The 115,343-nt window shown below is 44.8% G+C and carries 101 protein-coding genes and 5 riboswitches (2 of these 106 running past the window's edge); of the genes, 15 read left to right on the forward strand and 86 right to left on the reverse strand.

Annotated features, from left to right (window positions below):
• From ACUXV2_RS16945 to serC, 8 genes are all read right to left on the reverse strand, one after another.
• Positions 1 to 909: the 5' portion of an acyltransferase family protein gene (locus tag ACUXV2_RS16945; RefSeq protein ID WP_446244322.1), read on the reverse strand. The gene continues 249 nt to the left of window position 1, outside the view; only the first 909 of its 1,158 coding nucleotides appear in the window; its start codon is at positions 907 to 909; the stop codon falls past the left edge of the window.
• Positions 910 to 1,135: 226 nt separating this feature from the next.
• Positions 1,136 to 4,009, reverse strand: coding sequence for an excinuclease ABC subunit UvrA (gene uvrA, locus ACUXV2_RS16950; RefSeq protein ID WP_446244323.1), 2,874 nt, complete (start codon positions 4,007 to 4,009; stop codon positions 1,136 to 1,138).
• Positions 4,010 to 4,016: 7 nt separating this feature from the next.
• Positions 4,017 to 5,999, reverse strand: coding sequence for an excinuclease ABC subunit UvrB (gene uvrB / locus ACUXV2_RS16955; RefSeq protein ID WP_446244324.1), 1,983 nt, complete (start codon positions 5,997 to 5,999; stop codon positions 4,017 to 4,019).
• 733 nt (positions 6,000 to 6,732) lie between these two features.
• Positions 6,733 to 6,996 carry a CsbA family protein gene (locus ACUXV2_RS16960; protein ID WP_446244325.1) on the reverse strand — a complete coding sequence of 88 codons (264 nt, stop codon included), beginning with the start codon at positions 6,994 to 6,996 and terminating at the stop codon, positions 6,733 to 6,735.
• Between the two features lie 40 nt (positions 6,997 to 7,036).
• Positions 7,037 to 7,678, reverse strand: a complete 642-nt coding sequence (locus tag ACUXV2_RS16965) for an HD domain-containing protein (protein ID WP_446244326.1) — start codon at positions 7,676 to 7,678, stop codon at positions 7,037 to 7,039.
• A gap of 66 nt (positions 7,679 to 7,744) precedes the next feature.
• The gene (locus ACUXV2_RS16970; RefSeq protein ID WP_446244327.1) at positions 7,745 to 8,515 is read right to left on the reverse strand and encodes an alpha/beta fold hydrolase; all 771 of its coding nucleotides are present in this window, start codon (positions 8,513 to 8,515) and stop codon (positions 7,745 to 7,747) included.
• A gap of 76 nt (positions 8,516 to 8,591) precedes the next feature.
• On the reverse strand, positions 8,592 to 9,764 hold the full coding sequence (locus ACUXV2_RS16975; RefSeq protein ID WP_446244328.1) for a phosphoglycerate dehydrogenase: 1,173 nt from the start codon (positions 9,762 to 9,764) through the stop codon (positions 8,592 to 8,594).
• A complete protein-coding gene (serC, locus tag ACUXV2_RS16980) occupies positions 9,764 to 10,849 on the reverse strand; it encodes a 3-phosphoserine/phosphohydroxythreonine transaminase (RefSeq protein ID WP_446244329.1) in 1,086 nt (361 codons plus the stop codon). Before serC ends, ACUXV2_RS16975 begins: the two co-directional genes overlap by 1 nt.
• 288 nt (positions 10,850 to 11,137) lie before the next feature.
• Between serC and ACUXV2_RS16985 the strand changes: the two genes are divergently transcribed.
• The 3 genes from ACUXV2_RS16985 to ACUXV2_RS16995 are packed head-to-tail and all read left to right on the forward strand — an operon-like array spanning position 11,138 to position 13,661.
• Positions 11,138 to 12,028 (forward strand): ABC transporter permease subunit, encoded by an 891-nt coding sequence (locus tag ACUXV2_RS16985; protein ID WP_446244330.1) that lies wholly within the window; start codon positions 11,138 to 11,140, stop codon positions 12,026 to 12,028.
• Positions 12,025 to 13,053 (forward strand): ABC transporter permease subunit, encoded by a 1,029-nt coding sequence (locus tag ACUXV2_RS16990; RefSeq protein WP_446244331.1) that lies wholly within the window; start codon positions 12,025 to 12,027, stop codon positions 13,051 to 13,053. The genes ACUXV2_RS16985 and ACUXV2_RS16990 overlap by 4 nt, the downstream gene beginning before the upstream one ends.
• Positions 13,050 to 13,661: a hypothetical protein gene (locus tag ACUXV2_RS16995; RefSeq protein ID WP_446244332.1), complete on the forward strand. Its 612-nt coding sequence runs from the start codon at positions 13,050 to 13,052 to the stop codon at positions 13,659 to 13,661. Before ACUXV2_RS16990 ends, ACUXV2_RS16995 begins: the two co-directional genes overlap by 4 nt.
• Before the next feature lie 70 nt (positions 13,662 to 13,731).
• Here the strand turns inward: ACUXV2_RS16995 and ACUXV2_RS17000 are convergent, their stop codons facing one another.
• On the reverse strand, positions 13,732 to 15,054 hold the full coding sequence (locus ACUXV2_RS17000; RefSeq protein WP_446244333.1) for a TrkH family potassium uptake protein: 1,323 nt from the start codon (positions 15,052 to 15,054) through the stop codon (positions 13,732 to 13,734).
• A 3-nt stretch (positions 15,055 to 15,057) separates the two neighbouring features.
• A complete protein-coding gene (locus ACUXV2_RS17005) occupies positions 15,058 to 15,714 on the reverse strand; it encodes a potassium channel family protein (protein WP_446244334.1) in 657 nt (218 codons plus the stop codon).
• Between the two features lie 582 nt (positions 15,715 to 16,296).
• A riboswitch (cyclic di-AMP (ydaO/yuaA leader) is annotated at positions 16,297 to 16,528 on the reverse strand.
• Positions 16,529 to 16,701: 173 nt separating this feature from the next.
• On the opposite strand from ACUXV2_RS17005, the gene ACUXV2_RS17010 reads away from it, so the two are divergent.
• The 6 genes from ACUXV2_RS17010 to ACUXV2_RS17035 all read left to right on the forward strand — a co-directional run bounded on the left by ACUXV2_RS17010 (position 16,702) and on the right by ACUXV2_RS17035 (position 22,800).
• A complete protein-coding gene (locus tag ACUXV2_RS17010; RefSeq protein ID WP_446244335.1) occupies positions 16,702 to 17,565 on the forward strand; it encodes a DUF1206 domain-containing protein in 864 nt (287 codons plus the stop codon).
• Between the two features lie 148 nt (positions 17,566 to 17,713).
• A complete protein-coding gene (locus ACUXV2_RS17015) occupies positions 17,714 to 19,006 on the forward strand; it encodes a cell wall-binding repeat-containing protein (RefSeq protein WP_446244336.1) in 1,293 nt (430 codons plus the stop codon).
• 166 nt (positions 19,007 to 19,172) lie between these two features.
• The gene (locus ACUXV2_RS17020) at positions 19,173 to 20,552 is read left to right on the forward strand and encodes an ATP-binding protein (RefSeq protein ID WP_446244337.1); all 1,380 of its coding nucleotides are present in this window, start codon (positions 19,173 to 19,175) and stop codon (positions 20,550 to 20,552) included.
• Complete coding sequence (locus tag ACUXV2_RS17025) at positions 20,549 to 21,235, forward strand: response regulator transcription factor (RefSeq protein WP_446244338.1); 687 nt, start codon at positions 20,549 to 20,551, stop codon at positions 21,233 to 21,235. The genes ACUXV2_RS17020 and ACUXV2_RS17025 overlap by 4 nt, the downstream gene beginning before the upstream one ends.
• Before the next feature lie 20 nt (positions 21,236 to 21,255).
• A complete protein-coding gene (locus ACUXV2_RS17030; RefSeq protein WP_446244339.1) occupies positions 21,256 to 22,170 on the forward strand; it encodes a F510_1955 family glycosylhydrolase in 915 nt (304 codons plus the stop codon).
• Between the two features lie 51 nt (positions 22,171 to 22,221).
• Complete coding sequence (locus ACUXV2_RS17035; RefSeq protein WP_446244340.1) at positions 22,222 to 22,800, forward strand: TVP38/TMEM64 family protein; 579 nt, start codon at positions 22,222 to 22,224, stop codon at positions 22,798 to 22,800.
• A gap of 35 nt (positions 22,801 to 22,835) precedes the next feature.
• Here the strand turns inward: ACUXV2_RS17035 and ACUXV2_RS17040 are convergent, their stop codons facing one another.
• The 3 genes from ACUXV2_RS17040 to ACUXV2_RS17050 form a co-directional block, all read right to left on the reverse strand.
• Positions 22,836 to 23,861 (reverse strand): ABC transporter permease, encoded by a 1,026-nt coding sequence (locus ACUXV2_RS17040; protein ID WP_446244341.1) that lies wholly within the window; start codon positions 23,859 to 23,861, stop codon positions 22,836 to 22,838.
• The gene (locus ACUXV2_RS17045) at positions 23,861 to 24,733 is read right to left on the reverse strand and encodes an ABC transporter permease subunit (RefSeq protein WP_446244342.1); all 873 of its coding nucleotides are present in this window, start codon (positions 24,731 to 24,733) and stop codon (positions 23,861 to 23,863) included. Before ACUXV2_RS17045 ends, ACUXV2_RS17040 begins: the two co-directional genes overlap by 1 nt.
• Positions 24,734 to 24,859: 126 nt before the next feature.
• Positions 24,860 to 25,984 carry an MBL fold metallo-hydrolase gene (locus ACUXV2_RS17050; protein ID WP_446244343.1) on the reverse strand — a complete coding sequence of 375 codons (1,125 nt, stop codon included), beginning with the start codon at positions 25,982 to 25,984 and terminating at the stop codon, positions 24,860 to 24,862.
• Between the two features lie 324 nt (positions 25,985 to 26,308).
• Between ACUXV2_RS17050 and ACUXV2_RS17055 the strand changes: the two genes are divergently transcribed.
• Positions 26,309 to 27,535, forward strand: a complete 1,227-nt coding sequence (locus ACUXV2_RS17055) for a dicarboxylate/amino acid:cation symporter (RefSeq protein ID WP_446244344.1) — start codon at positions 26,309 to 26,311, stop codon at positions 27,533 to 27,535.
• Positions 27,536 to 27,820: 285 nt separating this feature from the next.
• Here ACUXV2_RS17055 and ACUXV2_RS17060 read toward each other — a convergent pair whose 3' ends face one another.
• The 13 genes from ACUXV2_RS17060 to ACUXV2_RS17120 all read right to left on the reverse strand — a co-directional run bounded on the left by ACUXV2_RS17060 (position 27,821) and on the right by ACUXV2_RS17120 (position 41,864).
• Positions 27,821 to 28,435 (reverse strand): GNAT family N-acetyltransferase, encoded by a 615-nt coding sequence (locus ACUXV2_RS17060; protein ID WP_446244345.1) that lies wholly within the window; start codon positions 28,433 to 28,435, stop codon positions 27,821 to 27,823.
• Positions 28,436 to 28,669: 234 nt separating this feature from the next.
• On the reverse strand, positions 28,670 to 29,866 hold the full coding sequence (locus ACUXV2_RS17065; RefSeq protein WP_446244346.1) for a PDZ domain-containing protein: 1,197 nt from the start codon (positions 29,864 to 29,866) through the stop codon (positions 28,670 to 28,672).
• A 541-nt stretch (positions 29,867 to 30,407) separates the two neighbouring features.
• Positions 30,408 to 31,874, reverse strand: a complete 1,467-nt coding sequence (locus tag ACUXV2_RS17070; protein WP_446244347.1) for a S41 family peptidase — start codon at positions 31,872 to 31,874, stop codon at positions 30,408 to 30,410.
• Between the two features lie 302 nt (positions 31,875 to 32,176).
• Positions 32,177 to 33,259: a homoserine O-acetyltransferase MetX gene (metX, locus tag ACUXV2_RS17075; protein ID WP_446244348.1), complete on the reverse strand. Its 1,083-nt coding sequence runs from the start codon at positions 33,257 to 33,259 to the stop codon at positions 32,177 to 32,179.
• 144 nt (positions 33,260 to 33,403) lie between these two features.
• A complete protein-coding gene (locus ACUXV2_RS17080; protein ID WP_446244349.1) occupies positions 33,404 to 34,699 on the reverse strand; it encodes an O-acetylhomoserine aminocarboxypropyltransferase/cysteine synthase family protein in 1,296 nt (431 codons plus the stop codon).
• Positions 34,700 to 34,925: 226 nt separating this feature from the next.
• A riboswitch (SAM riboswitch) is annotated at positions 34,926 to 35,050 on the reverse strand.
• A gap of 86 nt (positions 35,051 to 35,136) precedes the next feature.
• Positions 35,137 to 36,273 carry a trans-sulfuration enzyme family protein gene (locus tag ACUXV2_RS17085; RefSeq protein WP_446244350.1) on the reverse strand — a complete coding sequence of 379 codons (1,137 nt, stop codon included), beginning with the start codon at positions 36,271 to 36,273 and terminating at the stop codon, positions 35,137 to 35,139.
• 504 nt (positions 36,274 to 36,777) lie between these two features.
• Complete coding sequence (locus ACUXV2_RS17090) at positions 36,778 to 37,158, reverse strand: DUF302 domain-containing protein (RefSeq protein WP_446244351.1); 381 nt, start codon at positions 37,156 to 37,158, stop codon at positions 36,778 to 36,780.
• Between the two features lie 152 nt (positions 37,159 to 37,310).
• A complete protein-coding gene (locus ACUXV2_RS17095) occupies positions 37,311 to 37,892 on the reverse strand; it encodes a redoxin domain-containing protein (RefSeq protein WP_446244352.1) in 582 nt (193 codons plus the stop codon).
• A complete protein-coding gene (locus ACUXV2_RS17100) occupies positions 37,889 to 38,518 on the reverse strand; it encodes a hypothetical protein (protein WP_446244353.1) in 630 nt (209 codons plus the stop codon). The genes ACUXV2_RS17095 and ACUXV2_RS17100 overlap by 4 nt, the downstream gene beginning before the upstream one ends.
• Positions 38,499 to 39,593, reverse strand: coding sequence for a HAMP domain-containing sensor histidine kinase (locus ACUXV2_RS17105; RefSeq protein WP_446244354.1), 1,095 nt, complete (start codon positions 39,591 to 39,593; stop codon positions 38,499 to 38,501). Before ACUXV2_RS17105 ends, ACUXV2_RS17100 begins: the two co-directional genes overlap by 20 nt.
• A complete protein-coding gene (locus ACUXV2_RS17110; protein ID WP_446244355.1) occupies positions 39,586 to 40,272 on the reverse strand; it encodes a response regulator transcription factor in 687 nt (228 codons plus the stop codon). Before ACUXV2_RS17110 ends, ACUXV2_RS17105 begins: the two co-directional genes overlap by 8 nt.
• 12 nt (positions 40,273 to 40,284) lie before the next feature.
• Positions 40,285 to 40,998 (reverse strand): cytochrome c biogenesis CcdA family protein, encoded by a 714-nt coding sequence (locus ACUXV2_RS17115; RefSeq protein WP_446244356.1) that lies wholly within the window; start codon positions 40,996 to 40,998, stop codon positions 40,285 to 40,287.
• A 290-nt stretch (positions 40,999 to 41,288) separates the two neighbouring features.
• Positions 41,289 to 41,864 (reverse strand): class I SAM-dependent methyltransferase, encoded by a 576-nt coding sequence (locus ACUXV2_RS17120; protein WP_446244357.1) that lies wholly within the window; start codon positions 41,862 to 41,864, stop codon positions 41,289 to 41,291.
• Between the two features lie 318 nt (positions 41,865 to 42,182).
• Positions 42,183 to 42,276: riboswitch (cyclic di-GMP riboswitch) on the forward strand.
• 23 nt (positions 42,277 to 42,299) lie between these two features.
• Between ACUXV2_RS17120 and ACUXV2_RS17125 the strand changes: the two genes are divergently transcribed.
• Entirely contained in the window at positions 42,300 to 42,617 is a 318-nt protein-coding gene (locus tag ACUXV2_RS17125; RefSeq protein ID WP_446244358.1) for a hypothetical protein, read from the forward strand.
• Between the two features lie 80 nt (positions 42,618 to 42,697).
• On the opposite strand, the gene ACUXV2_RS17130 is transcribed toward ACUXV2_RS17125, so the two are convergent.
• The 12 genes from ACUXV2_RS17130 to hpf form a co-directional block, all read right to left on the reverse strand.
• Positions 42,698 to 42,970, reverse strand: a complete 273-nt coding sequence (locus tag ACUXV2_RS17130) for a hypothetical protein (protein WP_446244359.1) — start codon at positions 42,968 to 42,970, stop codon at positions 42,698 to 42,700.
• 150 nt (positions 42,971 to 43,120) lie between these two features.
• Positions 43,121 to 43,209: riboswitch (cyclic di-GMP riboswitch) on the reverse strand.
• A gap of 278 nt (positions 43,210 to 43,487) precedes the next feature.
• Positions 43,488 to 44,813 carry a murein hydrolase activator EnvC family protein gene (locus ACUXV2_RS17135; protein WP_446244360.1) on the reverse strand — a complete coding sequence of 442 codons (1,326 nt, stop codon included), beginning with the start codon at positions 44,811 to 44,813 and terminating at the stop codon, positions 43,488 to 43,490.
• 38 nt (positions 44,814 to 44,851) lie between these two features.
• The gene (gene ftsX, locus ACUXV2_RS17140; protein ID WP_446244361.1) at positions 44,852 to 45,736 is read right to left on the reverse strand and encodes a permease-like cell division protein FtsX; all 885 of its coding nucleotides are present in this window, start codon (positions 45,734 to 45,736) and stop codon (positions 44,852 to 44,854) included.
• A complete protein-coding gene (ftsE, locus tag ACUXV2_RS17145) occupies positions 45,726 to 46,412 on the reverse strand; it encodes a cell division ATP-binding protein FtsE (RefSeq protein WP_446244362.1) in 687 nt (228 codons plus the stop codon). Before ftsE ends, ftsX begins: the two co-directional genes overlap by 11 nt.
• Before the next feature lie 572 nt (positions 46,413 to 46,984).
• Positions 46,985 to 47,302, reverse strand: coding sequence for a cytochrome c551 (gene cccB, locus ACUXV2_RS17150; protein WP_446244363.1), 318 nt, complete (start codon positions 47,300 to 47,302; stop codon positions 46,985 to 46,987).
• An 81-nt stretch (positions 47,303 to 47,383) separates the two neighbouring features.
• Positions 47,384 to 48,256 (reverse strand): YitT family protein, encoded by an 873-nt coding sequence (locus ACUXV2_RS17155; RefSeq protein ID WP_446244364.1) that lies wholly within the window; start codon positions 48,254 to 48,256, stop codon positions 47,384 to 47,386.
• 435 nt (positions 48,257 to 48,691) lie between these two features.
• Positions 48,692 to 49,793 (reverse strand): peptide chain release factor 2 gene (gene prfB / locus ACUXV2_RS17160; RefSeq protein ID WP_446244365.1). Its coding sequence is split into 2 segments (ribosomal slippage): positions 48,692 to 49,720 and positions 49,722 to 49,793, totalling 1,101 coding nucleotides; the frame shifts between segments, so codons are not numbered across the junction.
• Positions 49,794 to 50,258: 465 nt separating this feature from the next.
• Complete coding sequence (secA, locus tag ACUXV2_RS17165) at positions 50,259 to 52,769, reverse strand: preprotein translocase subunit SecA (RefSeq protein WP_446244366.1); 2,511 nt, start codon at positions 52,767 to 52,769, stop codon at positions 50,259 to 50,261.
• A 342-nt stretch (positions 52,770 to 53,111) separates the two neighbouring features.
• Entirely contained in the window at positions 53,112 to 54,233 is a 1,122-nt protein-coding gene (locus tag ACUXV2_RS17170) for a YecA family protein (protein ID WP_446244367.1), read from the reverse strand.
• Positions 54,234 to 54,599: 366 nt separating this feature from the next.
• Positions 54,600 to 55,436 carry a DUF1028 domain-containing protein gene (locus ACUXV2_RS17175; protein ID WP_446244368.1) on the reverse strand — a complete coding sequence of 279 codons (837 nt, stop codon included), beginning with the start codon at positions 55,434 to 55,436 and terminating at the stop codon, positions 54,600 to 54,602.
• Positions 55,437 to 55,451: 15 nt separating this feature from the next.
• The gene (locus ACUXV2_RS17180) at positions 55,452 to 56,561 is read right to left on the reverse strand and encodes an aminopeptidase (RefSeq protein WP_446244369.1); all 1,110 of its coding nucleotides are present in this window, start codon (positions 56,559 to 56,561) and stop codon (positions 55,452 to 55,454) included.
• Between the two features lie 120 nt (positions 56,562 to 56,681).
• A complete protein-coding gene (gene hpf / locus ACUXV2_RS17185; RefSeq protein ID WP_446244370.1) occupies positions 56,682 to 57,260 on the reverse strand; it encodes a ribosome hibernation-promoting factor, HPF/YfiA family in 579 nt (192 codons plus the stop codon).
• 124 nt (positions 57,261 to 57,384) lie between these two features.
• Between hpf and ACUXV2_RS17190 the strand changes: the two genes are divergently transcribed.
• Entirely contained in the window at positions 57,385 to 57,510 is a 126-nt protein-coding gene (locus ACUXV2_RS17190; protein ID WP_446244371.1) for a hypothetical protein, read from the forward strand.
• 103 nt (positions 57,511 to 57,613) lie between these two features.
• Here the strand turns inward: ACUXV2_RS17190 and ACUXV2_RS17195 are convergent, their stop codons facing one another.
• The 22 genes from ACUXV2_RS17195 to ACUXV2_RS17300 form a co-directional block, all read right to left on the reverse strand.
• A complete protein-coding gene (locus ACUXV2_RS17195) occupies positions 57,614 to 58,378 on the reverse strand; it encodes an ABC transporter permease (RefSeq protein ID WP_446244372.1) in 765 nt (254 codons plus the stop codon).
• Positions 58,379 to 58,502: 124 nt separating this feature from the next.
• Positions 58,503 to 58,898, reverse strand: coding sequence for a hypothetical protein (locus ACUXV2_RS17200; protein WP_446244373.1), 396 nt, complete (start codon positions 58,896 to 58,898; stop codon positions 58,503 to 58,505).
• A gap of 8 nt (positions 58,899 to 58,906) precedes the next feature.
• On the reverse strand, positions 58,907 to 59,254 hold the full coding sequence (locus ACUXV2_RS17205) for a flagellar protein FliT (protein ID WP_446244374.1): 348 nt from the start codon (positions 59,252 to 59,254) through the stop codon (positions 58,907 to 58,909).
• Positions 59,254 to 59,658, reverse strand: a complete 405-nt coding sequence (gene fliS, locus ACUXV2_RS17210; protein ID WP_446244375.1) for a flagellar export chaperone FliS — start codon at positions 59,656 to 59,658, stop codon at positions 59,254 to 59,256. Before fliS ends, ACUXV2_RS17205 begins: the two co-directional genes overlap by 1 nt.
• Positions 59,659 to 59,693: 35 nt before the next feature.
• Positions 59,694 to 61,226 (reverse strand): flagellar hook-associated protein 2, encoded by a 1,533-nt coding sequence (locus ACUXV2_RS17215; RefSeq protein ID WP_446244376.1) that lies wholly within the window; start codon positions 61,224 to 61,226, stop codon positions 59,694 to 59,696.
• A 15-nt stretch (positions 61,227 to 61,241) separates the two neighbouring features.
• Positions 61,242 to 61,601: a flagellar protein FlaG gene (flaG, locus tag ACUXV2_RS17220; RefSeq protein ID WP_446244377.1), complete on the reverse strand. Its 360-nt coding sequence runs from the start codon at positions 61,599 to 61,601 to the stop codon at positions 61,242 to 61,244.
• Positions 61,602 to 62,041: 440 nt separating this feature from the next.
• Complete coding sequence (locus ACUXV2_RS17225) at positions 62,042 to 63,916, reverse strand: motility associated factor glycosyltransferase family protein (protein WP_446244378.1); 1,875 nt, start codon at positions 63,914 to 63,916, stop codon at positions 62,042 to 62,044.
• Positions 63,903 to 64,505 (reverse strand): hypothetical protein, encoded by a 603-nt coding sequence (locus ACUXV2_RS17230; RefSeq protein WP_446244379.1) that lies wholly within the window; start codon positions 64,503 to 64,505, stop codon positions 63,903 to 63,905. Before ACUXV2_RS17230 ends, ACUXV2_RS17225 begins: the two co-directional genes overlap by 14 nt.
• Before the next feature lie 142 nt (positions 64,506 to 64,647).
• On the reverse strand, positions 64,648 to 65,535 hold the full coding sequence (hag, locus tag ACUXV2_RS17235) for a flagellin Hag (protein WP_446244380.1): 888 nt from the start codon (positions 65,533 to 65,535) through the stop codon (positions 64,648 to 64,650).
• A gap of 154 nt (positions 65,536 to 65,689) precedes the next feature.
• Positions 65,690 to 65,911, reverse strand: coding sequence for a carbon storage regulator CsrA (csrA, locus tag ACUXV2_RS17240; protein ID WP_446244381.1), 222 nt, complete (start codon positions 65,909 to 65,911; stop codon positions 65,690 to 65,692).
• A 4-nt stretch (positions 65,912 to 65,915) separates the two neighbouring features.
• Complete coding sequence (gene fliW, locus ACUXV2_RS17245; protein ID WP_446244382.1) at positions 65,916 to 66,359, reverse strand: flagellar assembly protein FliW; 444 nt, start codon at positions 66,357 to 66,359, stop codon at positions 65,916 to 65,918.
• 17 nt (positions 66,360 to 66,376) lie between these two features.
• The gene (locus ACUXV2_RS17250; RefSeq protein ID WP_446244383.1) at positions 66,377 to 66,967 is read right to left on the reverse strand and encodes a DUF6470 family protein; all 591 of its coding nucleotides are present in this window, start codon (positions 66,965 to 66,967) and stop codon (positions 66,377 to 66,379) included.
• A 76-nt stretch (positions 66,968 to 67,043) separates the two neighbouring features.
• Positions 67,044 to 67,949 carry a flagellar hook-associated protein FlgL gene (gene flgL, locus ACUXV2_RS17255; RefSeq protein WP_446244384.1) on the reverse strand — a complete coding sequence of 302 codons (906 nt, stop codon included), beginning with the start codon at positions 67,947 to 67,949 and terminating at the stop codon, positions 67,044 to 67,046.
• A gap of 15 nt (positions 67,950 to 67,964) precedes the next feature.
• Positions 67,965 to 69,521 (reverse strand): flagellar hook-associated protein FlgK, encoded by a 1,557-nt coding sequence (gene flgK / locus ACUXV2_RS17260; RefSeq protein ID WP_446244385.1) that lies wholly within the window; start codon positions 69,519 to 69,521, stop codon positions 67,965 to 67,967.
• A gap of 22 nt (positions 69,522 to 69,543) precedes the next feature.
• On the reverse strand, positions 69,544 to 70,038 hold the full coding sequence (locus tag ACUXV2_RS17265) for a flagellar protein FlgN (RefSeq protein WP_446244386.1): 495 nt from the start codon (positions 70,036 to 70,038) through the stop codon (positions 69,544 to 69,546).
• A 12-nt stretch (positions 70,039 to 70,050) separates the two neighbouring features.
• On the reverse strand, positions 70,051 to 70,314 hold the full coding sequence (flgM, locus tag ACUXV2_RS17270; RefSeq protein ID WP_446244387.1) for a flagellar biosynthesis anti-sigma factor FlgM: 264 nt from the start codon (positions 70,312 to 70,314) through the stop codon (positions 70,051 to 70,053).
• A 111-nt stretch (positions 70,315 to 70,425) separates the two neighbouring features.
• Positions 70,426 to 70,833, reverse strand: coding sequence for a TIGR03826 family flagellar region protein (locus ACUXV2_RS17275; protein WP_446244388.1), 408 nt, complete (start codon positions 70,831 to 70,833; stop codon positions 70,426 to 70,428).
• Positions 70,834 to 70,895: 62 nt separating this feature from the next.
• Positions 70,896 to 71,402, reverse strand: a complete 507-nt coding sequence (locus tag ACUXV2_RS17280; protein WP_446244389.1) for a ComF family protein — start codon at positions 71,400 to 71,402, stop codon at positions 70,896 to 70,898.
• 187 nt (positions 71,403 to 71,589) lie between these two features.
• Entirely contained in the window at positions 71,590 to 72,717 is a 1,128-nt protein-coding gene (locus ACUXV2_RS17285) for a DEAD/DEAH box helicase (protein ID WP_446244390.1), read from the reverse strand.
• A 519-nt stretch (positions 72,718 to 73,236) separates the two neighbouring features.
• Positions 73,237 to 73,725 carry a transposase gene (locus ACUXV2_RS17290; protein ID WP_446244391.1) on the reverse strand — a complete coding sequence of 163 codons (489 nt, stop codon included), beginning with the start codon at positions 73,723 to 73,725 and terminating at the stop codon, positions 73,237 to 73,239.
• Between the two features lie 289 nt (positions 73,726 to 74,014).
• On the reverse strand, positions 74,015 to 74,866 hold the full coding sequence (locus ACUXV2_RS17295) for a DegV family protein (protein ID WP_446244392.1): 852 nt from the start codon (positions 74,864 to 74,866) through the stop codon (positions 74,015 to 74,017).
• A 234-nt stretch (positions 74,867 to 75,100) separates the two neighbouring features.
• Positions 75,101 to 76,003: a DMT family transporter gene (locus ACUXV2_RS17300; protein WP_446244393.1), complete on the reverse strand. Its 903-nt coding sequence runs from the start codon at positions 76,001 to 76,003 to the stop codon at positions 75,101 to 75,103.
• A 253-nt stretch (positions 76,004 to 76,256) separates the two neighbouring features.
• Here ACUXV2_RS17300 and ACUXV2_RS17305 point away from each other — a divergent pair, with 253 nt between their 5' ends.
• Together ACUXV2_RS17305 and murB are read left to right on the forward strand one after the other, a co-directional pair.
• Entirely contained in the window at positions 76,257 to 78,326 is a 2,070-nt protein-coding gene (locus ACUXV2_RS17305) for a bifunctional 2',3'-cyclic-nucleotide 2'-phosphodiesterase/3'-nucleotidase (RefSeq protein WP_446244394.1), read from the forward strand.
• A 170-nt stretch (positions 78,327 to 78,496) separates the two neighbouring features.
• Complete coding sequence (murB, locus tag ACUXV2_RS17310; RefSeq protein WP_446244395.1) at positions 78,497 to 79,417, forward strand: UDP-N-acetylmuramate dehydrogenase; 921 nt, start codon at positions 78,497 to 78,499, stop codon at positions 79,415 to 79,417.
• A 42-nt stretch (positions 79,418 to 79,459) separates the two neighbouring features.
• Here murB and ACUXV2_RS17315 read toward each other — a convergent pair whose 3' ends face one another.
• The 10 genes from ACUXV2_RS17315 to ACUXV2_RS17360 all read right to left on the reverse strand — a co-directional run bounded on the left by ACUXV2_RS17315 (position 79,460) and on the right by ACUXV2_RS17360 (position 89,574).
• Entirely contained in the window at positions 79,460 to 80,017 is a 558-nt protein-coding gene (locus ACUXV2_RS17315; RefSeq protein WP_446244396.1) for a class I SAM-dependent methyltransferase, read from the reverse strand.
• 117 nt (positions 80,018 to 80,134) lie between these two features.
• The gene (locus ACUXV2_RS17320; protein WP_446244397.1) at positions 80,135 to 80,260 is read right to left on the reverse strand and encodes a hypothetical protein; all 126 of its coding nucleotides are present in this window, start codon (positions 80,258 to 80,260) and stop codon (positions 80,135 to 80,137) included.
• 72 nt (positions 80,261 to 80,332) lie between these two features.
• The gene (locus ACUXV2_RS17325) at positions 80,333 to 80,794 is read right to left on the reverse strand and encodes a hypothetical protein (RefSeq protein WP_446244398.1); all 462 of its coding nucleotides are present in this window, start codon (positions 80,792 to 80,794) and stop codon (positions 80,333 to 80,335) included.
• A gap of 118 nt (positions 80,795 to 80,912) precedes the next feature.
• Positions 80,913 to 81,629 (reverse strand): CBS domain-containing protein, encoded by a 717-nt coding sequence (locus tag ACUXV2_RS17330; protein ID WP_446244399.1) that lies wholly within the window; start codon positions 81,627 to 81,629, stop codon positions 80,913 to 80,915.
• Positions 81,630 to 81,642: 13 nt separating this feature from the next.
• Entirely contained in the window at positions 81,643 to 82,542 is a 900-nt protein-coding gene (locus ACUXV2_RS17335; protein WP_446244400.1) for a helix-turn-helix domain-containing protein, read from the reverse strand.
• A gap of 212 nt (positions 82,543 to 82,754) precedes the next feature.
• The gene (locus tag ACUXV2_RS17340) at positions 82,755 to 83,657 is read right to left on the reverse strand and encodes a helix-turn-helix domain-containing protein (RefSeq protein ID WP_446244401.1); all 903 of its coding nucleotides are present in this window, start codon (positions 83,655 to 83,657) and stop codon (positions 82,755 to 82,757) included.
• 627 nt (positions 83,658 to 84,284) lie between these two features.
• Positions 84,285 to 84,671 carry an SMU1112c/YaeR family gloxylase I-like metalloprotein gene (gene gloA2, locus ACUXV2_RS17345; RefSeq protein WP_446244402.1) on the reverse strand — a complete coding sequence of 129 codons (387 nt, stop codon included), beginning with the start codon at positions 84,669 to 84,671 and terminating at the stop codon, positions 84,285 to 84,287.
• Between the two features lie 217 nt (positions 84,672 to 84,888).
• Entirely contained in the window at positions 84,889 to 85,815 is a 927-nt protein-coding gene (locus ACUXV2_RS17350; protein ID WP_446244403.1) for a manganese-dependent inorganic pyrophosphatase, read from the reverse strand.
• A gap of 238 nt (positions 85,816 to 86,053) precedes the next feature.
• The gene (locus ACUXV2_RS17355; RefSeq protein WP_446244404.1) at positions 86,054 to 87,112 is read right to left on the reverse strand and encodes an SDR family oxidoreductase; all 1,059 of its coding nucleotides are present in this window, start codon (positions 87,110 to 87,112) and stop codon (positions 86,054 to 86,056) included.
• 461 nt (positions 87,113 to 87,573) lie between these two features.
• Positions 87,574 to 89,574, reverse strand: a complete 2,001-nt coding sequence (locus ACUXV2_RS17360) for a penicillin-binding transpeptidase domain-containing protein (protein ID WP_446244405.1) — start codon at positions 89,572 to 89,574, stop codon at positions 87,574 to 87,576.
• A gap of 296 nt (positions 89,575 to 89,870) precedes the next feature.
• Here ACUXV2_RS17360 and trhO point away from each other — a divergent pair, with 296 nt between their 5' ends.
• A complete protein-coding gene (gene trhO, locus ACUXV2_RS17365) occupies positions 89,871 to 90,836 on the forward strand; it encodes an oxygen-dependent tRNA uridine(34) hydroxylase TrhO (RefSeq protein ID WP_446244406.1) in 966 nt (321 codons plus the stop codon).
• A gap of 90 nt (positions 90,837 to 90,926) precedes the next feature.
• Here the strand turns inward: trhO and ACUXV2_RS17370 are convergent, their stop codons facing one another.
• From ACUXV2_RS17370 to galT, 16 genes are all read right to left on the reverse strand, one after another.
• Positions 90,927 to 94,874 (reverse strand): 5'-nucleotidase C-terminal domain-containing protein, encoded by a 3,948-nt coding sequence (locus ACUXV2_RS17370; RefSeq protein ID WP_446247100.1) that lies wholly within the window; start codon positions 94,872 to 94,874, stop codon positions 90,927 to 90,929.
• A 421-nt stretch (positions 94,875 to 95,295) separates the two neighbouring features.
• A complete protein-coding gene (locus tag ACUXV2_RS17375) occupies positions 95,296 to 97,728 on the reverse strand; it encodes a S8 family serine peptidase (RefSeq protein WP_446244407.1) in 2,433 nt (810 codons plus the stop codon).
• Positions 97,729 to 97,941: 213 nt separating this feature from the next.
• The gene (locus ACUXV2_RS17380; protein WP_446244408.1) at positions 97,942 to 98,757 is read right to left on the reverse strand and encodes a MetQ/NlpA family ABC transporter substrate-binding protein; all 816 of its coding nucleotides are present in this window, start codon (positions 98,755 to 98,757) and stop codon (positions 97,942 to 97,944) included.
• A gap of 20 nt (positions 98,758 to 98,777) precedes the next feature.
• The gene (locus ACUXV2_RS17385; protein ID WP_446244409.1) at positions 98,778 to 99,443 is read right to left on the reverse strand and encodes a methionine ABC transporter permease; all 666 of its coding nucleotides are present in this window, start codon (positions 99,441 to 99,443) and stop codon (positions 98,778 to 98,780) included.
• A complete protein-coding gene (locus ACUXV2_RS17390; protein ID WP_446244410.1) occupies positions 99,433 to 100,446 on the reverse strand; it encodes a methionine ABC transporter ATP-binding protein in 1,014 nt (337 codons plus the stop codon). Before ACUXV2_RS17390 ends, ACUXV2_RS17385 begins: the two co-directional genes overlap by 11 nt.
• 134 nt (positions 100,447 to 100,580) lie before the next feature.
• Positions 100,581 to 100,686, reverse strand: a riboswitch (SAM riboswitch).
• A gap of 624 nt (positions 100,687 to 101,310) precedes the next feature.
• The gene (locus tag ACUXV2_RS17395) at positions 101,311 to 101,529 is read right to left on the reverse strand and encodes a DUF2922 domain-containing protein (RefSeq protein ID WP_446244411.1); all 219 of its coding nucleotides are present in this window, start codon (positions 101,527 to 101,529) and stop codon (positions 101,311 to 101,313) included.
• Between the two features lie 38 nt (positions 101,530 to 101,567).
• Complete coding sequence (locus ACUXV2_RS17400; RefSeq protein WP_446244412.1) at positions 101,568 to 101,786, reverse strand: DUF1659 domain-containing protein; 219 nt, start codon at positions 101,784 to 101,786, stop codon at positions 101,568 to 101,570.
• 368 nt (positions 101,787 to 102,154) lie between these two features.
• Positions 102,155 to 103,174 (reverse strand): LacI family DNA-binding transcriptional regulator, encoded by a 1,020-nt coding sequence (locus ACUXV2_RS17405; protein ID WP_446244413.1) that lies wholly within the window; start codon positions 103,172 to 103,174, stop codon positions 102,155 to 102,157.
• A gap of 172 nt (positions 103,175 to 103,346) precedes the next feature.
• Positions 103,347 to 105,584, reverse strand: a complete 2,238-nt coding sequence (locus tag ACUXV2_RS17410; protein ID WP_446244414.1) for an alpha-galactosidase — start codon at positions 105,582 to 105,584, stop codon at positions 103,347 to 103,349.
• Between the two features lie 16 nt (positions 105,585 to 105,600).
• A complete protein-coding gene (locus ACUXV2_RS17415; RefSeq protein WP_446244415.1) occupies positions 105,601 to 106,425 on the reverse strand; it encodes a carbohydrate ABC transporter permease in 825 nt (274 codons plus the stop codon).
• On the reverse strand, positions 106,422 to 107,276 hold the full coding sequence (locus ACUXV2_RS17420) for a carbohydrate ABC transporter permease (protein WP_446244416.1): 855 nt from the start codon (positions 107,274 to 107,276) through the stop codon (positions 106,422 to 106,424). The genes ACUXV2_RS17415 and ACUXV2_RS17420 overlap by 4 nt, the downstream gene beginning before the upstream one ends.
• Before the next feature lie 212 nt (positions 107,277 to 107,488).
• On the reverse strand, positions 107,489 to 108,769 hold the full coding sequence (locus ACUXV2_RS17425) for an ABC transporter substrate-binding protein (RefSeq protein WP_446244417.1): 1,281 nt from the start codon (positions 108,767 to 108,769) through the stop codon (positions 107,489 to 107,491).
• Between the two features lie 413 nt (positions 108,770 to 109,182).
• Complete coding sequence (locus tag ACUXV2_RS17430) at positions 109,183 to 110,562, reverse strand: Glu/Leu/Phe/Val family dehydrogenase (RefSeq protein WP_446244418.1); 1,380 nt, start codon at positions 110,560 to 110,562, stop codon at positions 109,183 to 109,185.
• 324 nt (positions 110,563 to 110,886) lie between these two features.
• Positions 110,887 to 111,921 (reverse strand): aldose epimerase family protein, encoded by a 1,035-nt coding sequence (locus ACUXV2_RS17435; protein WP_446244419.1) that lies wholly within the window; start codon positions 111,919 to 111,921, stop codon positions 110,887 to 110,889.
• 4 nt (positions 111,922 to 111,925) lie between these two features.
• The gene (locus ACUXV2_RS17440) at positions 111,926 to 113,869 is read right to left on the reverse strand and encodes a beta-galactosidase (RefSeq protein WP_446244420.1); all 1,944 of its coding nucleotides are present in this window, start codon (positions 113,867 to 113,869) and stop codon (positions 111,926 to 111,928) included.
• A 306-nt stretch (positions 113,870 to 114,175) separates the two neighbouring features.
• Positions 114,176 to 115,343, reverse strand: the 3' portion of a protein-coding gene (gene galT / locus ACUXV2_RS17445) for a UDP-glucose--hexose-1-phosphate uridylyltransferase (RefSeq protein ID WP_446244421.1). 335 nt of this gene lie beyond the right edge of the window; the window shows 1,168 of its 1,503 coding nt (coding positions 336–1,503); the start codon falls outside the window, past its right edge — the gene reads right to left on this strand; its stop codon occupies positions 114,176 to 114,178.

The following is a 115,343-nucleotide window of genomic DNA, read 5'->3' on the forward strand; positions in this document are numbered from 1 at the left end:
CGTATAGTTCAAGATTTTATTGGAAAAGCTCAGATATTTTCCACCTAAATACAGGATAAAGAATATCATGTTCCAAACCAAAGATACACGTATCATCATGAATATGGCCCAGCTTAAGGATACATCGACCGGAAAACCATAGAGCATCACCCATATGATATATGAAGTTGTACCAAGCACACTCATTGCACCTGCAAATAAACCTATCTTACGAACAAATTCCCTTAACGATTCTCTGGCAAAAAAATAAAAACCAAAGCAAAATAAGAGTAAATAAAAAATAATCCCCCAACTCGCGAGGTTAACAAAGCCGTTCACAATCAAAGCTGCAGCTGATAGAGGGATGGGGATCAATAAGAAATGAAAAATACTAAACTCTTTCTGTCCCGCTTTGTTTATTGTTTTTAGGAAAAAAGGAAGTAAGATGACTGAAAAAAGCAATAACATAAGGAGATACCAAAGGTGATGCCCAAAAAACGCAAAGTTCCCCCTTCCGCCTATTTCCAAATACAGTCCATCAAAGTAATGGGGAAAGAATTCCAGGAACGAACCTTTAAACTGATTATTCGTCACTCTCTCAATATATACTTGCAGAGGTGACAATAAAAAGATCCCCAAAATCAAGGGGATTCCAAGCCGTAAAAGTCTTTCTTTCACAAAGATTAGACCATTTCTTCTCTTTAAAGCATGATACGTAGCAATTCCTGAAATCACAAAAAATACCGGCATGATCCAATTTCCCGTTAATAGAGAAAAAAATTCAATATATGTATGATTAATCTTGTTGTTTTTAATGTGCCACTCAAATGAATTAAAGAACATTGAACAATGATAAAGGAACACGATAAACATGAGTACTACCTTAATCCAGTCTAAGTCGTGATATCTACCTGACGCTTTACTTTCCATATATTTCCCCCTTTAGGCTAACTATACATCTTATTAACCAGGGTTGGGAATATACTTTTTCATAAAAAAATATCCCTTTTGATGCTTAGAATGTTAAATCAACAAAAAAGCAAACGAAATCACATGTGATTTCGTTTGCTGAACTGTAATATTAAAATAAATTTTTTCTACAGCTGTACTGATTTTATAATCGTTACGGGTTTCTATACCCCTCTTAAGTCACTTTTTAACTCGTCACTTCTTCCTTCTCGCGGATCTTCTTCTTCATCCGCTCGCGGTCGCGTTCAAGCACCGGCTTCAGGTATTTACCTGTGTAGGATCCTTTAGTTTCTGCGACTTTTTCAGGGGTTCCGCTGGCGATGATGGTACCGCCTTTGTCCCCGCCTTCAGGTCCAAGGTCGACGATGTAGTCGGCTGCTTTGATGACGTCCAGATTATGTTCGATGACGAGTACCGTATCCCCGTTTTCGACGAGGCGCTGAAGTACGGTCAGCAGGCGTGAAATGTCATCGACATGAAGACCGGTTGTCGGTTCATCCAGGATGTAAAGGGAACGGCCCGTTGAACGGCGATGCAGTTCCGAAGCCAGTTTCACACGCTGTGCTTCCCCTCCTGAAAGGGTCGTCGCCGGCTGGCCAAGTGTGATATAGCCTAAACCTACATCATAGATTGTTTGAAGCTTCCGTTTGATTTTCGGGATGTTTTCAAAGAACTTCACCGCATCTTCGACTGTCATTTCAAGAACGTCCGCGATGTTCTTATCTTTGTACTTCACTTCAAGCGTTTCACGATTGTATCGCTTTCCGTGACAGACTTCACACGGGACATAGACGTCAGGCAGGAAATGCATTTCGATTTTGATGATTCCGTCACCGCGGCAGGCTTCACATCTTCCGCCTTTCACGTTGAAGCTGAATCGTCCTTTTTTGTATCCTCGCACCTTGGCTTCATTGGTCGTCGCGAATACGTCGCGGATATCATCGAACACACCTGTATAGGTTGCCGGGTTCGAACGTGGTGTACGGCCGATCGGCGACTGGTCGATATCGATGACTTTGTCGAGATGATCGATTCCCTTCACTTCTTTGTGCTCACCAGGCTTGGTTTTGGCATTGTGAAGTTTTTGAGCTAGGGATTTATGAAGGATCTCATTTATCAGCGTACTTTTACCTGAACCGGACACACCTGTGACCGCCGTAAATATTCCAAGCGGAAACTTTGCCTTCACATTATTCAGGTTGTTCTCCTTCGCACCGACAACTTCAAGGTATCTTCCATCCGGCTTGCGTCGTTCCTGTGGCAGAGAGATGAACTTCTTCCCGGATAAGTATTGTCCGGTCAACGAATTCTTGTCATCCATGACTTCATGGGGTGTCCCTGCTGAGATGACCTCCCCCCCGTGCACGCCTGCCCCCGGACCGATGTCGATCAGATAATCGGCTGCAAGCATTGTATCTTCGTCATGCTCGACGACAATCAATGTGTTTCCGATATCACGCATGTTTTTGAGTGTATCGATTAAGCGGTCATTGTCACGCTGATGGAGGCCAATAGAAGGCTCATCAAGTATATAGAGTACGCCAGTCAGGCGGGATCCGATTTGGGTCGCAAGACGGATCCGCTGCGCTTCCCCTCCTGAAAGGGTTCCTGCAGCACGGCTTAATGTCAGATAATCAAGGCCGACATTCACAAGGAAACCGAGACGTTCACGGATTTCCCTTAAGATCAACCTGGCAATCTGCATGTCTTTTTCAGAGAGCTCAAGCTGTGCAAAGAATTGGTCTGCTTCCTCGATTGAGAATGCAGTGACTTCCCCGATATGGAGTGCGTCCACCTTTACCGCCAGGCTTTCTTCTTTCAGGCGGTGCCCGCTGCAAGTCGGACAGTCCTGCTGCGCCATGTACTTCTCCATTTGTTCACGGATGTAGTCAGAACTTGTTTCACGATAGCGGCGCTCGATATTTTTCATGACTCCTTCAAAGCGGAGGTAATTCTCGCGCACTTGTCCGAAGTCGTTTTCGTAACGGAAATAGATCTCATCTTTGCCTGAACCTTTAAGGATTTTATCCATTTTATCCTTCGGGATATCCTTGACTGGAACATCCATCGGGATGCTGTAATGATCACAGACCGCTTTCAGCAGGGATGGATAGTATTGTGAGCTTGTCGGTTCCCAAGGGGCAATCGCGTGCTCATTCAGTGTACGGTCCCAGTTCGGGATGACGAGGTCTTTGTCCACCTCAAGCTTCGTTCCAAGACCGTCACAGCTTGGACATGCCCCGAACGGGCTGTTGAATGAGAACATCCTCGGCTCAAGCTCGGTGATTGAGAATCCGCAATAAGGGCAGGCATGATGCTCACTGAACAATAGCTCTTCCTCGCCGATCACATCGATGACGACCTGGCCTTCTGCAAGACGGAGAGCCGTTTCCAATGAATCGGATAACCGTGCTGACACACCGTCTTTTACGACGATACGGTCGATGATGACTTCGATGGAATGCTTTTTATTCTTTTCAAGGGTGATTTCTTCCCCGAGATCCATGACCTCGCCGTCTACACGGACACGGACGAACCCTTGCTTCTTGATGTCTTCAAGCGTTTTGGCGTGGGTGCCTTTCCGCCCTGAGACGACAGGGGCGAGTACCTGCAGCTTGGTTCGTTCGGGATACTCAAGTATCCTGTCGACCATCTGCTCGATCGTCTGGGAAGAGATTTCGATGCCGTGATTCGGACAGATTGGTTTCCCGACACGGGCAAATAACAGCCGGAGATAGTCATATATTTCAGTGACCGTTCCAACGGTTGAACGCGGGTTTTTGCTTGTCGTTTTCTGGTCGATCGAAATCGCCGGGGACAATCCTTCGATGGAATCGACATCCGGCTTATCCATCTGTCCCAGGAATTGACGTGCATAAGCAGACAGCGACTCAACATAACGACGCTGTCCTTCTGCGTAGATCGTATCAAATGCAAGGGATGATTTCCCCGACCCTGATAAGCCGGTCAGCACGACCAGCTTATCTCTCGGGATCTTGATATCTATATTTTTCAGATTATGAGCTCTGGCTCCTTGTACGATAATATGGTCTTTGGCCATTCCTGTTTCACCCTTCCGCCTTTAGCTCAAGAATGGTGTCGCGAAGCTGGGCTGCACGTTCAAAGTCGAGCGCCTTGGCTGCTTCTTTCATTTCCACTTCCAAGCTAGCAATAAGTTTTTGTCTCTCCGGTTTCGACATGTTCGAAACTTTTGTCTCTTTACCCTCGTAAACCCCGGCCTCTTCTGCAGCATGAGTCGCACGGATGACATCCCTGATTTCTTTTTGGATCGTCGTCGGGGTGATACCGTGTTTCTCATTGAATTCCTCCTGGATTTCACGGCGGCGTTTCGTTTCGTCTATCGCCTTCTGCATCGAATCCGTCATCTTGTCTGCATACATGATGACCTTACCGTTCGAGTTACGGGCGGCTCGGCCGATCGTCTGGATGAGGGATCGCTCTGAACGGAGGAACCCTTCTTTATCGGCATCGAGAATGGACACCAATGATACCTCAGGGATATCGAGCCCCTCACGAAGCAGGTTGATTCCGACGAGAACATCAAATTTACCCAGACGGAGGTCACGGATGATTTCGATCCGCTCGAGCGTCTTGATTTCAGAGTGCAGGTACTGTACCTTGATCCCTATTTCTTTTAAGTACGCTGACAGATCCTCTGACATTTTCTTCGTCAATGTTGTGATGAGGACACGCTCATTTTTCTCGATTCGTTCATTGATTTCCCCGAGAAGGTCATCAATCTGCCCTTCGATCGGGCGTACTTCAATGATAGGATCGAGTAACCCTGTCGGACGGATGATCTGTTCGACCATTTCAGGGCTGTGTTCAAGTTCATACGGCCCCGGTGTCGCGGATATATAGAGAAGCTGCTGTACTTTCTCTTCGAATTCCTCGAAGCGGAGAGGTCTGTTATCCATCGCGGAAGGCAGACGGAAACCGTGGTCAACCAGCACTTTTTTTCGTGCTTGGTCACCGTTGAACATCCCCCTGATCTGCGGAAGTGTCACATGGGATTCGTCCACAACGATCATGAAATCATCCGGAAAGTAATCCAAAAGCGTATATGGTGTAGAACCTGAAGGTCTGAGCGTCAGGTGACGGGAATAGTTTTCGATCCCTGAACAGAAGCCCATTTCCCTCATCATTTCGAGGTCATAACGGGTCCGCTGTTCCAGCCTCTGAGCTTCTAACAGCTTCCCATCTTCCTTCATGATCGCCAATTGCTCTTCCAGTTCTTTTTCGATATTTTTAATCGCGACCTGCATCTTTTCTTCACGGGTTACGAAGTGGGATGCAGGGAAGATGGCGACGTGATCACGGTCTCCCATGATTTCGCCGGTCAGTGCATCGACCTCGCGAATCCGGTCGATTTCATCACCGAAAAACTCCACGCGCATGCAGTGTTCGTCGCGCGAAGCCGGGAAGATTTCCACAACATCCCCTCGCACACGGAACGTCCCGCGCTGGAAGTCGATATCGTTCCGTTCGTATTGGATATCCACAAGCTTGCGGAGAAGCTGGTTGCGCTCGATTTCCATCCCCGTTCTGAGGGAGAGCACAAGCTCGCGGTATTCTTCCGGGTTACCCAACCCGTATATGCAAGAGACGGAAGCAATGATGATGACATCCCTCCGCTCAAATAACGCCGATGTGGCAGAGTGGCGGAGCTTATCGATTTCATCATTGATGCTTGCGTCTTTTTCTATAAATGTATCGGTTTGAGGAACATACGCCTCAGGCTGATAATAATCGTAGTAGCTGACGAAATACTCGACAGCATTATCGGGGAAAAAGTCCTTGAATTCGCTGTAAAGCTGACCGGCAAGTGTTTTGTTGTGGGCAATAATCAATGTCGGTTTCTCCACTTTCTGAATCACATTGGAAACGGTAAAGGTTTTACCGGTACCCGTTGCTCCAAGCAGCGTCTGATGACGTTTTCCTTCATTAATTCCTTGTACCAATCTGTCAATCGCCTTCGGCTGATCGCCCTCCGGCTTGTATTTGGATTTTAACTGAAATTGTTCCTTCACCGTGAAACCTCCTGTAATAAAGGATCCGTACCTTGTTATTTACCTATTTATTCACAAAATAAACACAGTCCATTCATCTATACACATTCTACCACATATCATACAGGAATAACCATCGAAAAGCGAACAAAAGTTCGTTTGATTAATTGATGAATTAAAACTGTAAACTTAGGATTCCTTTTAATTACCGCTAATGATTTCCGTACAAGACTTCGCTTTCCGCGGGTCACCCGTGAGCCTCCTCGTCGCAAATTTTTAAGGGGGGAACTGTCCAGCTGCAGGGCTTAGAGGCACATGTCATAAGTCAAACCGACCAAGAAGGCAAAGAACGCCTTCGTGGCCGATTCGCCTTATGCCACACGCCTCTGAGCAAAGCCCTTCCGCTTTTCTTACAGGAGTCTTCGTCTTGCACTCCAATCAACCGCTGGAACCGATTTTAAATCTGTGTGGATAAGTAATAATTGTTTTAACCCGTTACACTTTATCATGTGGATGGACTATTTCAAAAAAGCACACACAAGTTGTGTATAACATTGTGCATAAGTTGTTGAGTAATGTGGAAAACATCATTTTTATCCACAAAATATAAATCAAGCCTGTGAATATTGTGTATGAATACGCATTCACACTGTGAATAACTTATTTCCCAATCCACTTGTGCACAAAATCACCTCACTTATCCACAATCCACAAAAAAAAGAAAAAAGCCTGAGCACCGTTTCATCCACAGTGTTCAGGCTTGTTTTCTTGCATTGTTTCTCATTTGGCTGCTGTACCAGAATCCAACGGTAAGCGAAGCGGCATCGATTACGATGAGCCACCAGGAATCTGTATATCCTTTGTAAACAGATGCAGCAATGAGCGCTACGGTAAGTATAAGTCCGACATAGTGATTGTACGTGACTCTGGTAAAGAGAACCACTAACAATCCCGGTAAAAAGATACCCAGTATGATTTTAGACACGGTCCACTCTCCTCCAATGAAGGGAATAACCATATTTTAACGAATATGCTTGTCTTAGGAAAGGATTTTCTCGCTATTCGTCCCCATCCTTGATCAATCGCTCTGTCCGTTCCTTCAATTCACTGTGGGGAATGAACTTTTCTGAAAGCATGTCCGGCAGAATGTATTCAAGGAAGTATTGGACGCATGTAAGTTCTTTGAACTTCACGATGGTTGCCAGTGCGTCCTGGTAAATTTCAATGAATAAAGGCTCTGGATTGCCCTTCTGGATCTCGCCGAACGTTTCATAAAGTAGGTCGATTTTATCGGCCACTGAAAGGATCCTCCCCTCCAATGAGGCATCTTTTCCTTCTTTGAAACGGCCTCTGTATACATCTTGGAATTGCGGGGGAAATTCTGTTGAGATGAATTTCTTGACCATTTCATCCTCGACCTGGCTGAAGAGCTCCCGGAGTTCGACGGATGCATATTTTACAGGCGTTTTGATGTCACCGGTGAACAGTTCAGCGTAATCGTGGTTCAATGCCTTTTCGTAAAGGGATTTCCAGTCGACTTCTTGTCCATCCTGTTCCTCCACGGTTCCCAGGAATTGAGCAATCTTGGTCACCTTGAAGGAATGACTGGCCACATTATGTTCATGATATTTGAACCGCCCCGGACAGCGGACGAGCGTCTCCAGGTCGGAAAGACTTTTGAAGTAATGATGAATTCCCATTGAATTCTCCTCTCTCTTTTATAGTCCCGGGTTGTACTTACCCGTTTAATGCTTAAAAGAAACAACTCAGCCCTTTTCCAGCAGCTCCTCAACCTCCCCTTGCAAAATGGCATTGAGTGCGTCATGGAAAAGCGTAGGGATCTGGTGGGTTGCGCCGGGTATGATATACACTTTCTTAGGATGACAATCCTTGTAGCACTCCATCTGGTCGTTTATCCAATCTGATTTTTCTCCGTAAATCAGGAGAAGCGGCACTTTGCAATGGTTCATCTTTTCAATGCCGTCATATTGCAGGGACTGCTTGTAAAAATGATACCAGATCTCCGGATTCGCTTTGTTCATATGAAGAATGAGCTCTTTTCGTTCCAGCTTACTTTTGGTGTGAGCTTTGGCAATGATTTTAGCGAGGCGGACGGGATGGTTCCGGACCAGCTTCATCCCTGCTAAATGCATCAGCTTCAGCTTGTTGTGTATCACTTTCGGATAAGCCCCGATCAGGATAAGGGCGCTGACTTTGTCATGATATGCAGCAGCAAATTGTTGTGCGATCACACCTCCTGCAGAATAGCCGATGAGTACACATGTGGATAACTTTAAATGATTGAGAAGGAAGTTGATTTCTTCCACATAGGAATCGAGGCTGACGAATGTCTTATACGACGGCGAATCTCCGTGCCCGGATAAATCCGGGATGATCAGCCGATATTGTTTGGCAAGGGAATGCTGTTTGGAAAAAACGACCCTTCCCATTCCTGGCGGATGAAGGAATACGAGAGGCGTCCCTTCACCCATATCTTCAAAGTATAAAGTCGAACCCTGATAGGATACGCTTGGCATATATAAAACCTCCCTTAATCCGAGTCAGTATCTACTACACATTGTTCTCGGGTTAAGGGAGTTCTAGTCATCATATTTAGATGAGGCGGACGGAAACGACGCCGTCGATGGCTTTCAATTTGGTTTTGACATCGTTTTGTTCCTCTTCTGTCAGTTTTTGGTCAAGGTCGATCATCGTGTAGGCCCACGTGTTTTTACTGCGGTTGATCATGTCGGCGATGTTGACGGCATAGCCGGATAATGTCGTTGTGATTCCGCCGACCATGTTCGGGATGTTTTTATGCATCACGGTGACCCTCATTTTCCCGCTGTATGGGAGTTCCACGTCCGGCAGGTTGACCGCATGCTTGATATTGCCTGTTTCCAGATACGTTTTCAGCTGTTTGGCCGCCATGACGGCGCAGTTCTCTTCCGATTCAACGGTCGAAGCCCCAAGGTGGGGAACCGGGATGACGTTGTCCAGTTTCAATACATGTTCATTCGGGAAATCCGTGACATATTTTTTGACGGTACCGGCGATTAACGCATCTCCCAGCGCGCTTTCTTCCACAAGCTCTCCCCTAGAGAAATTCAGGAGGGTGATACCCTTTTTCATGCGCATGAAGCTGTCATTATTCACGAAGTGCTTCGTTTTGTCCGTAAGCGGAATGTGGAACGTGACAAAGTCACATTGCGCCCATACATCCTCGATATTATGAGCTCTTTTCACATCCTGGGATAATCTCCATGCGGCGTCGACTGAGATAAATGGATCGTATGCGACAACGTCCATCCCGAGTGCGAGGGCATCATTCGCTACGAGGACACCGATGGCTCCGAGTCCCACTACACCAAGCTTTTTCCCTTTGATTTCACTACCGACAAACTCCTTCTTTTTCGCCTCGACGACAGTGGACACATCTTCTTCATTATGAAGCGTATTGGCCCAGCCTACCGCTGAATAGAGATTGCGGGCAGAAGCGATCAGGTTAGCAAGCACAAGTTCTTTTACAGCATTGGCATTGGCCCCCGGGGTGTTAAAAACGACAATCCCTTTATCGGTGCAGTCATCCACCGGGATATTATTGACACCTGCCCCGGCACGGGCGATCGCTTTTAAAGATGCAGGGAATGAGAAATCATGAAGATTCTTCGACCGTACAAGAAGTCCATCCGGAGCCCCCTCACCATTCAGGTGATAGTTGATGTCGTCCTCGATTAATGAAAGTCCGCTTTTTGATATCGCATTGTACGTATTGATTGTAAGCATCATGATCCTCCTCCACTCAAGTTCTGTTCAAATGTTTTCATAAAATCGACGAGCTCCTTCACACCTTCGACCGGCATGGCATTATACAGGCTTGCACGCATGCCCCCCACCGACCGGTGACCTTTCAGAAACTCAAATCCGGCTTCTTTAGCTTCTTTTAAAAATCTGGCGTTCACTTCATCGCTGTCCGCTGTAAATGGAATATTCATCAGTGACCGGTTTTCCGGTGAGACAGGGTTTTGAAAAAGGTTGGACTGATCGATATAGGAGTAAAGGAGATGCGCTTTTTCCTTATTTCGCGCCTCCATCCCCTCGATTCCGCCATTTTCTTTCACCCATTCCAATACAAGTTTCAATACATATATGGCAAAGGTCGGCGGCGTATTGAATAGCGATCCGTGTTTCACATAGGTTTCGTAATCCAGGAGCGTCGGACAATGAGCCGGTGCCTTTCCGACGAGGTCTTCACGGATGATTGCGACGGTGACTCCTGACGGACCGAGATTCTTCTGGGCACCGGCGTATATGAGACCGAACTTGGAAACGTCGAGTTTCTCGGAAAGAATATGTGATGACATATCCGCGATCAGCGGGATGTCCCCGGTTTCGGGATAGCCATTGAACCGCGTTCCTTCTATTGTATTATTGGAGGTGATATGTACATACCGTGCTTTTCCTGAAAAATCCTTTGCGGAATAAGCCGGGATGGCCGTTTGATTTTCCATTGTGTGCGTTCGTATTTCTCCCACTTTATCCGCTTCTTTTACCGCTTTTTTAGACCAGCTGCCGGTTACGATGTACTCGGCTGTTTCGCCGGGTCCGAGCAGATTCAGCGGGATTATGGAGAATTGTAGGGAAGCCCCTCCCTGCATAAAGAGGACGTGATAATGATCCGGGATGGAAAGCAGTTCCTTTAGCAGGGCTTCCGCTCCATCAATGATCTTTTGAAAAGGGGCAGAGCGATGGCTGAGCTCCATCACAGACATGCCGGTACCTTCATAATCAAGCAGTTCACGCTGTACCTTTTCAAGCACCGGCTTCGGGAGCACTGCGGGACCTGCCGAGAAATTGTAGACAGTTTTCACGTACAATACCACCTTTTAAAGTTCAGAATTTTTCCACATTATATTGAACACTTCGCTTTCCGTCAATACCACTCTCCCGACATGTAAACGCTTAATCACCCCCCTTTTTGTCAAATTGCATACCCATCGTATCATTCTTTTGAATTTTGAGATTTTATAGAAGGAACAGGGCTTCGATGAGGGACTATACTACTCTATTGAAGGAATTTTGTGGAAATGCTATAGTGTATAAGGTGAATATTTAGAAAAATTTGTCATATTTATATTATTTCTTTGGGAGGGACCCTGATGAAGAAGCAAATCCTGTGGCTGCCTGTTCAATTCATTCTGACTTGTCTTGGTTTATTTCTATTCAGCGGTGCCGGGTCACTGCTTATGTACGATCACGAACTTATCATACATATCGCTAAATACCTGCATACGTTAGAACTGATTCTTAAGGATCTTCTTGATCCCGGAAATATCTTTATCCGGTTGGAAGCTGACGGCAAGGACTATCCGATTTTTCCTATGCTGTTAAAACTATTCGGCTATTCATTCGTGCTGCTGATGTCAGCCTTTCTAATCGCTGTCGTGTGCGCCGCTCTATTAAGTTATCTATCTATGCTTCTGCCGCGCCGGGCACATCGATTTTTCCTGAAGATTCTTGATCTGCTTGATTCCCTTCCTGATGTTCTGATCGTGGTGATCCTGCAGCTGTTTATCATTTGGCTGTTTAAAAAGACCGGCATTCTTTTTTTCGATATTTATGCCCTCGGGGAAGAAAGGATCTATGTCCTTCCGATCATTTGTTTAGCCGTGATGCCGATTGCCTTTTTAGTCAAAAACTTCTTGTTTCAGCTGCGCGAGGAAGGGGATAAACCGTACGTCGAATATTCTTTCTCAAAAGGGTTTTCCAAGGCTTACACCCTGTGGGTCCACCTTTTCAGGAACGTATGGATCAGCTTCTACTATCATATGAAACCGATTTTTCTGCTCATGCTCTCGAACCTGTTGATCATTGAAATCCTTTTTAACATCAATGGATTTATGACGGCGATGTTATCGGTTGCTGTCAGGGAGCCGAGTGCATTTTTTATCGGCATGCTCATGATTTATATTCCTTTCTTCATCTTGTTCAGTCTTGGTCAGCTTTTCCTTACAAAATATATCGGCATCCATGAGGAGGTGGAAGCATGAGTGTGTTCAGATCGTTCCGATTTTGGATTCCGCTGCTGATTTTACTGGCCATGATCATAGGGAGCTACCTGGTCCCGGTTCTTGATCCAGACTTTCAGGAGTCCGGTCCATCCTATATGACCGATGACGAGACAGGCAGAGTGATCGCCGCACCTCCTTATTCCCCTTCTGAGATGCCCCCGCTAGGGAGCGATAAACTAGGACGGAATCTATTCATCATTCTGATCGCTGGTGCCAAGTACACGCTGTTGTCCGCACTTGTCATCGCCTTGTTGAGAATGGCCGGGGGATTCATCACAGGGGTGCTGTATGCGTTCCTTCCACGCTGGCTCCGGGCAGGGGCAAAAGGGTTGCTGGACACATTTCATTTCATACCGCTGGCCATTGTTGTCTATCTGCTCCTGTTCCCTCTTCAGCTTGCATTTGCAGGAGGCTCCCTTCCTTCATTCACGTTCCTGATCATTGAGGTCATCGTGATTTCACTGATCGTCATTCCTTCGCTCGGGATGTACGTCGGACAAGGGATGCATGCCTTCTTGCAGCAGGATTTCATCTCAGCGTCTCGGACCATGGGGGCAAGGCGGTTTCATTTGATCCGAAAGCATCTGTGGCCGTATTTCAGCCGTCAATCGATTGTATTGTTTTCCGAACAGCTCTCACAGACCCTGCTTCTCCTCGTTCAGCTGGGGATCCTGCATATTACTTTGGGAGGACTGATCACAGAAAATTTCGGGATACTGGAATTCATCCCGCAGTATTTTTCTGTTACAAATGAATGGGCCGCCACGATGAGCATCAACATCCAGCAGATGTTCAATAAGCCGATGCTCTTATTGGCTCCCCTATTGTTTTTCGCGGTTTCCATTTATTGCGTGAATCTGATCAGCTCGGTCCTGCGCCAGGTGCTCATCGACGGTCAAACGATCAAAAAAAGACCGGGGAGGAAGAATGTTAAAACACATGCTGCTTTTTCTAAGCAAAGTGTGGAGGATTTCGATTTCGTACAAGGGAGGAAGACATCATGAATCGATTCAAGGTGCTGACGGTAGTATCGCTCTCCTTTCTCTTTCTCCTCCTGTCAGGCTGCCGTGTGGTCCTGGTTGACGAGACTCTGGAAGAGACGGCTGCTGAACCTGAAGCTAAAGGGAAAGAAACGATTTCCCTGCAATCAAGTGTGCAATTCAGCAAGGATAAGTTGGTTTTTCGAGGGGTGACGGATTTACCCAAGGGCGCCGTCATTGAAGCAAGTTTGAAAGAATACCCGGAAGATGTGACGGTTGAGCAGGTCATCAATGCGACAGCCCAACCATTGGATGAGTCTAAGATTTCCCAAACAGGCGAAGTAGAAGACGACGGCTCCTTCCTAATTGTCATGAAACGTGAGAACCCGGAAAAAAGATACCAGGTATCCATTCAATTCAGACCGGAACTGCAGCCGCAGCCTGTAAAAGATCAATATGGGGAAAACGGGGAAAACATTGGGCCTGCCGAAGGAGTTTTTCAATATGAAATCGATCAATCTCACTATACAGGAATCGCATTGTACGGTCCGCTTCCTAACCTCTCGGACGGAGGGTTTTATCGAGGAAAATGGGATTTGCGTGAGACCCAGAACAAATCGAGGCCATCCTGATGCTTGCCGGCCTTTCCTTCTTCACACTAAAAAACCTGTGCCATTAAAGCACAGGTTTTTTTGCATCCGATCATCCCGTAAGGATATCCTCCTTCGGATAACGGATCTTTTCCTTATCTGGTCTCGACAGCGAGAAGGCAAGCGTCAATGGCCCGAGCTTCCCGATGAACATGACGACGATGATGACACTTTTCCCTATATCCGTGAGGGAACCGGTGATGCCCATCGAGAGGCCGACTGTACCGAATGCCGATACGACTTCAAAGAGAATCGGCAGGAAGTCCGCACCTTTTTCACTGATGTTCATGATGAATAATGCGGTGAACACAAGAAATACACTCATCATGGAAACCGCCAGCGCTTTAAAAATATGAAACTCACTGATCGTCCGGCGGAACAGGCGGATTTCGCGCTTCTCTTTCAAAAACGCAAAAACACTCAGTGAAATGACGACGAATGTGGTGAGCTTGATGCCCCCTCCAGTCGACGCGCTTCCGGCTCCGATGAACATGAGTAAAATCGTCAGCAAGATGGAATCCCGCTCCATGTTCGCGTAATCAAGTGAGTTGAATCCCGCTGTACGAGGTGTCACTGCCGAAAAATAAGCCGCCTGCAGTTTATCGAATAGTGATAGATTCGCCAGCGTATGGGGGTTGTTGTACTCCAGGATGAAAAGGATGATCATGGCTCCCGTATTGATGATCAGCGTCCCCCACAGCATGATTTTCGTATGGAGTGACAGCTTTCTGTATGACCTTGTCTTATAGAGATCGACCAGCACGGTAAACCCGATCCCGCCGAGGATGAATAAGGACGAAATCACGATGTTCACGATCGGATTACCTACATATCCCATCAGGCTGTCAGCCCATATCGAGAATCCAGCGTTGTTAAATGCGGATATCGAATGAAACAAACTGACATACAGCCCTCTGCCCCATCCATATTCAGGCACCCACACTGCTGCAAGCAGCATAAAGGCTATCGCTTCCACCGAAAAGGCAAAGATGAGTAAATATTTGACGAGCTTAATAACACCGCCGACAGAGGTCTGATTCAACGCCTGCTGAATCAAGAGCCTCTCCTTGAATCCGATCTTCTTCCCGATCATCATAAAAATCAGGACAGCAAAGGACATGATGCCGAGACCCCCGATCTGGATCAGACACATGATGACGACTTCCCCAAACAGCGTGAACACACTGCCGGTATCAACGACGATCAGTCCGGTGACCGTCATGGCAGATACCGCCGTGAATAAGGCGTCAAGCATCGTAATGCCCTCCACTGTGGCAAAAGGCAGCTTTAACAGGAGCATTCCGAGCGTGCTGAAAAAGATAAACGTAATCACCAGCAGCTGCGGAGGGCTCCATTGTGCGGTTTTATTCTTCATGGTTTATACACCTTCTTTTTCAAAACGATTAATATCGCGATTATGTCCGATAACAATCAGAAGGTCCTCCTTTTGAATCACTTCATCTGCAGAAGGGGATACGATAACTTCCTCACCGCGGTGGATGGCAATGATGTTACAGCCGTATTTCGCCCGTACATCCAATTCCATCAAATTCTTGCCTGATACCTTTTTCGTTGCCAGCACCTCGACAATACTGTGTTCTTTCGATACTTCTATATAATCGATGATCTTTTCCGACGTAATATGGTGGGCGATCCTCCTCGCCATATCGCGCTCAGGGTGAATGACTTTATCCGCCCCGATCCGGTCAAGCACTTTCTGATGATACGCATTCGACGCTTTCACCCAAACCTCTTTGACCCCGATTTCTTTTAATTGCAGCGTTGTCAGGATACTCGCTTCAATATTTTCACCGAACGAAACGATGACATGGTCGAAGTTCCGTAAGCCCAGTGATTTCAGCACCGACTCATCCATCGCATTTGCCTGGACGGCATGAGTGGCGATGTCCTGGAATCTTTGGACGACATCGTGGTGTATATCGATCGCGAGCACCTCTACATTTCGTTCCGCAAGCTCCTGTACAAGATTCCCTCCAAATCGGCCCAACCCGATGACTGCAAATTGTTTCTTCATGATGTTACCCTCCAAAACCTTTTTATTAGCTTAACCATTTAAATGATTTAAAGTTCAACAATCTCGGCCTATGATGTATTCCTCATAAGCGTTAAGTTCAAACGTGAACGAAATACGTGGTGCTTAACAAACTGCTGTTTCTGTATATGTCTGATCTATCCCAGAAAGGAAGCTTGTTAGAAAATGCCCTGTTAAATAGGGTGAATTCTTTTAATGATAGAATTTTGTTGTTTAATCGAATCCAGCTGTTGATTGGAGTGGAGGACGAAGACTCCTGCGGGAAGAGTAGCTAATTAGAAAAGCGGAAGGGCTTTGCTCAGAGGCGGGTGGCATAAGACGAATCGGCCTAGAAGGCGCTCTTTGGCTTCTTGGTCGGTTTGGCTTATGACATGTGCCTCTAAGCCCTGTAGCTAGACATGTGAGACCCCGCAGGAGCGAAGCGACGAGGAGGCTCACGGGCTACCCGCGGAAAGCGAAGTCCTGCACGGAAATCAACAGCGGCAATTAACAGCCTAACAAAAAAACAACGCAAAAAGACCACAAGGAATACACCCTGTGGTCATCATTTTTTGATCACAAGTATCATCCTCTCCCATTACGCTTACGAGGTTAGCTGACGGATTCGGGCGATGGAAGTAGCCCTACCCCATCCACTTGCACAGACGACTGTTTGGTAGAATCGAGGCATCAATCGGTATCCATTGGGTGTACCGGCCTATGCCTTGAGGTTCATTCTGTCGGACTGGGCAGCGATGAGGATTCACCCCTGTAACTCGGGTCCCCCGCTTCAAATTGAATTAAGCGATAAAGAATATTTGTTTGATGATTGTTATCATACTCCTCGCCCCGTTCCTTGTAAATAACTTTCTTGTAAAAATTTCTTCCCGGAAAAATGGAAAATCTTTTTTATACCGCGGGAGGTTTGCCATTTATTTTTATGGGGAAAAACCTACATAAGTAATACGAATGAAGTACTAGAAGGGACGAATGGATATGGCTGATTTTTCATCTATTGCAACAAAGATCACCAGCAGTCAAACCTCAAACTCCTCACAGGATATCAAGCCCTGGATCAGAGGATTTGCCAGGGTTGGATATATAGCAAGAGGAAGTGTTTATATGATGATCGGTGCCCTGGCGGTGATGGCGGCATTCGGAATTGGAGGCAGCATGTCCGATTCCAGCGGTGCATTCAGAGCGGTGGCACAAGCGCCATTCGGAGAGGTGCTGGTATGGATCATCGGGTTCTGTTTGATCGGGATTGTCATGTGGAGCTTCATCGAAGCGATCAAAGATCCGGGTCACACCGACAATTTGGGGAAATCATTTTTCCGCAGACTGACACACTTTTTCAGCGGAATCGCTTACGGCACTCTTTCCTATAACGCCTTCATGATCGCGATGCACGCCAAAAGCGGCTCGGGGTCGGGTTCGAAACAATCGATGTCCGCGAAATTGCTGTCGCAGCCTTTCGGGCAGTGGATTGTCGGAATTGTCGGAGCCGTCATCATCGGTTATGCGCTATATGAAATGTATACGGCATTCACTGAAAAATACACAAAATATTTCAAGCGGCACGAAATGTCCGATAAAGAATGGCAGTTAGGCAAAAAAGCAGGGAAACTCGGATTATACTCCCGGGGATTGGTCTTCCTGCTGATCGGTTATTTCTTCATCCAGACAGCCATCACGGCCGATCCGGATAATACGAAGGGACTTGACGGAGCTTTATCAAAGATCGCCCAGCAGCCTTATGGGCAGTGGATTCTTGCGGCTGTCGCGATCGGATTGTTCTTTTATGGCGTCTATCAGATTTTGAAAGGGAAGAACCGGCATTTGAGTATGTATTGATTCCAATAGATCGAAAGTCACCAGAGCCTGAGAATTCAGGCTCTGTTTTTTATTTGTCGATTTTATTACACTACAATAGAATGCATAAATTTTGCTTTAATTTCGGATATATTACCTCTTATATCTCAATGAAAGAAGGTACCCTCTAATGAAAAAAGAAACCATCATCATCATGGCATCTCTGGCAATGTTTCTCTCGGCTTGCAGCAATGACAACGGGGAACATTCCGGCCACGAAAATACAGAGTCGTCTCAAGGAGATCACGCGGATGGGCATAATCATGATGATCACGAACATTCCGACGACATCTTCGGGGAACTCGAAGGGAACCAATCCCTTGAAATGCCCGATTCTTTCAATGATTCAGCCTCGGAGAATCTACAAACGCTCATGACCAAAAACAGCACCCGATTAAATACAAAGGATGCGTCTGAAGCATCCATCCTTACTTCCCAGATGATCTGGCCGTCCACTCACAAGAGCAGCCAGCCGGGCACGGTCATCCTGATACCGGAAGACAATTGGCAAATCGGCCTGGCCGCTGTCGACCTTATCCATCACCCAAACAACGGGCCCGTCCTGTACTATGATGAAAAAGGGATACCCGGGAACGTGATGAACGAAATCAAACGCTTGAATCCTAAAGGAAATGTGAACGGGACACAGGTCATGGTGATGGGCGATGCGCCTGCTGCCGTTACCCGACAGCTTCAGGGGTATGAGATCCAGGAAGTGAAAGGAAGCTCTCCTGAAACGTTTGCCGCTGAAATCGACCGAACCTATGCTGAAGTGACAGACAATCAGTATCCGGAAAGCATCATCATTGTTTCCTCGGAAGAAAAGGCTAAACCGTATTCGCTTCTGGCAGCTAACTGGATCGCTCACATGCCCGAACCGGTCCTTTATGTAAATGATGAAGGCATCCCTGAAGAAACGAAGAAAGCTCTCGAAAAGCGGGACGGCAAAGCGAACCTTTACCTGCTTGGAGCAAAGGAAGCCATAACCGATGAAGTGGAAAAGGAACTAAAAGCTTATGGGAATGTGATGAGAATGAAAGGCAGCGATCCCGTTTCGATGAGTGTGGAATTCGCTGCATTCAAAGATAAGGACACCGGTTTCGGCTGGGGATTGAGTGACCCTGGACATGGAGTTTCGTTCATCTCCATCTCCACCCCGCAGCTAGTCATCCCGGCAGCACCTTTTTCCCATCTCGGAAAGCACGCTCCCCTTATCTGGCTGGAGAACGGGAAAGTGAACAAGCCTGTCATTGACTTCTTAGCCGATATCAAGCCTGCTTTCAAAGTGAGTCCTCAAGACGGACCGTACAATCACGGGATCATCGTCGGTGATTTGCAGGCGATTCCTTATCAAACACAAGGCATTCTCGATGATGCCCTTGAAATCGTCCCTGCCAGCGGCGACGCACATGGAGGACATTGATAGAGATATGAAAAGGCAAGCGTAACAGGCTTGTCTCTTCATCGTTTGTCTTTCCCTCTTGATTAAAGCTAAAATAAAGGAAGCTATGGGGGGGATCGGATTTAAACTGCACACATTCTTCAAAAAGTTCAGGTACGATAGGATTGACGGAGATTGGGGGTATCACGTGAGTAAAATATCAACGAAATTAGCTCTATATTTCACGATTGTCGTTTTGATCATGGAATTACTTCTTATGTTTTACCTTCATGAAAAAATCGTCAACAACAGGATCGAAGAAGAACTACAATCCATTCAATTAAGAGGGAACAGTCACAGGGATGTATTGGAGGATAACTATTCCGCGGATACCCTTCATCATATCGCCCTGATGGAGTCAAAAACCGAAACGGAAGTATTGATCACAGATCAAGATCACAGGAAGATCATCAGTTCAACCGATCTTTCTTCCAAGCTCGGGAACTTGATTGATCGTACGTCATCCCCGCTCGACAGGGAAGGCGAAATCCTTGAGTCGGATTACCGGGATCAGCGTTATCTCGCTACCGTCACCCCTTTTCAAACCGACAGTCAGTCGGGCTATGTGTACATGTTTAAAAGTACGGCACCGCTCCGGGAACTGATCAAGGAGCTGAATGCCCACTTTTTGATTGCCGGATTTTCCAGTCTGTGTTTACTGGTCATCATCCATTTCACCCTATCCAAAATCCTGACCCGTCCGCTCATAAGGATGAAAAGGGCAACTGAAAAAATCAGTGAGGGTGATTATGAAGTCGCTCTCCCCCGGCTCGGAAATGACGAAATCGGGGAATTGGGGGAATCAATCAACAAACTGTCCAAGGATTTAAAAACGATGAAACGGGATCGCGCAGAGTTTCTGGCAAGCATCTCCCATGAATTGAGAACGCCGCTTACCTACGTACAGGGATATACGAATGTGGCACTGCGTAAGAATATCGATGAACAGGACCGGCAGGAATACTTGCGGATCATACAAGAAGAAACAGGTACCATCGTGACGCTCGTGGAAAATCTGTTTGAATTGGCCAAGCTGGATGAAAATACGTTTACCATTTTGAAAGAACATGTCGGACTCAGCCCTTTACTCCGTAAAATCCATACGAAGATGGCCCCCGCTTTCAACAGCGAGGGGATCTCATTGGATGTCGAATGCCGTGAGGAACTGACCCTGTACGCGGACCCGATCAGGCTTGAACAAATACTATTGAATCTACTGGATAACGCAAGAAAGTATTCCAAGGCGGGATCGACGACCAGTCTCCACGTCACATCTGAAGCCCAATCTGTGATTTTTACGGTCAAGGATGAAGGAATCGGCATTCCACAATCGGAGCTTCCTAATATTTTCGAACGCCTCTACCGGGTTGAAAAATCCAGATCTCGTGAGCTTGGCGGCACAGGGCTGGGCCTCTCCATCGTCAAAATGCTTGTCGAAGCCCATGGAGGGGATATCTCCCTTACAAGTACAGAAGGAATGGGAACAACGGTCGTGCTGAACATGCCCAATAAGGAGGACGGAGAATGAACACCATTTTACTAGTCGATGATGAAGCACGCATGCTGAACCTGCTGGAGCTTTATTTAAGCCCTGGCGGTTATTCGATCATAAAAGTGAATAATGGACATGAGGCCATCCACTCCATCAAAAAGAAGAAGATCGACCTGGTTCTTCTCGATATCATGATGCCTGAACTGTCCGGCTGGGAAACATGTGAACGCATCCGTGCATTCTCAAATATCCCGATTATCATGCTGACAGCAAGGGACACAAAAGAAGATGTCGTAAAAGGACTGAATGCAGGAGCGGACGATTACATCACGAAGCCATTTGATGAAGAAGTACTTCTCGCCCGTGTCAACGCACTTCTTCGCAGGCAGAAAAATGAATTTCAATCGGCAACAAGCCATCTATTGACCCGGGGGGATTTCACCTTGGATTCCAGTTCCTATACGTTCCATCATAAAGAGCGGCAGATTCCGCTCACCCTTAAAGAATTCAAGCTGCTGGAATCTCTGATGAAGAACCCTGAGCGCGTCTATACCCGGGATCAGCTGCTCGTGATGGTCTGGGATGTCAATGCCACAACGGAAACAAGAACGGTCGACTCCCACATCAGGAACCTCAGGGACAAGCTCAAACGTGCTGACTTTCCGATAGAAGGTCATTTAACGACAGTGTGGGGAATCGGCTATCAGTGGAAAATATGAAACAGAAAGCAGGAGATCGTATGAAAAAATGGATTGGACTAGTATCAGCGGCAGCGTTGGTCATGACCGGCTGCTCTTCTTCTCAAGAGGAAGGATATACATTTATAGATGCTGAAAGCGGGAGTATCGAACATCTTCACGGCGCAGGCTATCCGAATGATAAAGAGGCGTTTGTCATCGCGACCCATAACGGTTTATACAAATATGAAGATGGTAAATGGCTTGAAGCCAACAGTGAAAAGCATGATTATATGGGGTTTTACCCGTATAATGAAGGCTTTTATTCAAGCGGTCACCCTGAACAAGGCTCGGATTTGAAAAATCCATTGGGTCTGATCAAAAGTACCGATTACGGGAAAAGCATGGAGAAACTTGCCTTCTACGGTGAAACAGACTTTCACTATCTTGCCGCAGGCTATGAGTCGGGTGCGGTATATGTGCTGAATCAAGAACCTAATTCCAAGCTGGAAGCGGGTCTTTATCTTACGGAGGATGAAGGAGAAAATTGGAGCAAGAAAGAGATGTCCGGATTTGATTCGACCGGGATCGGCGGCATGGCTGTCCATCCTTCGGACAAAAACAGGATGGCGATCGCAAGCCGCGACGGCCTTTTCCTTACCGAAGACGGCGGAGACAACTTTACTGCCGTTACAGAAGGGAATATGACCACAGGCATTTTCCTGGGTGAAAAAACAGGGATATACTCTTCAATCGAAAATGGAACAATCACACTGGTGGAATTCGACCTTGAAACCGGCAAGGAGACTCCGCTTCAAGCACCTGAATTGAAGCAGGATAATCCAATCATGCATATCACCCAAAACCCGACGGACCCTTCAGAATTGACGATTGTCACATATAACAACGATATCTACCGTACGGCCAATAATGGTCAGGATTGGGAAGAAATCATGGACGAAGGTATGATAGAATAACAGGATCATTAGATTTATTGTTTTTAAAGAAACATTGAAGGATTGAAGTAAATGGACTGGCTGGCACTGACCGTAAAGGAAATGATGGAGAATTATATGAGCGGGAGTGCCGTCTTACTGGCTGTCTTCAGCGTACTGCTGAACATTCTGATCAGTATCGCCGGCCTCCTTCCGAGTTTTTTCATCACGGCATTGAACATTTCATATTTTGGCCTGGAAACCGGACTGATCATCTCCATCATCGGTGAATCGCTCGGGGCCATCGTCAGTTTCGTGCTCTACCGGAAAGGGATATCCGTCGCAAAACTCGATACGATCTCTTCCAATCGATATTTTTTGAGATTGAAGAAGGCAGAAGGAAAAGAATGGATTTTTCTTCTATTTGTTTTTCGTATCTTCCCGTTTGTCCCTTCAGGGGTCGTCACAGCGGCTGCCTCATTCAGCAGCATCCCCCTCGCCGCTTTTGCTGTGGTGAGCACGGTGGGGAAAATCCCGGCTCTCCTGCTGGAAGCCCTGATCGTGGTGAATGTGATCCAAGCGTCAAAGGGGACGTGGGTCATGCTGGGTGCGGCTTCGGTACTGGCGCTTGGATATGCAGCGTTTCGATATGGACGACTAAGCAGATCATGAATGAATGCCCGGAACATTTGGTTCCGGGCGTTTTTTTAATTATGATGGCTGCTATACTCAACACGTTTAAAATCGTTCCCGCTCACTTCGGTCTTCTCTGCCTTCTTTGCGGCATTGTACCTCTTCTTGAATTTTTTATAGTAATAAGAATGTCCCGAAGTCACCCGAACATAGCCCTCCATCATCAAGGCGACGGCGAACATGGCGCTTGCAAAAAACAGGATCGGGGTGAGCGGCACCCAAGGCGCCCCTTGAAGATAGCGGAACGAGTCGCCGATCAACCCTGACCATTCATTCGTCATTGATTGAGGAGGGTCCCTTACCACAGAGTAATCCACATCGGTTCCGCCGACAAATAGCTGCAGCAACCCAAGATGGATGAAAATGATCAATGTCTGCATGATCTGCTGGCCGAAAAGGACGACAAGCTTCTCTTTCAAGGAAGGAAGGATATGCTTAAGGATGATCCTCAGCTTATTTGCCCCCAACACTTTCGCGCTCAGAATGAATTCTTCCTTATAAATCAGTGAGATTTCGTTCCCCAATAGGGATGAAATGATCGGCACGATCAGGAGCGTGAGCACAAGTATTTCAAAGATGAATCTTTCTGGCATCGTCGTTGAGAAACCTTCAAACGGCTCCCACAGCACAGGCCTGAGCAGGAAATATGCCAGTATGGATAACGGCAGATAATGAAAGGAATCTATCGTACCGTTGATGGATTTTCTATATTTTCCAAGATAAATACCGAGGACGAAGCCGATCGGCAGGGAGACGGCCACTGTCAGAAACGCGATGACAAAAGCGGTGAGCAGCGTATATTTAGCACCGATCAGGATCTTGCCAAGCATATCCAGTCCGAGCGGGTCCGTTCCAAACGGATACGCCCATTTCGGTGAAATCGGAGCTGCTTCAACGGGAAAACCATTTTCAGAAATAAAATAAAGCCTTCTCACCTCATCCCCCCACAGCAGCGAATACAGGAAACTGGCCAGGATCAATACAACAAGATACAGAAATCCGGTCATAAAAAAGGGATTCTTCCACACGCTTCGTTTCATTATAGCTCCTCCCCCCTGTTCGCTTTGCGGGACAGCACAAATTCCCCGACATGATAAAAAAGAAACAGAGGAATGAAAATGCTGAATAAAGCGAGAGTGAATAAAGTCGGCTGCAGGGTGGACATGAGGAATCTGGTAATGCCCGGAATATTGAACAGCAGCTCGACGACGAACAAATTCGACAGCATGAACCAGATTGTTTTCTTTGACTGAAAGAACACTGTGATGATGGCATTTCTAAGAATATGTACAATCAAAATGAAAAAACGGCCGAACCCGATTGACTTTGCCAGCAGCACATAATCTTTCTTCTCTTCCTTCTCGAATGTTAAAATCGTCAAACGATACAATTGAATGGTGGGCAGTATGGCGAGCACCAGGATCGGAAGGACATATACTTTTTCTTCGTAAGTAGCGGCAATTCCGACCAGGACCTCTCCCGATTGTTTGTAATAATAGAGAATAACGAGCTGCAGAAGCAAGATGATAAGGAGATCCGGGAGCGTCTCTAAAAGATAGAAACCGAATTTAATAGATTGCCTGATTCTTTCTGAGAACATCATGGTGATAATCGTGAGGATGACCGCCATCAGCATGGCGAGGAAAAAGGAAGAGAACAGGACGGTCAAGGAGTACTGGACCGGCTCCCACAAATAAGGGAACAAGTCGCGTTCCTTCTGGCCCCCGATCACTTTATATGTGAGTTCTGAAGGGTGGATGAGCGCATTCAGGATCTCTTTGATGGTGGTCCAATAAGCCGCCCAGTGAAGATCTTTATTGGCCAGGCCCGATATGAGGACCGGCAGGCCGCCCATCAATATGATGCCTGCTGCTGATAGAATAAAGTTTTTAAAGATATGAAGAAATTTCATTGACTTCCTCCCTATTTACAATATCATAAGTAAAATTATACCAAATAGTGGGTTGTTTGGAAGGGAAAATAAAAGATAGGGCAGACCGCCTTTATGGCTGCCTGCCCTATTTTATATATATAGTGCCTACACTGAACAGTTGTTAGGTCCTGTCTCCATTGTCGTCTTCTCATCTTCATCCGGATGCTTCCTGCCCATATTCGTTTCACGGATTTCTTCATGGCTGTTCGGTTCATCCGGCAGGTGATCGGTGACCATATGGCGGAATTCCTCCGGGTTTTCCACGTTCAGCTTTTTATTTTTTTCATAGAGTCTGTCCAATCTATCTGATACACTTCCATCATCATTCAATTCGCTCATCTCACCGAAGTGGGACGGGAGAACGGTTAATTCTGATGAAAGATTCTTATAGCGCTCATAAAGCGTATCCCTTAAGTCGCCAACCCAATCATCCGCTTTACCGGCAAGATCGGGGCGACCGATCGATTCGACGAACAGGATATCCCCCGTAAGCAGGAATTCGTCATCCACGATGAGGCTTGTACTCCCGATCGTGTGACCCGGAGAGTAGAATGGCTTGATGGTCACATCCCCGACGTTGATTTCATCGCCATCCTTCAGCGGAGTATACTCAAACTCCACCCCTTCATCATCTTTCTCGGGAAAATAATAAGCCGCTCCGTACTGCTTAGCGATTTCACGCCCGCCAGAGATATGGTCGGCATGTAAATGGGTATCCACGACGGCTTTAATCGTCAATCCCTGTTCTTCGATGAATTCCGTGTAATGATGGGTCATGCGGTTCGGATCGACGATGGCCGCTTCTCCATTGGATTCGATGACATACGATAAACATCCCTTTCCGAGACGAACAAACTGATAGAGCGCCCCGCCGTCCCCTCGCAGTCGGCTGATCTTGACCGGTTCGAGGTGTTCGCTCCAGCCGTTCATTCCGTCCACTACATGAATGATGTTCTCCACGCCTGCCTCTTTCAGAATTTCCACTCCATCCTGAGAAGAAATGCCTCTGGCACACACCACATATATCGGGCCGTCATCCGGCAGCTTCTCCTTTGCCTTCTGTGGATTTTCTTTGATTTCTTTCAGAGGGATATTCATACTTTTGACCGAATCACCCTCGATCTTCCAACTGTCATAATCGTCTTCCCCCCGGACATCGAGGATGAAGACAGTTTCTTTCTTCATGATTTTTTTGACTAAGTCTTTTACTTCCAATGGTTGAAGTGACATTGAATCTCCTCCCAATTTATATGCTTTACGTTCTCATTTTTCATATACCCTGTTCCGTATCATTAAAACGTAAAAAACGGAATGGAAAACATGACTTTTGACAGACAAAAAAGTGTATTGTATGATAATGTATCGTTGGTTAATCCCAACTAAATCAATATGAATTTACGAAGATAATCTGTAATAATAGCTGCGACTCTCCCGCAGGGTTCTGTGACTTGGACTACTAACGGTCCTTTCAACTGTCGGCTTTAACACAGCCAAATAAAAGGCTGATTCTTACAGACCCTATTGGGGAAACTATGGAATAAAGGAGGAATTTAGATGAAGGCGATATGGAAGGGATATCTCGATACTTCCCTTATTTTAAAAATTACCGTGGCACTCTTCCTTGGTGTCATAGCCGGTCTCGTTTTAGGCAAGGATGCCTCCGTACTCACACCACTTGGCGACATCCTGATCAGGCTGCTGAAATTTCTTATTCTGCCGCTGATCCTATTCACGCTGATCGTCGGAGTCAATCAGACCAGAATAAGCAGACTCGGCCGGATGGGTGGAAAAATGTTCTTATATTACGTGCTCACTTCCGCCATGGCGATCATTGTCGGAATCACTGTCGCCAGTATATTCGATCCCGGCACGGGAATGACGCTGGATACGAAAGAAACATTCGAAGTACCTGAAAACCCTGGAATCACCAGTGTGCTATTAAGCATCATTCCAGAAAACATCGTGACAGCTTTTTCAGAGTTCAACCTGTTGGGAATCATTTTTACCGCTCTTACCTTTGGAATTGCCATTTCATATTTACGATCGAGTGACCAATTTCATGAAGCCGGCGAACAAGTGTACAAGCTGGCTGAAGGGTTGAATGAAGCGACACTTGTCATCATGAAAGCTGTACTTCAATACGTACCGATCGGTATTTTCGCAATCATGGCGAATACGGTAGGAAATCAGGGGATGGATACACTCGTATCGCTTGGCAATATGGTGCTGGTGCTTTATGCAGCCATCGCCGTTCAAATCGGCCTTTACATCCTGTTCATGATTTTCTTCAAAATCAGTCCGGGAAGGTTTTTCGCACAAGCCCGCACCCCGATGATCACTGCTTTTGTCACACAAAGTAGTTCAGGCACACTGCCCCTTACGCTGAATGCAGCAAAGAACTTAGGCTTGTCTAAAAGCCTCTATGGCTTCAGCCTTCCGCTCGGGGCCACGATCAACATGGATGGTGCCGCGATCCGTATTGCGGTTTCAGCCGTTTTTGCAGCTAACGTGATCGGTGAGCCGCTGACGATATCGGAAATGCTAGTAGTCGTTTTAATCGGGACACTCGCATCGATTGGGACGGCCGGCGTTCCTGGCGCAGGTATTGTCATGATCGCAACCGTGTTTGCACAGCTTGGACTACCAATGGAAACCGTAGCGCTTTTGACTGCCATAGACGCTCTTGTCGGAATGGGCGCAACGGCCCTAAATGTGACAGGGGATTTAGTTGGGACGGCGGTTATTGATAAGACGGAGAAGGATGAGGTCGAGTCTGTTTAGATGTACTCTTTTACCATGCCTCATGCTGAAATATCTGAAGGCATCCGTTGGTGAACCCGAAAATATAGTATGAACGACTTTCGTTTTGACGGGCACAGATATTGAGCCTAAATGGCACAATCTTTGTCACTCTAATTGGAATAACAAAGAAAAAGACTCGTCATTGACGAGTCTTTTTCTTTGTAAAAACATTATGGATCTTGCTTATTGATCTTCAATTAATAACTTCACTCATTAACTAGACTTATGAAAAAGAAAGTCTAAAACACCCCTGTGGAATTAAATTTATTTCATCAAAAATGACCAAACAGTAAGTTTCATATCTGGAAACGAACGTTCTTCCATCGTTTTAAAGCCGAAATGTTCATAAAAACCAACATTTAACGGAGTAATGGTCTCAGTGTAAACCGGTATATTTTTCATTTGTGCTTCTGAGATAATGGGTGCGATTAATTTTGCAGACAAGCCCTTCCCTTGGAAATCGGGGTCAACTCCAATTGACTCTAATTTATAATGGGTATTTGGAGCATACGCTTTCTCCAAAGCTGCGAAAGAAGAAAAGACAGAAGAGACTTTAAAAAGGTTAAAAGCAAAAGGGGAAAAGAACAATTTCATCATGGGAAGTAAATCTCTTAGGGGTGATTTTGTTTTAGTATCAGCATTATGCGGAATAACCCATACTGCAACTGCTTGAACGGGATGGCCAATACCATATACGTTTTTCTTATTGATAAAAACACTAAGAAACACCCGAAAAAATCGTTCCAAATACTTCTTTCTCATTTTCTCATCTTTATATAAATACACCCAAAGAGGATCATAAAGAAAAGCTTTGCTCATAACATAAACTGCATTGGTTAAATCATGATGTGAAAGAAGACGTATTTCACCAGATTTCATATATTTTTAACCTCATTTATTGTTTTTTTATAGTATATTAACTGTTTCAAAAAAATAACCTATTAAATGTTCATTCTTAATCTCTACTAAAACAATCATAACATTTTGATTCCAACGTCACTATTTAACCCTTGATATAACGACAAAACGTCCTGTGCCGATTCACAGGACGTTTTCATTTAAAAGTTAACCACTTCAAGCAGAACTCTTTACTATAGACTCTGAAAGCTTTTTTTATGAAACCTGATGTCGGTCCCATCCTGAATCCTGGTCGGCAAACAGGATGCCCAATTCGTGGTGGTCGCCTTCATAAAGGGCGCCCTGCTCAAACCGATTTTCCCCGTTTGTACCGAGAACCTCGAGTTTGCAGTAGGCTCCATTTTTCTGAAGAGCTTCATAAAATTCTCTTTCTGTGTGTACGTCTGTTCCGTTCACCTTCAAAATGATTTCCCCGACCCCGAGGGATAATTTTTCAGCGGGTGTTCCAGGGAGAATGCCGAGTATCATGACGCCCTTGGACTGCCTCTTATAATAATAAGGCTTCGCATCCTCCGAAGAGCGGTGGCGATACACAATCCAGGCACGTCCCAGGATGGCGATCACCCCTGCTGCGACCGAAAACATCGGTGCAAAAAAGCCTGTAACAGCGAGCGTCAGGATAAACGCCCCCAGCCAGAATACGCGTGAGCCCGTCTGCTTGATGGCAATTTCAGGCAGGGTGCTCTTCACAAGCTGCTGAAAACCGAGCAGGAATGGGACGCACAGCAGCGTATAACTCTGGGTACCAAGCGTGAAAACCGGCCACCATTCGAACGGCATGGTGAGATTTCCTGATGGAAGCAGCACAAACATCGGGACCAGCCAAAGCTTCTTGCTCTGATGAACCCCGACCTTCAGCCCTCTCTCACTTTTGATCAGACGAGGTGAAGTATGCTTCCATCCATTCAACTTGATGAGTATGCCCTCTATTAACGTGAGCACACCGGCAAGGACCATGACCGAACTCAGCAGCCCAAGGTTCAAATCTTCCAAATAACTATGTACATAAGGAATTTCCCAATCGAAATATCGGACCGTTACGAGAAGGAAATAAGAGAAACCGACTGTGATGGCCGCGGACACAAGATGAAAGTTCCTGGTAAGTGCAAACAATACACTTAGTGCCCCGATCACAGTAAGGGCGATCACCGGGATGACGAGACCCGCTCCGATGGTGACCAAAGAAAACAACAGCCCGATAACGATTCCATAAGATAATAGAACACGTGTGTCGTGATATCCGTCCAATAACCTTGTGTTGAAATCCTTCCGCTCTCTCTTGACCCTGTAATAACCAGTCAAAACCGCTAATAAAACGGATAAAAATAGAACCGGGTGAAGAATGAACTTACCCAATGCTTTCAAGACGTCCAATAACCAAAGCTCTACCAATGATCCGTCACCCCCTCAAACTATCGAATGATTGTTATATTTTATTTTATCAAAATACCTGGACAAAACCTATTGCAATTTTTTTCTGATTCTATTACATTGGGAAAGTTTTTGTCATATGCAGTGGACAATATAGGGCTTTTCGACAGCATCTTTGATATTTTCCCGGGAAATGATGTCGTAATTTCTGGTTTGGTTGGGGATATTTTTGGATTTGGGTGGTTTGGTTGAGGGGTTGAGGGTGCCTGGCTGAATTCGGGGTGTTTGAGCCTGGCTCGATTTCATTTGGTCAGTGGATATACTGGGTGCCAGGCACAATTTGCTGGTTCTGTGCCTGGCACAAAACGGCACTTTTGTTCCTGGCACAACCAGCGTTTTTTGTGCCAGGAACATTTTTAGGTGTATTACCAGGTGCTGAATCCTGATTGTGTACCAGGTGCATTGACCGGGATTTGTACCTGGTACACTCCCGCTGTCCCGCTTCGGCACAGACCTCAATAAATAAAGAAACCGCCTCCCATCGGAAGCGGTCCTCTTAAGATTATCGATTTGTAGCCTGGGCCTTAGAAGTACGGTTCACGTATTCGATGGCTGCCTGCAGCTGGAGATCGTTCTTTTCGTTCTGCACTTGCTGGTAGATTTCCGCTTGCAGGTGTTCTGCTGTTTTGCCATCGATGACTCCGTTCACGTCCAGTCCTTTCTGGATCTGGAATTCCTTGACGGCCTGTTCGGTTTTCTTGCTGTAGTAGCCGTCTGTACGATCGAGCATAAAGCCGAGTCCCTTCAGCATTTCCTGCGCATTCTTGACTTGATCGTTATTCATTTCAAGCTTCAACGGTTTTTCCACTTGAAGGGGATGAGCGTAATAGTAAGCCGGTTGTTTGACCGGGATGTCCGGCTTGATTCCCTTCTTATGAATCCAGTTTCCGTTCGGGGTCAGCCACTTGTACATGGTCAGCTTGATGTTGCTGCCGTCCCCCATCGGAACGGCCTGCTGTACCGTGCCTTTTCCGAAGCTCTTCGTACCGATGAGCGGATATCCTTCAGTCTCATTCAGTGCCCCAGCAAGGATTTCCGATGCAGATGCGCTTCCTTCGTCGATCAGGACGACAACCGGATAGGCTTTCTTTTCTTTATTGCTGGAGAAGGATTTCATGACCTCGCCGTTTCGTTCCTGAATCTGGATATATGGCTTCTTCCCTGTGACAAATTCCTGAAGGATCTGTTCCACACTTGATAACAGGCCTCCCGGGTTGCCGCGTACGTCGATCACCAAGCCTTCCACCTTTTTCTTTTCTAGCTCCGTCAGCTGCTTTTTAAAATCAACCGCTGTATTTTCAGAGAATGTTGTGATCTGAATGTACCCGGTTGTGGTCCCATTCACTTTTTTCACATCCGAATGGACGGTTTCGACCGGTATATCATCCCGTTTAACGGACACTTCGATCGGCTCCGAGACGCCTTCCCTCAGTACTTCTAATTTCACTTTGGTGCCTTTCTTCCCTCTTATCTTTAGCGTAGCTTCATATAAATCCAGGCCGTCGATGCTGCTGCCGTCGATTTTCACGATGCGGTCATTCGGCTTCAGACCGGCTTCTTCTGCAGGTGAATTTTTAAAAGGGGCAACGATGATTAGTTTGCCGTCCATCATCGTGACTTCCGCTCCGATTCCTTCGAATGAAGAATCGAGGGCGTCGTTAAACTGTGAGGCCGTTTCGGCGTTCATATAGACCGAATAAGGATCGTTCAAGGTCTTGAGCATCCCCTGGATCGCACCTTCCACGAGCTCCCCTTTGTTCACGTCCTGAAAAAATTTCTCGCTGATCAAATCATAGGCCACTTCAACCTTATGAAGCTTGTCATTTACTTCCCCTTTGCCGCTGAACTCCATCAGCTCGTCCCCTGAATCCGTGATTTCGAACAGGGTGACCCCTCCGTACATTCCGCCTGCCCCGATCAGCATGCTGATCATGATTGTGATGATAAGCTTTCTGCCTCTCAACTCCATATTTCCCCCTCCAACTTGTTGTCATGGCTGATAAGAAAAGTGGAGACTGCGTGAAGGATGGTTTGTCCTTATTTCAGTCATTCATCAACTGACCGCCGCTATGTATGAAACTGACGGCTCGTCCTGTCATATCAGATCATCGGCTCTTGAATGACCTTTTATACAAACCACCGCAGCCGGACACTTCTAAAAAGCTCGGACCATTTTTATACAAAAAAAGACACCACACAAAAACGCGCTTTCGGCGGTGCGATGTCTTTGCTTATTTAACTATATGCCGGAGGGGGACGGGTTATGATACTTTAGCCGTTCACAACACGTTTGGATGGATATTTTTTGATATGGGAAGTGATCATGCTTCCCCATTTCTCGAATTCTACCAGGAATCCATCATGACCGAAGGCAGTCGAGACGAAATAATGCCTCCCTGACCGTACCTGGTTTGTGAAGCCTTCCAGATACTGAGGGGAATAGATGAGGTCCCCTTCATAGCTGATGGTGATCAGCTCGGTGGGATAGTTTTCCGCAATCTCATCCAGGGTACAGCCCCGGTCCCTGCTCAAGTCATGTGAATTCATGGCTTTCAGGAGCCTCAGATAGCTGTTCGCATCGAATCGCTTGGCAAGCTTCCTCCCCTGGTAATTCAAATAGCTCTCCACTTGAAAACAGGACTGTGCTTCTTCCCGTCTGAATCGGTCATCAAAAAGCTGCGGCGTCCTGTAGGTGACCATCCCTGCCATCCTCGCAATCTCCAAGCCTTTCAAAAGAGTGCCTGGCGGGTAATTTCCACCTTGAAAATCTGGATCTGATTCGATCGCCTGTATGCCGATGTGATTAAAAGCCAAGCCGTAATCACTGAGAGCCGGAGTGACGGCAAGTGCAAATACTTTATCAATGAAGGAAGGATACATCATCCCCCACTCCAGTGCCTGCATCCCGCCCAAAGAACCGCCGATCACTCCATGAAGATGAGGAATCGACAGTTCCTTCAGCGCCAGATATTGAGCTTTGACCATATCTCTAACAGTAACTTGGGGAAAATTCCTCCCATACGGCTTCCCGGTTGATGGATTGATGGACCCAGGACCGGTACTGCCGTCATCACCGCCTAATACGTTAAAAGAAAGGATCGTGTATTCGTCCGTATCAAGGTGCGAACCCGGTCCGATGAGTCCGTCCCACCAGCCTTTGTTGTCCGGGGTCCCTTTTACAAAGTGATTCCCTGTAAGCGCGTGACAGATAAGGATGACCGGTCCGCACTCTTTACCGGTTTTTTCATAAGCAAGCTCCACATTCTCCAGGGTGGAGCCGCATTCCAATGTCAGGGATGGGATCGTAATGGAGTTTACGTCGTATATGGCCGTTTGGGTGTGGGGATTCTCCATTCCGTCTCCTCCTTTTTTGGTAAGTGTTTTTGAGGGCAGGCGGGTGATTGTTCGACCCGCTTGCCCTATTTTCTATTCAGATAAAACCTGAGGTGCCTTGTTACAGGCTGCACTACTGAGCGCGTATATAATATCGTTCCAGGTTTAAACCGGTGAAGCCGCCAAAGCCGCTACGATGGCGCTGTCGAGGTCTTCGATCAAGTCTTTACTGGACTCCAATCCGACTGATAACCGCACTAATTCTTCGGTTACCCCGGTGGTGCGCAATTCCTGCTCGTTCAGTTGCTGATGGGTCGTCGAAGCCGGGTGGATGATGAGTGATTTGGCATCACCGACGTTCGCCACATGCGACCAAAGCGTGATGTTATCGACGACTTTGCGTCCGGCGTCCCTTCCGCCTTTAATGCCGAAGACGACAATCGAGCCGGCACCTTTTTTCAGGTATTTCTGCGCCAGTGTGTGGGACGGATGCTTGGCGAGTCCCGGATAAGATACCCACGCTACGCCGCTGTGCTGATCGAGATGCTCGGCGATCTTCAATGCATTTTCCGTATGTCTTTCGATCCGCAGGTGTAGTGTCTCTAGTCCCTGCAAGAGCAGAAATGCGTTTTGCGGGCTTAAGCAGGCACCGAAGTCACGCAGCAACTGCACCCGGAGTTTAGTGATGAAGGCAGCTTCACCGACATCAACTGCATATCGGATCCCATTATAGCTTCGGTCTTCGTCGACAAAGCCGGGGAATTTTTTATTATTCCAATCGAACTTACCTCCGTCGACGACGATCCCGCCGATCGCAGTACCATGTCCGCCGATCCACTTGGTGGCTGAGTGAATGACGATGTCTGCGCCCCACTCAATCGGTTTGCATAAGTATGGGGTGGCAAATGTATTATCTATGATCAATGGGATTTCATTGTCATGAGCGACTTTTGCGACAGCTTCAATGTCTAAAACGTGAAGACTCGGATTTCCGATCGTTTCGGCAAAAACAGCCTTTGTCTTCGGTGTGATCGCATTCCGGAAGTTCTCCGGATCGGACGGATCGACGAAATGAACCTTGATGCCATACTTCGGAAGCGTCGTGGAGAATAGATTGTATGTGCCACCATACAGGTTCGTCGCTGCGACGATTTCATCCCCGGCCCCCGCGATATTTAGGATGGATAGGGAAATGGCAGCCATTCCGGAAGAAACGCCTAGTGCGCCGATTCCGCCTTCCAACAGGGCGATCCGCTTCTCAAGGACATCCACCGTCGGATTCATGATGCGGGAGTAGATATTCCCCTCCGCTTCAAGGCCGAATAATTTCGCTGCGTGCTCACTGTTCTCAAAAACGTAAGAAGTTGTCTGGTAAATCGGGACTGCACGTGAACCTGTGGACGGATCCGGTTCTTGACCGCCGTGTAGAAGTAACGTTTCAACATCGAATGATTTTGTCATAATGAATTCCTCCTGGGTTTTGGTTTATTGGATTTCCAATGGCTTTGTGGGAGTGAGATTTTGAGTGAACGAATATCCAGCTGGTGATGTCATCTCTGGGATTTTATCCTGCTGAACGGAACAGCATTGTTCACCTGGTGATTTTTAAATCTAGGAATGTTTAAAAGAAGAGGAAAAATCAAAAACCCCCTTCCTAAGAAGAGGGTCTAATTAAATAGGGGGCCTCCTCTTATCTTTCAGGCAGTCCGCCTGCAGGAATTAGCACCTTTTCATGTGGTCGCAGAATCTCTCGCGAACATGAAGGTTGCCGGGCTTCATCGGGCCTAGTCCCTCCGCCTCTCTGGATAAGAGCGATTTAGTTGTCTTTAAGTAGTGCGTTGAGATGAATTATAAAGGCTGCTTCACTCAACGTCAAGGGTGTTTTCTGATTTTTTTAATTATTTTGTTGATTCTGTTATCGCTTGGTTAAATTGGCTCACGATGTCTTCTGCGTCTTCGATACCTAACGATATGCGCACCACATGTGTGTTTATGCCGAGTTTTTCCTGTGCTTCTTTCGGCAGTGCGCGATGTGATGTTCCTAACGGGTAGGAGATGGTCGTTTCCACTCCGGCAAGGGTCGGCACAATCTTGATCCAGCCTAGTGATTTGAAAAATGCACTGATGTCACATGACGGATCGAGCTCGATTGTCACGATGGCTCCATGGCCTTTTTCCGAAAGATTGGTTGGATAGTACACGTTTTTCACATGCGGATTTGTTCTTAGGTTTTCAGACAGTACTTTCGAATTGTGAGCCTGTGTGCCCATTCGAAGAGCGAGCGTCTTGGCGCCTCTTGCCGTTAACCAGGCCTCGAAAGGGCTTAGGTTGGAGCCCATATTGACGACTTTTTCTCTGGCTTTACTTACTAATTCTTCTTTCCCTGTGACGACGCCCGCGGTGATATCACTGTGCCCGCCGATGTATTTTGTGGCGCTGTGGGCAACGAGATCGACACCTTCAAGATAAGGTGTGCGCAGGTATGGTGTTGCGAATGTGTTATCGATGATCGTTTTGAGATTATGTTTCTCGGCAAGCTCGACCAGCTGTGGAATATCCTCCACCCTCATGAACGGATTGGTGACCGTTTCACTGTACAAGAGCTTTGTCTGAGGCGTGATGCTTTGCTCGATTTCTTCACGTTTTGTGAAATCGACGAAAGTGGTCTCGATGCCGAAGCCTTTCAGCTCTTCCTTCAGCATATGGAAGGTGCCCCCGTACAGATCTTCCGCCGCCACGATATGATCCCCGGTTTGAACGACAGCAAGCACCGCAGCAAGGATGGCCGACAAACCTGAAGACGTCGCCACTCCTGCTGGAGCACCTTCGAGGGCCGCCACCATCTGACCGAGCTCATCCGTGTTAGGATTTCCCGTCCTTGTATAGAGGTAAGGCGATTTCCCTTCATAAAATCCTTCCAGCTCTTCAAGTGATGTGAAAGAAAAAGCTGAAGTCTGGTAGATCGGTGTCGTTTTGCTGCGGATTTCAGAGGTACCTTTCAACTGGCTATGTACGACTTTCGTTGTGAATTTCATGTATGTCATCCTTCCTCTTTTGATCGATTGTATTTAGAAGAGTGTATCATATTCAGAAGATTGTGAGGAAGGGAAATGTTTCGGGCGGGGGGCGGATTGTTTTAGGGGTGGTGGTGTTGGTTGGGGAACAGGGTATTTCTGCTTTTGGCGTAGAAGGGTTGGGGTTTTTTGATCGATGAAGAGGCTTTGTTTATTGAGGTTGGAAATTTTGTGTTGAGGTTTTAGCTGTGTAACGATTTTCGACAGGTTGCACGTATATTGGGATTTTGGAATGCATTTTTGGAAAGTGGTTTGTATTTTAAAAATCTGGAACGTATATCATGAAAAGTGGAACGATTCCTGCTGCCTGCCGAGTTTTTGAGGTGCTTACTCATTGGTTTTTGGTTGAATCCTATTCATTTGAAAAGAATTGGGCACTAAAACCAGATACATTCGCTGTCATGTACACCCTTACCAACAAAAAACACCCGCCGCCAACGCAGCAGGTGCTCCTACATACTAACCCTACACTCGATCCAAACAAGCGACCAACCGATCTTCGATATCCAGCGCAAGGCGCTTCAGTTCATCATTATCCACAAGTTCGATCAGCTTGCTCGGCTTCGCCATCCCGACCTTGGTTGTGCCGTTTTCAGTATAAACGGTGATTTTACAAGGCAGGAAGTAGCTGACCAGCATGCTTTGCTCCAGGACTTTCTTTGCTTCATGGGGATTGCACACTTCAAGGATCACGACTTCCTCGTTGAAATCGATGCCTTTTTCCTGAAGCTTTCCGGCAAGATCCAAATTCCAAAGAACGCCAAAGCTTTCATCCTTAAGGGCAGATTCAACCTTCTCCGCCGCTTCTTTCACACTCATTGAAACTTCTTTTGTGTAATGAAACATTGAATACTCCTCCTTCATCTTCTCTCAACTATAGTTTCTTCAAGAAAATCAATCACATACTAATTACATACCTCAAGGAGTATACAAATAAACTTCTGCACTTCAGTGTAATGAGGGACGGACCTTTAATATGCTAAAGGCCCGCCCACGCGTCATTCCATTCCAGAAACCATTTCTCCCATCATTTCTTCGTTCATGGGGCCAACGATCTTGTGCTGAATCTGGCCTTTGGTGTCGATCATATAGGTCGTCGGGATGGTGAAGGCGCGGTATTCTTCACCGACATTCCCGTCTACATCCAAGAGGATCGGGAATGTCAGTCCGTAACCGTCCACGAATTCCTGAACTTTATCCTTGCCTTCGTCCATGCTGGTCAGATTGACTGCGAGGATTTCGACATTTTCTTTTTCAGCATTTTTTTCGTAGTATTTTTGCATATGCGGCATCTCGGCTTTACATGGCGGACACCATGTCGCCCAGAAGTTGAGAATCACTTTTTGGCCTTTATAGTCTGAAAGCTTTACGTTTTCGCCTGAAAGCGTCGTAAGCTCTATGTCAGGAGCACTGTCGCCTTTCGCCAGACCCTTTTCAGCATTGGACAGGTCCATGGACTCTTTCGCCAGCTGCGCAGCTTCCTCTTTTTCTTTTTTCTCCTGCTGATCCTGGAATATGTTAACCAGAAAGATCCCGATCAGGAGAGCCACTATGGCTAAAGCAAAGTTACGTTTATTCACTGGTTTTTCCTCCTTGCTTTATAAAATTGTCTCTTCATCTTTATAAGAAAGAGCAGAGCGATTGTTAATACGGTGTACGACATAAGGGGTGTATCCAGTTCAAAGCCAGAGAATGAATTCATCATGACTTGGATCAGGGCAAAGATGACCAAGAGCTGGATATACCATACTTCCTGATTGGGACTGCCTATTTTTTTGAGCAAAAAGAAAAACAGCAACCCGTTTAATATGAGCTGGAACGCACCAATGATGTAGGTCCCTTGAAGAAAGTCAAACACACCTTCATAGACAAGGACGGTCATGACCCATGCCACGATCACAAGTATGGGGTTATCTTTTTTTATAAATGTATAGATCAAGACAGCGGTGATTCCCATCCAATATCCGGCTGTGCCTCCGTGAAAATATAGAATCGTGAGCGGATGTTTGATGACCGTGCCGAAGTCGACGACGATCACGCTCAGTTTCCAGGTTAGGATAAAATAAAAGATTGCGTTCGAATACCAGTCGCTTGCTTTCTTATTCCAGAAAAAAAGAAACAAGAAGGTTAGGATGAACGCGGCCGCAATCGCTGCCCATGAGCCGGGGAACGTGAAAGCGCCGATGTTATACCATTGTTGATTCATCATTATTCTCCTTGTTTATCATATGATTTGCAGGCAATCTCACCTCGAATTGGTGGTGATGTCCGTCTGTATCGAGGGTCAGCGTACCTCCATGGGCGTGCACAATTTCCTTCGAGATCGCAAGGCCCAGTCCTGCCCCTTCGGTGACGAACGCCCGTGAGGAATCGACCCGGTAAAAGCGTTCGAAGATGAGGTCTTTTTCGGCTTCGGGAATCTTTTTTCCTTCATGAGAAAATTGTACTCTATACTGCTGGTCAGCCACAATTCCTTTTATGAATAGTTTTTTCCCGATGTCGTAATCGGCTATATTCTGAAGAAGATTGCTGAATACCTGATGAAGGCCGTCTCTATTGCCCCTGAGGGAACACTGAGCAAGTTCTGTCGTTACGTCGATTTCTTTTTCCTTGAATTTCAGTTGAAACGCAGTGATTCGATTTCGCAGCAGTTCGTGAATAAGAATCTCTTCCTGATGATAAACGTTTTTTTCATCGGCCGTCCACTGATTGATGTGCACAAGCTGCTGCAGAAGCCTTTCGATTCGCTGGGTTTCTTCCTGCAGGGATCGGTAAATCTCTTTATCACCTTCTATGATCCCTTTTTCCAACCCTTCAAGATAGCCGGTCAGGTTCGTAAGCGGCGTCCGAAGTTCATGTGACAGGTCCCGGAGCAGCTGATTCTGCTTGGCTTTGATCAGCGCAGTCGTTTCTGAGAGATCATTGAACGCTTCGTTTAATTCCTTCACTTCATAGATCAGCGTTTTTTTCAGTTTCCCTGGGTGCTGTCCCCTTTTCAATGTTTGAGTTGCTTCCGTTAATTTCTTCAACGGTGTTGTAAGCCATTTGATAAAAAAGAAATGAAAGCCTCCAGCCAGAATAAAGGCAAGAGCACTGACTTTTATCAAATATTCATTTAAAAGACTTTCAAGATCCGCGCCGGTGATCTGCTGTTGATTCACGAGGTTGCAGGCATAATTTTTAACAGTGAATCCGGCAATCAGAATTACGGCTGCGATAATGAACGTGTTGAGAAAGGTGAGCTGGGTCAGGAGACTGCCGAGCTTTTTCCGGTTAGCCATTGAATTTATACCCCATTCCTCTTACCGTTTCGATGAAACTCATGCTCGTGCCTTCCTGGAGCTTTTGCCTCAGATGGCGGATGTGAACGTCAATCGTCCGTTCCGACACCACTTTTTCATGCAATTCATAAAGGGAATCAAGGATCTGCTGCCTCGATATGACCTGCCCCGGATGCGTCATCAGAAAGTGCAGGATGCGGAATTCGAAAGCAGTCAGTTCAACGGGCATGCCCTTATATGTGACTTCTCCTTTTTGAGGTTTGAGGGTGAGGCCACTGCGGCTGAGCTTTTGGCAGCGATTGGACGTCCGGCGGAGGACCGTCTCCACACGGGTCACGAGCTCGGTAGGACTGAACGGCTTCGTGACATAGTCATCCGCCCCTGTTTTCAAACCTTGAATCCGTTCGCTTTCACCCGCCTTCGCCGTCACCATGATGATGCCGATATCGCTCTTTTCATCCTCGCGAATCCATCTGCACAGCTCTTCACCTTGAATTTCAGGCAGCATCAAATCGAGGATCGCAAAGCAGGGATCATGCTCTTTGAACATCCGCTTCCCTTCTTCACCGTCACCCGCTTCAAACACTTCATAGCCTTCTTTTTCAAGAAAAATCCTGATCAGCTTCCGGATTTTCGAATCGTCTTCCACGACGAGGATGCTTTTATTCTGAACGTTCACGGCCATTACCTCCTAAGTTGAAAAAAGACTGAATACGGAAAGATATGCAGAGATTTGCTGCATTTTTCCGCTGAAAACAAGTAGCCCCATCGCAACCATCAGTGCCCCATTGAACTTCGCCAGCTTCGGCAGGATCCTGTTCACTTTCTTCATGACGCTGAATGTTTTCGTGATCATGAGCGAGATGATCAGAAACGGAAGTGCCAGACCAATTGAATACACGATGAGTAGCATGATGCCCTGCGTGAGGGTCGAACTCGCTCCCGCCAATAATAGAATCGACGATAATGTGATTCCGACACACGGGGACCACCCGCTGGCAAACGCCATCCCAAGAAGGACCGAACCGAAGGCCGTCCCTTTGCTCTTAACTTCGAATTGCTTGCCGCCCTTCATCAGAAAAGAAAACGAAATCCAGCCCATCATTTGAAGACCGAACACGATAATGAGGATCCCGGCAATTTGTTCTATGTACATCCGGTACTCCGAGAACAATCCGCCCAGCAGGCTTGCGGATGCCCCCATTAAAATAAAGATGAAAGAAAAACCGGCAATGAAACCGAATGACCTCATAAACACCACTCTTCTCTCCACCTGGATCCGGCCGCCCTCAGCCTGTCCGCCGGTCAAATGACTCACATAAGCCGGCAGCAGCGGAAACACACAAGGCGAGAAAAACGACAGTGCCCCTGCAGCCAGCGCAAACCAAATTGATACCTCTGCCATACTTTGTTCACTCCTTTATACCAATAGTATGGCGGGGGAATGTTAATTTTTTGTTAAGGGGTAGGGGTTTTTTGTTGGGGGGATATTGATGGGGGTTGTTGTGGTTTTGGGGTACCTATTTTGAGGTGCATTCCTCGGATTCGGTATTTTGAGCCTGGCTCGTTTTTGCCCAATTGAGTCTGGCTCGGATGTTTGTACCAGGTACATTACCTGTTGAGTTTACCTGGTACAGAGTGTTCTCAATTATAACGGTGCCAGGCACAATCAAATTCAACCTTTTACCATCCGGCTCATCCCTTACGCACAACGATAAAATATACAGCAGGATGCAGATGACCGACTTCCGTATTGAATCCTGCGGTTTCCAACTGCTGGGCCAATTCTTCTGAAGGAATCCGTTCCTCGAGAGGTGGTCCCATCTCAGACTCTACTGCTTCCCAATCCAGGATCAACCAGATGCCATTGTCCTTCAGCATGTCACTTAAGTCTTGGAATACTTTGGTCAGATTCGGCACTTCATGCAGGACGAATGCAGATACAATCTTGTCGAGGGTGCTCTTGTTAAAACTCAGGTATTCCAGAGAAGCCTTTTCATATTCAATATTGTTTACATTCGCTTCCTTGGCACGATGCTGAAGATATTCGAGCATCTCTTGCTGCAGGTCTACGGCATGTACTTTGGTATCAACTGATTTTGCTATTGGCAGTGTCAGGTAGCCGTTTCCGCACCCGAGGTCGGCGACGGTGTCATCTTTCCCCAGTTGAAGAAGTTCGAGTACGTTGTTTACCGGTACCATTTCCTGCCGCTTTGGGTCGAGCAGTTTTGATGCTTTGTGGTGTTCAAAAAGGTGTCCGTGTCCTTGCATGGTTGGTCCCTCCGTTTTGTTGGTTTGGTTTTTAGGTAACGACGGCTGTTTATGCAGGCTTTTGACGAATGATTGTTTTATTCTATTCTCTTCACTATTACTGATATATAGACGCGTAAGAATCATTATCCCTAGTTGGATACCCTCTTATGTATGTAAGTATGATGCTTTTCTCGGCACCAATCAAGTAGAAGAACTTTTTTTATTCTGCTTTGAGTTTAGTATTTTTGAACTATTACTTTATCTTCACTAACAATTAACAGTATAGGAACTGTAGTCGATAATAAGGATAAGGTGGATTTCTTTTTGACAGGGTTCTGTTGAAAAAGGCAAACTTTCTGAAAAGGAAGGACGCAAAGCTTCGGGCCTAAGGCGGATTTTATTATTCCGCTAGGGTGGCCGGGCCGCCAACAAAAGATAAAAGGGGAAATCATGATGACTTTTGAAGAACTGCAAACGATTAAACGTCATATAAGTAAGTTAAATGCACTGATTGAATTACGGAACGATGATCAAAAGCATGCAGGAGAGTACATTCAGCTCATACGCTCTTTTTTGCGCATTCAGCCTAGAGAAGCATACTTGCCAATGATGGAAGTGATGACGGTGATCAAGTATCAAAAGCCGGCTATCTTTCAATTTTTGAAACATCACGGTCAAAGAGACCACCATTTTGAGCTTCTCACAAACATTACAATGGATATACGTACAGCTGAAAAAAATCTAGAACAATGGCTGTCAAAGTCTGCATAATTGAGGATGGACTTTTACGAAAGAGGATTAATAAAAATAACAAAAAACCGGCGGTCAAAGAAGTTGACATCCGGTTTTTATTATATAATCGCTCTTTCATCTGTACTGACATTTCTTGAACCCTTTAGCGCTTCTAAAATGAGCATCAAGTAAAGTCCTGTGTTTCCGCCTCTGCGATCGATCAGCTCTATGTCGTCTACGATTCTCTTAACCTCTTCACAGCCAAGTCTGCTCATTACCATGTCGCTGATTTCTTCCGCTGTATAGGAGCTGTACTTCTTTAAAGAGGAACGATTTCTCCTGCAAAAGCTTCTCAATTGTCTACTTACATCAGAAATATTTACTTGTTCCATCTTCATTTCTCCTTTCTTTATTCAAAACCATCTTGGTTCCCTGCAGTGACGGTGGACTCATTATCTAAATAAAAGAGCCCGCCAAAAAGAATGGCGGGCTCTAAATAAAGCTGACGATTGTCGACAGCGTTCATTTATCTTCCAATCCTTTTCGGTAACCCGGCGGTCATAGTTTTAAAAAAACGTTAGATCCGTGGCTTTGCGTCCTAATCTTTCGAATTAGTTTGCCGTTATCGAAGGTTGCTTCGTAGTTCAAATGACACATTCAATACATCCACAATAATACTATAGTACCAATATGAAACACAAAATAAAAGAGTTTTTTGTGCGAAAATTTTCTTTTTTCGACATTTTACTTCATTATACATTATATCGTATTATTTGTAAGGTTCAGGAAGTATTCTTTTATGAATATTAAGGGTTGAAAAATCTACAGAGATTTGTTTACTTTATACACTTTTATCCAAAAAAATCCTGCCATAAACTTATGGCAGGATTTTGATAGACTATTATTCTATTAGAAATTAATGTATTGGCGCGGGTTAACAGAGTTGGATTTCGATGCATTCCATGAACCTGCATGAAGTTCAAAGTGTAAATGCTGACCGAAGGAGTAACCTGTGTTACCCATATAGCCGATTTGCTGACCTTTGTCTACAGGCTGGCCACTGCTTACTGATGAAGAAGCCATATGGGCATACACTGTAGTAAAGGTTTTTCCGTTGATTGAGTGAGTGATGTATACAACGTTACCGTAGCTTGAGCTGTATTGGCTCTTGATGACATATCCGTCAGCTGCTGCAACGATTGGAACACTCCCTCTAGACGCCACATCAATTCCATAGTGGTAGCGAGCTTTACCATTAAGGGTATCCCATCCGTACTCAGTCGTGATTGAGCCTGATGCCGGTCTTGTCCAAGTTCCGGAGCTTACAGGTGTGCTTGGTGCCGTTTCAGTAGATTCACCGCCACTGCTTGTAGATTGAGCAGCTGCACGCTTCGCAGCTTCTGCTTCAGCCTGTCTCTTCTTCTCAAGTTCACGCTGGCGTGCAAGTTCCGCTAAGCGAGCTTGTTCAGCTTGGATTTCTCCGCCGATCTGCTGTTCCATCTTAGCAAGTTCATTAGACTCTTTTTCAAGGTCTGCTTTTTCCACTTCAAGGGCAGCCTGTTGTTTTTCAAGCTTCTTGAAAAGTTCTGCTTTTTGTGCTTTTTCGCTGTTTAAGTCTTTCTTTAATGTTTCCAGGCTCGCTTTATCATTTTCTAGTTGAGCAAGCTTGTCTTCTACTTCTTTTTTCTTTTTCTCTAATTCTTCCTGGTCTCTCTTTTGCTCGTCCATGATCTTTTTATCTGCACTCACAATTGTGTTTACTGCAGTGACCCGGTTGATGAAGTCGCTGAAGCTGTCCGCACCAAGAAGTACGTCTAGATAGTTTGCTGAGCCGCCTTTTTCCTGAATCGCACGTGCACGTTCTTTTAAAAGTTCATTACGCTCTTTGATTTTTTCTTCCAAAGCTTTGATTTCTTTTTTAAGCTCATTGATTTCAGCATTTGTTTCATCAATTTCTTTCGCTTTTTCTGCGATTTTATTTTCAGTATCTTTTATTTTCGCATCAAATTCTGCAATTTTCGCTTTGATTTCTTGCTGTTCACTGATGTTCTCATTGATTTCTGATTTTTTCTTATCGATTTCACCGTTGATTTCATCTTTTTTAGAGGAAACCTCATCTTGTTTCTTTTTCAATTCATTTACAGATGTAGCATTGGCCGGTGTTCCCACAGCGGGAAAACTCCCGATTGTTAATGCTGCTGCGATAGCTATTGACATAAAATACTTCTTGTTCAAGCGGCATGCTCCTTTCAGCTTCTATCAACCTGTCAATTTTAGACTCTCAAGAATTTACGTACAGACATGAAGCTTCCCCATGCGCCGATCAAGCATCCCATCAAGAGGATCAATCCGTTTACTTGGTAGATGAACGGGGTAAAGTCCAATATCTGTATAAAATGGTTTTGAAGTTTTGGTTTTATAAAGTCGTAAGCATAGTAATAACCTGTTGTAACAAGAGCGATCGGGATAATAGAACCTAAAACACCAAGCCATAGCCCTTCTAACACGAACGGCCAGCGGACGAACCAGTTGGTTGCACCCACGAGTTTCATTATCTCGATTTCCCTTCTTCTAGCGACAATCGTTATTTTAATTGTATTGGATATGAGGAACATCGCCGTGAAAAGTAGACCGATGATCAGTACCAATCCGACGTTTCGACTCATTTCAAGGATATTGAATAACTTTTCGATCTTCGCTTCCCCGTACATCGCTTCGTTAACATGTTCATACTTGTTAATCTCGGCGGCGATTTTACCGGTGTCGCGAGGATCTTTCGCTTTTACAATAAATACATCATATAGCGGGTTATCTTGCTCGAATAATCTGAAATCGTCACCTAGATCTTTGACGAGATTCTGGAGTTCTTCTTCTTTGGAAGAATACTCGACGGATTCGACTTCACTTATTTTATCAATCTTTTCTTCAATGACTTTAGCTTCTTCTTTCTTCGTGCCGATTTCCAGAAGGACGCGAATTTCAACATCTTTCTCTATATCGGTTGCCACTTTGTTCATGTTCAACATCAGGACGATGAAAACACCAACAAGCAATAATGTGACGGTTACTGCACTGACGGATGCGAAGGTCATCCAGCCGTTACGGCCGATGCTCTTTAAACTTTCCCTAAAGTGACGGGCATACGTTCTAGCCTTCATAACCGTAATCACCTCGCTGTTCGTCCCGGACAATGCGGCCATTCTCGATGGCGATTACCCGGTGCTTGATTGTATTTACGATTTCCCGGTTATGTGTAGCCATGATCACGGTCGTACCACGGTTTGAGATTTCCTCAAGGATGTTCATGATGTCCCAGGATGTTTCAGGATCCAGATTACCAGTAGGCTCATCCGCGATCACCAGCTTAGGTGTATTGACGATCGAACGTGCAATCGACACACGCTGTTGTTCCCCACCTGATAATTCGTTTGGAAGCATTCTCGCTTTGTGCTTCAGCCCGACCAGATCCAGTACATCCATGACACGCTTCTTGATTTGTTTCGGATGCTCTTCGATTACTTCAAGGGCAAACGCAATGTTTTCATATATCGTTAAGGAAGGGAGTAATTTAAAGTCTTGGAAGACCACTCCTATATTCCTGCGTAGATGAGGTACTCTGCTACTTCTTATTTTTGCTAGATTTATACCATTCACGATGATGTCACCTTTTGAAGGCTTCACTTCACGGTACATCATCTTGATGAACGTTGACTTTCCTGCGCCACTTGGACCCACGACATAAACAAACTCGCCTTGCTTTATGTGGACGTTAAACCCATTCGCAGCCATAACGCCGTTGTTATACTGCTTATAGACGTCTTTCATTTCTATCATTTTAAAATCACCTAATTTGTAGTATGTAGTTCCCCTCTTGGCTGTGTACAATTCTATTTGTGTGACTAAAATTCTATCTTCTCTACCAAATTAGACATAAATTGGTGAAATTGCTCGAATTTCGCTCACGAAAATATTATAACATCACTTTTTATGAAGTTAAGGAAAAAAATTATTACAGTTTCATTTCAAGACCGCATATTTTGTGAAATTTTTACCTTTTTTATTGACAATTATACCTAAAATTCGATTTTTACATAGTTATTTATAACTAGCAACAGGTACTAACAACAAGTAAAAAAGATAGACGGCAACTCCTTTGTTGGTAGGTAGTCAGCGTAGAAAACATAAAGATTGGGGGGATTTATTTGTTTGTCACATAGATTTAAAGAAGGGGAAGTGAATCGTGTGGATAAAAGCGAATTTCTACATTTAATGAGGGCAATAAAGACTAATATGGACAATTACTGTAAAGTTCATCTGTAAAATTCTGATGGACTCCCCTTGGAACGCAGGTGAAAAATTAATAAAAAAAAGAAGAACCCTCTCACAGGATTCCCCCTCTTCCAACCTTATTTTTTATTTGCCAGCCATTCAGCAACCGCTTCTGCTTCTTCACCTTTTACAAGGTCCGCTGGCATCTGGCCTTTACCATTTTCAATAATGTCTAAGATCTGACCTTTGTCCAAGCGTGAGCCGACGTCTTTAAGGGCAGGTCCCATACCGCCTTCCAAGTTGCCTCCATGGCAGCTGGTACATTTGTTATTAACGATCTTTTCTGCGTCAACACCGCCTGAGCTCGTTTCCGTGCTGTCTCCGCCGTCGTTCCCGCCGCAGGCTGCAAGTACTAATGAAGTTCCTAAAAGAATGCCTAAAAGCTTTTTCTTCATGTTTTCTCCTCCTAGGAAAAAATTTAAGAGCAAGAAATCGACCGTGGTGAAATCTTTCTCCCATAGATAATTATACCAAGCTTACACCCGTTTGAAACCTTCGCCCAACACCTCAGAAGCATCCATAGTCACCACAAATGCAGAGGCATCAATGCTTTTCACCAGTTGTTTCAGTTTTGTGAATTCTGTCTGATCGACCACAACCATCAGAATCGGACGTTCATCATCCGTATATCCACCATATGCAGATAGTTTTGTCACACCCCGGTCGATTTTATTCAGGATTCCTTCACGAATTTCTTCCTGACGGTTGGTGATGATGAGTGCCATCTTGGAACGGCTGATCCCGACTTGTACAAGGTCGATGGTTTTACTTGTTACATATAGTCCGATCAAGGCATAAAGACCTCGTTCAATATCAAATACGATCGCAGCTGACAGCACGATCATCCCGTCGATCAACGCAACACACGTGCCAAGAGACAAGCCGGTAAATTTGTTTACGATCTGGGCTGCAAGGTCTGTCCCTCCTGTAGAGGCTTTCCCACGGAAGACAATCCCTAGACCCATTCCGACTCCGATCCCTCCGAAAAGAGCCCCAAGCAGCGGATCTTCCGTCCAAGGCTGCCAGTCCTCTGTGAGATAAACGACAAACGGTAAAAATATGGTCCCAATCGCTGTTTTCACACCAAACTGAAGCCCAAGGAAGATGAGCCCTGCTATGAAGAGCGGGATATTGAATGCCCACTGAACAAATGCCGGCTTCCAATCAAACAGCCCCTTTAATATAGTAGAAATCCCACTGACTCCCCCAGATGCCACTTCATTCGGAAGTAAAAACACATTGAACGCTATCGCCACAATCGATGACCCAAAAACCACAAACAAATACTCCAGTAACTTCTCTTTCCGCGGATTAAATGACTGCTCTTGACGTCTTTGCTTCAAACCCATTCCGTACGACTCCTTCTCCGTATGTATTGATAGTATGAGTACAAGCGGCTTAAATCATCCCTCATTCGTAAAAAGTGAGTGCGGCTAGCGCTTTAGCACGTTAACTTGGCGAGGGATTGGCCTTTCTCATACTGTTTAGTTTTAGTTGAATTGTTGTAGTTGTGATGAGCTTGTACAGGCTTCGATAAAGTGCTCCCGTCATGCTCTATTACAACCTTTGAGAGTATAGCATGGGTGTCGAAACGTGTAAATGACAGTTGAGTGACGTGGTAAAGCATTAATGGGATGGGGTAGTTTAGTGGAAGTAACTAGTTTAGGGGGCCTGACTTGGATGAAGGTATTCGAGTCTGGCTCAAATCGGGTGAATTGTGCCTGGCACAGCTAATAGCGAAAAAAAGCTGAACCTCCCTCCAACGGGTGGTTCAGCTTTATACCTTACTTAATTTTAGAACGCAGATAAGCATTGATGAACGGATCGATATCTCCGTCCATTACACCTTGTACGTTACCGGATTCTGTGTTTGTTCTGTGGTCCTTGACCATGGAGTAAGGATGGAACACGTATGAACGGATTTGGCTACCCCATCCGATTTCTTTTTGCTCGCCTCGGATTTCAGCCAATTCCTGTTCCTGCTCTTCGATACGCTTCTGGTATAGCTTCGCTTTCAGCATTTTCATCGCAGCTTCACGGTTCTTGATCTGTGAACGCTCTGATTGACATGTCACGACCACATTTGTCGGCAAGTGCGTAATACGGACAGCCGAGTCGGTCGTATTGATGTGCTGACCGCCGGCACCGCTCGCACGGTACGTATCGACTTTAAGGTCTTCAGTACGGATCTCGATTTCGATTTCTTCATTGAACTCAGGCATCACTTCGCAGGAAACGAAAGACGTGTGACGACGGCCTGATGAGTCAAATGGAGAGATACGGACTAAACGGTGTACACCTTTTTCAGCTTTCAAATAGCCATATGCGTTGTGGCCCTTGATAGCGAGCGTAACACTCTTGATTCCAGCTTCGTCTCCAGGAAGGTAATCAAGTGTTTCCACTTTGAATCCTTTTTTCTCGCCCCAACGAGTGTACATGCGAAGCAGCATGGAGCCCCAGTCCTGAGACTCGGTTCCTCCTGCACCTGGGTGAAGTTCAAGGATGGCGTTGTTTTTATCGTATTCTTCGCTGAGCAGCAGTTGAAGTTCGTAGTCGCTCAGGCGTTTCATAAGATCGACCAGTTCTTCTTCAAGATCCTGCTGCAGTTCTTCGTCCGGCTCTTCTTTTACAAGTTCGAGCGTCAGTTCCAGGTTTTCCTGGGTTTCAAGCAGCGCTTTGTACTCATTCACAAGGGCTTTGAGACCATTTCCTTCATTGATAAGTCCCTGTGCTTTTTGCTGGTCATCCCAGAAGTCGGGTTGAACCATGATTTCATCAAGTTCCTGGATTCTTGCCTCTTTGTTTTCTAAGTCAAAGAGACCCCCTGAAGTCCGCTAATGTCTTAGCTGTTTTTTCTAATTCTGATCTGATTTCTGCTAGTTCCATGATTGGTCACCTCTATGGTTATTTTGATATTTATTTTTCATTTGGCTTGCTGTACAAATATCGCTGTTGATTTCCGTGCAAGACTTCGCTTTCCGCGGGTGACCCGTGAGCCTCCTCGTCGCTACGCTTCTGCGGGGTCTCACATTTGTCACTTCTCCCGCAGGAGTCTTCGTCTTGCACTCCAATCAACAGCTGGATAGTCCCACATTCTAAAATTACATTGAATTGTTTTGAGTTAAGAGTGTACCAGGTACACACTCTCTTATTTTGAGACAGGTTTCGCTGATATAAGCCTGACTCAAGAGTTTTCATCTGTGCTTGGCACAAAAAGGCCAATTTGTTCCTGGCACAATTCAGTCATTCTGTGCCTGGCACCCGAAACAAACCAGGATCTACCCGCTCATAAAAACGGAAAAGTACCTGGCACTCAACATTAAGTACCAGGTATCATCTCCATCCTAACGTTTATCCCATTCTGCCGTGGCAGTGTTTGAATTTCTTGCCGCTTCCGCAAGGGCATGGTTCGTTGCGTCCGACTTCTTCCTCTTTGCGGACTGGTTTTTTCTTGGCTTTGCCGCCTTCTTCTTTCGGGTTGACTGCTTGGCCTTTGGCCACTTCCTGGCGCTGAAGGTTGTTTCTGATTTCAGCTTTCATGACGTATTTGGCTGCGTCTTCTTCGATGGCTAAAATCATGCTTTCGAACATCGCAAAGCCTTCATGCTGGTATTCACGCAGTGGATCTGTCTGACCGTATGCACGCAGGTGGATACCTTGGCGAAGCTGGTCCATTGCATCGATATGGTCGATCCATTTTGTATCGACTGCACGCAGAAGGATGACTTTTTCGAATTCGCGCATTTGTTCAGCGCTCATCTCTTCTTCTTTCTCATCATAGCGGACTTTCACGTCTTCCCAGATGAGATCCATGATTTCATCTGCTTCTTTTCCGCGAAGATCGTCCACTGTGATATCTCCTTCAGGCAGGAGATTCGCGTTCATATAATCGACGATGCCTTGAAGGTTCCAGCTGTCGATTTCCTCATCTGCGGTGTGAGCCGCAACCTGACGTTCGATGACGGATTTGATCATGCCTTCCACGATTTCGCGCAGGTTCTCGGACTCGATGACATCATAACGCTGTTTGTAGATGATCTCGCGCTGCTGACGAAGGACATCGTCATATTGAAGAAGCTGCTTACGAGCGTCGAAGTTGTTTCCTTCCACTCGTTTCTGGGCAGATTCAACGGCACGGCTGACCATTTTACTTTGAATCGGCTGAGAGTCATCCATACCCAGGCGGCTCATCATCGTCTTCATATTGTCAGAACCGAAACGGCGCATCAATTCATCTTCCATTGAAAGATAGAATTGAGTCACACCCGGGTCCCCTTGACGACCGGAACGTCCACGGAGCTGGTTATCGATACGGCGTGATTCGTGACGCTCGGTACCGATGACGGCAAGGCCGCCAAGATCAAGCACGCCTTCTCCAAGCTTGATGTCAGTACCACGACCGGCCATGTTCGTCGCGATCGTAACCGCGCCTCTTTGGCCTGCTTCTAAAATGATTTCAGCTTCACGCCCGTGGTTTTTCGCGTTCAACACATTATGGCGTACGCCTTTTTTCGTTAAAAGTTTAGAAATCAATTCTGATGTTTCAACAGCCACTGTACCGACAAGAACAGGCTGTCCCTTTTCATAACGTTCTTTGATATCCTCGACGACGGCCAGGAATTTACCTTCCATGGAAGCATAAATCAGGTCGGCACGGTCATCACGGACGATCGGTTTGTTCGTCGGGATCACGATGACGTTCATGTTATAGATGTTACGGAATTCCTCTTCTTCCGTCTTCGCCGTACCGGTCATACCGGAAAGCTTTTCGTACATACGGAAGTAGTTCTGGAACGTGATCGTTGCCATCGTCATGCTTTCATTCTGGATCTCAAGGCCTTCTTTTGCCTCGATCGATTGGTGAAGACCGTCACTGTAACGGCGGCCTTTCATCAGACGTCCCGTGAAGGAGTCAACGATGACGATTTCGCCTTCCTGAACCACGTAATCAACATCACGGTGCATACTGACGTGTGCTTTCAGCGCCTGGTTGATGTGGTGGTTTAGGGTTACGTGTGAGATATCGAAAAGGTTATCGATGTGGAACGCTTTTTCCACTTTTGTGATACCCTCTTCAGTCAGTTGAACACCTTTTGTTTTTTCATCGTATGTGAAGTCTTCATCTTTTTTAAGGGTGCGGACTACCGCATTCGCCTGGATGTAAAGCTGCGGCGTGCGCTGTGCGTTACCTGAAATGATCAATGGTGTACGCGCTTCGTCAATCAGGATCGAGTCGACTTCATCGATCACAGCAAAATGAAGCGGACGCTGTACCATTTGATCTTTGTACAGGACCATATTGTCACGAAGGTAATCAAATCCGAACTCATTGTTCGTTCCGTACGTGATATCCGCTTTATACGCTTCACGCTTCTCTTCTTTTGACATCGAGTTCAGGTTAAGACCGACTGTCAGGCCAAGGAAGTTGTAAAGCTGCCCCATTTCCTCAGCGTCACGGCTGGCAAGGTATTCGTTGACCGTTACAACGTGAACGCCTTTGCCCGTGATCGCGTTAAGGTAAACCGGCATCGTTGCTGTCAGGGTTTTACCTTCACCGGTTTTCATCTCGGAAATGTTCCCGCCGTGTAGGGAAGCTCCCCCCATCAGCTGGACGCGGTATGGATAAAGCCCAAGGACACGGCGTGCCGCTTCGCGTACAACCGCGAATGCTTCGACGAGCATATCATCAAGGTCTTCGCCTTTTTGATAACGCTCTTTAAACCGCTCCGTTCTCTCGCGAATCTGGTCATCCGAAAGGCGTTCCATCTCCGGAGCCAGTTCCTCTATTTGATCAGCTATTTTTTCAAGCTTCTTGATCTCTCGTTTATTTGCATCAAACACTTTGTTTAAAATCCCAAGCATGTATAACGCTCCTTTATCCTGTATAAGTAAGAGCCAAACAACACTTCCACTATAGCGAAAGTAAATGAGAATCACATGAGAAAAAATATAAATATCAAAAGGCATCCAAGCCTCTTATTTCCCCGTTCAAACATCTCTACTACACATTCGCTAAAAGCCCTATAAATCCTGCTGATAAATACGATTCATTCCTACTAATTCTACCACTATCCCACCCCTCTTACAACTTAAGCCAAATCCATCCGCTTTACCGGAGTAAGGGACGGGCGTTTAGCGGTTTAAACGGGTAAAGGCCCGTCCCTCATCGCGGTGAAGCGACGAAGTACGAGCCTTGGGGACGGATTATTTATTTAATAGTTCATAGACGGTATCCTGATAGCTTTCCCAGATTTGTTTGCTTCGTCTGGAGATGCTGTTGGCAGATACGTCGAAGTATTCGGCCAGTTCCTTTTGGACGTGGCGGATACTGATCTCATCGATGTTCTTCGCCATGTCTACGAGTGCACCGGAATAGATTTTCGGGTTGCGGATGGTCGGACGTTCTGTGTAGAAGTATTTTTCCAGCACTGCGACCAGCAATTCACTTTCCGCTTTGTCTTCGCCTTTTTCGGTTAAGAAGTTTTGCAGAGCGGTGAGTGCTTCTACGTATTCAGGTGTCTTCCAGATCTCGACACCTTCGATTGTATCAACCTGTTCACTCGATTCTTCCGGAACTTCAATCTCCGTTCCTTCTGAATTAGCTGCAGATGCCTTCTTGCCGGATTTCTTCTTTTCCGCACTGTATAAGACAAATCCAACGTCAGCAAGCATCATGTACTGCGCAGCAAGGTAATCCTGCAGGTTCTCGAATTCACCCTGTTCAAAACGGATCTTCACCAGTTCCATCGCCGCTTTTTCAATCGATGGGTAGATGAAGTACTGGGCGAATGGAAGGTACTTTTCCCCGTTCGGCAATAGTAAAGCCAAGAAGAAGCTATTTTCATCTAGATTGCCGAATCTTTCTTTTACGACGAGCTTATCACCGGTGATGGCTTCCTCTACATGCAGCGTGCTGTCATCCACTTTTTCAACCGTACCAGCTGTTACACGCAGATTTCTCCATGACTCCAGAACTGCAGCTGTTTGCGGACGCGTCACCGTACTTACCGTTTTATCGATGAATCGGTCGATCAAACGAACGCCTTCCGCATCCTTTTGAGTTGCACCGAACCAGCTCACAAACGCCATTTCATAAATATCCGGATCAGCCTTCATCAGGTCCATCTTCTTGAGATATTCATGATACGCTTCTTCCATCTTTGGATCCTGCGCCGTAGCGATGAAGTCATAGAGCTGCGCCTGAAGCACATCAAGCTCCTGGTTTACCATTGCATCTATATTCACAACGTTCTCTTTTTCACAGCATTTCTTGTATTTCTTACCGCTCCCGCAAGGACACGGTTCATTTCTTCCGACTGTACTCATGTATGTTCTTACCTCCGAATTGTTGAGTCCCGTTCACAAATGTTCATTATATAACATTTTTGGGTTTGGTTAAACTGTTTTGGAGGATGTAAAAACAACCAGTTAGGATGGAATAGCCCATTTTTTCATAAAGCACGTTGAATGCCGCTTTTGATTTCCGTGCAAGACTTCGCTTTCCGCGGGGGGTTGGCGAGACTCCTCGTCGCTGCGCTCCTGTGGGGTCTCACCTAACACGCTTTTCCCGCAGGAGTCTTCGTCTTGCACTACAATCAAAAGCTGGATTTGTATAATATCTTTTTTTCATACCCATAAAAGAAGAGCTGTTTTCAAAGTCAACCAACCCCTTGAAAACAGCTCTCTATCAATCTATCTACCCTGTTTCTTCATATAATCCAATACATCCAAATCAATATAGTTTTCTTCCTGCTCACGCATTTCGAAGTTCTCTGTATGGAGGTAGTCCTTCAAGGCTTGGTGCAGCGACTTGTCGTCATCAGCATAACCATGACGTTTCAGTTCTTTCTCTAGGTCATCCCGGATCTCGCCTTCAACCAGCACGACTCTACCAGGCTCTGACTCTTTGAAATAAAGCTGATGCATCAAATAAATGCGTTTCAACTCTTTTATTGGAGAGGAGTGATCATCCACCCGCAGGTCAATGTAGCGATCATTGAAGCCGCCGTATCCTCCTTTTTCTTTTACAACTAAAAGAGCTGCTGATTGCATGCCCCTGGAGTCGCCGCCTGCTTCCTGGCCTGCATCCAAAGCATGAAGCAATCGTTCTGCTAAACTCCCGGTAGTAGATTCAAAGGTTTCCGCCATCGCTTTCACCGTATTTTCATCCACTAAAATATTCCCCTGGGCTGCAAAATACTTCCCCGTCACTCCGCCTGCCCAGTCATAACAGCCTTCTCCGGTAAAACTGGCGGCGTGTCCCCAGGCATCGATCAATCCTACCTGCCTGAGATGGCGCTCGGGATCATCTTTTGAAATGATGTCCATTGCTTCCTCTGCCGTCTTTCCTTCTTCCATCAACTGCAGCGCCTGCGGTCCGTAAGCTGTATTGGCGTATGACTGGGTCGCAACTGCACCTACTCCTGCTTTTGCAAAAGGAACCACCGATCCTACACCCAGGAACTTGGATTGAACCGCGATTCCCCATTCTTTCTCCTCAGGGTCATATCCGACGATGGAATATGTCATGTTGAAGTCCTCCTTTTAAGTGAGAGCTTCCGGGTTCAAACCTTTCAGCTCTTCTATTACAAATAACCCATCCTTGCGAATTAAAACATCATCAAAGTACATTTCGCCTCCGCCATACTCGGGACGCTGGATGAAGACCATATCCCAGTGCACGCTGGAACGGTTGCCGTTGTCCGCCCCTTCATAAGCCTGTCCCGGAGTGAAATGGAAGCTGCCGCTTATTTTTTCATCGAACAAAATATCAAGCATCGGCTCTTTGATCTTCGGATTCACACCGATCGCGAACTCTCCGATAAAACGCGCGCCTTCATCGGTATCCAAAATCTCATTGAGCTCCTTCGTTTTATCGGCTGTCGCCTTTACGATCTTTCCATTTTCAAACGTCAAAGAGATAGTGTCGAAAGAAAAACCGCGGTATAATGTCGGCGTGTTATACGTGATCGTTCCATTCACACTGTCCTTGACCGGTGCCGTGTACACTTCCCCGTCCGGGATATTCCTCTCGCCGAAGCACATGACCGCCGGAATATCTTTTATGGAAAAAGTAAGATCCGTCCCCTCACCGGTGATCCGCACTTTATCCGTCCGATCCATCAACTCTTTAAGCGGCTTTTGGGCATCTTCCATCTGCTTGTAGTCGACTGTGCATACTTCCAGGAGATAATCGAAGAACGTGTCATAGCTCATCTTAGCCTTTTGGGCAAGAGATGGATTCGGATAGTTTAATAGTACCCATTTCTTCTTCTGGACAAGATAGTCATTGGACTCTTTTATATGTGGCATCAATAGCTGCCACTGGTCGGCCGGAACTTCACTCATCTCAGCGTCATTGGGGTCGCTCGATATGCTGATGAATGCATCGAGACCCTGATATCGTTCCATATTCCATTTGTTCAGGAGGATCATTTGCTCAGCTTCCGCATGTGTAGCCATGATGCGCATCAATTCCTGGTCACCAAATTCAAAATACGGGATAACCCCCATGTCATACGCTTTTCGAAGCAGCTCTTTTACCAGTGGCTTTGTTGAATACTCCCCTGTTATCAGGAGTTTTTCTCCTTCTTTCATCTTCAATGAATGTGTCAGCAGTACTTCTGCCAATCTCTCCAAACGCGGGTCTCTCACTCTGGTTCCCCCTCTATTTTTGTCTACTCTTATATTTCGACAAAAATTGGTAAAAACCTCCTAAGAAAACTACAAAAAAACCCTGCAGCCAAGACGACTGCAGGATCTTCAATTGTATGATCAGTTCGTTTCAATCAATCCATATTTACCGTCACGACGCTTGTACACAATGTTTGTCGCATTTGTTTCAGCATCAGTGAAGACGAAGAAGCTGTGGCCTAACAGATCCATCTGAAGGATCGCTTCCTCACTGTCCATCGGCTTCAGGTTGAACTGTTTTGTACGCACTACTTCTGATTCAGTTTCTTCCTCTAATTCAACAGCCGCTGCACCGTTTGGAGAAACGTGGTTCAGATCCTCCTGGGCTGCAAAGAACTCTTTCGGGCTGCCTTTTTCACGCATTTTGCGGTTCACTTTTGTTTTATGTTTGCGAATTTGACGTTCTAATTTATCTACTATTAGATCAATGGCCGCATACATATCAGTGTTTCGTTCCTCTGCGCGAAGAACCAGGTGCGGCATTGGAATAGTCACTTCAACTTTAGTATTTTTATCAGGGTAAACTTTCAGATTAACATGTACATTTGCATCAGGAGTTTCATTAAAGTAACGATCTAACTTGCCAATCTTCTTCTCCACGTGTTCGCGAATCGCTGGAGTTACCTCAATGTTCTCGCCTCGAATGTTGTAGTTCAACATGTAAACTCCTCCTTTTAAAAATAAAGCTATGTTTATATATTTCTACATTCCCTCAATTATTCCTGCTTAAACTTTCAAAATTTTTTGTCATTTCAGGAAGTTTTTTGTCGCAGGGTTGCAGCTGATGTCGAAAGTCTTGCCGCATAAGGGATTGAAGAGATATATGAGTAAAGAGTGTGTGGAGCTGGTTCGTGACTATTCACTCTTTACATTATTATTGTCTCACGATTATGAAGGAATAGACGGGTGATATTTGAAGGATTGGTGGATATTTTGGGGCAGGTTTGTGAATGGGTTCTAGAGTTGTTGGTGCCAGGCACAAAGCAAGACATTTGTGCCTGGCACCACGATTACTATACATCGACATCCCTCTTACTAAAAGCAACTACCGACAATAAACCGAAGACAGCCAGATACAGTCCGATCATCATCACCGAAAACCAAAACGTCATTCCTTCAAAAGGAGGCGTGGCAAAAAAGTACTGCTGCAAATCCGTATTCGCCAGCAATAAATACTTTCCCCAATCTATCCCGCGTTCATTAAGCAGGATCATGAATGTATTGGAAGTGAACGTCAGGAATATAGTCAAACCGATGGCCAATGAACTGCTTCGGGTAATCACCGATAATGTGAAGGCAAGAGAACATATGATGATCATTTCAAAAAATCTCAAAACATAAGCCCCAGCTACTACAAAGAAGTTCACCGAGATTTCAAAGAAACTATCATAAAACCATATGATTCCGAGCAATGAAGAAAACAAGAAATGAGCAGCGGTCAACATGACAGCCCAAACAATCACCGTCATATATTTCGAAAGGAGAATAGTGCTTCTTTTAATCGGCCTGATCAATAATAACTTGATCGTCCCTCTCGAGAATTCATTAGAAACGATATCCCCTGCGATGATCAGGCAGAATATCTGTATAACCATCAGCAGATTTGAACTGATTCTCATAAACTCCCAGAAGGAAAATTGGATGCCGTCAAATAACATGTAAACGAAGAAAGAGGCTAGAGAGTTGATGAATATGATGATTCCGAGGGAAATCCAGGTGCGGGTGAGCGATGCTTGTTTGATTGTTTCGTTGGTGATGAGGTTGAACATAGTTTTCATCTGTTCCATCCATTTCTTAAGTAATTTGAAATCTCTTCAACTTTCTTCCACTATCAGTATTTATACTATCACATAATAATTGACAACATGAACGAAAAAAGAGCCCCCTATCAGAGGCTCTCCATTAATTATTCAGTAAAGGCGATATGATCCTATCAGCCTCTGTTTTCCAAGTAATAAAGGCAGGTTTTAGTTTATTGCTTATGATTTCTTCTTTCGCCATTGGATCCTGTAAATGACCATTCAATTCTAATGCCTGGTCAATGACATTTTCATACTCTTTTAATACACTGGTAATCTCTTCGTATTGTTCAAATAGTGAACGTAACAATTCATTCGTTTCTGATACCTTGCCAAGTGCTTCAAAAACATCAGACAAAACACGGCTTTCTTCAGCTTTGTTGTAGTCTGTATAATATGCTTCGAGGTAGTCCATTGCTTCCACCACCAACTCCAGCATGCCTACATATCGCTGAAGCAGTTCAAACTGCCTTTGGTCTAGTTGTACCACTTTAACCAAAGAATCACCTATTTCTTTTTATCATAAAACATTCCATCATGCTGCAGGTTCTCATATGGGTTGGAATACTTTTGAACTGAGCTTTTTTTTCTGCTCAAGCCATTCATATCTCGTTTGATTTCCGTTCGAAGAAGGACAAGTTTACGATCGATTTCCTGATTCCACGCCATCATCTGTTTTCCCAGTGATTGTTCATCTGCTGTAAAAGGCGGTTTGATTGTACTCAGCAGACTATGACGTTCTACCAATAGCTTTTCAATTTCATCAATGACAGAATCACGGTTTTCAACTGTTACTCCATCGACTGCTTCTTTCAACTGCTTCGTGATGCTGTGGCATAGGATGACAGAGCTCATTATGCCTGCCCGCCTTGCCCTGCATACTGCTTTTGGCGGTTGAGCTGGATGACTTGTTTCCAGGTGTCGCGGAAGTCGGTGATCAATCCTTCGACTTCTTCTAAAATCGCTGCATCATTCTTAATATTGGCTTCAGTTAAACGACGATTAATGTAGTCATAAAGGGACATCATGTTTTGTGAAACTTCCAGATCTGTATTAAGTGTCACCATCAGTTCACTTATGATTGCCTGCACCTTTTGGATATTTGTATTTTTCATTTCAATATTCTTTTCTTCAATGGCTTTTTTAGCGATATGAATGAATTTGAGACTTCCATTATAAAGCATAAGAGTAAGTTCACCAGGTGGTGCAGTGTTTACCGAGTTGTTTTGATATGCTGTATAAGGGTTATTGATTGCCATAGTGACACTCCTTTAATTATCTTGCTTTACCGAAATTACATTCCACCGAATTGCTGCATAAGGTACATGGACTGCTGGTTTGCACGTTGAATTGCTTTCTCCATGGCGGTGAATTGGCGCCAGTAGCGATCTTCCACTTGGATGAGGCGGTCTTGGAAACGGTCAATCTGATTATCCGTTGAATCAAGCAAGCGCCCTAAAGTGAAAGAATTATTACCGCTGGAGGCTTTTCCTGCTTTTTTCTCAACACTGTCCATCGTATTTTTCAATGTTTCACGTAAACGACGGGCAATACCCTGTTCTCCTGATGTTGCGCCATCCTTTGCAAAAATTTCATAAATGGCATTAGGATCTTTTGAAATGGCTTCTTTTAACTTGCTTTCATCAATGATAAGTTTGCCTTTATCAAGATAGTTACTGGACGTTGTAATACCAATTTGAGCAAGCTGATCAATTCCGGATACTCCACCTGAAACCGGGGTATAAAGATCCGTCCTCAATTTGTTCATTGCAGAGGATAGAACTGAATCATTTCGTAAGGTTCCACTGCGTGCCTTTTCTTCCCAAAGCTCGATTTCCTTTTCTTCCATCGCTTCTTTTTGTTCTTTTGTAAGGGGCTGGAAGTTACGAAACTTTTTCTCTCCAATTTCACCGTTCACCTTTTCGATGAGTTTGTTATATTCATCTACGAATTTAACAATCTTCTCTAAAATTTTGTCGGTATCGGGCTGTGAACTGAATGTTACGTTTGTGTTTGAAGCGTTTTTTAACGTCAATTCAAACCCATTAATGGTGAACGTGTTAGAAGCACGCTCCGTTTTCATTCCATTGTATGTAAAAACAGCGTTTTCCCCTGCTGAACCCCTGCCGTTCGTGACAGCAGTCTCATTATCGGCATCAAGCTTCAGGTGAGTAGTAAATAAGGCTCCCTGAAGTTCAATTTCAGATCCAGATGTATTATCACCGGTATTTTTACTCATCACCGACATCTGTTTGGTCTGGGTATCATAGAACATGGATACCCCTGTCTGGGCATTGATTTTAGCAATAAGACTGTCTAAGGATTCATCCTCAGCTTTAAATTTTATCTCTGTAAAATCAGCTGCCAACGTACCGTCCGCTTGTACTGCCCTCACTTTAATACTCTGCTCGCCCGCTAACCCGAACGATTCACTCAACTTCTTTTTGGAGTCAAAAGCTGCGCTGTCTGATTGAGTAATGGGTCCAGAGCTGTACATTGTAGCTGCAGAAGCCAGCTTTTCCACATTGATCGTACCTGAAAAATCCGTAGTGGAACTTATATTCTTCACTGATATCTCATTGGGATTTGAAATAGTGACTGCTTTCTGTGTATACGTCCCCTGTTTCATCACCCCGTCAAAAATGAGGTTGCGGAAATCAAACATCATTTTATTCATATCACGATAATCATCACGCTGCCACTCTAGATATTGCTTCTTTTGTTCCAATTTATCTAAAGGTATACGCTCAGCCTTCATCAGGTCTTTAATCATTTGCTCTGTGTCCATGCCGCTCGCAAGTCCACTTATTCGCATATCACTGGCCATAGGTATCTCCTTCCGTTATATCTTTTTATCTACCATTAATCCGACATATTCTGTCATTGCAGCAAACATATCAAGGACTTTCTTTGCAGGGATTTCTTTCACTACTTCCTTAGAGCGGTCATCTACAATTGTTACATAATATTCCTGTAATTCATCATGAAATTCAAACTTTAAATGGGTGTTAGAAGCTGATAAAAACTCATTCATACCATAAACGACTTCTTCTACCTTTTCTTTTGTGACAGGCTCTTTGTTAATTTTTTGTTGCTGTTGCTCTTGAAATTGAAGTTGCCTCACCGCTCCGTTATTAGTATTTTCTAATTGAGTAAATGATTGTTGGTTACTTATGATGCTTCCTGTCACTTTTTCAATCATTATAGAATCCTCCCAAAGTTTATATAGATTATATCGGTGGAATATAAAGAGAATTTAGGATTTTAAATATTAATTTCAAAAGTACATATAGTTAGCAAAATCCCCTCATATATACACACTAAATAACTGTTATTAACTCGAGTGAATATATATTTCTCGTTGACTATTATTATATATAAAGGAATGACATCGCTAGTTAGGATGGTAATACGGCTGTGAGTTCAGTATTACTACAAGTCATTTTTCACTTATGAATTTTTATCTATCATTTTCATTTAAACTCATCCCTAGAAGTAGATAATTCCAACATTCATTTTAATACAATAAATCTCACATTTTTATATCAAGAAAGTATTTCAAACAATTTCTTTTCATACAAAAAGCTCGTGAAATAAGTCTTAAAAGACTATCTTCACAAGCTTAAATAATCAATAAAACAGTCACACTTTCAAGAGATCATTAGTTTGCAAATATATGTTCTCTTTAAGTTCTTCAAAATACGGAAGAATAAATTCCACATGTAAATTACATTCATTTAAATAAGTTCCAAATGCCTTAACAACCAATTCACCTTTTTGTTCCAGATTTTTCTCAAAACGGATATACTTACTTTGTTCAGCCAGACGTTTATTTTGCACTCTGACCATCGGTTCAATAAATCCTTGATAGAATAAGTTACTTTTCAATTTACTAAAATACCTATCAAATTTTACAAATTTCTCTTCTAAAAGGTGTAGTTGATTTTTTTGAAGGAGACTTTCAATTTCTTTTAATTCCCTAGATGAATGCATTAGATACTTCCTTAAATTAACGATATTTACATCCAATTTATCTAATTGATTTGTTGAATAACTTTTATCATAATGATTTTTGGAATAGAACCATGTTTTTGAGACTATCTGTTTCCTCTTTAATGTTGTAATAATTACATCACTTAGAGGCATGAACTTTGTGCCTTCTATATGTGCTCCACCTTTTGAAGTATTAATAACCTCTACATTTGGTGACTGCTTAATATACATTTCAAGTTGGTTTTGCATTTTCATAAATGTATCATTTGTTAGAACAAGTTCCCCATGCACACCTTTGACTGTAATAGATTCCTTAATATCTTCTTCTGAAATTTCACTTGATAAATGGTCATATTGGATACCTGAGGCATAACGTTTATTATTTTGAAAACTTAAATTTTGACCTACTAAAATAATGGTATTGAATCCAAGTAACGTTAACAGTTGGAAAGTTACAACAGCAATCGATGGGGCATCAAATACTACTTCAATATCCTGAGAAGTATTTAATAACTTTGAACTTACTGTATCTTGGTTGGTTATCATGTGTAAAAGTGGACCAGGATAATCCTCCAACGTTTCAAAACCTACAGTACTTCCAAAAACTAAAGGTATGTTTGAGATGTTTCGTTCCTTTATTGCTTTTAATACAACTTGGTTTTTTTCAGAAGGATCGTAGGTACAAGCAGCATCTGGATATACACCATTGTTTATCAAAGCATTTATAGCTGAGCCCACCGAAAAGATGTAAGCCAGTCCATTCTCTTTAATATATTTTATATTATCTATTTCATCATTTAGTGAAGGACCAGCTGCCACTATTATGGCTGGCTTGTCCTTAAATGTATTTTTGTCCACGTCATGTAGAATATTGGCCGACTTCAGAACAACAGGGAAATTTTTAATAGCATTAAGAGTCCATCTCTTCTGAAAAGCTGTATTGGTTGCTACCTCACTTCTTTTACTTTTAAGCATTTCTTTAAATGTATTCGTAACTAAGCCTATTTCATCAATATATAGTTTCTCGTATGCAGGTAAAGTAAAAATGTATGTACTATTTTTAATATGCTCGTCTAGCAGATACAATTCATTACGTATTTGCTCTTCTTCACCTGATGTGAAAATTGTTTGGAGCTTTCTTACTGATAGATTATTTAAATCTTTTTTTGACAGAAACCTCAAGAGCACTTCGAGATTTGGTTCATAAATAGAAAATTTAATGTCCGGGTACTTCTTAATAAAATTTTCAATTTGATATCCTAATCCAACTCCAATAAATAATACGTGTTTATATTTTTCGAACCCATTTTGCTTTGCCATTAAACGCTCAGCTTCTACTTTCGGATTATATTTACTATGTAAATACAAAAACTTCCCAGAATGAGTTAGTTTTAACGTCTCATCTTCCGATTTAGTATTCTCTACCCATACGTTACTAATGCCTTCCTCTTCAAGCTTAGATAACTTATTGAGTAGATGACGGTTATGACTGGCTAAAAATTTCCGGTTTTCAATTAATATCATGTCGATACCCCTCAGTATCAATTGTTTCATTAACCATCTTTAGCAACTCTTCATAGTTCGTTAATATCTCATATTGAATGATGTCTCCTATTAAGACATTATCTGAATTCTCCATCGCTTCCAGAAGTTGTTCTAACTCAATTTTCAGTTTAAAAGCGAGTTCTAAGTACTTATCCCAATTAGCTGGTTTTTTTTTCGTTTGGTCAATGAGACCAATTATCTGATTCAACCAATTTAATCCTTCTAATAATTGAGTAAAGTTAGTCCAAGTCTCTTTCAATGGATTTTTATAAAAATCATTTCCTAGAAGACTAATTTGAGGAATAGCTCTCCGCAAATATTCCTCTGCAGAAAGAAGAGACTCATTAATAAACTCCTCAACAGTACCAGCAACAATTTCAATATCATTAATATGATCTATGTTATCAATAAGGTAGTTTTCAGGGTCTTCAAATACTTCAACACCATCTACAACCATATGACTAAAGTAACGAGACTCACCTAAAAGTGAATGAATACTTTCAATCACTTCACTGCTGGATATCTGTTTCTCAGACCGTACAACCAACCCTTCAAATTTAATATTCATGGAAAAGTTCCCCCTACTACGATAAAAAATTTCAATTGCTAGTTATTTATATCGGTAATATTTCCAAAAAATTAAGTTAAGAATAGATGGAAAATTATTCATAAAAAAGACGACGATCTTAAGATCGTCGTCTTTTTAAAAATTAACGAAGTAATTGTAATACACCTTGAGGTTGCTGATTAGCTTGAGCAAGCATAGCCTGGGCAGCTTGAGAAAGAATAGAATTCTTAGTTTGATTCATCATTTCTTTAGCCATATCAACGTCACGGATACGAGATTCTGCAGCAGTTAAGTTTTCTGATGACGTATTTAAGTTATTAATAGTGTGTTCAAGACGGTTTTGATGAGCACCTAATTTAGAGCGTTCAGCTGAAACTGTCTCAATTGCATTATTAATAGAAGTAATAGCGGCATTAGCACCAGATTGAGTAAGAAGACCACCAGTAGTAGTTCCAGATACTGTAGTAGTTTTTAACGATTGTACTGTAGTACCACTTCCACCCATTCTTGCACTGTCCATAGAGTTGATTGTTAATGTAAGGTTTTGATCTTGGTTGGCACCGATGTGGAAAGTGAAAGCTTGTCCAGAACCAGTGAACGTTCCTGATGCATCCTTTTTACCAAGAAGGTTCTGAGTGTTGAACTCAGTAGTTCCTGCAATACGATCAATCTCATCAACTAATTGATCTAATTCTTTTTGCAACTCACCACGGTCAGTAGATGTGTTAGTATCATTTGAGGCTTGAACTGCAAGTTCTCTCATACGTTGTAAAATATCATGCGTTTCGTTTAAAGCACCTTCTGCAGTTTGAATTAGAGATATTCCATCTTGAGCGTTTCGAGAAGCTTGTTCTAAACCTCGAACTTGCCCTCGCATTTTTTCAGAGATTGCCAGACCTGCAGCATCATCGCCTGCACGGTTAATACGAAGTCCAGAAGACAATTTCTCCATAGACTTTCCTTGTGCACTAGTCGCACTATTCAACTGACGATAAGTATTTAAAGCCGCAATATTATGATTAATTCTCATAACTAAATTTCCTCCTTGAAAGTAAGTCCACATCCTTGTGAACTGTATAGTATTTGGTTTACAAAGAACAGAAAGGTCGGCCGCCCTTTTCTTCCTTGCTTACATGGTTATTATCGGCCGTTTTTACTAGGGTTTAATAGATTACTAGAAAAAATTATTGTTTTTTCGGCAAAATGTTGAGGAGGTTGTCGATTCCTTTAGAGGCTTCGGCGTTTTCTTCCTGAATGGTCAGATAGATTTCTTTTCGGTGGATTTCGACATTCTTCGGAGCGTTGATGCCGAGCTTCACCTGATCTCCTTTTATCGATACCACACTGATTTCAATATCTTCCCCAACTTGAATGGCTTCACCTGTTTTTCTTGTCAGTACCAGCATCTTCTCACTCCTTACCGGCTCGCTCTGGTTGAGCAAAGATTAAATGTCTTGTTTGATAGTTTGATTCATTTAAAATCACTTGTTTTGCTTTGTTGTTTGCAAGATTGATAACGATGGGAGCTTGCAGATTTGCTGTTGATTCTTTCAATGTTTCCTTTATGGTCAGTATCGTAAGTACTTTTACATCTTTATCTGAAGTAAACCCTAGTAATTCCACATTCCCTGAATCCAATTCAAAGTCATATTCTTCAATAAACAGGAAAGGATCCGTCACTACGAATCCAAGCTGCGGTGTAGAAACGGATTGCAAAATATGAAACCAATCATTTTCGGGCAATGGAAGCAGCACGAACTTTTTCTCATCAGTAAACCCAGGAATCCCTTGTTCAAAAGTCAGCATATCTTCTTTCACTTCAATCTCACCATGATATTTCGTATTTATGTTCATACTCTCATTCCTTCATTTTAAATTTCTTGTTCGTAATTGGTACCGACATGTTTTAAATTCACAAAATCAATTTGCAAATCTGCATATCTCTGCAGGCTTATGTCTACTTGAGCTTTCGTTACATTCAACTTCGGCTTCACTACCTGTGTATTGTTGATGATTTTTTGCGGTTCAATATTCACCTTTACTTCGCCAGGATCGTATTGAATTTTAACGCTACCTGCTGAAGGGATCCAACCGATATTGAAATCATACATTGGCTTTTCGCTGATTCGTTTGGCTTGTTCTGCAATGGCGTTACCGCCGTTTTCTATCATCATAAGCTCGTCTCCGTCCTGAGCTACACGCGCGAGCCCGGAAAGCCAGTCTTGATATCCCTGACTTGCAAAGTCCTCGATTCTCCGTCGTACTGATTTTAAGTCCATATCAGCACGCGCTTCCGTCTGATCAATTGTCAGTTTCGATGGTCTTCGTTCGATTTCCATTTTCGCTTTTGGCTGCTGGATGTTGAGAGAAGGCGGTGGTGTCTCTATCTCTACTTTTCCATGGGTTGTTTTTACCTCTATGGAAGCAGGAGTGGATTGCAATCGTATCTGCGGAAAGTTCATATCCTTTCACCTCTATTAAAAAAGGGACCACCTTTAAGGTGACATAACACCTTAAAGGGTTGGTCCCCTTGCATTTTTATCGTAAAAAGTCCATCAATGTAGACTGTATGATTCTAGCACCGACTCCCAATGCCGCTCGGTGAACACTTTCTTGGGTTTTTAAATCAGTGATGACTCGTTCGATATCCGCATCCTCATTGTCTGAAAGAATCCGATTAGCTACTACTTCCTGCTGACCAAGACGGTCGTCGATCATTTCCAGGCGGTTGTAACGGGCTCCCAGTTCAGACCGTTCAGCAGACAATGTTTGCATGACATCATCTAGATTTCCAAGCTCTGCATCAAGAGCATCCGTATCTCCTGATTCCAAAGCTTTTTGAATATTATGCACCGTATCAAACAGCTTCTGGCTAAATACATTGCCCGGGTTTACGTTCGCTTTTAAGAAAACGCCCTCTGAAACTTCGACATTGTAATTACCAATCACAGCACTTGTCAGATTATCCGCAACCTGAGGTGCACTGCCGTCTGCGGGATTTCCGTCTTTAATAGGTGAGTTTCCGATATCTGTTCCGTGGAAAATATAGCGGCCGGCAACCTTCGTCTCTGCCACTCCTACCAGGTCTGCCTTAATCTGTTCGATTTCAACAGCTACAGCCTTCTTGTCTTCTTCGCTCAGCGTGTCGTTCTTACCTTGCAACGTCAGTTCCCGAACACGCTGCAACCCCTGGTTCGCCTGATCGATTCCGGCTTCAGAGTTATCCATCCATAAATATAATTCGGATAGATTCCGCTTATACTGCTCGATACCCGTCAAGTTAGACCGGTAGAACATTCCTTTCATTGCCACGACGGGATCGTCGGAAGGCTTGGTGATTTTTTTTCCAGTGGCAAGCTGGTCCTGGAGCTGCCCCATGCGTGCATAGGAGGAGCTAAGGTTTCTCATTGAGTTACTCGTTAGCATGCTTTGTGTTACGCGCATTTATCTTTCACCATCCTATCTTCCCACGGTTCCCATACCGTTGATGATTTTATCAAGCATTTCATCTTGAAGGGTGATCATTCTGGCAGAGGCATTGTAGGCGTGCTGGAATTTAATCATATTGGTCATTTCTTCATCAAGTGAAACTCCGCTGACGGACATTCGGCGTTCTTCTACCGCTGAACGCAGTACTCCAGAGTTCTGTGAGAGCCGGAGGGATTCCTGAGATTCAACCGCCATGGCGCCGATGACAGATTCAAAGTGCGCTCTGAAAGTGGCAGGCTTTTTGCCATATGACAGCTCTTCAGTTGTGATGATATCAGCTAGCGCGCTCACATTTGCCGAATCACCAAGTGTAGGGTTGTCTGCACTAGCCGTAGCAATCATGTCTAGGTTGCTCAATTCATCTGCGATTTGCATACGTTGTGCAAACCCTGCTTTATCAACATTCTCCAAGTCTGCGGAAGCATCCTTGGAGTCCTGAAAAAACTTAGGGGTTTCAACAGTTGGATCTTCGATTCCCGCAGGGGAAACCCCTTTTTGATGCTGTTCATTAAAAGCCTTCGAGAATTCGTAAGCCATGCTATCGAGTTCATTCAGCATTGTTATGTACGAACCTTTTGCTTCTCCGCTCTTGTCGGTAAAGCCGTATGTATCGATGAGCGCTCTTAATTTCCCTTCACCCTGCGATAAGAAGTCATTCACATCAAGCTTCTGGCTGCCGATTGTAACGGAATCGACCGTACCCTGCGGTCCATCCATAGAGAGCTTCAGTTCATTCGCTCCGCTTTTCCCAACAAGGTTGACGGCAAAATCCCCATCCTTGCCAACCAGGTTAACGGTGACTTGACCTTCTGCAATAGGAGAAGAAGCTCCCCCGCTCGACTGATAGCTTGTTTGGATCGTGACGTGCTTGGATAATTCATCGATTAGGCGATCACGTTCATCATACAAATCATTAGGCAGATAACCATGAGGCTCCACATCTGCAATTTGCTTATTGATTTTGTCGATTTGTCTGGTCAGGGAATTGATTTGTTTCTCTGTCACACCGAGTTCATTTTTTAAATCACCGCGAACACCGGTCAGCGAAGTAGATAAATAATTAAACGTATTCGCCACCGCTATTCCACGTTCACGAACAACCGATCTGGCACCTGCGCTCGTAGGATTTACTGCAAGGTCCTGAAGCGATTGCCAGAACATATCCATCGTCTTGGATAAACCGGACTCGGATGGTTCGTTCATGACTTCCTCCATCTTCTTCATCGCTTCCATTTTCGATTCCCAATATCCAAGTTTATTATTTTCATTGCGAAATTGAACATCAAGGAACGAATCCCGGACACGCTGAATGGAACCGGCCTCTACCCCCGTTCCCATTTGTCCCGGAATATTTGGACGGTTCATCGAAGGAGCCGGATATGGGGTTGTCTGTTCAAAATTCACCCGCTGGCGGCTATAGCCAAGTGTGTTCGCATTTGAAATATTGTGGCCTGTTGTATAAAGGGCGCTTTGTTGTGTGTACATGCCGCGCTTGGCGGTTTCAAGGCCGTGGAAAGTTGATCGCATGGTGGTGCCTCCGTTTCAAATATTAAGCCTGCGAATCAAACATTGATCGCTGTGGCGGTGCTTTTTTTTCACTATTTGGACGAGCATACGTCGATTGTTGTTCCTGAGGCTGCATGATCGATAGATTCATATTCACGAATTGAAGAGATTGATAGACCAACTTCTGATTCAGCTCATTCCGTTCTTTTAACTCAGAAATCAGCTCTGTCATTTTATGATGCCAATCCTGTAGTACATGTTTATCCTCTTGTGCACTGTATTCAATGCATTGAGATAGGGTCGGTTGTTCTTCTGTCAGCAGGCCAAGTGGCTTCAGATAACTGGCAGATTGCCGCTGCCGTTCATTCTCGACCGTATTGATAGCGGCAATGTGCTTCTGCTCGTCTTTTAACAGATTGTCGAGTCCTTCCATATCACCGCGCTTGATCACATCCGTCTTCTTTACCGAGAGATCCATCAAACTTTTATTCAGCTTATACAATTTTTCAAGCGTTGCAATTAAAGTGGATGCTGACATGTCTGCTCTCTCCTAGCTTTGGTAGAAATTCTTTAATCCTTTGGCAATGGCTTTCGGATCGATTGTGTAATTCCCGCTCTGTACCTGATCCTTCAGTGCTTCCACCTTCGCCTGGCGTTCTTTCGTCATTTTTGAAGCTTCCTGCATTTCTTTTGCAGTGGAAGAAATCTCGATTTTATCAGAAGGTGTTTTACCGGATTTCACCGCTGAACCTAACTTATTAAGGCTACGTTGATACGGATTGATATTCTGGTTCCCAATATTATTGATTTTCATATTGTTTCCCTCACTTTCATCACGTTCATACTCTCTATTTAAGTATATCGGATAGAACGCTGTATTGTTTAGTGATCTTCACTGGTTAGTTCTTCCTAATTCTGTTCTGGTTCACTTGTCACGCATTGTGTAGTACGTGCCCTGCTCCTTCATCTTTTCTTTCCATTCACTATTTGCTTCATACTGCTGCAAGTCTTTTTTCAATTCATACGTACACCCCTGGCAAAGCTTGCCGCTAGTAATAATCTTCCCACATTTATCACATGGGTAACCCAGGTTAGGGAACATCTTCGTCTGAATGCGCCCCTTCTTCACCCATTTATAAAGAAGCTCTTCCTCTACACCCGTTTGATTGATGACCGTTTCCATCGTTGCAGCACGGTTCTCTCTTTTCTTTAAAAATTGGTACACCGTCTCATACATTTTCTCGTCTTCTTTAAAGCATTTCTCACAAACGTCACGAAATTTATTTTTCATAAACAGCGCATTACAGCGCGGACAGTTCATAACTTCTGACATCTTTATTTTCCTCCTGGCGGTACTGATTGTTATTCTTTATATCGGAGGAAGAACTTCATCTTTTAACCCCTTGCGAGAGTTATAGAGGAGACTTGTTCTGCACCAGCTTCTTTGAAAAGTTTGGCTGCCTGTCTTAAAGTCGTTCCGGTTGTATAGATGTCATCGAATAGAAGAATGGAATGCCCTTTAAGGTTTGTTTCTGATAATGTAAAAACCTGTTTTTGTTGCAACCTTTGTCGGCGTGATTTTTTTGACTGTTTTTCAGAATGGATTCTTGAAAGTAATTCGGACGAAACGATGCCTGCAGTTTCCAATAGAGCAGTCGATTGGTTAAAGCCTCTTTCATAGTGTCTTTCCTGGCTTAGAGGGATTGTGGTTAAGTGGTCATACTTTATTTCTTTAAGGCGGTTTTCGATTTCAAGCACGAATGCTTTTGCTAAAACATGATCGCCCCGGTATTTGTAGCGTGCAAGGTACTTTTTCAGAAAGTCATTGTATTCAAAGAGAGAAGTATTGTATCGAAGGATTCCTTTCCACTTGGGATCTTCCTCCCAGCGAAAGCAGTCCAAGCATACTTTTGCTCTTTTAAGTTCATCGGAAAGTTTATCTAATGATCGGGAACATAGCGTGCATCGTTTGCCCTTTATGGTTTCCAAACTATTTTTACAATCACCACAGAGATATTGGGGTTCACTGTGAAATAAACCTCTCCATGAGATGACTTCGTTGATCGGATTTGTGCAATACAGGCATACATTATTCATTAATCAATCCTATCTTCGCCGCTTCCTTATTCATCATAAAAATCTGCAAGCCCGCATAGATCATCGCCTTTGTCCGGCCTTTGTGAAAATAGACGACATCCCCCCTCGGATGATCAGCACTTCTCCCCACTCTACCTGCAATCTGGATAAGTGCACTTTCAGTGAAAATCTGATCTTCAGCCCCCAGCACCGCTACATCCATATTCGGGATAGTGACTCCTCTTTCTAAGATGGTGGTAGTGAGCAGGATCGGTATTTCCTGGATTCTCATTTTTTGAACTTTTTCTTTTCGATCGTTGTCTTCTGCATGAACAGATTCAATGACTGGATTGAGTTTTTGGAATAGCGGGAGGGCTTTTTCCATGACTTTTACGGACGGGAAAAAGATGAGTGCTTGTTTGTTTTGTTGGAGTCTTTGGAGAGTCCACTTTTTTAACGGTGAAGGGATCTTATGTTTCTCAAACGTTTTTTCCCAATTGCCGCACCAGGCTAAACGTGGCATAGGAATCGGATGTCGATGGTAACGGGCAGGGATACGGATGTGGTTTTGCTTTCCAGATGTACACTTTTTCTGAGTTAGTGAGTCGGGAGTCGCCGTTAAATAGACGATGGCCGACTCAGGTTTACGTGCTTTATCTACTGCAAATTGCAGGGAGGTGTCGTAAGAATATGGGAAGGCATCCACTTCATCAATGATGATGAAATCGAATGCATGCTGGTATCTGTATAGCTGATGGGTGGTTGAAAGGACAAGCTGACCGTATTCGTGGCGGTCTTCGGATCCTCCGAAAAGCGTGGTGATGGAGGTATGAGGGAAGACTTTTTGAAGTCTTGGTGAGAGTTCAAGGACGACGTCGGTCCTTGGTGCGGCGATGCAGACTCGTTTATTTTGAGTGAGGGCTTCATGGATCCCTTCGAAAAGGACTTCTGTCTTCCCTGCTCCGCATACTGCCCAGACTAGTAGATTGTCATTCTTTCGAACGGCTTCTACTACTCTATTGGATGCTTCGTGTTGGGCTTGGGAGAGAGTGCCCTGCCAGTCGAAGAACGGTTGATCGTGGGTGGCTGGTGATGGTCCGGTCCAGGTGATGAGAGGGGTGCATTCTGATACCCTGCCCATCATAATGCAATTTCTGCAGTACGTGCAGGGTGCTTTGCAGCGGAAGCAGTGGAAGCTGGCAAACAGGTGTTTTTGTGTGTTTCCGCAACGGTTGCAGTGATTGTTTTCGACTCCTTTTCCATAGGTAAGGTAGCCGTTTAGGTAATGTTGGTGAAGGTTTTCGATGTTGAATGGGAGTTCGTCTGGGAGGAGGGATCTGCCTGAGAGGTAGTGTTGGAGTTCTGTGGAGTAGTCGTATAATTGGTTGGGTTGCGTTGGGGCCGGGATGTCGATCTCTGATATTTTCAGCAAGGTTACAGGTTGGTTGGTTAGTAGGGGTTCTGGAGTTAGGTGGTTGGATTGAGGTGAGAATCGCATTATTGGAGTCCTCCTGGGTTATTGTTTATTTTTTGTGTGGGTTTTGGATGTGGTGCCTGGCTCAAATGAACGTTTTTGAGTCAGGCTCATATTGCTGCTTATAAGCCTGGCTCGATTCATCCTATTTGAGCCTGACTCAAAATAATATAATTGAGATCATCCTCATCTTGGCATCTCCCAATCTTTAATTCTCAATTTTGATTCGACATAGAATTGAATTATTTCTTGCGGGTTTTCTCCGAGAGATTTGTACATTTTCTCTTTGTGCGTTATTTTATCATCTTTCATTGTAATGAAGCTTCTGTAACTGCTCCATTGGTATTCCTGTGGCATTTTTGAACACTTGGCCTTGACCGGGTTGAGGTGGACATAGCTGCTCGTATCCGTCAGGTGCTTCCAGTTTTTAATAAGTTTGGCGTAGTAACGGTCTTGAAAAACGGGGCAAGTATAATTGTATTTAATGTTGAAATAGCGTGCATAAAGGGAGTGAATGTAGTGAATGATTTCTGCTGGAGAGTGATCGATTGTTTCGATGACGGGGTGGATATGATTCGGCATGAGGCAATAAGAATGAAGTATAAACGGGGTTCTTTTCTTTGCTTTTAATAAAAGTGATAAATATCGGTGGTAATCTTTTGGTTCTCTGAACAAGTTACCCTTCCTATTTGCTTTTGACCAATATTAATATTCGACAAAGATTGCGTAATTCCTGCTTTTTGGGGTATTTTACTACTTTGGGCGTCATTAGCGGGTAAAACTTTTCCGGTGCCTGGCTCAGATTAACGTTTTTGAGCCTGGCTCGTTCTGCCCGATTTGAGCCTGGCTCAATTTAACTAATCTGAGCCAGGCACCATCAATTCACACCACCAAATAGTACAAACAAATAAATCAGCACAAACAAAAAAGCCAGGAGCCACAACCCAGCACCTGACCCTAACTATTATCCACTAATCTTCTTCGCCCAGCCCATCCCCATCGAGCCTTCACCCAAATGAGTACCAATCACCGGACCAAAATAACTCACATCAAACTCCACATTCGGATACTTCTCTGCCAATTCCTTCATCCACTCGACCGCTTCTTCCTCACGGTTGGCATGGATGATCGAAGCCTGATAAGCCCCTCCGTCTTTCACTGCATCCTCAAGCAATCCTTCCACCCGCTTCAACGCTTTTTTACGGGTACGGATTTTCTCAAACGGCACGATAACTTTATCAACAAAATGCAATAATGGCTTTACCTGCAACAGACTACCAATGATTGCCTGCGCCTGGGATAGACGTCCGCCGCGCTGCAAATGAGCTAAATCATCAACCATGAAATATGCCCGAACAGACTCTTTCATTTCATCCAGCAAACGAACGATTTCTTCCGCGCCCTTTCCATCACGGGCAAGCTTGGCACCCTCAAGGGCATAGAACCCCTGGATCATGCAGCTGATTTCCGAATCGTAAGGATAGACCTTGATTCCATCTACCATCTCTCCAGCCTGTACCGCTCCCTGATAAGTGCCGCTTATTCCGCTTGAAAGGTGAATCGATACCACCGCGTCATAGTCGCGCGATAATTTTTCAAACAGCTCTACAAATTCCCCAACCGGCGGCTGGGAAGTGGTCGGCAGCTTGTCCTGACTGACAACTTCTTCATAAAATTCATTGGCTGTAATATCAATTTCTTCCCGGTATGTTTCGCCGCCAAGAATGACGCTCAGCGGGATCATGTGTATGTTTAAAGACTCGCGCAATTCTTTCGGGATGTAGGCTGTACTATCCGTTACAATTGCCGTTTTCATATTCGTTACCCCTCTTACTTCTTTAGTTTAAAATTGATCAGCAAACGGCACCTCATGGGGGCCCTGCTGATAACTTGTCTACTCTAACCTATGTATCTTTTTCATTTTATATGAAACTTCTTTCGATTGCATCACTTACACCTAAAAAACAAATAAAACAAACGTTTGTTTAAGGTCAGGAAACCCCGTCAGTACTGGGCTTTCAAATCTTAATCAAACGTTTGTTTAAATTTCTCACCGGGTCCCCACGGTCAGTGAAGCGAGGGTCTTTTTAGACTTTCTGGAAGATAAAAATACCCCTGCAAAAATGATCAAAAGACCAAGAATCAAATTGTGCGTAATCGGTTCCCCAAGTAGTACAAATCCCCAAATCATAGCAGTTCCAGGTATCAGGTATGTGACCGTCGACGCGAATTCCGGGCTTCCATTTGTCATGATGTAAAAGTACAGCAGCGTGGCAATCCCCGATCCGAAACAGCCAAGCCCGATGATCCCAAGCAAAGCTTCGCCTGTTAACAAGCTTCCTGCATCAATCGGCTGGGTCACCAGCATACCGACGAACCCGATCGTAGCACCAATCAACAACTGAAATGTCGAGATGGTAACGACACTTGTTCCCGCAAGGTATTTTTTTGTGAAATGAGAGGAAAAGGCATAGCTCATAGTTGCAAGGATCATCGTCCCTACTCCGATAAAATCAGATCTGAAAATCCCATTTACTTCAAAGTTCATCAACACTAATATCCCGAAGAAACCAACAAGGATCCCAATCCACTGAAAGCTTGTCAATACCACTGAAAACAGCAGAAATCCGATAAGTCCGGTCCAAATCGGAGTCGTTGCGTTTAAAATAGATGCCGTGTTACTGTTAATCTGTGTTTCACTCAATGCGATCAGTGTCCATGGAAGTGCCGCGTTCCCGATTCCGACTACGATCAGCTTCCATATCGGAAGAGGCTTCTTCTCCCCTTTACGTCTTTGAATGAAAAAAATCGGCAGAAGCACCAGGGCACCGGCGATACATCTCAAGAAGACCGTTCCCCACACGCCGGCAGGCTCGACCAGCCATTTAATGAAGACAAAAGACATCCCCCAGATCAAACTTAATCCGATTAGTGCCATATACAAGCGGGCCATTCCGTTTCCTCCTCTCCCCTCTTTTACTATATGAAGGAGTTGTGCAATTTAATAGATGAAAAGATGTTATAACAGATAATTTTATACGTTCCATCCTATCTCATTTTCACTAGGAAAGGTAGTCCCAATTTAGCATACACGTCTCATTTTACAAACTATTACAAAAACACTACTTTTCAACCATTCTATTTTCACATGACAGTGCTAATATGTAAGTGTTTGCAATAAAATACATATTTTAGGGGAGATTCTGTTGAAGAAACATTCGAAAAAAGTTGTTGGTACTGCTTTAGCTCTAGGCCTTCTCATCCCTCAAGCCACTCCTTCCATTACGTATGCTGATGTCATGGATCAGGATGTGGTGAAGCTTCGTATTTTGGAAACAACGGATATCCACGTAAACCTTGCCAATTATGATTATTATCAAGATAAAGAAACGAACAGCTATGGACTTGTTAAGACAGCCACGCTTATAAAAAACGCACGCGAAGAAGTGAATAACAGCCTTCTTTTTGATAACGGAGACTTGATTCAAGGGAATCCACTGGGAGATTACGTTGCAAAAGTTGATCCGCTGCAAGATGGTGAGACTCACCCGGTATATAAAGCGATGAACCTGCTTGATTATGATGCAGGAAACATCGGAAATCACGAGTTCAACTATGGACTGGATTTTCTTCAAACTTCTTTAAAAGGCTCTAATTTTCCATACGTAAACGCCAATGTTTATAAAGACGATGGGAATGGGAATCCGAGTGACGATGAAAATTATTTCACACCTTATGAAATCCTTGACCGGGAAGTAATCGATGAAGACGGAGAAACACATATGCTGAAGGTCGGTGTCATCGGATTCACCCCGCCTCAAATCATGCAATGGGATAAGGCAAACCTTGAAGGGAAAGTGATTGCAAAAGATATTGTGGAATCAGCCAATAAATTCATTCCACAGATGAAAGAAGAAGGTGCCGATATCATCGTTGCCATCCCTCACTCCGGAATCGGGAATGTAACAGACCAAGGCATTGAAGAGAACGCTACTTATTCCTTGTCAAAAGTGGACGGGATCGACGCCATCCTGTTCGGTCATTCCCACGGGGTCTTCCCTTCTGAATCATATGCAGGCATCGAAGGCGTTGATGTAACAAAAGGAACAATCAACGGCGTCGCTTCCGTTATGCCTGGATATTGGGGAAGCCACCTGGGTCTTGTCGACCTGGAACTCGAACTGAAAGACGGGGAATGGTCGGTGATCAATTCGCAGTCTTCCACCCGTGCTATCGCAGATAAGAGCGGCAATCCATTGGTAGAACGGGATGAAGAGGTGTTCGGGGCAATCGAGGAAGACCATAACCACACCATCGACTGGGTCAGAAGTGCAGTCGGAGAAACGACGGCTCCGATCAATAGCTATTTCGCACAGGTAAAAGATGATCCATCCATTCAAATAGTGACGAATGCACAGAAATGGTATGTGGAGAAATACATCCAGGGCACTGAATATGAAGGGCTTCCGGTATTATCCGCAGGCGCACCGTTCAAAGCAGGAACACGCGGAGATGCTTCTTATTACACAGACATCCCTGCCGGAGAACTTGCGATTAAGAATGTTGCAGATCTATATTTATATCCCAATACTCTTCAGGCTGTATTAATTGATGGTGCACAAGTGAAAGAGTGGCTCGAAATGTCGGCCGGACAATTCAATCAGATTGATACAACCACTTCTGAAGAACAATCACTTGTTAATGGTAATTTCCGTTCCTATAACTTTGACGTGATTGACGGTGTAACGTATGAAATCGATGTGACAAAACCGGTTCGATACGGGTCAGACGGCAAACTGATCAATGAGGATTCCCATAGAATCAAGAATCTCAAGTATAATGGCCAGCCGATTGATCAAAATCAGAAATTCATCGTAGCAACGAATAACTACCGTGCAAGCGGAGGCGGACACTTCCCTGGAAGCGATGGATCGAATATCATCATCCAATCGCCGGACGAGAACCGCAATGTCATCATCGACTACATCATGGAAAAAGGGACAATCAATCCTGAAGCAGACGGCAACTGGAATTTCTCTGCAATCAAGGGAGATGTAAATGTCGTATTCCAAACTTCTCCTGAAGCACAGAAATATATCCATGATTCCAGAACGTTCAAGTATATCAACACCGAAGATAGCGGATTCGCTAAGTATTCCATTAAATTCAAGCAAAGTGATGCAACGAACCCCGGGCAGGACAAAAAGGAGTCAAAGGGGAACTTTTTGACAAACTTCATTTTTTCGATCGCACAGACGTTTAATTTCATTAAATAATTCCTTGGAACCTCCAATACGGGGGTTCTTTTTCACATAAGCAGAGACATTACCTTTTTCGTGGTTTTTCATCTGCCAACCTAAACCATTTAACTTTCATGGGTTTTCATCATATAATGGGAGGGTAGAATTTATAACCAGAGAAAAATATTTTATGGGACTGATCATGAATGTACAATAAAGAAACGGTTTATAAAGAATTATTGAATGTAATGCATACAGAGAATATCAAGCGCGATGAAATGCTTAGGGACCACCTCTATACGAAGCTTGGTGGGAAGGCGGATTTCTTCCTTACCCCGACAACTTATGAGGAAGTGCAGAATATCGTAAAGCTTTCCAATAAGGTAGACGTCCCGTTCACGCTGCTTGGGAACGGATCGAACCTGATTGTGAAAGACGGCGGGATCCGCGGCATCGTCCTTCATCTGAAGAACTTTGACGAGATCAAAACAAACGACCAGCAGATCGTGGCTCAGAGCGGGGCAGCAATCATCGATGTTTCAAGAAGAGCCTTGGCAGAACGCCTGTCTGGACTTGAATTTGCCTGCGGGATTCCTGGAACAGTCGGAGGTGCCCTTTTCATGAATGCCGGTGCTTATGGCGGGGAAATCAAAGACGTACTGGATTACTGCTACGTGGTCGACCGTCACGGTGAGCTAGTCAAACGTACGGCAGCAGACCTTGAGCTCGATTACCGCCACAGTAACATCTCTGAAAAAGGGGATATCGTCCTAGAAGCGACTTTCAGCTTAAAACCTGGCGAATACGATGATATCAAAGCAATCATGGATGACCTGACGTATAAAAGGGAATCGAAGCAGCCGCTTGAATTCCCATCCTGCGGCAGTGTGTTCAAACGCCCTCCAGGTTACTTCGCCGGCAAACTGATCCAGGACAGCGAGCTGCAAGGAACGAACTTTGGCGGTGCCGAAGTTTCCACTAAGCATGCCGGGTTCATCGTCAACAAGGACAATGCGACGGCCAAGGATTATATTTCACTGATCGAGCACGTACAGAAAACGGTGAAAGAGAAATTTGATGTAGAGCTTGAGCGTGAAGTTCGGATCATTGGTGAAGATTTGGAATAAACATAAAAAATCAGGGGCTCCCCATAACGGACCCCTGATTTTTTATGGCTTCACTGCATCAACAATAAGAGATACAAACCCGAGCTTTCCATTGGAATTCCGGTGGTCAAAGCGTTGGGAGCGGTAGATATATCCTTCTTTCTCATCCCATTCATTGTAAACGAAATCCCCTTCATCATTGCAAAATTCCAATAGCCTGACCTCGAATCCGGCTTCTTCGAACATCTTCGTGAGAGTCTGGTATGTATGTACGATTTTGTGACTGGCTGCAGGATGATCGACTGGTCCCGGTCCTCCGACCTGCACCATCTGCTGATATTCTTCATCAGGAAAATTCCCATCCGGTACCGCACAGCGGACATATCCTCCTGATTTCAAATAAGCATAGCAGTTCCGTGCAGCCTGCACGCCTTCTTCATAGGTCAAGTGCTCCCACACATGCTCTGCCAGGATCGCACGGACGCTGTTCTCAGAAAAAAAGTCGGCCCAGTCCCTTTCGTCCAGCAGATTAAGATCTTTTTCCTGCGTCTGCATCCATGTCGGATTATTTGAATATTCCCCTGCTCCGATTACGACTCGCAACTCCGTCTGTCTAGACATTTTCTTTCAACTCCAATCGTCTATACTAAACTTCTATTTAAAAATAGGAATCACCTTTATAAAAACAAAAAACAGCCTAATTAAATTAGACTGCCGGAAATGGATGGCGGGTGGTCCTTATCTATTTTTCTGAACGGGTGCAGGCTTCGGTTTACGGAACAGGCGGATATTCGTATTTTGCGACTGCTGGACTTTCGCATCGAATTCCAGCATTTCGCGGGCCTTTACGTATAAAAGGGACACAGCCTAGCCCTCCTTTATAAAATGGTTAATTAGTTCCTAAATACCCCGACATTTCTTTCTAAAACCTGAAAATTAAAAATCATAGTTCCACAAAATTTTCCATTCTCCTTTTTCCTGTGCAACATAACAAACCTGACTGATGGTCATTTTGCCAAACTGGCTGTTAAACAGTAAATTCACCTGGGCAGATCTCACCTCTTTGAAAGCAGGACCATCCTTACTGAACTCAAAATTTTTTATTTCTTCTATTTCCCCCACTTCGACCTCGAAGGTATCAACGCCCATGTGACCTAGAAATACATGGTTCTTTGTTTGAATGTACGAAGACTTACCGAATTTCTTCTTCATTTCTGAATGGAACATCTCCCACGAGTTCCCGAAGTCGCCATTCTGTTCGTATTTATAAAATTCCTCAATCACTTGTTCCGGGGATTCCCCTCCTCCACTTCCGAGCACACTCACGAAAAGAAAAAGCAGGATCCCCCCGATGACGCCAATCAGTAAAAGAGGAACTGGATTTTTCCGTCTCCTCATTCCTTCACCCCTGTCTGAATCCTATACAACCATTAGTATGAGAGCCTGCCATTCTGTATGTGATTTTCAAGGGATTAAATGAGAAAAGCCTTCATGAAGGTTTCATGAAGGCTTTCAGCTAGTCTGCAGTATAATCAATTTCAATCAGGTCCCAAGCCGTAACGATTCCAAGAGGTTCCTCATTCTTACGGCCATTTTCGGTTAAGATGATGGCTTCAAGATCGACCTTGCGCTGATGATAGCGTTCAAATAATTCTTCCACATCGAAAATGGTGGATGACTTTGCTGCAAAGGCTAATGGATGTTCTTTCTCGTGTTGAAAAACATCTTTAATTTTCACGTGGGATAGATCCACAATACTCCCCATCATCCGTTCTGCCAACCACTTCACAATACTTTTTGCAGTTAATAAACCCACGCATTCCCCGTCTTGAAAAATAGGATACTGAGAATAATTATATGTTCTGATGCCATTGATGACATCCTCGATACTATCTTCCATCTGAAAAAAGATGATGGCTTTGGTCGCAATAGTCAAGGCATAATTGGGACTTGTTAGGACACGCGCAATCTTTTCGATCCTCTCGACTACATCCCTATGCGGTTCCGCTATGTAATAACCCAGCTCAGTTTTTTCATGGACTAGTGCATTTCGAAGCTTAGCATATTGAAAGAGTTCATCTTGGTACGTACTGATGACCCGGTGATGACGTCCTGCATGTACCAGGCTTGTGAACTTATCCGACCTGGATTTAACCTGCTTCTTCAATGCCTCATGAATTTGATTGAATGCGACTTCGTATCGCTCGGATTGGGAGTAGGTCGTTGTGTTCATCGTATTGTCCTTTCTATAAAGGCTGTTTTTCCAGCTTGGATAAGATTTCTCCCTTCTTCTTTGTCAGATAAGATAAATACTTATCGTCCCGCAGCATGTCAAAAATCAGGATCGACTTCTCTACATATTCCAAGGCTTTGTCCAATTCCCCTTCTAACTCATAATTATAGCCGATATGATAGTGCAATTGACCCAAACCGTACAGATTTTCCTCTTCAAGACACCACTTGATTGCTTCTTCACAGCGATCGATGGATTCGTTGCGTTTACCTAATCGAGTCAATACCCTCGCAATATTATAAAGCATTCGTGTCTTGATCGACTTATCGCTCAGTTTTGTAAACATTCTCAAGCCTTGTTTCACTTCGTTGTAAATGTCTAAGGCCTTTTCATAATTTTCTCCTGTAAACTCAAGAGCACCTATACTCAGGAGGATTTCCATTTCCCTTTCAGATAAAGCCTTCTTACTATCATAAGTGAGATAAAAGGCTTCGTAAAAAGTGTCTATTGCTTGTTCTCTCTTTTTTTCAATTTCGAACATGTAGATCCCTTTATGCCAAAGGAGGAGCTGCATGTTTTGATTATCTTTGAAGAAGATGGGGTTTTTTTCTTCAGCTTTCACCATATCCATCATCTCTTCATATTTAAGCCTGATGCGCAGCTTTCGTAATTGACGCTCTACTTCCTGTATGTAATCAAGTCGAGGTGTTGTACCGATTTCAAAAAAGTAGTTTACATCCACCCCAAGTTTTTTGGAAATCTGATAAAGAGCTGTGGCACTTGGATAGATATCCCCTTTTTCAATGCGGCTGATCAAGGCCTGTGTACAAATGTTGTCTGCCAGCTCACCTTGAGTCAAACCAACAACTTTACGTAGTTCTTTGATTTTCTTGCCTATTAAGGAATAGTCCACGTGTTCACACCCCTTTAAAACATTGAATCCAAAATATTAATATATTTATATCTTAACAGAAATCGGCATGATTTTTCAGAATAATAAGCTTCTATTACTTGTCATGACCTCAGAGTTCAAATACACGACTTTTTATTATGTGGTTTAATAAATTCAACGACAAATTACAATACCTCTTGATAACACTTTCCTTTTTGGGAAGTGTTCTTTTTTTACTTACTTTTGCTTTCTATCATTTTAGACATGATTTGTTCTTTTTTCTTTAGAAGATAGGAATGGTAGCCATCATTATTTCGCATTTCAAAAATGATCATAGACTTTTCTACATATGGCAATGCCTCTTCTAATTTCCCTTCCTGTTCATAGTTATGACCTATATGATAATAGAGTTCTCCAAGCCCCCAAAGGTGCTCCTCTTCCACACACCATTTTATCGCTTGTTCACAGTATCTAGTGGATTCTTTGTAGTTTCCCAAACGCGTCAAGCTCCTGGCAATATTATAAAGAAGCCGGGTTTTAATCGATTTGTCATTTAGATGTTCAAGAGTGCTTAAAGCGCTATGCACTTTATTATAATATTCCATCGATTGATCTTGATTCCCTAAGTTAAACTCAAACACCCCAAGAGTCATGAGGATTTCGATCTCTCGCTCAGTCAATACCTTCTTTTGAGCAGCCGTAAGATGGTAAGCTTCAGTTAAAAGGTCGATTGCCTTCTTATGATCTTTTTTAACTTCAAATAAATAGATACTTTTATGCCAATAAAGGAGTTGCAGATTAGTAGAGTCCTTATAGAAAAGAGGGTTGCTCTCTTCCACTTTGATGACATCCATCATCTCATTGTATTTCAACTTAATCCTCATCTTCCTCAACTGCCGTTCAACCTCTTTGACATAATCCAGCCTGGGCGTTGATCCTATCTCAAAGAAATAGTTAACATCAACTCCCAATTTTTTCGAAATTTGATAGAGAGATGCGGCGCTTGGATAGATATCCCCTTTTTCAATACGGCTGACCAAAGCCTGCGTGCATATGTCTTCTGCTAACTCCCCTTGTGTCAATCCAATATCTTTTCTAAGCTCTCTAATCTTCGTTCCAATTGCCGAGTAGTCCAAGTCCATCCCTCCAATCCAAATATTAATATATTTATATTTTAACAGATATCGTTAAAAAACGTTGGTACTCCCGGTATTTTTACAAGCATATGGCCCGAGAATGAAATTACATAAATGTTTTGAGTGTGGTTTAATAAATCCAACGACAAATTACAATACCTGTTGACGGCGCTTCTCTTTGTGGGAAGGGCTCTTTTTTTGTCTTTTGAGCGTTGGAACCGGATAGAAATATTAATATTTTAATATTATTTACGAAAATAGCTATTCATTTGAGATTCTTTCCTTCTAATGACACCTAAAAGCCTTAGAACGGAAATACACTTTTTTTCTATCTGTGATTTAATATACGTAACGACAAATTACAATACCTGTTGATAGCACATCTCTTAAAGAGATGTGCTCTTTTTTATATACTGAGAAAATGATCTGTTTTTAAATATTAATATTTTAATAATTTTGAAGAAAACAGCCCTTTCTGGGTGTTTCCTCGTAGAAATGTTCCATTGAACCCTTTAGACCGAAAATACACTCATTTTCTTTCTGTGATTTAATATATCTAACGACAAATTACAATACCTGTTGACGGCACTCCTCTTAGTGGGAGTGCTCTTTTTTTGAGTGGATAACCTATTTTTCATATAACTCCAAAGGTAACCCATCCGGATCTTCAAAAAAGGTAAATCGTTTTGATGTATATGGATCCACTCTGATTTCTTCAGGGACAATCCCATGATTCTTAAGTTCAGCCACCGATTCTTCCAAACTATCTACTTCAAATGCTAAATGGCGCAGCCCCCTTGCTTCCGGATAGCTTGGCCGTTCAGGTGCGTCCGGAAATGAAAAAAGTTCAATGACATACTCGCCATTCAAGGCAAAATCAAGTTTATATGACTTCCGTTCTTCCCTATAGACTTCTCTTATTGGGCGCAACCCGAGTTTATTCACATAGAAATCTTTTGATCGCTCGTAATTTGAGCAGATGATTGCTGTGTGGTGGATTCGTTTAAGGTTCATGTTGTGGCCTCTTTCTTATGGTTTTGGGTTTTGGGTGGTGCCGGGAACAAATTGCGGGTTTTTGTACCTGGTACAATTGTGGGCTTTTGTGCCAGGTACAATTGCGGGCTTTTGTGCCAGGAACAATCATGCTGTTTTGTGCCTGGCACCACCCAAAAGGTACGTTGAGCACGATAAAAAAAGAAGCAGCCAAACGACCGCTTCCTTTTATAACCTATTATTTAATCGCATCCGTCAACACAGGCACGATTTGCTTCTTACGAGAAACTACACCTTTCAGCACAGCTGTGTTGTTTTCAAGCTTCACGTTAAATGCTTTCTCGACTTCTGCCGTTTTGCTTCCAAGCGCAAGTGCAGTAGAGTCGTTTTCAAGGATGTCCGTCACAACTAATAGGAACAGATCCAATCCTTTTTCCTTGATCAATGTTTCCATTGCAGCTTCGATTTCCGCCTGGCGCCCAAGCACATCATTCGTGTCCACGACGTTCACTTGAGCGACTTCCACTTTCGCCGTACCCATAGAGAATTCTTTCGCATCAAGGGTCACAAGCTCAGCGATTGATTTCGAGCTCATATCCGCTCCTGCCTTCAGCATTTCAAGACCGTATTCCTGAGCGTCTACACCGGCGATTTCAGAAAGTTCATTCGCCGCTGCCACGTCTTCGTCTGTGCAAGTCGGTGATTTGAATAACAAGGAGTCCGAGATGATCGCTGAAAGCATTAACCCAGCCATTTCCTTCGTTACTTCTACACCTTTTTCTTTATAGATCTTGTTTAAAATCGTTGCCGTACATCCAACCGGCTCTGCACGGTAGTATAAAGGATCCGCTGTTTCAAAGTTCGCGATGCGGTGGTGGTCGATGACCTCTAGAACACGTACTTCTTCGATATCATCCGCACTTTGCTGGCGCTCATTGTGATCGACAAGGATGACCGTATCCGTTTCGTTCGCAACCGTTTCAACCAGACGAGGCGCCTCTACCTTAAAGTAATCCAGCGCGTATTGTGTTTCACCGTTCACTTCCCCTAAACGTACAGGCTCTACGTCCATGCCGATTTTGGATTTTAAATCAGCATATACAAGCGCCGACGTGATTGTATCCGTATCAGGATTTTTGTGACCGAAAATAAGTGTTTTACTCATGATCATTCTCCTTACTCTATGTATTTTAATTAAATTGATATCTCTCTTTACAATTTCTTATAGTACCATATTTCATCGCTATTTTCGTTAGTTTGTTGATTTTTTGCAGGCAAGAAAATAGAGGTAATGGTTCACATTTTATCTTATAAAAACTTGTCCTAAAAGACAAATTATAGGAAGAAGTTTACCACCGGCAGATAGAAATAAAAACTGCTTCTTGTCAGAAGCAGCCTTTACTCTATATGACCTCTTTCGTTTTATATCCCGCCCGAATGATCATCTCAATCGTCTCTTCAGTCATATCCAAATGGGAAACACCTGTCCCCCGGATCAATTCCTGGGTATTCCGATCATCAAACGACAAGTCCCCTGCAAGATAGACTTTAAAAACTTCAATCAAACTATTCAACCGGACTTCCTCTGGATCCAATTTTTCACCCGAACTCTCCACGACAGACAAACTGTGGAATTCCAATGCTTCTTTCAGCATCTGCAATAAATCAAAGTTCGTTGGCGGATTCGGGTTGGTAATATGATAGATTTTATCCGCTTCTGCCCTCTGCGGTGCGAGGCTCAAGATATCGGCAACATAATCGACCGGCACAAGGTTGGAGGTTCCGTTCTTGGCAGCCAGCAATCTGTAAGTCCGGTCGCCGTCGTATTTTCTTGCTGTTTTCCGTTTGAAAACAGCGAGTGCACGCATGAATCCGTAAAGTGTAAATTGAGAGTCGGCTTCTCCTGTCTTAGAATCACCTACGATGATGGCTGGTCTGAATATGGAAACGTCCATTTGGTCCCGGTATGAAAATACGAGATGCTCAGATTTCACTTTACTTTCCTCATAAGGGTTGTTGAACTTTCCGTCTGTCGGGTACAGCTTCTCCACTCCGTGAGTCAGTGTCCCCACTGTGTAAGCAGTGCTGACATAATAGAACTTCTTGGCTTGTATAAGGGTGGCCAATTCGAGAATGTGTTTCGTTCCGTCATAGTTTGCTGCAAACAATTCGTCCCTTAAATCGAGATCAAATTTCACTAAAGCTGCTAAATGGTAGACGGCATCTATTTTATTCGTGAGCCATTCGGTATCTTCGCGTGACAATCCTGCCTTAGGATAGGTAATGTCCCCCTGGAAAATGTGAATCCGCTGCTGATCTGCTGGTGAAAATGAATACCGCAGATTCTCTGCCTTTTCTACGTTCCTTACTAAAATGTAGACTTCGTTCTGTTTATCCTGTAAAAGGTTCTTGATCAGTTTCCCGCCAAGGAAACCTGTCGCACCCGTTAAAAATAGGTTCAAAATAATCACTCCTGTTGTGATGTCGACACATTGGTTTATCCTATCATAGCATAATTCGACAGGTGGAATGTCGTTTGGGAGGGTGTTTAAGTTTTTTCCAATTGCAGGTGCTGGATTTTATGAATTTTAAGGGTGAAAATTGTGGAATCATTTGTTCCTGGGGTGGTTTTACGGAGTGTAGTGAGGACCTTTTTTGATGGGGAGTCCATTAGACTTCTAACTCTGAGGGTTCAAGCGTTATTTCGATGATGTTTAGAAGTGAATCTTTTATTTCACACGTTAATCTTCCGGTTTCGGCCGATAATCTTTTAATTTTTACAATTAATCTTCGAGTTTTCCCCATTAATCTTTCGAATCCAACAATAATTCCGTCACTTGTAAAAATATGGATAAATCCAACCCACGCAAAACAAAAAACCTGCCGAGCACCACCCGGCAGGCCAAATCAAATACATCTAAAATCAATAACTCTCATAAAACTTCTGCGCCACTTGAACGGTATGCGTACTCCCGCCGCGGTCCTCGACTCCCTCAAGAAGCATCGCGAGCACAAATTCAGGATTCTTCTGATCATAGGAAACGAACAATCCATTTTCCTTCCCTTTAGTTCCCTGCTCTGATTTGATCTCAGCCGTTCCGGTTTTACCTGCGATTTCTTTTCCGGCAACCTGAGCCTTACCAGCAATTCCTTCCGAAACAACTTTCCGAAGATTCGTCCTCATCAGCTGTGACTGTTCAGGAGTCAACAGCCCCTCTTTCCATACTCCCTGCTCTTCATCCTTTAAAAGTACCGGCTTCATCATGGCCCCGTCGTTGATGATGCCTCCATAGGCACTGGCCAGGTGAACGATGCTCATCAGGACTTCCCCCTGTCCAAAGGCTGAATCTGCAAGCAGGATTTCTTTAGAAATGCTGCCGTCATTGGAGACTTGCGATTTCGACACGGGATAAGACATTGGAATCTCTTCCCCGAAACCGAAATCCTTCAGGCCGTTGATGAAGGTTTCAGCACCCATTTCAAGACCAACGCGTGCGAAGTAGATGTTATCGGAGTACTTCATGGCACTTTCCAGGTCAACAACACTTTCGTTTTCAAATACCCGGACAATTTTGTAGCCGCCCCACGATTCATCCTTTCTCCACGTCTTTCCTTTTATCGTAAACGTTTTGTCAGGATCAAGCTTCCCTGACTTCAAGCCGACCGAAGCGGTAATCCCTTTCATGGCGGACCCTGGTGAATAGGTTTGGATGAAACGGCTTCTCAAAGGTTTTTCAGTATTATTGACTAGTTCATCATACTTTGAACCCGACATTCCCAGTACAAATTCATTTGAGTCAAAAGAAGGCACGCTGACTAAAGCCATCGCTTCCCCGGTTTCCTGATTCACGGCAGCCGCCGTTCCCGCTTCATCTTTCATCCCGCTGTATAGTTTTTGCTGCAGCTCGGCATCGATCGTCAGCTTGAGGTTTTCTCCATTCTGTACTTCTTTTTCAGCAATCGTGACCTCTTCTTCTGATTCTTTTTTCAAGTAGATGCGTTGTCCGTTTTGTCCCCGCAGCCTGTCTTCGTATACCAGCTCGGCACCTTTGATTCCAAGAAGGGATTGGGCTGTATATCCTTTACCCTCCAACTGCTCGAGTTTTTCAGCGGTTGGTTTACCGATATAGCCAATAAGATGAGCTGCCGCCTCCCCATATGGATATTGACGTGCTGGCACCCTGCTCGACAGCACACCCTCAATGCTCGTCACCTCTGCTGCAAGACTCTGATTTGAAAGCGGGATTTTTTTGATTGGTACAAACTGATCAGGCTTCACCCAACGCTGGTTCAATGCTTTTTCTATTTCATCTGTTGAAATTTCCAATAATGAAGCGACTTTAGAAAGGTCCCCTGCACTGATTTTTTCAGGAACAATCCCTATTTCATATGCTTCACCATTGATTGCAAGAGGATTGTCATTCCGATCATAAATCTCTCCACGCTCGGCCTCAATGGACTTCACCCCGACTTTATCCCCTTTTTCCATCTCCGGGAGTATAAAAGAAGGCTTCCAATCCACATACCAGCTTTCTTCCTCATCCCTCTCTTCTTTCTTAAGGGTAATGGTTTCTTCATATGAAACCTCGCCAGCGAATGTATTCATTGAAATCGTGACAGGAAACTCCGCCTCAGTATCTTTATCCCACTCTTTATCTTCTTGGGGCTTTTTAAAACTCACTTTCAAATCCTTCACTTCAAGGTCCTTATAAATATCCTGCGTCCTGTTGACAACTTCTTCTTTTGAAAGTGTATCTTTTGCGGACGATGCGAAATACGTGGTATACATCTTTTCGAATTTCTGATTGTTCCATAAGTCGACAAATTCATTCAACCGATCATCCGGCTGCACCTTTTCCTGGCAGCCTGCTGCAAGAATGCTTAGAGTAACAAAGAGACAAAGCAAAAAGATTTTTTTAACCATATGTACAGACACCCCTTGGATAATTTTTTCTGTTATTTCTAATTATTTCAAACCAGTGAAGTATTTTCAATTTTAATGTATTCCTTGTTTGCCGATGTATGTCCATTCTGAACCAATTAGCCTTTTGGGAGCACCTTTCCATTTTCCTCCTCCACTTCCTCTCACTCCTTTTACTTTTTTCAGTAAAACTGGTGCACGATGTATATTTTTTGTTATAATATACTGTCGTAAGAGTAATAAGGAACATGATCCTAAGATTATATCTTGCAAATATAAATCGATAGGTGGAATTTAATATGAGTCAAAAACCATACAGAGTCCTTCTGTACTACAACTATGTAACAATTGAAAATCCCGAGGAAGTGACGGCCCAGCATAAGGAATTATGCGAGGAGCTAGGTCTGATGGGACGCATCCTGATTTCTTCTGAAGGAATCAACGGGACATGCTCAGGTACGATTGAGCAGACAGATGCATATATGGAAGCAATGAAAAATGACCCTCATTTTCACGATACTGTCTTCAAAATCGACGAAGCAGACGAACATGCTTTCAAGAAGTTGAAAGTGAAGCATCGTCCAGAGCTTGTGACACTTCGTCTTGAAGATGACGTGAATCCTCACGAAATCACTGGTGAGTACCTTGCGCCAAAGGATTTCTTCGAGCAGATCCAACAAGAAGATACAATCCTTCTTGATGCGCGTAATGACTATGAGTTCGACCTTGGTCATTTCCGTGGTGCGATCAGACCGGATATCCGCAACTTCCGTGACCTGCCGGATTGGGTCCGTGAAAATAAAGAGCTATTGGCTGATAAAAAGATCATCACTTACTGTACTGGCGGTATCCGTTGCGAGAAATTCTCAGGCTGGTTATTGAAAGAAGGATTTGAGGATGTTGCTCAGCTGCACGGAGGAATTGTCACTTATGGACAAGACCCCGAAGTACAAGGTGATTTATGGGACGGCCAGCTTTACGTATTTGATGAGCGTATTGCGGTGCCTGTTAACCGTAAAGAGCACGTTGTTGTCGGTAAAGACTACTTTGACGGCGAGCCATGTGAGCGCTACGTGAACTGTGCCCACCCGCCATGTAATAAGAAAATTCTTTGCTCAGAAGAAAATGAGCATAAATATATGAGAAGCTGCTCTGATGAGTGCCGCAGAAGCGAAGAGAACCGTTATATTGTTGAACACGGTTTGACTGATGAAGAAGTGGCAGAGCGTTTGGCAGTGATTGAGGCTGAAAAGCAAACTGTATAAGTACTAACCGGAATCGGTCTGTTGGCCGATTCTTTTTTATCGCCCTATTTTAAAAATCCAGCTTCCTTAAAAAGGAAGCTGGATTTATTATTAGTTACCTTTCTTTTTCCCCTTACCTGAATTACCAGGCACTTCAGGACCTTCTTCACTCATGAAGAACCATTTCCCATTGGAATTGATCCAACCTTTTTTGTCCTCTTCATTTGGTCGCAACCACTTCGCGTTCGAGTTAGCTCCTCCAAATTTAAGGGTTCCATCTTCATTCAAGTGATACTTCTTGCCGTTCCACTCGATTTTACCTGTTTGCATTTCACCGTTTTCGTTATAGAAGTACCAGTTGCCATCATTATATACCCATCCAGTCAATACTGGCTCTTCATCAGGCTCGACTTCCTGGACGATTCTTCCTTCCACTTTCGGTGAAACAGGGCTGTTTTTATCCAAATAATCCGTAAACACTTCAAAATCCACTACGAATAAATCGGTTTGACGTCCCTCATTTTTAGCCTGCTTGAACATATCATAACCGTCTCCGCCATTTGCAGTGAATGCATTGGTCGCTACTCGGTATGTTTGTTCTGGATCAATTTCCTTGAATCCATCAGCAGTATTCACTTCGACAGACCATACTCTTTCACCAGCTGGCTTGTTTACATCATACTTATAGTGAATACCAGACACCTGCAGGAATTCACCTGGTGCATCTTCCCCTTCTACACGAGATACACTGTGCTCAAGCGCATCCAGGATTTCTTGTCCAGTAAGGTCAAGGGTTACAAGCTGATTGCCAAATGGCATTGTCGTTAATACTTCACCTAGTGTAATCTCACCAGCGTCAATGGAAGCACGAATTCCGCCGCCATTTTGCAGCCCGATAAATGTCTCAACAAATTCGTTTGCTTTGGCCACCATACCATCAGCAATCAGGTTACCAAGATTCGTTTCTTTTCTTCTGACGTCTTGACGCTCACCATCAAGGGCCACGTCTGTATGACCAACTACTTGACTCTTCAGTTCTTCAAGTGGAGCTTTGTACTCTTCTACTTTTGCGAGAGCATCTGCGTCCGCTTCATAATTCTTAAGGTTTAATACTTCACCTGACTGACTTGTCACTACACCGTCTTCATTGAACGTTACATCCAGTAGACCAAGAAGGTTCAGGTATTCTCCAGATTGAACGATTACCGTCGGCTCTTCTTTTTCAATTACAACAGGCTCTTCAAGAACCGTATGAGAGTGTCCCCCGACGATGATATCAAGACCATCCACTGCTTCAGCAAGCTCTAAGTCATGAGAGTAGCCTAAGTGAGAAAGTGCGATAATTTTGTTTACACCTTCTTCTTTAAGCATGTTAATCGTCGCCGTTGAACTTTCAACCGCATCTTCAAATACAACATTTTCACCAGGATTGGAGATGAAAGCTGTGTCTGGAGTCGTCAATCCGAAGATCCCCACTTTTTCTCCATCCACTTCTTTGATCATCGCCGGATAGATGTTTCCACCTTCTCCCGGTTTCCCGATTTCATTCTTCACCAAAGGTTCAAGGTCAGCGTCACCTGTTACGGTTACGTTAGACGATACCATTGGGAAGTTCATTTCTTTGATAAAAGTAGCAAGTGTCTCTGAATCTTTATCAAACTCATGGTTACCCAATGTCATTGCATCGAAACCTAGTTCGTTCATGAACCAAAGGTCAGCAAGACCTTCATATTGACGGAAGTATAATGTGCCTGAGAATACGTCACCTGCATCTAATAAGAGAGCATTCTCTTTTTCCGCACGGATCTCGTTCACTGCCGTGAATAAACGAGGATATCCTTCCACATGAGCGTGAGTGTCATTTGTATGCATGATGGAAAGATCAAAGTCTTCGTTCGTGTCTTCTTCTGCAAAATCAAGCTGTGCTACCAACGCATCGTGATCGCTCGCGCGGCCGTGTTCTTCCATGTAAGGAGAGTTGAAGTTGACGATATCAAACTCAGCACCAGCAGCTAAATGGTTGGAAACAAGCATATGATCAAGCACTTGTGCGTTTCCTTGGTATGTGTACGTGTATCTTTCATTCTCAGGAAGTGTTTCAACAAGGTTCGTTAAAACATCCCCTTTTAGTGTTTGCAATGGAGCAGAGAATTCAAAGTCATTCAAGTCTCCCATTACCACTACATTTGCATCCGCATTCTTTTCATGAATATCAGTTACAAAAGAGTTAACAATTTGAGCGATTTCCAGGCGTTGTGCTTCACTGCCCAGTACAGGCGGTTGATTTTTACCGAATAGCGGCTGATCTCCGCCTTTTGAATTGAAGTGGTTGTTGATGACAATCACTTCTTCGCCATTAAAATCAAATTCTGCAGCCAATGGCTTACGGCTGTCATCGAAAGCAGGATTTGTCGGGTCGATTCTTCCCGGGTTAACCGTCAGAGAGCCATTTTCATAAGCAACAGCTGTTGTTGCATCGCCTTTTTGAGCTTCTTCAAGCGTTACACGTTCAGGATTGTAAAGATATCCGACACGGATATTCCCTCCTGGAACTCCACCGTCCTCTTTATCTTGAGGCGCAACTTCAGTCCATGCATACGTTGGACCGCCGAAGCTTGCAACCGCATCGCTTAGTGCTTTGTAGTTTGCGTCTGCTTTCACAGTACCATCATCAGTCGTTCCGCTTTCGTCCAAGACTTCCACAAGGCCAATAATGTCAGGTGAGTTCAGGTTCTCCACCATTGATTTAGCAAGCTTGTCACGCTTTTCGGTATCAGAAGCTGCGAAGTTTTCAATATTATATGCAGCAATGGATAATTCATCGTTATCTTTTTCAATCGTCGTCACTTCTGGAGTGAATTCACGTTCATTCAATTCCGGAAGCTCTGCTTCATTCACTAAGATCTTGAAGTTACTGAAGCCGTAGCTGACTACACCATTAACCGTTCCGTTAAATTGATCCCCCGTTTTTGCAACATAATCACGGTTATCCAATAACAGGAACATTCTTTCAGGATTTTGATTTTCTTTTGTTAAAAGAGGAGCGCCCTCTTTTGTATACGCTTTTCCTTCAACTTGCTCTGTAATGACCGGAAGTTCACCATATTTTTGAGGGCCTGTGATTGTAGGGCTCTCAAGGGCAACGCGCATTCCTTCCAGGCTTTCGTAAAAATCGATTCCGTCTTGTTCAGGGTCGAATTCACCGAACTGATCGTTATCGATTACTTCTGTTGGAGGGATGACATCTTCTCCGATTACAAGAGCTTCAGGAAGAGTATTGCCGCTTGAAGCGACTACAACGTTTCCGTATTGAGCATTCAGCTCTGTCATTGCCAGGTCTGTCTGTAATTTTTCACTGTATCCATCCAATACCCATTCTTTCACCTGGCCGTCAACTTTTACATGGTCACCGACTTGGACGCCATGAGCAGGCTTGTACACAAGCAGCGCCTCGGAAGTTTCCGGATTCTCATCTGGATTGGGATCTTGCATGTAGAAGTTGCTTGCATCGTCAACATGTGTGACAATTCCTTCTACTTCTTTAACTTTTTCAGAAACATAAGGAGATGTGTGGCTTTCTCCCTGGATGTCATGGATGCTTAAGCCTTCGATGCCTTCGTATGGTTTTGGTTCTTCAGGCTGGTCGCCTTCGAAGGACATGGCAGAAGCATTTTTAAGTGCAGGGACATTAAAATATGCTGTTAAGTCTCCAGTAACAACCACTTTTTTACCAATAATATCAGGGTTAGTCTGGAGCCCAAAAGCTGGTCTGAAAACAGATGGAACTTGTACCGGCAGTATTTTAGCAGGGTCGGTTTCATCCACACTATCGGCAATAGCAAAGTTATAGTCATTGTCAAATGGTGCTTCGAAATCGTAACTATTGGTCGCTGTTGTATGACCAACGATATAACCCGTTACAGTTCCAGTCCCCTCATTATTCTCAATCGCTTCCTGCACCGTCATGTAATCGGCCGCAGAAGCCATCGACCCGATTGGAACAATATATCCAACCAGCATGGCAAAGATCGTTGTTAAAATAAACAACTGTTTTTTCATGATTTTCAACCTGATTCCTCCTCTTTCTTTGTTAAACAGTAAATTTGGTCTAAGCCTAAAATGTAAACGCTTACATAAGATGTCAATTCTCTCTGTGATACCGGTCCTTTTCCCCAAAAGGATTTTCCACAGATATTTAATTTATCCTATGAAAACACCCCCATTAATTTCTTCCATTACCCGCTTAGTTTGTAGAATTTTGGCTAAGCTTCCTTTTTAATATAGCATCTTTTCGTCGAATTTTAAGATATTTTCAATTATTTTACAAAATCAGAACTTTAGACTTACAAATGTTACACAAGATGTGAATTTAGACCTATTATTAGTTTGCTTATATCCTAAAGTTTACATTCAGCCTGTACACAAATAAAAAGAGACAGACCTTTTACAAAGCCTGTCTCTCAACTCTTTAATTGATCATTTAATCTACTGTGACAACATCGCTTCTTGTGTAGTCACGCTGACCATTTTTATCTGCATAAACGTAGAAATAATAATTTCCAGGTGCCAGGTTTTCTCCGTTTATTTTTCCATCCCAGCTTAACGTGTTGTAATACTTAGGTAAATTTGTATAAACAGAACCGTCGCCTACATAATTCAGGTCCGTATCATATACCCAAATACCAGCTTCTTCTGCGCCTCCAGGCAAGTATACTTCAAGGTCATATCCGTTCTCTGTCTCAGTAACCGTCACACCACCATCGATACGTGGATAATCGGGTTCCTTGACAAAGAGAATTGTCGGAACTTCTACTTCACTGTCACCATCACTGACTACTACAGTTCCTTCATAATATCCCGGTTCCAATTTACTTGCGTCTACTTGTACTTTAAAGTTTACTTTTTGTGATTTATTTGCTTTAACTTTCAGGTTTTTACTGGTCTTCACTTTGATACCTTCCGGGTTTCCTTCGAATTGTACATCAAAACTGTATTTCTTATTTTCGTCCGAAAGATTTTTAATCGTGAAATGCTGCTTTTCTACCTGCTTTCCTTTTTCTTTGGAGAAGACGCCAAAGGAATGGCTTCCAGGTGTGACAAGTGTTTCTGCATTTATGGCATCAACCGGACGGATACTCCCTGCACCTTGTGTATTATAAGGGTATGGTTCCCCCAATTTGTCATAAAGATTAACTGCAGTATTCATCAGGGCTGCCTTTACATCATCCACACCCCAATTACTGTGGGCATCCAACAGTAAGGCAGCAGCACCGGCAACATGCGGGGATGCCATGCTTGTTCCTTGTTTAGATCCATACCCATGTGGATCCTCTTCATTATGCGTTGGTACTGTACTCACGATATTAACACCCGGGGCCGAAACATCCGGCTTGATCATCCATGTGTCCACGACCGGACCGCGGGAAGAGAAGTCAGCGACCGTTTCCCCGATTTCACGGTCGAACTCCAAGTCAAACGCTACTGTATTGTTTCCTTTTTCTAACTCATCAAGTATTTTCTGACCGTCAGTCCCTGACATTTTAAAAGTAGGTACCGCCATACCTGGAATTTCATATTCAAATTCCCCTGATGAACTATTGAAGATGATTGCTCCTATAGCACCGGCAGCCTTGGCATTTGATGCTTTATCAACAAAAGGAATGGCACCGCGTTTGATCAGTGCGATTTTTCCTTGAACATCTTTTCCTTCAAAATCCTCGGGTGTTCCTAACCCGGCATAAACATACTCATACTCGTTCCCATCGAGGGCAAGCAGTTCCTCATCACTTGCGAAGCCCATCACTTTATCCGTTTCATACGCAACTCCGCCTGTAGTCGTGATCTCAGAAGTGTATACATTATAAGGAAGCTGAGTGGCTCCTACAGAAATGGCATCACGTGAAGTTCCCGGTGAACCGACTGTCCAATTATCAGGTCCCGCGTTTCCGTTGGAAGTAACCGCTACGACCCCTTCTGCCATTGCCCAATCCAGTGCAATACTCGTCGCCCAGTCAGGGTTATTTAAACTATTACCTAAGGACAGGTTCATAACGTCAGCACCGTCTTGAACTGCTCTTTCGATTCCAGCTACAACGTCTTCAGTGGTACCGCTGCCGCCTGGACCCAATACTCGATAGGCCAGTAAAGTCGCTTCAGGTGCAACTCCTTTTATCTGTCCATTCGCTGCCACTGTGCCAGATACATGTGTTCCATGAGTCGTTTCTTCTCCGCGCGGATCACCCTTTGGCGTTTCCTGGGGATCATTATCATCATCAACGAAATCATATCCTTTATAATCACCGAACGCATGGGCTAAATCAGGGTGTGTGTAATCTGCACCAGTATCAATGACAGCCACTGTGATCCCTTCACCCGTATAACCGGATTCCCATGCCTCATTTGCTCCGATGAAAGGCGCACTGTTCATCATCTCAGGATGATAAGCATCTTCTTCAATTGTTACACCTTCAGAACCTGTCACAGTGTATGTAACATTCGGGTATACTGCTTTCACCCCAGGTACTGCCAGTAAACTCGGAATTTCATTTGACTTGAGCTCCATGGAGAACCCTGAGAACACGTGATCATACTCACGTTTCACCTTACTTGATTTTGCTGCAGACTTAACATCTTTTTTTATCTTACTGCGTGTTTTTGCCAAGTTGGCTTTGGACTGCTTCTTTCCTTTATGTTTCGCTTCTACGACTGATTCTTCCTCCAGCTCTACAATGACGCTGGTGACTTTTGAAGACGTGGTATCCAAATCACCGAAGATTTCTGCTAGTTCAGGAGGTGTCTGGGCTTGAGGTGTACTGACTTTATTAGCTTGAGGGGCAGCACCAACACTAATTGTCGATAGAATGAATACTAGAATGATAGATAAAATGGAAGTATGGAATAAACGTTTTTTCATATAAGAGTTCAACTCCTTTTTATATTTTTGTTGCTTGTATTACTCACACTCACCTTCCTTAATTAAACAAAATTTCATAACATTACTAGTATTCATTCAACGATGCTTATTTCCCTTGAGCAAAAAGCACTATCATTCTACTAAATAATACAAAAAAACGGACGGGCCATTAGCTAACTAATGGCCCGTCCCTCACTACATTAAAGCATTACATTATTCCATCCACTCCGGTTTTCCAAAGCCTTTAAATTCTTCATCGATTACTTTTTCGAAATCAGCAGCCTCCACGACTGCTTTAATATCTTTGGCCAGCTGTGAATCGACGTCTTTTGTATTCATGACGACGCGGTTGCGGTATTGATCTGGCATGTTTTCAAGCTGAAGTGCATCAAGCAAGTCCATTTTTGCGGCTAATGCATAGTTACCAGGCACTGCTGATAAGTCAACGCTCTCCACTGCTCTTGGAAGCTGTGCCGCTTCGATTGGCTTGAATTGAAGATTCTTCACGTTTTTGTCGATGTCCTTTTCAGATACCGTTAACGGGTCAGTACCTTCTTTCAATGTGATCAATTTTGCATCCTCTAAAATCTGAAACGCGCGGGCTGCGTTTGTCGGGTCGTTAGGAATCGCTATGGCGCTGCCTTCTTTGATGTCTTCAATCGAGTCAAATTTATTTGAGTAGATTCCCATTGGTGCGGTCGGTACGACGATGACTTCCGAGAGTTCCATGCCGTGCTGCTCTGCGAATGTTTCCATATAGATTTTATGCTGGAACAGGTTCGCGTCTAAATCTCCCTGTGCGAGTGCGTTGTTCGGCTGTATGTAGTCACTGAATTCCTTCACCTCCACCGTGTAGCCTTTCTTTTCAAGTCCCGGTTTAATGGCTTTTGTGACCATATCGCTGTATGGGCCGGAAGTCGCGCCGATCGTGATTTCTTTCTTATCCTCCGAGCTTGCTTCTTCCCCGCCGCATGCTGCGAGCAAGCCGACTGTCAATGCTGCTGCTAAAAGTAAAATCCATTTTTTCATGAAATCTCCCCCTGAATGGTTTATCGTTTATCTACTGATCTTGCAAGAACATCACCAGTGTATTGAATGAGCTGCACCAGGCAGATGAGTATAACAACCGTTGTAATCATGACCGTATTGTCATAACGGTAATAACCGAACCGGATCGCCAGGTCACCGACTCCGCCTCCTCCGACGATACCAGCCATCGCAGAGTAGGCGACGAGACTGATCGTTGTGATCGTGACGGCCTGTATGACCGCCGGCTTCGCTTCCGGCAAAAGGACATCCTTGATGATCATCCATGGACTCGCCCCCACCGACACCGAAGCTTCAATCACTCCCTTATCAATCTCGCGAAGGGCCGTCTCTACCATTCTTGCAAAAAACGGAATCCCTGCCACAGACAGCGAAACGGAAGCTGCCGTTGGTCCGATCGTTGTTCCCGTCAATAGTTTGGTAAGAGGTAAAAGGGCCACTAATAATATGATGAACGGAATCGAACGCACCATGTTGACGACGAAGCCGACGATTTTCTTGATGAATCCGTTCTGCAGGAACAACCCCTTATCTGTCACAAAAAGGAGAATACCCAGAGGCAGACCCAATATAATCGCTGCCCCTAACGAAATCCCCACCATATACACGGTTTCCAGAAACGCTTTATTCAACTCTGGCAAAATCGCAATCAATGAATCAGGCAGCACGGTCCAGCACCTCCAGGCTTTGTGTTTTGGCAGTTATGTAGCGGATGGCTGCCTGTATTTCAGTCTCGTCACCGATCAGTTCCATGATGAAAATTCCGAGCGGTGTTTCCTGTATATACTCGATTTTTCCGTGAAGGATATTGCCTCGGACCTTGTACTTCTGGAACACCTCGGACACGACGCTCTCCTCTGCAATCGATCCTTTAAACTGGATTTTGATGAGCTTGCCCTTTCTGCTCTTCAGTAAGTGCGGCGGCAATTCAAACTGCAGGATGTTCTCGATGAACTGCTTCGTGAGCGGCTGCTTCGGATTTGAGAAAAGGTCGTACACCGCTCCTTCTTCCACGATTCTTCCGTCTTGCATAACGGCCATCCTGTCGCAGATTTCCTTTACGACTTCCATTTCGTGCGTGATAAGGACGATGGTCAGTCCAAGCTGTTTGTTGATGTCTTTTAACAGTTTTAAGATGGACTTCGTCGTGCTGGGATCCAGTGCCGAAGTGGCTTCATCACACAGCAGGACGGATGGATTGTTGGCCAGTGCCCTTGCGATGCCGACGCGCTGCTTCTGTCCCCCGCTCAGCTGTGCGGGATAAGCATCGGATTTGTCACTCAACCCGACCATCTCCAATAGTTCCGACACCCTCGGCTCGATATCTGCTTTTGGGACTTTGGCTGCTTTTAAGGCAAAGGCAAGATTCTCATAAACGGTTTTCGCTTTGATGAGGTGGAAGTGTTGAAAAATCATGCTGATCTTCTGACGTGCGAGGCGCAGCTCTCTAGAAGACAGCTTCGTCAAGTCCTGACCGTCGATGATGATCTCCCCTGACGTCGGCTTTTCCAACAGATTCAGACAGCGGATAAGTGAACTTTTCCCTGCCCCGCTGTATCCGACGATGCCGAAAATCTCTCCTTTTTCAATGCTGACAGAGACGTTATCCACCCCCAGCACCGTTTGCTTTTTTGTTTTGTACTCTTTCACAAGATTATTAATTTGGATCATCTTCAACACCCCTTTACTTTGTAAATGGCAGCCGGCTTTTTTTTACCGTGCATCAATTAAGGTTCAAGCAAGTTTTAACCAAATAAAAAATGCTCCTTTCCATTAACTGAAAGAAGCATCGCCCATCTATCATCGACTTATCTTTCAGAATGAAATTCATTCTGCAGGAATTAGCACCGTTCCATATAGGAGGTTGCCGGACGTCATAGGGCCTGATCCCTCGGTCGCTCTTGATAATTGAATGTATTTAATTTTCGGATTTTTTATCTTATAGGAGATATTATATGGTTTGTTTTGGAAAGTCAATGAGGGATTTGAACGGATTTTATATGTAAGCGTTATCTTTGTTTAAGGGACGGGGAAAATTTTTTTGTAGTTTACTCTTTTGAACACCGCTGTTGATTTCCGCGCAAGACTTCGCTTTCCGCGGGTGACCCGTGAGCCTCCTCGTCGCTGCGCTCCTGCGGGCTAGAAGAGCGGAGGCGGCTCGCTCAGCCCCGACAAGCATAAGATGAATGGGCCGGGAAGGCGCCTTTTGCCTTCTTGGACCATTTAGCTTATGACCTCGAGGGGCTAGCCGCAGGAGCTGGACAAGTCTCACATTAGTCACTTCTCCCGCAGGAGTCTTCGTCTTGCACTCCAATCAACGCTAGAGCAAGCGGAAATTTATTATTACCGTTTTCAAAACCTGAAATATTGATTCTCCCTCAACTCCCTTTTGAGGCATCCCTCTTTTTTTAAACAAACGTTTGATTAACACTTCAAAACCTTATTACTGTATGCTTTTTAAGGTTTAAACAAACGTTTAATTAAATTTAAAAAACCCACCTCGATTTAGATTTCGAGATGGGCTTGTTTCATTTATTATAAAACTTCATAATCCGTCACATTACGTTCAACCACACGGGCTCCTTCGACGCTTACAAGTGCTCCGCCAGTGCTTCCGAATACGCCGGTTGCGATCAGGTTGTCCATTGCTGCTTTCACCTGGATGGTATCGATCGGGTCGATTGGATCGTTGACGCTGATTTTCGCTGACTTCCCGGTGTCCGTTTTGAATTGAAGTTCAAGTACCTTTGCCATAGTATCATTCCCTCCTTTCTACTGAGATTCAATGTTCATTACGCGTTGATATCGAAGTTTTGGATCTTTTCTACGTTGAATAAGTTTTTCTCCGAAAGACCTGCGAGCGATTGAGCTGCGCTGTGCATCTCATCCGGAGTGGCCGAGCCTTTGATGTAGCTGTATGATTTGTATTTATACTTCGGGTTTCCTTTCTCATCCATTCCGTCGTTGAATGCAAATCTCAGCTTCGTTCCTTTCAAATCCGCTGTTGCCATGGTGCCTCACCTCCTTTCACCTTTTATATAGGGATTGGAGGTGGAAAAGGACACCTTTGGATGAAAAAAGATTTGTTGTTTTTGTGGTGCCTTGTTTTGTGGTGCCAGGCACAATGTAGGTGTTCTGTGCCTGGCACAATCGGGGCTTTTTGTTCCTGGCACAAATCAGGTTGATTGTGCCTGGCACCATAACCGGTGATTGTTCCTGGCTTAAAACAGGAACATTTGTGCCTGGCTCAATTCAAAGGGTTTGAGCCTGGCTCAGATTTTCAACTTATATCGATAATCGCGATTCTCCCACTCCCACCCCTCTCAACCAAACAAAAAAAGCCCTCCCTGGACCAACATCATCCAAAAAGAGCTTTTCCTTATTTACCCGCTGCTTCACTGCAGCTTTCCCGCTTCACCAAATGAACCGGTACCACTACTTTCTTTGCCAATTCGCGCTTTGATTGAATCTGATCGAGCAGCAGTTCGACCGCTGATTCTCCCATGAATTCCGTGTAGACCTTCACAGTGGTAAGGGAAGGCTGCAGGAACTTTGATGTAGCGATATCATTGAATCCGACGATCGACACTTCTTCCGGAATGGCGATGCCTTCTTCGTGAAGGGCACGGATCGCGCCGATTGCCATTGAATCTGATGCGACGAAGAAAGCGGTAGGGACTTCATCCTTTTTCAGCGCTTCCTGCATGAGGCTGTATCCGCTCTCCGATGTGAAGTTACCGTCTGTCCAGATGAAGGCGGGGTTGTGGAGTCCTTTTAGTGAAAGGTATTCACGGAACGTGACTTCCCGCTCGTCGCGGATCGGTTCTTCTTCCAGGACGTATTCCTTTCCGCCTATGTAGCCGATCCGCTCGTGGCCGAGGCTCAATAGATAGTCGAGCACTTCGGTCATCGCCTTTCTGAAATCGACGACGACGGAGTCATAGTCATCGGATGGTGAGTAATCGACGAGCACGAGCTGGCGTGCTGCTTTTTCGAAGGCATCGATTTCGGATTGGCTGTATTTCCCAACCGCAATGATGCCGTCGAGTTCTGTGAGCCTTGACGGGTCGATCGTGTTTCCGTTTTTGAATAGCTTGACCAGGTCGATGTTCCTTTCCTGGCACTCCCGCTCTACTCCGTTCCGGACGGCCATATAGTAAGGATCGGCCATTTCCTGCTGATCCGAGTACCAGTAGACGAGGCCGAACTGGAGACGGTCGTTGATTTGCTGAGGATCTTTCCGGTTTCTCAAGGTTTTGTAGTTCATGTCCTGGGCGATCTGGAAGATTTTTTTCTTCGTTTCGTCCGTCACGGACAGCGATGCATCGTAGTTCAGGACCCTTGAAACGGTCGCCAGTGAGACCCCTGCTTTTTGTGCTATGTCTTTTAAAGTGGCCATCCCACTTCCCCCTTTAAAGCTTTTTTCCGGGAGAGAAGCGGGCCGCTCGACTTACTTCTCTCTGACTTTTGACATTTATCTATAATTATCCTGCTTCATCATTTAATCAAAATACTGTACCACTCTTTACTTTAAAACAAATCCAATTGGATTTCCATCCATATGGGTATTTCTATTGAACTTGTGTCAACTTCCAGACCAATGATTGAAAGTCCCCTTTGATCATTGTGTTTTCAGTCGCTACAGTTCCGCTGAACATTGGTGGGATCAGCAGCCCGATATTCATGAGTTCATCGCCGTACGCCCGCTGTCCGGTTCCTTCGATTTCGTAGAGTGCATCAGCATCGAGCCCATGCAGCCTGATCCGTTTCAGTGACGGGTTCGGGACGGCCAATGTACGGTAGAATGCCACGATCGCCTCTTCTTTTTCAGGATCCGCGACCATCCAGGCGGTATCATTGCCCTCGAATGGACTTAGCAGGCGGTAAAATGTGCCGAACTGGAGGAGCTTGCGGTTTTCTTTTACAAAACGGACCTGCTTCCTCACTTCCTGTTTTTCTTCCTCTGAAAATTGGGTGGCATCGAGTTCGTAGCCGAACGCCCCGAACATCGAGACGTTGAAACGGGTATCGAGAGGCGTCGACCTGCCTGTCTGGTGATTCGGGCAGCTTGATACGTGTGCGCCCATCGATGACAGCGGGTAAACAAGCGACGTGCCCCATTGGATTTTCAGTCGTTCAATGGCATCCGTGTTGTCACTCGTCCACGTCTGCGGCATGTAATAGAGCATGCCCGGGTCGAAACGATTCCCTCCGCTCGCACACGATTCGAAGAGGATGTGCGGAAACTTGCCCGTCAGTCTGTCGAGCAGCAGATAAAGCCCCAGTACATACCTGTGGGAAACCTCTCCCTGGCGGTCGCTTGGTACCGATGCCGACCCGACCTCTGTCATATTCCGATTCATATCCCACTTCACATACGAAATCGGGGAAGAAGAAAGAATCGCTGAAAGTGTGTCTTCCAAATAATCCACCACTTCCTGCTTCGACAGATCAAGGATGAATTGATTCCGGCCGTGCGATAGAGGGCGGTCCTTCACGCCGAGTACCCAGTCCGGGTGGGCTTTGTACAGTTCACTCTTTTCGGAAATCATTTCAGGCTCCACCCAAAGGCCGAAGCTCATGCCCGTTTCTTCCAGGACTTTTTCACTCAATCCTTCTATTCCATGGGGCAGCTTCCTGCGGTCAACCGTCCAATCACCCAAGGATGTCGTGTCGTCATTCCGCCCTTGGAACCAGCCGTCATCAAGCGCGAACAGCTCGATTCCAAGCTCTGATGCTGCATTGCAGATCTCAAGGATTTTTTCTTCATTAAAATCAAAATACGTCGCTTCCCAGTTGTTGATGAGGATCGGCCGTTCCTTCCCGCGCCACTCGCCCCTCACAAGCCTTGATTCATAGAGACGGTGGAAACTTTGACTCATACCGTTCAACCCTTGATCGGAATACACCATGACGGCTTCTGGCGTCTGAAAAACCTCTCCGCTACCGAGTTTCCATTCAAATCCGAATGGGTTTACCCCGATCAGTGCCCTCGACGTATCATAAAGATCGACCTCGACACCACCGAAGAAATTCCCGCTGTAAACAAGGTTGAACCCATAGACTTCGCCTTGCGATTCGGTCGTGTCCGGGGACTTCAGTGCAAAGAATGGGTTGTGGAGTGAGCTGGAGACCCCTTTTTTGCTGTCGATCGACTGCAGCCCTTTGCGAAGCGGACTCTCAGCCACATGGCGTTCACGTATCCACGAACCATGAAGATGGATGAATTCGAAATCGGAATGCGGGAGGTCCACCGACGCGCTGAGCAAGCGCTCGATCACCACATGTCCATCCCCGACATTCCGGAGCTTCACGCTGCGAACGATCACATCCCGCTCATGATACACCGTATAGAACACATCCATTTGGAGCCCGGCCGTCACATCCTCCAATGTCACGACCACAGTCTCTGCTTCATCTTCATGCTCTGCATAAGTCGCTGGCAGCCCTTCAAGCTCAGGCTTCCCTCTTAGGATCTCATATTTTTTATACGTGAAATTGGACGTCCTGCTTCCATTCCCATGCTTCAGGACAAGTGCAGGTTCCCTGTAATCACTCGTCCCAAAGCCCGGGTATTCCTGTTTTAAGAATTCCAGTGAAAAAAACTGATTCCCCTCGTATGGGAAAGAAGCGTTCCCCAATGGCTCTGCAGGCAGCTGGATTAAATGAGAGAAATCGTCGCGGTGCTTCACTTTTTTCCCAAAATAAAGCTGCCCGAGCTGTTCATTTTCCATCACGGAGAAGATATAGCTGACGTTCTTCCCCTGCAAATGGAATTGTTTATTTGATTCAGTTACATAGATTGGCATGTTGAGACATCCTTTCTTATTTCACGGCACTTCCGAGCATTCCTGAGATGAACTGGCGCTGCAATGCCAGGAAGAAAATAATGATTGGAATTGTTGCGATCGTCACCCCTGCCATGACCTGGCCGTAATCGATCCGGGATAGGCCGAACAGACTGGACAGTGCCACCGGGAATGTATACATATCATTGGACGATAACGCGATCAATGGCCATAAGAAGCTGTTCCACTGATAAAGGAACAAGAAGATCGCCGTTGCTGCGAGTGCCGGTTTCATGGATGGAAGGACAATTTTAAAGAAAATCTTCCACTCCCCTGATCCGTCGATTCTCGCCGCTTCGATGAGTGAAGTCGGGAAGGCAAGCATATTCTGCCTCATCAAAAAGATTGCAAAGGGATACGCCAGGTTCGGAAGGATCACGGCCTGATACGTATTCAGCCACCCGAAGCCGGCCATCATTTTAAACAATGGAATGATCGTGGCATGATAAGGCACCATCATTGAAAGCAGGAAAACACCGAAGATGATGTTTCTTCCTTTAAAACGAAACTTCGCGAACGCGTAAGCTGCCATTGAACAGATCAATAAACTTAGTACTGTATAGACAATCGCGATGAAAAGCGAGTTGAACATCACTTTTCCGATATCGATCGATGCATTCAAATTCTGGACATTCTCTGTAAGCTTTTCACCAGGTGCGAGGACCGGAGGCTTTGAAAACATCTTACCACTCTCATTCGTAGCCCCGATCGCCGCCCAGTAAAACGGGAAAAGGGACACAAGGGCACCTAAGGCAAGGACACTATATAAACCGATTTTCTTTCCTAATTTAGTCTGTCTCATTCTTGATCACCCGTTATTTTGAATTGTATGAACGTCATGATTGCGATAAGGACTACAATCACATACGCAATGGTTGAAGCATACCCGAAATCAAAGAAGCGGAATCCGGTTTGATACAAGTACATCCCGATCGTCAGCGTCGCATCACTCGGTCCGCCCTTCGTCAACACGAACGGCTCATCGAATAACTGAAGCGTCCCGATCGTCGATAATACGACCGTAAACAGGATGACCGGCTTCAGCTGCGGAATCGTGATGGAGAAGAACTGGCGCACACGGGACGCCCCGTCCATACTCGCCGCTTCGTAAAGCTCCTCAGGGATATTCTGCAGTCCGGCCAGGTAAATGACCATGTTATAGCCGACCCATCTCCAAGTCATCGCAATGATCAGGGAAGCTTTTGCCCAGAACGGATCGTTCAGCCAAGGGATTGCCTTTAATCCAAGGGATGTCAGGAGCTGATTGACCACCCCGTCATTCATCAGCATGATGGAAAAAATGATGGAGTAGGCGACCAGTGATGTCACCGCCGGCAGGAAGAACGTCACCCGGAAGAACCCTTTCATGCGAAGCAGTGCAGAGTTTAATAGGGAAGCCAGCACGAGTGCCAGCAGCACCATTATCGGTACTTGAATGATTAATAGAATAAACGTATTTTTAAGTGCGGTATGGAAAATTTCATCCGATAACAGCCGCTTATAATTGTCTAGGCCGACAAATGTCAGATTGACGCCCTGTCCGGTCTGGAAGCTGAGGATCAGCGATGAAATGATCGGATAGAGCATAAAGATGCTGAACAGAATGACGGCTGGTGCGATGAATAAATACGGGATATATGTTTTTGACTTCATACATCATCCTTCTCTCTTGCAGATTTTAATAGTGGAGGCTCATTTCCCTAGTTGAATAGCCATGAAGGCTCTTTTTTACCTTCTTGGACCATTAACCTCGAAGGGCTGGCCGCCGCAGCTAGATACAATGAATGTTATAGAAAAAGAGAGACCTAGATCACCAGACGAACCTCTTGGCTCTAAATCTCTCTTTTCAACTTCTAAACAGATTTCTAGTTTGCTTTACGTTTCGTACGGTCTTCCAAACGCTTCGCTGCTTCTTCAAGCGCTTTTTGAGGATCTGTTCCGTTGAATGTATCTGCCTGTGCCTTGATGGCTTCATCAAGTGCCACTGAGTAATCTTTTGTATAGTAGGCAGTCGGTACATCCTTCATTTCGTCTGCAAACAGTTCCCAGATCTTCTGTCCGCCGAAGAACTCGTCTTCGCCTGTGAATACTTCAGAATCGTATGTTGTATTCAGGGACGGGAATAGACCGTAGTCTTCCATCGCCATGATCTGCGTATCTTTGTCCGTTGAGAAATACTCAAGGAAATCATAAGCGGCATCTGCGTTTTCAGTAGCGGCAGGAACCATCCAGCTGGAACCGCCCAGGTTGGAAGCACGGTTTCCGCCTTCTTCAAAGGCAGGAAGCTTGAATACTCCCCAATCTCCTTTTGTATCTTTCGCCTGATCGATGATCGTTCCGTAATACCAGGCACCGAATGGAATTGTCGCCACCGATCCGTCGACTGTTGAAGAAACGACTCCGTTCCATCCATCTACGTTCTTGATCAGGTCAGCGTCAGCAAATTTCTTTTGCATTTCCATTGCCTTCACAGCTTCAGGGCTCGTCAAATCGATGTTTCCTTCTTCGTCATAATAGAAGACCCCCTGCTGATTCAGCATCATTCTGAATGTCGGATCGTCCTTGAACATATCCAGTGGCATTGCATATGAACCTGTCTTTTCTTTGATTTTCTTGCCTGCTTCCAGGAAGTCATCCCATGTTTCGATGTCTTCCGCTTTCACACCCGCTTCTTCAAACAGGCTTCTGCGGTAGAACATCCCACCAGGACCTGCATCGAACGGCATGGCGAAATATTTGCCATCCACCTGTGCCAGGTCATTTTTGAAAGAAGGGAATTTGTCTTTATGATCGTCAAATCCTTTTTCTGAAAGATCCAGGAATCCTTGCGGGAATGCCTGAACATATCCCTGAATGCGGTCATCTTCCACGAGTACGATGTCAGGAAGCCCGACACCGCCTGCTGCAAGACCTGTTGAAAGTTTGTCATACACATCCAGACGGCCGATGTCCTCCACTTTCAGCTTCACATTCGGATTCTCCTTTTGATATTCCTTCACAGCTTCGTTCAGGGCCCCAACGTTTACGTTCCAAGCCCACGCCGTCAACGTCACTTCTCCATCCTTGCCTCCGCCTGAACTGCTGGAACTGCATCCGGCAATCATCAACGCAGCAATGATGCTCATCATAACGAATAATTTCTTCATACCCTTTGTCCCCCTTAGTTTCTTAGATTAGAAGAGTTGTAATCGTTTTCTTTTACCGACAAAAATAAAACACCTATTAGAAAGCGTTTACATCTTACTTAAGATTTTAGTAAATAATCAGAAAACAGTCAACAATATTTTTACTAAAATTTTTATTATTTTAGTAAAGTGTGTTTTGGGTACTGGAATAGGGGTGATTGGGGACTGATTAGTGGGGAGATATTGGAGTGGGAAAGGTGAATTGGGAGGTGTACCTGGTACACAGCCCAATAATAAAACGGTGCCAGGCACAAATCGACCGTTTTGTGCCTGGCACCGCGCAAACCTGCGCATACCCGCCTCCTCATATCCCAACAAAACAAAAAAAGGACGTGCCTTTATCTAGCTAAAGGCCCGTACTTCAACACATTAACTCAGTAAAGTTTTCCTTGTCTGTACAAAATCGTCGATAGTTTGGTGACGGAGTGAATATAGCAGTTTTGCCTGAGCGGGAACGGGTCCCCGAAGAACTGCGGGAGGACCGTATCCAGTGTTGCCTGCATTTTTTCGTAAAGGAGCCTGAACACCTCGTCTTCTGTGTAGAATTGGGTTTCGCGGCCCTGCAGCCATTCGAAATAGGAGACGATGACCCCGCCGGCATTGGCGAGGATATCAGGGACGATGATGACTCCCTTATCACTCAGGAATTTGTCCGCTTCTGTAGTGACAGGCGCATTCGCCCCTTCTATGAGGATGCCTGCCTTCACTTTTTCCATATTGTCTTTGTGGATCTGATCTTCTAAGGCGGCCAGGATCAAGACGTCCACATCCAGATACAAGACATCCTCACGGTCCGATATCTCAGCTTTTGCATCTATTTCCTTCAGCTGTTCTTCGGTTGTAGGGAGGTCCCCTTTATTTCTCATCGTGAACTCAATCAATGCCGGGATGTCCAGACCGTCCCCGTTGTAGAGCGTCACATTCCTGTCGCTGACGGCGACGACCTTGTTCTGCAGATGAGTGGACTGGTAGGCTTCAAGAGCCGCGACCGAGCCGACATTCCCGAATCCCTGCACAGAAATGGTCAACGGTTTTTCTTCATATTTCAAGGCAGTTTTGGCGAAAATATTATCCGTCTTCGTCAGCAGATTCTTCTGGTTTTTGATAAAGTCATGGATCATATAGCGGAATGTAAAAAATACGCCTTTACCAGTCGCTTCCCTGCGTCCGAGGGAACCTCCGTTGATGACGCTTTTCCCCGTAAAACTGCCCCTGTACGGGTAGCCGGGATGAATGCTTTTATACTCGGCCATCATCCAGTCCATCTCCCGTTCACCGGAGCCCATGTCGGGTGCGGGAATATCCTTATCAGGACCAAGGACATCACTGAAGTACTGTACATATTTCTTTGCAATCAAGTTCAGCTCTTTATCCGTGTAATCACGGGGATTGATGATGATGCCGCCCTTCCCGCCTCCGAACGGCACGTCATGAAGGGCGTTCTTCAGCGTCATGAGCGACGCAAGGTTGACGACTTCATCTTCATTGACGGATTCATGAAAACGGATCCCGCCTTTATAAGGACCCAATGCGTTGTTATGCTGCACCCTGAAAGCGGGGATCCGGTCGACACGCCCATTTTCAAGCGGCACCCTCAGGAAAGATTTATGTACATGATTCGGCGTCGACAGAATGGCGGTCAACGAAGTGAAAGCCTGTTCCCTAGCCCCTTCCTGCAACTCAGGTAAAAAATTTTCATCTTCGAGTAAAGCGTCCAGTGATTTCTGGACAATGTCACGTGTTTGGCTGATCATCGTTACCCTCCTAATCAGAATAAGTAATAATTGGTATATATTATAAAGTTACCCAATTCATTCGGAATAAAACGATAATCCATTTAATTTGGTGAAAAGCTCTTTTGGCAGACTTCCGGTCCAACGGTGCCTGGCTCAAAACCAACGATTTGTGCCTGGAACAAAAACTGCAATTTGTGCCTGGCACCATTCCATTTTGTACATCCCCCAATCCCACCATCCCATTCCCGGCCCACCTCCCACTCAAGCACCGCAAACAAAATAAAGGACAGACCTTCAGCAAATTATCCCGCTAAAGGTCCGTCCCTCACTATATTGATTCTTCTATTTCTTCACCGTAAACGTATACGAAGTAGATGCCCGATACTCTTCTCCCGCTTTAACCATGACAGATGGAAAATGCGGATGATTGACGGCATCGGGATAGCCCTGGGTTTCCAGGCATAACCCTGCATGCTTTCCAGCTGGAACCCCTTCACTCAGAATGTCCCCTGTCAGGAAGTTTCCGGTGTAGAGAACGAAGGATTCCTGGTCGGTTCCTACCGTCATCACCCTTCCGCTCCCTTCATGCGAAAGGGTGATATTGCCGCTCTTATTTAAAACAAAAGGATGGTCATATCCATTTTTCGTTTCTTCGGATTTTCCCATGTCTTCACGGATGGTCCGCTTCTGCCTGAAATCAAATGCAGTTCCTTCAACAGGACGGATTTCTCCAGTCGGCAGGTTTTCTTCCGATAGCGGAAGGAAAGAGTCGGCGTCCATCTGTAACACATGCCCTAAAACATCCTCTTTAGCATCACCGCTCAAATTGAAGTAACTGTGATTGGTGAGGTTGAGAGGCGTGTCGCGATCGGCTTCAGCCTGATACTTAATGTGGAAACATCCCTCATTTGTCAGGGTATAGGTCACAAATACTTTCAGGTTTCCTGGATAACCTTCTTCCCCGTCGCGGCTGAGATAAGAAATTTTCACACTTACCCGGTCAAACTCTATCGCGACTTCTTCCTCTTCCCAAACACCTGAGTTGAAGCCGCTCCTGCCGCCATGAAGGTGGTTCTCCCCTTCATTCGGCGTCAGCTCTACGGTTTCTCCCTGATGGTCATATCTCGACTGTCCGATCCTGCCGGCGACCCTTCCGACGATGGCACCGAAATAATGGGTATGTTCGATGTAAGCATCCAGGGTGCCAAAGCCAAGGACGACATTTTCAAGACGGCCGTTTCGATCAGGGACAAGGATCTTCGTCACGGCTCCACCATAGGTGATGAAGGTCACTTCCATTCCATGATCATTTTTCAACGTATAGGCGTCGACCTGCTTTTCCCGGTACTTCCCGAATACTTCTTTCTTGATATCCATGCCCTTACACCTCAAGGATGCGGCATTCGTACGGCGCAAGATCGATGCCGTTGAATGTTTCCTCATGGCCGTTATGGTTCACGATCACCCTATAGTCTTTTCGTTCAGCCGTTCTCGTGATGACTTCAACGCCAGGGTTGGATTCCACCGTCTTAAGCGACGAAGCTGCAGCTATCTCCCTTGCCAATGATTGCATGATCTCCTGCTGGACGCCTGCACCGATGTAGTAAGCTTTTCCTTTACCAAAATCATTCAGCGTCACACAGGAATATTCATTGTAGAAACGATCATCGTAGCGATACAGCGTACGTGCCGTCAAAGGTTTCACAAGATCACGCCAGTAAACGGACTGCGTTTCATTCCCGCCTTCCATCGGAACGACAGGAGCTGACTCACCCGCCTGCAGCGACTCGGATTCCTCAACTTCGATTCCGAGAAGACCTGAAAGTTCCCCTGGGATCATCTTGCCGAACACAAGATTGTTGTCGCGGTCCTTCACACCTGCACGGTAGGACATGACGACGGTCCCTCCGTTCTTCGTGAATTCCTCCAGACGCCCGGCGAGTTCTGGGTCCATCACTTTGGCAACCGGAAGGAGAAGCACCTTGTATTGGGAGAAGTCCTGGTCGTATTTGATCACATCAATAGACGTGTTCTGCTTATGGAAAGGCTCGTATAAGCGGAGGATTTCCTCCGTATAGTCGATGCTGGCGTTTTGCTGCTGATTCCTCCACGACCAGATCGTGTCAAAGTCGTAAACCAGGGCGACATCCGCTTTCACCGGTGCATCGAACAGTGTTTTATACTCTTTTACTTCACTGAAGAATTGCTGGACTTCCTTGTATTTGCGAGTCGTACGGTTGTTGGCATCAAGGATTCCAAGGCAGTACTGCTCGGCACCTTTATTCATCCCGCGCCAGCGGAAGAACAGCATGTTCGAGCAGCCGTGGGCGAACGCATGCCATGCCCACGCCTTTGCCTGATTCGGACGGGGAAGATAACCGATGATGTCATGTCCCTGTGCACCCATCAGCTCTTCAACGATCCAGAAATTCTCCTTCTTCAAACCGCGAACGTAATCGAGCGTCATGGAAAGGTGCGCCGGTGAAATCGGTTCCTTCAAGCCGCCCCAGACAGGGTAATTATCATAGGATACGAAATCCAGATCCCTTGAAAATTCATTGTGATCGAACCATTTGTCAAAGAATCCACCAGGAAGGTTCGTCGTCACAGTCTGATGGGACCCCTTCAACTTATTCACTAGATTGATATGTTTGTGCGCGAATCCGGCCAGAGATGCAGAGCGGAAACGTGCCCAATCGAGCATCATCGCCGGATTATGAACGGTGACAGTCTGCTTCGGAACAGGCACCTCTGAAAAATCATTGTACGTCTGCCCCCAGAAGATCGTTCCCCAGCGTTCATTCAGTTCGTCGATGGAACCGTATTTCTTTTCAAGAAATTGCTGAAATGCGTTCAAACATTGATCACAGTAGCACATATCGCTGCCTTCGTGACCCAGTTCATTGTCGATCTGCCATGAAACAATTGCTTCTTCGTCTTTGTAGTGCTGAACGAGCTTTTCTACAATGCGCAGGGAGTATGTTTCATAGGTTTCTGAGTTGAAGCAGTATTGGCGGCGGCCGCCGAATGATTTTTTACTGCCATTGATGTCCTCGATCAGGATATCAGGATGTTTTTTGGCCAGCCAGGCAGGGAATGTCGCTGTCGGGGTACCGAACATGACGCTGATCCCCTGGCTTTTTGCCTTTTCGATGACATGATCAAAGAATGAAAAGTCGAAGTTTCCTTCTTCTTTTTCCATCAGGTGCCAGGCGAATTCACCGATCCGTATCATGTTGACGCCCATTTCTTTCATGCGTGAAAGGTCTTCATCAATTAGCGCTTTATCCCAATGCTCAGGGTAGTAGTCCACACCTAGGTACATGTTTATCACCTTTCTCCTCTGTAGGCTTTCTTTTATTTAGAATTACAAAGTCGTCGTTTAATAAAAAATATATGCTGCTGAATACCGCTTTTGATTTCCGTGGAAGACTTCGCTTTCCGCGGGTAGCCCGTGAGCCTCCTCGGTCGTTCCTCCCTGCGGGGTCTCACATTAGCTACTTTTCCCGCAGGAGTCTACGTCTTCCACTCCAATCAAAAGCTGGATCCGGTTAATTATACTAAGTCTGAGCTGATGTTTTTCGAAAGAACATGCCGCGTTCAGTCTTGAAACTGTAGGTCCGCTACATTGTTACTCGCCACTCAACCCATCCACAAACTTCCTAAACGCCTTCATTCCTTGATCATCGCGCTTGAACACTCCGGCGTCTTCTAGGACGCGGGAGAATTTATGGCCCAGTTCTTCGCGGACGATTCCGCTGACGTTTTCCTTGTTCACTTCGCTGCCGTGGCGGTCTTTCATTTCCTGAACCCACGGCAAGTGGATGTCTTCGACGTTATGACTCATTCCCAATAGTGCTTTTTCCACCTCTTGAAGTTCTCCTTTCAGGCGGGCCGGCAGGACGGCGAGGCCCATGACTTCGATGAGGCCGATGTTTTCTTTTTTGATGTGATGAACATCGGCGTGCGGGTGGAAGATGCCCATCGGGTGCTCGTCGCTCGTCCGATTATTCCGTAAGACGAGGTCTAGTTCGTATTTGCCGTCACGCATGCGTGCGATCGGGGTGATCGTGTTGTGGCGGGTGTCCCCGGAGTATGCGTGAATTCCGACTTCCGGGTCGCTGTACTCTATCCAGCGCGAGAGGATCTCATCCCCTGCATCGGCGAGCGCAGTCATTTCATCCGAACTCAACCGGATCACCGACATCGGCCATTTCACGATGGACGCTTCGACTCCAGGAAAGCCGTCCATTGAAAAATGATAGTCGCTTTCCGCTTTTGCCATGGCAAAGTCGTAGCGCCCGCCCTGATAGTGATCGTGTGATAGGATCGAGCCCCCTACGATCGGCAGGTCTGCATTCGAGCCTGCAAAATAGTGTGGGAACTGATGGACAAAATGAAGCAGGCGCTGGAACCCGCTTTTGTTGATTTCCATCGGACGGTGCTCCTTCGAAAGGATGATGCTGTGTTCGTTGTAATACACGTACGGCGAATACTGCAGCATCCAGTCTTCATCCCCGAGGTTCAGCCGGATCATCCGGTGATTCGCACGTGCCGGGTGCCCGATCCTTCCGGCATAGCCTTCGTTCTCGACGCAGAGTAGGCATTCCGGGTATTTCCGATCCTTTTTGGGCATCGCGCGCTCCATCGCAATCTGCTTCGGGTCTTTTTCGGGCTTAGACAGATTGATCGTGATGTCGAGTTCCCCGTATTCTGTCGAGGCTTTGTAGCTGATATTCTGCTTGATTCGCTTCGTCTGGATGTAGTTGCTGTCCTGACTCAATCGATAAAAATAATCG

Source organism: Rossellomorea sp. NS-SX7 (assembly GCF_052828565.1).

What these genes read in the sequence shown, in the direction of transcription:
- ACUXV2_RS17410 (WP_446244414.1), bottom strand. Translation starts at nt 105,584, where the DNA reads ATGCCAATCTATGTAACTGAATCAAATAAACAATTCCATTTGCAGGGG.
- ACUXV2_RS17440 (WP_446244420.1), bottom strand. Translation starts at nt 113,869, where the DNA reads ATGTACCTAGGTGTGGACTACTACCCTGAGCATTGGGATAAAGCGCTA.
- ACUXV2_RS16965 (WP_446244326.1), bottom strand. Translation starts at nt 7,678, where the DNA reads ATGGGAATTCATCATTACTTCAAAAGTCTTTCCGACCTGGAGACGCTC.
- ACUXV2_RS17420 (WP_446244416.1), bottom strand. Translation starts at nt 107,276, where the DNA reads ATGAAGTCAAAAACATATATCCCGTATTTATTCATCGCACCAGCCGTC.
- hag (WP_446244380.1), bottom strand. Translation starts at nt 65,535, where the DNA reads ATGAGAATTAATCATAATATTGCGGCTTTAAATACTTATCGTCAGTTG.
- ACUXV2_RS17050 (WP_446244343.1), bottom strand. Translation starts at nt 25,984, where the DNA reads ATGTCACTTCAACCATTGGAAGTAAAAGACTTAGTCAAAAAAATCATG.
- ACUXV2_RS17195 (WP_446244372.1), bottom strand. Translation starts at nt 58,378, where the DNA reads ATGAAAACTATGTTCAACCTCATCACCAACGAAACAATCAAACAAGCA.
- ACUXV2_RS17205 (WP_446244374.1), bottom strand. Translation starts at nt 59,254, where the DNA reads ATGAGCTCTGTCATCCTATGCCACAGCATCACGAAGCAGTTGAAAGAA.
- fliW (WP_446244382.1), bottom strand. Translation starts at nt 66,359, where the DNA reads ATGAACATAAATACGAAATATCATGGTGAGATTGAAGTGAAAGAAGAT.
- ACUXV2_RS16995 (WP_446244332.1), top strand. Translation starts at nt 13,050, where the DNA reads ATGAATCGATTCAAGGTGCTGACGGTAGTATCGCTCTCCTTTCTCTTT.
- ACUXV2_RS17000 (WP_446244333.1), bottom strand. Translation starts at nt 15,054, where the DNA reads ATGAAGAATAAAACCGCACAATGGAGCCCTCCGCAGCTGCTGGTGATT.
- ACUXV2_RS17090 (WP_446244351.1), bottom strand. Translation starts at nt 37,158, where the DNA reads ATGTTTCATTACACAAAAGAAGTTTCAATGAGTGTGAAAGAAGCGGCG.
- ACUXV2_RS17070 (WP_446244347.1), bottom strand. Translation starts at nt 31,874, where the DNA reads ATGGAGTTGAGAGGCAGAAAGCTTATCATCACAATCATGATCAGCATG.
- ACUXV2_RS17035 (WP_446244340.1), top strand. Translation starts at nt 22,222, where the DNA reads ATGGACTGGCTGGCACTGACCGTAAAGGAAATGATGGAGAATTATATG.
- ACUXV2_RS17430 (WP_446244418.1), bottom strand. Translation starts at nt 110,562, where the DNA reads ATGATCAGCCAAACACGTGACATTGTCCAGAAATCACTGGACGCTTTA.
- ACUXV2_RS17190 (WP_446244371.1), top strand. Translation starts at nt 57,385, where the DNA reads ATGTCGAAAGTCTTGCCGCATAAGGGATTGAAGAGATATATGAGTAAA.
- ACUXV2_RS17405 (WP_446244413.1), bottom strand. Translation starts at nt 103,174, where the DNA reads ATGGCCACTTTAAAAGACATAGCACAAAAAGCAGGGGTCTCACTGGCG.
- ACUXV2_RS17125 (WP_446244358.1), top strand. Translation starts at nt 42,300, where the DNA reads ATGACTTTTGAAGAACTGCAAACGATTAAACGTCATATAAGTAAGTTA.
- murB (WP_446244395.1), top strand. Translation starts at nt 78,497, where the DNA reads ATGTACAATAAAGAAACGGTTTATAAAGAATTATTGAATGTAATGCAT.
- ACUXV2_RS17250 (WP_446244383.1), bottom strand. Translation starts at nt 66,967, where the DNA reads ATGAACTTTCCGCAGATACGATTGCAATCCACTCCTGCTTCCATAGAG.
- ACUXV2_RS17170 (WP_446244367.1), bottom strand. Translation starts at nt 54,233, where the DNA reads ATGAGTACAGTCGGAAGAAATGAACCGTGTCCTTGCGGGAGCGGTAAG.
- ACUXV2_RS16975 (WP_446244328.1), bottom strand. Translation starts at nt 9,764, where the DNA reads ATGCTTACAATCAATACGTACAATGCGATATCAAAAAGCGGACTTTCA.
- ACUXV2_RS17025 (WP_446244338.1), top strand. Translation starts at nt 20,549, where the DNA reads ATGAACACCATTTTACTAGTCGATGATGAAGCACGCATGCTGAACCTG.
- ACUXV2_RS17060 (WP_446244345.1), bottom strand. Translation starts at nt 28,435, where the DNA reads ATGAAATCTGGTGAAATACGTCTTCTTTCACATCATGATTTAACCAAT.
- trhO (WP_446244406.1), top strand. Translation starts at nt 89,871, where the DNA reads ATGAGTCAAAAACCATACAGAGTCCTTCTGTACTACAACTATGTAACA.
- ACUXV2_RS17005 (WP_446244334.1), bottom strand. Translation starts at nt 15,714, where the DNA reads ATGAAGAAACAATTTGCAGTCATCGGGTTGGGCCGATTTGGAGGGAAT.
- ACUXV2_RS17015 (WP_446244336.1), top strand. Translation starts at nt 17,714, where the DNA reads ATGAAAAAAGAAACCATCATCATCATGGCATCTCTGGCAATGTTTCTC.
- ACUXV2_RS17080 (WP_446244349.1), bottom strand. Translation starts at nt 34,699, where the DNA reads ATGACAAAATCATTCGATGTTGAAACGTTACTTCTACACGGCGGTCAA.
- ACUXV2_RS17390 (WP_446244410.1), bottom strand. Translation starts at nt 100,446, where the DNA reads ATGATCCAAATTAATAATCTTGTGAAAGAGTACAAAACAAAAAAGCAA.
- fliS (WP_446244375.1), bottom strand. Translation starts at nt 59,658, where the DNA reads ATGGCAATCAATAACCCTTATACAGCATATCAAAACAACTCGGTAAAC.
- ACUXV2_RS17370 (WP_446247100.1), bottom strand. Translation starts at nt 94,874, where the DNA reads ATGAAAAAACAGTTGTTTATTTTAACAACGATCTTTGCCATGCTGGTT.
- ftsX (WP_446244361.1), bottom strand. Translation starts at nt 45,736, where the DNA reads ATGAAGGCTAGAACGTATGCCCGTCACTTTAGGGAAAGTTTAAAGAGC.
- ACUXV2_RS17350 (WP_446244403.1), bottom strand. Translation starts at nt 85,815, where the DNA reads ATGAGTAAAACACTTATTTTCGGTCACAAAAATCCTGATACGGATACA.
- ACUXV2_RS17375 (WP_446244407.1), bottom strand. Translation starts at nt 97,728, where the DNA reads ATGAAAAAACGTTTATTCCATACTTCCATTTTATCTATCATTCTAGTA.
- ACUXV2_RS17225 (WP_446244378.1), bottom strand. Translation starts at nt 63,916, where the DNA reads ATGATATTAATTGAAAACCGGAAATTTTTAGCCAGTCATAACCGTCAT.
- ACUXV2_RS17030 (WP_446244339.1), top strand. Translation starts at nt 21,256, where the DNA reads ATGAAAAAATGGATTGGACTAGTATCAGCGGCAGCGTTGGTCATGACC.
- ACUXV2_RS17300 (WP_446244393.1), bottom strand. Translation starts at nt 76,003, where the DNA reads ATGGCCCGCTTGTATATGGCACTAATCGGATTAAGTTTGATCTGGGGG.
- ACUXV2_RS17295 (WP_446244392.1), bottom strand. Translation starts at nt 74,866, where the DNA reads ATGAAAACGGCAATTGTAACGGATAGTACAGCCTACATCCCGAAAGAA.
- ACUXV2_RS17120 (WP_446244357.1), bottom strand. Translation starts at nt 41,864, where the DNA reads ATGCAAGGACACGGACACCTTTTTGAACACCACAAAGCATCAAAACTG.
- ACUXV2_RS17415 (WP_446244415.1), bottom strand. Translation starts at nt 106,425, where the DNA reads ATGAGACAGACTAAATTAGGAAAGAAAATCGGTTTATATAGTGTCCTT.
- flgL (WP_446244384.1), bottom strand. Translation starts at nt 67,949, where the DNA reads ATGCGCGTAACACAAAGCATGCTAACGAGTAACTCAATGAGAAACCTT.
- ACUXV2_RS16985 (WP_446244330.1), top strand. Translation starts at nt 11,138, where the DNA reads ATGAAGAAGCAAATCCTGTGGCTGCCTGTTCAATTCATTCTGACTTGT.
- metX (WP_446244348.1), bottom strand. Translation starts at nt 33,259, where the DNA reads ATGGAGAATCCCCACACCCAAACGGCCATATACGACGTAAACTCCATT.
- ACUXV2_RS17175 (WP_446244368.1), bottom strand. Translation starts at nt 55,436, where the DNA reads ATGACATATTCCATCGTCGGATATGACCCTGAGGAGAAAGAATGGGGA.
- ACUXV2_RS17425 (WP_446244417.1), bottom strand. Translation starts at nt 108,769, where the DNA reads ATGAAGAAATTATTCGTTATGATGAGCATCATTGCTGCGTTGATGATT.
- flaG (WP_446244377.1), bottom strand. Translation starts at nt 61,601, where the DNA reads ATGATTGAAAAAGTGACAGGAAGCATCATAAGTAACCAACAATCATTT.
- gloA2 (WP_446244402.1), bottom strand. Translation starts at nt 84,671, where the DNA reads ATGAACCTTAAACGAATCCACCACACAGCAATCATCTGCTCAAATTAC.
- secA (WP_446244366.1), bottom strand. Translation starts at nt 52,769, where the DNA reads ATGCTTGGGATTTTAAACAAAGTGTTTGATGCAAATAAACGAGAGATC.
- ACUXV2_RS16990 (WP_446244331.1), top strand. Translation starts at nt 12,025, where the DNA reads ATGAGTGTGTTCAGATCGTTCCGATTTTGGATTCCGCTGCTGATTTTA.
- ACUXV2_RS17275 (WP_446244388.1), bottom strand. Translation starts at nt 70,833, where the DNA reads ATGTCAGAAGTTATGAACTGTCCGCGCTGTAATGCGCTGTTTATGAAA.
- ACUXV2_RS17265 (WP_446244386.1), bottom strand. Translation starts at nt 70,038, where the DNA reads ATGTCAGCATCCACTTTAATTGCAACGCTTGAAAAATTGTATAAGCTG.
- ACUXV2_RS17215 (WP_446244376.1), bottom strand. Translation starts at nt 61,226, where the DNA reads ATGGCCAGTGATATGCGAATAAGTGGACTTGCGAGCGGCATGGACACA.
- uvrA (WP_446244323.1), bottom strand. Translation starts at nt 4,009, where the DNA reads ATGGCCAAAGACCATATTATCGTACAAGGAGCCAGAGCTCATAATCTG.
- ACUXV2_RS17400 (WP_446244412.1), bottom strand. Translation starts at nt 101,786, where the DNA reads ATGGCAACAGCGGATTTGAAAGGAACGAAGCTGAGATTTGCATTCAAC.
- ACUXV2_RS17315 (WP_446244396.1), bottom strand. Translation starts at nt 80,017, where the DNA reads ATGTCTAGACAGACGGAGTTGCGAGTCGTAATCGGAGCAGGGGAATAT.
- ACUXV2_RS17285 (WP_446244390.1), bottom strand. Translation starts at nt 72,717, where the DNA reads ATGGGCAGGGTATCAGAATGCACCCCTCTCATCACCTGGACCGGACCA.
- ACUXV2_RS17045 (WP_446244342.1), bottom strand. Translation starts at nt 24,733, where the DNA reads ATGAAATTTCTTCATATCTTTAAAAACTTTATTCTATCAGCAGCAGGC.
- hpf (WP_446244370.1), bottom strand. Translation starts at nt 57,260, where the DNA reads ATGTTGAACTACAACATTCGAGGCGAGAACATTGAGGTAACTCCAGCG.
- ACUXV2_RS17380 (WP_446244408.1), bottom strand. Translation starts at nt 98,757, where the DNA reads ATGAAAAAATGGATTTTACTTTTAGCAGCAGCATTGACAGTCGGCTTG.
- ACUXV2_RS17230 (WP_446244379.1), bottom strand. Translation starts at nt 64,505, where the DNA reads ATGAATATTAAATTTGAAGGGTTGGTTGTACGGTCTGAGAAACAGATA.
- ACUXV2_RS16960 (WP_446244325.1), bottom strand. Translation starts at nt 6,996, where the DNA reads ATGGTTATTCCCTTCATTGGAGGAGAGTGGACCGTGTCTAAAATCATA.
- ACUXV2_RS17040 (WP_446244341.1), bottom strand. Translation starts at nt 23,861, where the DNA reads ATGAAACGAAGCGTGTGGAAGAATCCCTTTTTTATGACCGGATTTCTG.
- ACUXV2_RS17010 (WP_446244335.1), top strand. Translation starts at nt 16,702, where the DNA reads ATGGATATGGCTGATTTTTCATCTATTGCAACAAAGATCACCAGCAGT.
- ACUXV2_RS17435 (WP_446244419.1), bottom strand. Translation starts at nt 111,921, where the DNA reads ATGGATATCAAGAAAGAAGTATTCGGGAAGTACCGGGAAAAGCAGGTC.
- ftsE (WP_446244362.1), bottom strand. Translation starts at nt 46,412, where the DNA reads ATGATAGAAATGAAAGACGTCTATAAGCAGTATAACAACGGCGTTATG.
- ACUXV2_RS17055 (WP_446244344.1), top strand. Translation starts at nt 26,309, where the DNA reads ATGAAGGCGATATGGAAGGGATATCTCGATACTTCCCTTATTTTAAAA.
- ACUXV2_RS17325 (WP_446244398.1), bottom strand. Translation starts at nt 80,794, where the DNA reads ATGAGGAGACGGAAAAATCCAGTTCCTCTTTTACTGATTGGCGTCATC.
- ACUXV2_RS17395 (WP_446244411.1), bottom strand. Translation starts at nt 101,529, where the DNA reads ATGGCAAAGGTACTTGAACTTCAATTCAAAACGGACACCGGGAAGTCA.
- csrA (WP_446244381.1), bottom strand. Translation starts at nt 65,911, where the DNA reads ATGCTGGTACTGACAAGAAAAACAGGTGAAGCCATTCAAGTTGGGGAA.
- ACUXV2_RS17155 (WP_446244364.1), bottom strand. Translation starts at nt 48,256, where the DNA reads ATGGGTTTGAAGCAAAGACGTCAAGAGCAGTCATTTAATCCGCGGAAA.
- ACUXV2_RS17085 (WP_446244350.1), bottom strand. Translation starts at nt 36,273, where the DNA reads ATGAAATTCACAACGAAAGTCGTACATAGCCAGTTGAAAGGTACCTCT.
- ACUXV2_RS17100 (WP_446244353.1), bottom strand. Translation starts at nt 38,518, where the DNA reads ATGAATCAACAATGGTATAACATCGGCGCTTTCACGTTCCCCGGCTCA.
- flgM (WP_446244387.1), bottom strand. Translation starts at nt 70,314, where the DNA reads ATGAAAATCAATAATATTGGGAACCAGAATATCAATCCGTATCAACGT.
- ACUXV2_RS17330 (WP_446244399.1), bottom strand. Translation starts at nt 81,629, where the DNA reads ATGAACACAACGACCTACTCCCAATCCGAGCGATACGAAGTCGCATTC.
- ACUXV2_RS16970 (WP_446244327.1), bottom strand. Translation starts at nt 8,515, where the DNA reads ATGCCAAGCGTATCCTATCAGGGTTCGACTTTATACTTTGAAGATATG.
- ACUXV2_RS17130 (WP_446244359.1), bottom strand. Translation starts at nt 42,970, where the DNA reads ATGGAACAAGTAAATATTTCTGATGTAAGTAGACAATTGAGAAGCTTT.
- flgK (WP_446244385.1), bottom strand. Translation starts at nt 69,521, where the DNA reads ATGCGATCAACTTTCCACGGCCTTGAAACCGCCAAGCGCGGCATGTAC.
- ACUXV2_RS17105 (WP_446244354.1), bottom strand. Translation starts at nt 39,593, where the DNA reads ATGGCTAACCGGAAAAAGCTCGGCAGTCTCCTGACCCAGCTCACCTTT.
- ACUXV2_RS17115 (WP_446244356.1), bottom strand. Translation starts at nt 40,998, where the DNA reads ATGGCAGAGGTATCAATTTGGTTTGCGCTGGCTGCAGGGGCACTGTCG.
- cccB (WP_446244363.1), bottom strand. Translation starts at nt 47,302, where the DNA reads ATGAAGAAAAAGCTTTTAGGCATTCTTTTAGGAACTTCATTAGTACTT.
- ACUXV2_RS17360 (WP_446244405.1), bottom strand. Translation starts at nt 89,574, where the DNA reads ATGGTTAAAAAAATCTTTTTGCTTTGTCTCTTTGTTACTCTAAGCATT.